This is a genomic window from Paenibacillus pinihumi DSM 23905 = JCM 16419, from assembly GCF_000422505.1.
In the GTDB taxonomy this organism is placed as follows: Bacteria; Bacillota; Bacilli; order Paenibacillales; family Paenibacillaceae; genus Paenibacillus_D; species Paenibacillus_D pinihumi.
On the sequence record NZ_KE383864.1, the window covers coordinates 967,127 to 1,081,522 of the forward strand.

The window sequence follows — 114,396 nt, forward strand, 5'->3', positions numbered from 1 at the left end:
TTCATAGCCACATAAATTTTAATGCCGTGCGGATTCGCATAGTTAACAGCTTCCAGCAATTTCTCCAAATTAAATTCGCCTGCCAGACGCATGCCAAAACGCGATTCTCCCAGCAGGAAAGCATCCGCACCTGCCTCGGCCAGACGCACCAGCTCCTCCATTGATGCTGCCGTCACCAGCAGCTCAGGCTTAACCGTCAACGCTTTTTCCTCCGTTCTTCTCGTTCGCTTCACTTTTCTTTTTATTTTTCAAATGTTCATTATACGTTTTGCCGAAGTAATGAGCGGATGTGCCATCCTTCTTCGTAACGTAATATAAATAATCGTTCTCCTGCGGATACAGCGCCGCTTCAATCGAAGCCAGAGACGGGCTTGAAATTGGTCCTGGCGGAAGTCCGCTGATCAGATACGTATTATAAGGCCCTTTAATTTCCGTGTCTTTAATTAACAGCCTTTCCTTAGGCTTGTCCAGCATATATTGAACCGTTGCATCAATTTGCAGCTTCATACCCTGCTTGAGACGGTTATAGATAACTCCGGCTACAATTGGGCGTTCATCGTCATTGACCACCTCGCGCTCAATGAGGGAGGCAATTGTCAGCATCTGATGAAAGTTCAGCTTGCGCTGCTCCAGCACCGTATCCCATTCCTCCGGAAGCTTGGCCAGCTTACGGTCCATTTCCTGAAGCATCCGGATCATAATCTCCTTCGCCGTGCTGCCCTTCTTCATCTCATAAGTTTCCGGGAACATATAGCCTTCAAGCAGATGATGCATATCAGGCATTGGCTCAATAAGAGCAGCCTCAGCCGAATAGGACATCATCTCTTTGGATTCTGCCAGCTCCAGGAACTGTTGTTTGTCGACCAGACCTTCTGCGCTCAGCTTGTCGGCAATCTGCAATACCGTGTAGCCTTCCGGAATAGTAAATTGGACCGTTTCTTCTTTGGCGGTATCGCCGCTGTTGAGCTTGGCAATAATAGACTCCGGCTCCATCCCCGGCGCAAGCTCATAAGAGCCCGCCTGGAACTGGCTGCCCTCGTTTTTGTAACGCAAATAATATTTGAATAAAAAGGCGTTGCGGATAATTCCCTCTTTCTCCAGCACTTCGGCAACCTTGAACGGGCTTGAGCCCTTTGGAATGGTGACAAGCTTCGTATCCCCCGCGGCGGCAGGCCGGAGGCCATTCCATACATAGCCGGCAGCGCCAGCGGCGGCCAGTAGTATCAGGCCCAACAATGTAATAATGACCCATAGTGTAATTCGGCCCCGGCGTATTGGCGTATCCACTTTCTTTTCGTCCCCCTTGAGCAATGGTATGCTGATTTCCAAAAAATAGCTGCCGCCGTCATATCGACGGGGCAGCCACATTTCGCGGTACTAGGTAACTCCTGGATGCCTGATTGATTTGACCGGACCTGTGCCGTTTTTGACAGACACAGCTTCGTTTCACGCAGAAATAAAAGCCGTTTTAGTGAAACTTATAAATGCTTATACTTCAAAAAAAGGGCGGTTCGCACCGCCCTCTGGTCAATCTGGTTATTGTATGTCAGCTTCTTCGAACATCAGCTCATCATAAGCCTCGGCAACTGCATCCCATTCATCCTCATCATCCAGAGACTCCAGGGTATACTCGCCATCGCCAAGCTCAATAATCCGGAAGAAATCAAGCTCGTCTTTCTTCTTCATTGCCGCTGTCTGAAGCGCAGCATAAAGGGTTGCGCCGAGTTGGAACTCAGCGGCAATCCGGTACATCTCCTCGGCTCCGCTGTCCGCGACAAGCCCGACTTCGCGTCCGTAAGATTCCTGCAGCAGCCGGACCCGCTTGAGCTGCCTGGCATTGCTATCGTGCATTAATCTTCATCCTCTATTTCACCAAGCAGCGTATTAAACGTTTCCTCTACCATATTCCATTCTTCTTCATCGTCAATGGTATACAGCTTCAGATCGTCGCCTTCCTCTTCATAGCGGAATGCGTACACCTCTTCGGATTCGTCTTCGTCTTCAGATCCGAGCGGCACAACCATCATATACTTTTGGTCGGAGCCGTCGACCTCAAATTTCATAATGACTTCGAATTCTTCCTCGTTGCCATCTTCATCCGGAATATAAATAATTTCCGGCTCTTCAAACTGCATGTCGTCCTTTGTCATCGTTACCCTCACCTTTTCGTTTTAGAGTCGAGAAAATTTTGCAAAATGAGCATAGCGGCCATCTTATCAACCACTAACCTTCTTTTCTTGCGGCTGACGTCCGCCTCAAGCAGTGTGCGCTCAGCGGATTTTGTAGTCAGCCGTTCATCCCAGAGGTGAACAGGTAAGTTAAGCTTCTCGCGCAATGCTTGCGCAAATGCGATGCAAATTTCGCCACGCGGACCAATTGTACCATTCATATTCTTCGGCAGTCCGACTACGATTTCACTTACTTCATGCTGGCTGATCAGCTTTGCAATCTCGTCAAGCTCCTGGCCTTCCCGTCTTGTCTCAATCATTCCAACTCCCTGGGCTGTCCATTGCAGGGCATCACTGATTGCAACTCCGATCCTGCGGTCGCCATAGTCCAATCCCATTATACGCATATATCCGACCGCCCCATTTCACATTCAATTAACTATCCGTTATCTGTGCTGACTAAGATAACTCCGGACGAGCTCTTCAATCAATTCATCGCGCTCTTTCCTGCGGATTAGACTACGGGCATTGTTGTGACGCGGAATATAAGCCGGATCACCGGACAATAAATAGCCAACAATTTGGTTAATCGGATTATATTCCTTTTCTACCAATGCATCGTACACAGACAACAAAATATCCTGTGAAGATGATGTCAGCTCTTCCGCTTTCACATTAAACTTCATCGTTTTATCCATGGAACTCATCGCCAGCACCTACCTTTCAAGGCCAAAGCAGTTTATGCTGCCTCTATCATATCACATTTGACTGTGAGGAAACCAGTTCTTCCGCAAGCTTAAGCGCATCTGCCAGCTTCGACGGGTCCTTGCCTCCGGCTTGGGCCATATCCGGACGTCCTCCGCCCCCGCCGCCGCATGCTGCAGCAATTTCTTTGATCAGTTTGCCGGCATGCAAACCCTTCTTCACCAGATCCTCGGATACCGATACGACCAGATTTACTTTCTCCTCCTGAACCGCCCCAAGTACGATTACCGCTGACGGCAGCTTGCCCTTCAGCTCGTCGGCAATACCGCGGAGTGCTTCCATGCCGCCGGCATTGACGGATGCTGCCAGCAGCGTTACGCCGTTCACGGTCTTCGCCTGCGTCTCCAGCGATCCGGCTTCGATTCGTCCGAGCTTCGCCTGGAGCGATTCCTTCTCTTTGGACAGATCTTTCACCTGTGCATATAAGCCTTCAATCCGTTTTGGCACATCGGTTGTATTGGACTTGAGCAGTTCCGCAGCCTGCTTGAGCAAGTCAAACTGTCCTTCCATATACGTGTACGCATGCTTGCCTGTAACAGCCTCAATCCTTCTGACACCGGAGCCGATGCCTGACTCCCCAAGAAGCTTGAACAGGCCAATTTCGGACGTATTCTGCACATGACAGCCGCCGCACAGCTCAATGCTGTAGTCGCTAACCTGCACAACACGCACGACATCCCCGTACTTCTCACCGAAGAGCGCCATCGCCCCCATAGCTTTCGCTTCTTCAATCGGCTTGCTCTCGATTACGACAGGAGATCCGAGCCAGATTTGCTCATTGACACGCTTCTCAATCTCAGCCAGCTCGTTTTCCGTAATGCTGCCGAAATGGGAGAAGTCAAAACGCATACGCTCTGCCTCAACCAGCGAGCCCGCCTGATTGACATGAGCGCCGAGCACTTGCTTCAGCGCCTTGTGCAGCAAGTGTGTCGCCGTATGGTTTTTAACAATATTTTCGCGCAATGTTCTGGATACTTCGGCCTTCACCTCTTCGCCTGTGCGCAGCGTGCCGGATGTCACGACTACGTGATGTACATGCTGTCCTTGCGGCGCCTTGGATACGTCCTCCACCTGCAATTGGACGGATGCTCCCGAAATTGTGCCATGGTCGCTGACTTGTCCGCCGCTTTCAGCATAGAATGGCGTGTTGTCCAATACGACGAGGCAGCGGCTGCCTTCAGGCGCAATATCGACCAGCTCATTGTCCAAAATAATGGCGCTGATTTTTGCATCAACAGCCAGTTTATTGTACCCGACGAATTCGCTTTTGACCGTCAGCTCGGAGAGCGCTCCCCCCTGTATTTTCATGCTGCCGGCATCCTGGCGCGCGGAACGTGCCAGCTCGCGCTGCGCTTCCATCGCCTGATCAAAGCCTTCCCGGTCGACACTCAGCCCATTCTCCAATGCAAAATCTTCAGTCAGATCGAACGGGAAACCATAGGTGTCATAAAGCTTGAATGCATCCGGTCCGCTGATTACGCTGCTGTCTGCCTGCTTGGCCGATTGGACAAGCTTCTCCAGAATTGCCAGACCATCGGTCAGCGTATCATGGAACCGCTCCTCCTCGATGCGGATAATCCGCTCGATGAACTCTCTTTTCTCCACAACCTCAGGGTAGTAGACGCCCATAATGTCTCCTACGGTTGCAGTCAGTTCAAACAAAAACGGGCGGTTGATGCCGATATTTTTGCCGTAGCGCACTGCGCGGCGCAGCAGACGGCGGATGACGTAGCCGCGGCCTTCGTTGCTTGGCTGTACTCCATCCCCTACAGAGAATGTAACCGTGCGGATGTGGTCGGCAATCACCTTTAATGCGATATCATGGTCCTCCCGCTTGCCGTACTCAATGCCTGCAATCTCACAAGTGCGGTCGATAATCGGGCGGAACAGGTCGGTGTCAAAGTTGGAATCCACGTCTTGAAGAATGGAAGCAAAGCGCTCCAGCCCTGCACCTGTATCAATATTTTTATTTGGAAGCGGGGTGTAGCTGCCGTCCTTGTTATGATTGAATTGCGAAAATACAAGGTTCCAAACTTCCAGGAAACGCTCATTCTCGCCACCCGGTGTACAATCCGGATCAGACAGGTCACCGTATTTGTCCCCACGGTCATAGAAAATCTCGGTACAAGGTCCGCAAGGGCCCTCGCCGATATCCCAGAAGTTGTCTTCCAGCTTGATAATGCGCTCTTCCGGCAGGCCAATCTTCTTGTTCCAGAAATCGAAAGCTTCCTGGTCCTCCGGATAGACGGTAACCGACAATCTCTCCGGATCAAATCCGATCCATTTCGGATCGGTCAAAAATTCCCAAGCCCATGTAATCGCTTCTTCCTTGAAATAATCGCCAATCGAAAAATTGCCAAGCATTTCAAAAAAGGTTTGATGGCGGCGCGTCTTGCCGACATTCTCAATATCGTTGGTCCGGATACATTTTTGCGAGTTTGTAATTCTCGGATTGTCCGGCTTTACGCGGCCGTCAAAATAGGCCTTCAGCGGAGCCATACCCGCATTAATCCACAGCAGGGACGGGTCATTATGGGGTACAAGCGGAGCGCTCGGCTCGACTTTATGGCCTTTGCTTTCGAAAAAAGCAAGCCATTTGGAACGTATTTCACTGGCTTTCATTGGTATCATGCCTCCACATTTAATTAATAGTCTGGCGCAAACGGCTTTGCCGCCCTTTGTCAGACAAAACCCTCGTTTCACACAGAAATATAAGGCATTTATAGAGTGAAAACTTATAAAGTCTTATATTTCCAGAAAAACAAAAAAGCCCCTACATTATGCAGGGACGAAATCTTGATTTCGCGGTACCACCCTGGTTATTGCGCATCACATAAGCGCAATCGCCTCAAACGAGCGTTAACGGGCTCACCCCGGTGAAGTTCATTCACACTCCGAAACCGGCATTCAGCGATTCTTCATCCGAAGCAGCCTTCCAGCCGCCGCCAGCTGCGAATAAATCCGTAGCATGGTCCTGCGGGCCGCTCTCTCTGTAAGATGGGCTATCGCCTACTCTGTTCCGTCATCGTTTTGACGATTATAGTATATCGTCCGGCAGGAATCGTGTCAAATCGTCTTTTTCCGGACGTAATAAGCAAAGATATGCTGCAGGACAACCTTCAGCGCGGCATAGATTGGAACGGCCAGAATCATCCCGATAATTCCCGCTATCTGCCCCCCTACCAGAAGGACAAAAATAATGGACAGCGGGTGCATATGCAATGTTCTTCCAACCACCTGCGGCGAAATGACATTGCCTTCTAGAATCTGGCAGATCGTGTTGACGATAACAACCAGCAGCATCATTTTCACAGAAATGGTCGAGGCCACAATCAATGCTGGCGCTGCCCCGAAGAACGGCCCCAGATACGGAATAATATTAAAGATCGCTACCATCGCAGCCAGCAGCAGGGCATAAGGCAGACCGATCAGCCAATAGCCGATATAGGCGAGCAGACCGACGATAAAACAGACGAGAAACTGTCCGCGGATATAGCTGCCGAGTGCAGCATCAATATCCTTGAACAGCTTGACGGTGTTTTTCCGGTGTGCTCTGGGCACATAGGTGATGACCGTTCGTTCCAAGACATCAAAATCCTTGAGTATGTAGAATGCCAGGAACGGGATAATGAAAGCAACGAACACGACATTCAGCATTTCACCAATGTTGTTGACGAACGAAGTGACGACCTCTGACAGCCGCCTTTCCATTTCCGCCACCGAGCGTGTCAGTCCGCTGCGGACACCATCCGGCAGAAAGGAATTATTGTTCATATTGTCAATAAGGCTCTGTGCTCTCATAGAAAACTCTGGCGCATGCTTGTTCAGCATCTCCATTTGCTCCAGCAGCATTGGAATCACATTCATCAGCACAACAGCAAACGCCCCGCAAAATACGGCATATATGAGCAAAACTGCAATCGAGCGCGGCACCCTGCGGTCGGCAAGAAGGCAGACGACCGGATTAAGGACATAAGAAATAATCATCGCAATCAGGAATGGTGCCAGTACCGCCTTCAAAAATATATAGACATGGGTAAAAATCGGTTTGACCTGCATGAGCAAATAAAGGACAAGAAGGCCAAGGATAACATAGACAAGAACGGCGAACATCTTGTGCTTCATGAATTTGTCCACTTTAATCCACCCCTCTTCCCGCTTTCGGGCGTCCGCAGCTTGCGGCCGCTCTTTTCTACAGTATATGTAGGAGGTGGACAAAACATCCTTGTCTTATTCAATGCCCGTCTATGTCAAAACCTGCTTCAGTCCGCAAGTAAAACCGATAAAATATATTGTATACAAAAAAGACGGCTAAAGGGCCGTCTTCATTAAGATATCATTATGCGTGCATTTCAGGCATTTCATCCTCGAAGAACAGATCGTCAAGCGAGCTTAACGTCCCATCCTCCTCTACCTGATACACTGACATTTTTTCTCCGTTTACAGTCAGCTCGATAAAGCATCCCCAGCAATAAAATTGATGGGAGCCAATTTTTCCGATATCCTTGGAATTGCAGTTGGGGCATCTCATATTCATTTCTCCCTAATTTACCGATTCCGAAGTGGCCATATGCTCCAGGTCTTCTTCAGCGCGAACCGGTACGAGAATCGCGTCCTCCCCAAGCGTGACTTCATCGGGATAATCCGAAATCCTCAGCCATTTGCGCCCTTCTTTAAGATCCGAGATAAAACCATCCGTTAATTCATACCCTACTATTGGTGTACCCATATTCTGGTCAAAATAAACATCCGAGATCCGGCCTAGCTGAAAACCTTCCTGTGTAATCACTGGAAGATCCTTCAGCCGGATCATTCCGGTCTGAAAGCAACGTGTCACTTCATTCGCCACAAGCTTGCGCATAGCCTGCCTGTCCGAAATCAGCACCGCATCCTCCCCGCAAGCTACAACCGTCTCCCAGAGAAGACCGGTAATGCCGCGGGCCATCCAGCGGCCGGTGTCCACGATCATGCCTTTTAATACCCAATGCTCATCAAACCAGATATCCTTCACAATGCCGGCTTGCTTGCCGGTTGTATAATCAATGACGGGCAGCCCGATCAAATGCTGTACTTTGATCACTTGTTGGAGGCCTCCTATACTTTAATACGAATACGATTTAAAATAGTTGCAATTTTTTTCACAGCGTATTCGATTTCCTCCAAAGTATTCCCCAAACCAAAGCTAAAACGCACAGCACTGTTCAACCGCTCAGGAGGCAGGCTCATCGCCTTCAGCACATGAGAGCGTTCCAGCGACCCGGAAGTGCATGCGGAGCCGCTGGAAGCCGCAATGCCCTCCATATCCAGGTTCATCAGCAATGTCTCCGTATCCGCACCGAGCAAGCTGATATTGATAATATGAGGCAGCGTTCGCTCCTTGTGTCCATTAATGGCAATAGCAGATGAACCAAGCTCCGCTTCAAGCCCTTGAATGAATGTCTCCCGGAGCAATGACATATGGCGGCCCTTTTGCTCAAAATGCTCGTTCGCAAGCTCAACCGCCTTGGCAAAGCCTGCTGCTGCTGCTGCATTTTCCGTACCTGCCCTGCGTTTGCTCTCCTGGGAGCCGCCAAGAATTTGCGGCTGAAACGGTACTGATTTGCCAATGTACAACGCCCCGATTCCTTGCGGCCCGTTAATTTTATGGGCGGTGAAGCTCATCAGATCGACAGGCAGCTCACTCAGATTCAAATGGATAGACCCCAGCGCCTGCACGCCATCCACATGAAACAGAACGCCTGCCTCTTTTGCTGCCGCACCAATTTCTTCGATCGGCTGAATCGTACCGACTTCATTATTAACATACATAAGGCTGATTATCGCCGTATCCTCACGCAGAGCACCCCGGACCTTCCCGGGAGAAATAATGCCATCTTCATCCGGTTCAAGCAGCGTTACCTCATAGCCCTCCTCCTCCAGCCGGTTAGCCATATGGAGCACCGCATGATGCTCGGCAGAGGAAGTAATGATATGACGCTTTCCGGCATGGCGCAGCGCATCCAGCGTTCCCCGCAGAGCGGTATTATCGCTTTCCGTTCCGCCGGAGGTGAACATAAGCTCGGAAGGATGACACCCTACAATGCGAGCGATCCGGTCTCTGGCCTGTGTCAAATGGCGCTTGGCGGTCCGGCCAAACGAGTGGGTGCTTGACGGGTTGCCGGGAGGCCCCTGATAGATGTCAACCATGACAGCCAGCACATCGGGATGAAGGGGCGTTGTAGATGCATGATCAAAATATATATTTGGCATAGCTGCTCCTTAACGCGCAAACGGCTGCTGCCAGGCAGACAGCGCCGTTTCGCTCAATTTGATTTTCGGATATATAGCTTCATCGGCTTGCCGCCTTTTTTCATTCCGTTGTTGTCCATTACTCATCATAACATTGACAAACAGCAGCCTTCAATTCATTTCGCAACTGGCAGGGACAAAGAATGAGCCGAAGAACCTAATAAAACAGACCTTATGCCATGAGGTCTGTTTTATTTGCATTTAACTATGGGTATAGCCTAAAGCGTTCGAAGTTGTGCTCACGCAACAGGAACCGTCATCCCCGGCATCATCCTGTGCAAATGAAGGGTCTATTAAATATAGAACATGTAATTGTCGATCTCATCATGCCCTGCAAAGGAAATCAGATCGGCCAGTGTGGTAGAATCCAGTACGCTTGCAATGCTGTCACGGATACGAATCCACAGATCCCGCTTGGCAGGATCATCTTCCTCAGTGAAGTCCACAGGAGAAATCGGCCCCTCCAGAATGCGGATAATATCACCGGATGTAATCTGCTCTGGTGCCTTCGAGAGAATGTAACCGCCGTATGCTCCGCGGATACTCTTCACAAGTCCGGCGTTGCGAAGCGGTGCAATAAGCTGCTCCAGGTAGTGCTCCGAGAGCTGGTTGCGCTCGGCAATGCTTTTCAAAGAGATTGGGCCCTCGCCAAACTTGCCGGCCAGCTCCATCATAATCGTCAATCCATAACGTCCTTTAGTTGATATCTTCAAGGTAATCCCTCTCTTCCATTTGTAAATGCGCCTTCTATGCGCTACTATAATTGGATGTGTAGTGTGTGCAAGCTTAACCTTAAGTCTGACGGCTGCGCTTCTCCGGTATGAACTGCTGAAGTCAGCCCATCAAATTCATGAAGCCTATAAATCACTGTATTCCCATAATACATCTATGTTAACATATCTGATTGCGCTATGGGTAGAAAAGCATGACTTTCATGAAAAAGTTGTTCAAGCTATGGTACAATATCATAGAGCTTCAAGCAAGTTCAAACAACCTTTGAGGTCCCGGGGATCAATCCGGGAGCTTTATTTATTATAGAGGCGGTGTTAACAAATGGCAAAATCAAAGGCAGACACCCGTGTTGTAGTCGGGATGTCCGGCGGGGTCGATTCCTCGGTTACCGCGCTGCTGTTGAAGGAGCAAGGATACGATGTCATCGGCATCTTCATGAAAAACTGGGATGACACAGACGAATTCGGGCATTGTACAGCAGAAGAAGATTCCCAGGACGTAGCCCGGGTCTGCGATCAGATCGGGATTCCATATTACACAGTGAACTTTGAAGAGCAGTATCACGATAAAGTGTTCACCTATTTCCTTGAGGAATACAAGCGCGGACGCACTCCGAACCCGGATGTTATGTGCAACCGTGAAATCAAATTCGGCGACTTCCTCAAAAAAGCGCTTGATCTTGGCGCTGATTACCTGGCAACCGGACATTATGCACGCGTCGAGCACGTGGACGGCGAGTCCCGTCTGCTGCGCGGTGTTGACAGCAACAAGGATCAGACGTACTTCCTTCATGCACTCCGTCAGGATCAGCTCGCCAAGGCGATGTTCCCGATCGGTCATTTGCCCAAATCCGAGGTGCGCTGCATTGCGGCAGAAGCCGGACTTGCTACTGCACGCAAGAAGGACAGCACAGGAATATGCTTCATTGGCGAGCGGAACTTCAAGTCCTTTCTCAGCCAATACCTTCCAGCCCAGCCTGGAGAGATGATCGACATCCGCACTGGCGAGGTGAAGGGCCGCCATGACGGACTTATGTATTACACATTAGGTCAGCGTCAAGGGCTTGGCATTGGCGGGTCCGGTACAGGTGAGCCGTGGTTTGTGGCAGACAAAAACCTGGCTGCCAACCAGCTGTATGTCGTTCAAGGCGAGGCGCATCCGAGCCTGTATTCCGAAGGACTCACCGCTACCGGCCTGAACTGGATTTCTCCGAAGCTTCTGCAAGGGCCGCTTCAATGTACTGCCAAATTCCGCTACCGCCAGCCGGATCAGGATGTTACCATTACGCTCAGAGAAGACGGAAGTACTGTGGATGTAGCATTTGCACAGCACCAAAAAGCCATTACTCCAGGACAGGCTGTTGTCTTTTATGACGGCGATGTATGCCTGGGCGGGGCAACGATTGACAAGGTTCATAAAATTGCGCCTGCAGAGGCGACAGTTCAATCCTGATTTAAGCGGCAACTTCTTCACGCCGCAGGCCAAAAAAACATCCCTCTTTTTCGCAAGCCATGTGCGACATAAGGGGGATGTTTTTTTGTAACGGTTTATTATTTCAAGATCGGAATCCAGACCTCACATTGATAATCTTCAACTGACGGATCTCCGGGCAGATAAACTTCCAATTCCGGTGTACCCTGTTCAAAACCTGTAGACGGGCCACGGCCTCTTTTCCTGTCATTGCGTGCTTTCGCCGAACAGGAAGAACCGCCCTTCACCGGTCATGCTGCTGTCCGAATGAAGAACGGTCCGTTATGAATGAGTGCGCCCGTTTACGGCCTGCTGCTCACGAATATTTGTTTTGATGTCAGCCTGTCTCTGCCTGAATATCGCCGCCGTCTTCTTCCACGGTACTGTTGTCCCGCTTGCGGACGAGAATCCGGGAAATCCGAAGATTGTCTGTCTCTTCGATGATAAAGTCATGCGTATCCAGATAAGTGACGGACTGCTCCTTTTTCGGCGGAATCTCAATCTGAGAGTAAACCCAGCCGCCGATCGTATCATAATCATCACTGCCAATATCGATATTAAAATAGCTGTTAACCTCTTCGATGAGCATCAGACCGTTAATCGAGTGCGATTGATCATCCTTCTTCTCGATATCCGGGCGCTCCTCGTCAAATTCGTCCTGAATTTCACCGACGATTTCCTCCATAATATCCTCAAGTGTAACAAGGCCGGAGGTACCGCCGTATTCATCTATCAGAATGGCAATTTGCGTCTTCTTTTTCTGCATCAGCTTGAGCAGAGTACTAATCTGCATCGATTCGGGCACAGTTGTTATGGGTCTTGTTATCTGCATAATGCTCGTAATGCTCTGTTCATCAACCTTGAGCATATCCTTGATATGGACAAAGCCGATAATATTATCTTTATCCGTCTCGCATACCGGAAAGCGGGTGTGCATCTCCCGCAAGGCAATTTCCTTGTTTTCCGCAAAAGACATATTGGCGTACAAGCAAATCATTTCGGTACGCGGGATCATAATCTCCCTGGCATTCGTCTCTGCGAATTCAAAAATATTGTCCACTAGTGTAAGCTCTGTATTATCGATCAGGCCGCTTTTGTGGCTTTCTTTCATTAAAATTCGAATTTCTTCTTCCGTATGCGCGGAATCGTGCTCGGAAGCGGGTTCAACACCAAATCGTTGAAGAAGCCAGTTGGCTGTCCCGTTAAGGAACCATATGAATGGATACATGATTTTGTGAAATAGGATCAGCGGTGCCGCCGTAAGAAGCGTAACTCTCTCCGACTTGCGGATCGCCAGTGTCTTGGGTGCAAGCTCGCCAAGTACAATGTGGAGGAATGTAATAATTCCAAATGCGATCAAAAATGAAATCGTATGAATGATGACATCGCCAAGACCAAACCAGTTTTTCAAGTAAGGCTCAATAATTTTTGCAATTGCCGGTTCGCCTACATAACCCAGCCCAAGCGAGGCAAGCGTAATCCCCAGCTGACAGGCCGACAGGTATGCATCCAGATTTGATGTAAGATGAGAGGCAAATTTAGCTCTCTTATGGCCTTCGGACACCAGGGAGTCAATTCTGCTCCCGCGCACCTTGACCATCGCAAACTCGGCGGCTACAAAAAAGCCGTTCAAAAAGACCAGAAACAAAATCAGCAGCGCATTCAATAATAACGGTATTATGGGTAAGGGGTCAGTCAACGATTCCCTGTTCCCGTCTCCCGCCGTGCGGGCCAGACGACAACAGGTGCACCTCCTTCTGAAATTAAAATATAAAGAAAGTTTATAATAACAGCTTATTCGAAAATGGACTGCGGCGTCAAATGTACGAAACTGCTCATAAATGATGTTTATTCAAGTAAGGCTCGCCAATATGTGTATTTTAAGGCCGCTTTGAACGAATATCGTCCCTGACGGCGGCAGATCAGCCGGATTGGGGAAATTTTGTTCCCGCCAGGCCAATCTCCCGCCTTATCTGCCTTCTCCGTTACCTTTGCGGCGCTGCTGGTTCTGGCGGATTTTATCCTCCATCCCCTGCTGGGTAGCTTCATAAAATACACGGGACTTTACCGGATCAGGCAAATACTGTTGAACGACGTAATGGCCCGGATAATCATGCGGATATTTATAGCCTTGATGTCCCAGCTTGTCAGCACCGCGGTAATGCGTATCCCGCAGATGCAGCGGCACTTCCAGCGTCCCGGAGTAAGCGATCGTATCCATTACCTTGCTGATGGCAATAGCGGCGGCATTGGATTTCGGGCTTTCTACGGCGAACAGTATCGCTTGCGTAATATTGTATTTCGCCTCCGGCCAGCCGATCTTGTGATAGGCATCCATGGCTGTAACAGCCTGTACCATCGCCTGCGGGTTCGCAAGCCCGATATCCTCGCTGCAGGCGACAATAAGGCGGCGCAAAAAGGTCATCGGGTCCATGCCGAGCTTCTCCACCGCGTACAAAAACCAGAACAGCGCCGCATCACTGGAGCCGCGTACGCTCTTGTGGAATGCCGACAGCACATCATATTGTGTGGACTCGTCAGCCCGGACGGTCGGCTTGCGGATCGACTCCTCCGCGACCTCAATCGTAATATGCACCGAGCCGTCCGGCTGTGACGGGGTGGTGACCGCGGCAAGCTCCAGTGCATTGAGCGCGCGCCGGATATCTCCTCCGGCCATGGATGCGAGATGCTCAAGCGCATCCTCCTCCATGCGGATTTGCATAAAGCCAAGCCCTTTCCCCGCATCCGCTAGCGCACGCCTCATAGCCGTTTTGGAATGCTCTTTGGTCAGCGGCTCAAGCTGAAACAGGGTTGACCGGGACAAAAGCGCTCCATTGACATGATGGAACGGGTTCTCCGTCGTCGCGCCGATAAAGATAATAATACCCTGCTCGACAGCAGGGAGAAGCGCATCCTGGCGCGCCGTATTGAAGCGGTGTACCTCATCCAGAAACAGAATCGTCTTGCGCCCGTACAGCGCTTTATTCGATTTGGCCTGCTCAATCGTCTCGCGCACATCCTTGACTGAAGCGTCGACAGCATTAAGCCGGACAAATACGCCTTCTGTCTTCTTGGAGATAATATGGGCGAGCGTCGTTTTGCCGCAGCCGGGCGGACCGTAGAACAAAATAGACGACACCTGGTCGCCCTCTATCGCCCGTCTCAACAGCTTGCCTGTACCAACAATATGCTCCTGCCCGATATATTCGTCCAGCGTCTCCGGACGCATCCGGTCCGCCAGCAGCCGCGCCTGCGGCTGTTCGGATTGTTGAAAAGAGAATAAATCCATAGGAAGCCTCTTTCATTAGTATATTCAAATTCATCGATGCCCGTATGTTGACTTGCCTGATCAAGCCTTTTCAATTCATACCATGATTATATCATACGTCAAAGCTGCTGCTAACGGGAAGAAAACGCAAATAAAAAGGAAGAACAACGTGCAAATCCTGTATAAGAATGCATACTACAAAAAAACCGCAGGCTTTGGTACGAATACCAGCTGCGGTTTTGCTAATTCGATGATATTTAAACATTAAAATTTCAACAAACCTGAAGTGTACAGCAGCACAAGCAGCATCAGCACAGGCACAATATAACGCAGCATGAACAGCCATGCCCGGAACCAGGCGCTGCTGAGTCCTGCTGCTTCGCCAGCCTTTTTCCAGTAAAATCCGGTAAAGATGGTCACAATCAGACCACTGACTGGAAGCAAAATGTTGGATGTCAAAAAGTCGATCCAATCAAACAAAGATTTGCCCAGGAAACCCAGCTCAGGACGCATGCCGAGCGACAGCGCAAGCGGAATTCCGCACACAAAGCTGATTCCCGCAATAATCCATACCGACTTTGTACGGCTCCAGCCCCACTTTTCCTTCGCAAACGCAACAGGCACCTCCAAAATAGAAACGGCCGACGTAAGCGCCGCAATAGCCAGCAACACGAAGAACAAACCGCCAAACAACGTGCCCAGCGGCATCGCGGAGAACGCGGCAGGCAGGGCAATAAACACAAGGCTTGGGCCCTCATTCGGCGCAATGCCAAATGAGAAAGTGGTCGGGAATATGATCAGACCCGCAATAAGCGCATAGATCAGATCGCCTGCCCCAATTGCCAACGCCGCCGGACCAAGCGACTGTCTCTTGTCCACATACGCACCGTAAGTGAGCAGAATGCCCATACCAAGCGACAGGGAGAAGAAGGCATGCCCCAATGCTACAAGCGCAGATTCCGGCGTAAGCTGCGAGAAGTCAGGATTCAGGAAGAATGATACTCCCGCTCCTGCGCCAGGGAGCGTCACCGCACGGATCATCAGCAGCACAAGCAGGACAGCCATGCTCGGTATTAATATTTTATTAAACCGCTCGATCCCCCCGGATACACCCTTCACTACAATCCATCCAATCAGCACCATTGATACAGCCTGCCAGATTATTGGCATATAGCCGCCGATAAAATGCTTGAAGATGCCGCCAAAGTCAGACCCGGCCCGCAGGCTTCCGCTAAACGCAAGCACTGCATAGTGCAGTGTCCAGCCTACTACAACCACATAAAAGCATAAAATCAGAAACGGCGTAAGCACCTGCAGCAGTCCAGCGGCACGCCAGCCGCGTCCGCCGCCAAGTTTGACGAAAGACGAGGCGGCGCTGGCACGGCCGCTTCTGCCTATTGCCAGCTCGGCCAGCAGCAGCGGCAAACCAACGATCAGCAAACAAATAATAAACAGCAGGAAAAATGCAGCTCCGCCATTTTCACCTGTTATATAAGGGAATTTCCATATATTACCTAAACCCACGGCACTTGCAATTGCCGACAATATAAACCCGCCTTTTGAAAAGCGCTCTTCCTTTGGAACTCCCATACATCAAACACTCCCAGCATTTGTTTCATTCTGCTTACCGATTTGGGATTTCAAAACCCCGGCATGAAATCAGACAACCGGTCTCCCGGCACATTCATGTATTATTGCGCAAACTGGTGAAAAGGGCAAGCGTCTGAAATGGCTATGCCCCATCAATTGGAATTCACGCAACTTATCAATGCTTATCATTTAAAAAGGACGGCTGCTCCTTCCTAAGGAGCACCGTCCAAAAATTGCAAGGGATTCTAACGATTTATGACAACCTTCATGATGCCTTAAATCCTATATTTTCACACCATTAATTTCCAACAAATCCTTAACAACCACACTCACCATAATCAGTCCGGCTACCGGCGGTACAAATGCATTGCTCGATGGCGGCTGCTTGGCCTTGCGGATTTCAGGTGCATTCTCAGGCACAATACGCTGGGTTACATCCTCGCGCGGCTTCATTGGCTCTTCCGTGGAGAAGACAACCTTGACCCCTTTTTTGATACCGGCCTTGCGCAGACGCTGTCTGACAACTCTGGCAATCGGGTCCACCGAGGTCTTGGAAATATCCGCCACCTGGAAGCGGCTCGGGTCCATTTTGTTGGCAGCGCCCATGCTGGAGATAACCGGAATTTTCCTCTCCAGGCACTGCTGGATCAGATGGATCTTGTACTCAATGGTGTCTGAGGCATCCACAACGAAATCCAGCTTGTATTCAAACAGCTTCTCATACGTTTCCTCGGTATAAAACATCTTGAGTGCAATGGCTTCGCACTCGGGATTAATCAGCTTGATCCGCTCCTGCATCAGTTCGGCCTTCGGCTGTCCTACTGTCGTCGTCAAGGCGTGGATCTGACGGTTCACATTCGTAATATCGACAACATCCTTGTCAATCAGAATGATCCGCCCGACACCGGTACGGGCCAGCGCCTCAGCTGCAATAGCACCGACACCGCCAATCCCGAGTACAGCTACCGTGCTGCCTTTCATGACATTAAGACCCTCGGGGCCAATTGCAAGCTCCGTGCGGGAAAATTGATGAAGCATCCTTTTCATCGTCTCCTTTCTCATCCCATGCAGCACTTCAGGCCAAGCCCGGAAGCTTGGCCTGAAGCAGCCGCTCTGCATTTAAGTTAAAGCTCTAATGTGCCGCCTTGCTGCTGGCTTACTGCTCCGCTGGTGCGGCCGCAGGCTTCGTGCCTGGTTTTGGCACTGTGCGAATGTGAAGCTGCTCAAGCTGGGACAGATCAACCGGGGACGGAGCACCGGACAGCAGTTCAGTTGCACTTGCCGTCTTCGGAAATGCAATCGTCTCACGCAGGTTCGTTCTGCCTGCAAGCAGCATCACCAGACGGTCGAAACCAAACGCAATACCGCCATGAGGAGGCGTACCATATTCGAACGCATCCAGCAGGTAACCGAACTTGTCATGCGCTTCTTCCATAGTGAATCCAAGCGCCTGGAACATTTTCTCCTGTACATCCCGCTTGAAAATCCGCATGGAGCCGCCGCCTACTTCATAACCGTTCAATACGAGGTCATAGGCTTGAGCGCGGATTTCTCCCGGATCAGATTCAAACAGGTGCAGATCCTCATCCTTCGGACGGGTGAACGGATGGTGCTCGGCTACATAGCGCTTCGCTTCCTCATCCCAGCCAAGCAGCGGGAAGTCGACAACCCAGGCAAATTTGTATTCAGACTCATTGATCAGGCCAAGGTCGCGTCCGATTTTCAAACGCAGGTTGCCCAGTACATCGGCAACGACTTTTTTCTTGTCCGCGGAGAACAGCAACAGGTCGCCTTCTTCAACGCCAAGACGCTCAGTCAGCGCCTGGATTTCTTCCGGTTTAAAGAATTTAACGATCGGTCCGCGCCATTCGCCTTCCTTCACCGTTACCCAAGCCAAACCTTTACCGCCATAACGGGCAGCAAACGGCTGCAGGTCGTCAAGCTCCTTGCGGCTCCAGCTTGCACAGCCTTTGGCGTTGATCGCCTTAACTACACCGCCGCCTGCTGCAACGCTTGCGAATACTTTTACATCACTGGAGGATACGATATCGGTAATTTCCTCAATCTCCAGACCAAAGCGCAGGTCCGGCTTGTCGGAGCCGTATTTGTTCATGGCATCCGCGTAGCTGATGCGCTGGAACGGTACCGGCAGGTCCACGTTGACGGTTTCCTTAAACAGCTTCACCATCAACTGCTCCATCAGTGCCAGCAATTGATCCTGGGTCATGAAGGAAGTCTCAATATCCACCTGGGTAAATTCCGGCTGGCGGTCCGCACGCAGATCCTCGTCACGGAAACAGCGGGCAATTTGGTAATACTTTTCCAGTCCACTGACCATCAGAAGCTGCTTATAAATTTGCGGCGATTGCGGAAGCGCGAAGAACTCTTCCGGATGCACACGGCTTGGCACCAGATAGTCGCGCGCTCCTTCCGGTGAGCTCTTGATCAGGATTGGTGTCTCCACCTCTACGAACTCCTTGCCATCAAGAAAATCGCGGAAAATCTTAGCCGACTTGGAGCGGAGCAGCAGCGTGTTTTGCATTTCCGGACGGCGCAGGTCCAGATAACGATATTTCAGGCGCAGCGACTCATCCACTTCAACGCCGTCTTCGATCGGGAATGGAGGTGTCTTCGCTGTGTTCAGTACTTCAATTTCGGTTACGCGGACTTCGATTTCGCCGGTAGCCAGATTTGCGTTGAACGTTTCCGGGTCGCGCCCGACCACTTCACCTTTTACAGCCAGTACAAACTCATTACGGGCACGATCGGCAATTTCCAGCGCTTCGCCGGAGAAATCCGGGTTAAATACGATTTGCACGATACCGCTGCGGTCGCGCAGATCGATGAATAGTACGCCCCCCAGGTCGCGGCGGCGTTGTACCCAGCCGTTCAGTGTTACTGTTTGTCCTACATCCGCCTTCGTCAGGCTTCCACAATGATGCGTCTTTAACATTGTCTATACATCCCCTTCAAGTGATTGAATTAATTCATCGGCAAGCTGCGCTAAAGCAATCATGCGCTGCTCCCCGGTTGCCATGTTCTTCAGGGCGATTTCGCCTCTCTCCAGCTCGTCGTCGCCCAAAATTGCCGTAAATCTGGCCTGCAGACGGTCAGCAGATTTCATCTGGGCTTTCATCTTGCGTCCCAGATAGTCGCGCTCGCCGGAGATCCCGCGCAGTCTAAGCTCATAGAGCAGCCCGATAATTTTCTGATCCGCCTGCTCGCCCAGGGCAACCAGATAAATATCAACACGGCTGCGCTTCTCAAGCTCGGCTTCCTGCCCTGCCAGCAGCATAACCGTGCGCTCCAGACCAATTGCAAGTCCTACTCCCGGCTGGCTTGGTCCGCCAATCTCCTCAATCAGTCCGTTGAAGCGTCCGCCTCCGCCGATTGTATCGATTGAGCCGATGCCCTCTGCCTTGAATTCGAAAGCTGTATGCGTATAGTAATCCAGACCCCGAACAAGCTTGGGGTTGATTGTGAACGGGATATTCATCGCCTGCAGGCTGCTTTGTACCTGTTCAAAATGCGCACGGCATTCGTCATCCAGGCTATCCAGAATAGACGGCGCCCCTTCAAAGTGGTGCTGATCCGTCTTGCAATCCAGCACGCGGAGCGGATTACGCTCCATACGGGACTGACAGTCCTTGCACAGCAGCTCGCGTTTTGGCATCAGGAATGCCAGTAGCTTGTCGCGGAATACAGCACGGATAGCCGGTGTCCCTACCGAGTTGATTTCTACGCGCACCCCTTTCAGTCCTACTTCATTGTAGAACGTGTAGGCCAGTGCAACGACCTCTGCATCCAGAGCCGGAGAATCCGAGCCCAGCGCCTCGATCCCGAACTGGTGGAACTGCCGGTAACGTCCGGCCTGCTGCCGCTCATAGCGGAACATTGGACCCATGTAATAAAGCTTGGATACATCCGGCTCCCCGTACAGCTTGTTCTCCACATAAGCGCGCATGACGCCAGCAGTTCCTTCCGGGCGCAATGTCAAGCTGCGGTTGCCGCGGTCGGTAAAGGTGTACATTTCCTTCTCTACGATATCCGTCGTCTCACCGACACCACGCTGAAACAGCTCGGTGGCTTCAAACATCGGAATGCGAATTTCCCGGAAATTGAAGCGGCGGCAAATATCCCGCGCTTTTTCCTCGACAAACTGCCATTTTTCTGTGACACCCGGCAAAATATCCTGTGTGCCTGGCGGTTTTTGAAACGCCATGATTGTCCCCTCCATCCTGATAAAATCAAAAAAGACCCGCGTCTCTGGCCTAAACAAGCCAGGGACGAGAGTCATAATCTCCCGTGGTACCACCCACATTCCGGTTCTGAAGCAGTGCTCCAGTTCCGCTCAAGCGGTTAACGCCCGCTATTCGCATATCGGCTACTGATTGTCCAGGACAATAGGTTCACCGTATGTTCTCCGGGAGGTCTGTTCGCCCATTCACCATAAGGATGCTTGCAGCCTAAGGCATCCCTCTCTGTGTACGTGCTGCGGGTTACTTTGTCCCATCATTGAATCCATACAAATATACTGATAATTGATTTTACCTGTAACAACCCGCAAAGTCAAGAATCAATGCACCAGCGGGCAGAAAAAAACCTGCCGGCATGACAGCCGCAGGTTCAAATGAATTTATATTTTAAAAAAGGGGGTCGAATATCATTATAGACCCCGTCTGTTAAGCTAAGATGTTAACGACATTACAGTTCGATTACAAAATTAAAAACGGTTTCGCCGATTCCCTCTGATAAATCGTTCATACCAGGAACCGAAGTGCCCGACAGACCCTGTACACAGCGGCCTTACCGGACAATTCATTCGTTCAACTTATACAATAAAAAATTGTTCTCATACAGATCGGCTCAGGCAGAAAACAAGCGCCGCTTGCAGGAACACCGCGCGAATCATCAGCATCCTTCCGGGCTTCTCCATCGAGCCTGTAGCAGGCAATCGCCTCTCTGCGCTCCAGATGCAAAAGCCTTCCAGCCCCCCGCAGAACTCCCAGCTCCTTGTCAGATTGACGCATAAGGACCGGTTCACTCCTTTCAAGAGATTACTCTCCCTCTAGTGTGCACCGGTCCCGGCCTGCTTCATACGGATTATTGCATTTTGCTGTCCAAAATTAACGTAACCGGTCCCCAGTTTGTCAGGGACACATCCATCATCGCCCCAAAACGGCCTGTAGCCACAGGAAGTCCGGCTTCCCTCAGCATGCCGTTGAAGGTTTCATATAGCGGCTCTGCCAGCTCCGGCCTGGCCGCATTCATGAAATTGGGTCTTCGGCCTTTGCGGCAATCGCCGTACAGCGTAAATTGGGAGACCGACAAAATCTGGCCGCCAATATCTGCGATGCTCAGATTCATTTTACCTTGCCCGTCTTCAAAAATCCGCAGTCCCGCAATTTTGTCCGCCAACCAGCGGGCATCAGCGTCCGTATCCTCATGGGTAATGCCAACCAGCAGCACCAGCCCCTTATCAATCCGGCCAACAATTTCCCCGTCCACAGTCACCGAAGCAGCCTTGCTGCGCTGTACTACAATTCTCATGCCGTTCCTCCCTACTGCATAATACGCTGTACGGAGTAAACGTCCTTGACCCGTTTAATTTTCTCAACCACAGCCTGCAAATGCTCAATATTCCGAATCAGTATTGTCATATGAATCACGGAAATCTTGTTCTTGTCCGAACGGCCCGATACCGCAGCAATATTGGTCTTGCTCTCAGAGACTGCCTGCAGCACCTCGTTCAAAATCCCGCGGCGGTCATGTCCGGTTATCTCAATATCGACGCTGTAATTCGCTTCAACAGTATCCTCCCAATGCACCTCAATAACTCTGGCTGCCTCCTCGCCCTCTGCACCAAGCGGAATGTTTGGACAGTCCAGACGGTGCACCGATACGCCTCGTCCTCTTGTAATATAGCCGATGATCTGGTCACCCGGGACCGGGTTGCAGCAGCGCGCAAAGCGTACGAGCAGATTGTCCACGCCGTTGACCCTGACGCCGTGAGTCGGACGGCTCTTCTTCACCTGTGAAGGAGCCTTCATCTCCTTCATCTCACTTGTCAGCTCGATTAGGCCGGATTCCTCAGTCTCCTTGCGCAGCTTCTCCGTCAGCCGGGTTACAATCTGCGCAGCCGTAATGCCGCTAAATCCGATAGCCGAAAGCATATCTTCAATATCATTGAAAGCAAACTTTGCAGCCACTTCCATCAGCTTGTCGTCTGTCAGCCAGGCTGACGGCTCCAGCCCCAACCGCTTCAGCTCGCGCTCCAGCAGCTCGCGGCCCTTGATAACATTCTCTTCACGCCGTTCCTTCTTGAACCATTGACGGATTTTCGTCCGGGCATGGGAGGATTGCGCAATCTTGACCCAATCCTGGCTCGGGCCGTAAGAATGCTTGGAAGTCAATATTTCTACGATATCTCCGGTTTTGAGCTTATGGTCAAGCGGCACAATACGGCCGTTTACCTTGGCCCCGATTGTCCGATTCCCGACCTCGGTATGCACCCGGTAGGCAAAATCAAGCGGCACGGAACCGGCCGGCAACTCGAACACTTCGCCTTTAGGCGTAAATACAAATACGAGATCAGAGAAGAAATCCATCTTGAGCGATTCTACAAACTCCGCAGCATCGCGCGTATCATTTTGCAGTTCCAGAATCTCACGGAACCAGGACACCTTGTCACCGAGATTGCCTTCGGAAACATGAGTGCCCTCCTTATAAGCCCAATGCGCCGCGATCCCGTATTCGCTGGTACGGTGCATCTCCCAGGTACGAATCTGAACCTCTGTCGGCTCCCCGTTCGGGCCAATGACCGTCGTATGCAGCGACTGGTACATATTCGTCTTCGGCATGGCAATATAATCCTTGAACCGCCCCGGCATTGGACGCCACAACGTATGAATGATGCCCAGTGTTGCGTAGCAGTCCTTGATATTGTCCACAATGATGCGAATGGCAAGCAAATCATAGATTTCATTGAACTGCTTGTTCTTTCCGGTCATTTTCTTATAAATGCTGTAGATATGCTTCGGCCGTCCGGAGATGTCTCCCTCAATGGACATTTCCTCCAATTTCTCGGCAATCCGGCCGATAACATCATCAATATGCTTCTCGCGCTCGGCGCGCTTCTTCTTCATCAGGTTGGCAATCCGGTAATACTGCTGCGGGTTCAGGTAACGGAGCGCAATGTCCTCCATCTCCCATTTAATGGCAGAAATACCGAGCCGGTGCGCAATCGGACAGAAGATCTCCAGCGTCTCGTAAGCAACCCGGCGCTGCGCCTCCTCCGATTGGAACTTCAACGTACGCATATTATGAAGACGGTCGGCCAGCTTGATCAGAATTACCCGGATATCCTGGGCCATCGCCACAAACATTTTACGGTAATTTTCATTTTGCTGCTCTTCTTTGGAGCGGAACTGGATCTTCTCCAGCTTAGTCAAGCCGTCAACGAGCATGGCGCACGTTTCGCCAAAGCGGGTTCTGACCTCTTCCAGCGCAACGGTCGTATCCTCCACCACATCATGCAGCAGTGCAGCGATAACCGAAATAACATCCATTTGCATGTTCACCAAAATGTCGGCCACTGCAACGGGATGCAAAATATAGGGTTCTCCTGATTTTCTGACCTGCCCGTGATGCGCCTGTTCAGCAAAATCATAGGCTTCCCGGATGCGCTGTAATTCCTGCTCTTTTAGATAGGCCGATGCCTTTTCGAGTAACTGCTCAATGCCCATGAAACTTCCCTTTCCAAAATAGAATCCCTTGCAAGCGTAAACGGCTGCCGAAATAAAAGATTTCTTATTTGTCGAGTTTCCTAATATTATGCCCGTAATTATAGGCAAACGTCAACTGTGGAAGGAGAAATACAGGCAAGGAATGTTTGGCTTTCTAGTTTGCCTGCCAATGAAGGCGCTTTATACTCTATCTGGAGCTGCTTTCTGCCGCTTTTATAACCAAAACTGATTAGGACATATAAGCCATTTATAAAGTGAAACTTATAAAAACTGATATGTTAAAAAAAGACAGCCTATGTCCTCCCGGAAGACATGGGCTGCCTCAAAGCTTGCAAGAATGGATAGCGCGGTTGCCGGCTAAACAAGCAAGCTCTACATTGGCTATTCAAAATTAGTAAGTCACGAGGGAAGTTAAAGGAATATCTCCCAGCTTCTTGCGTCCGTCCAGATAAGAAAGCTCAATCAAAAATGCCGCACCGACAACCTCGCCGCCCAGCTTGTTGATCAGGTTAATCGTAGTGGCAATTGTGCCGCCTGTCGCCAGGAGGTCATCGGCAATCAGCACCTTTTGCCCTGGGGTAATGGAATCCTTATGCAGCGCCAGCTTATCCTTGCCATACTCCAGATCATAGCCGGCTTCTACCGTCTCGCCCGGCAGCTTGCCACTCTTGCGGATCGGCACAAAGCCTACACCCAGCGCAAGCGCCAATGGAGCGCCTATGACGAAACCGCGCGCCTCAGGGCCGGCAATCACGTCAATTTCCAGATCGGCGACCTGTTGTCTCATTGCTTCAATCGCCGCCTGGTATGCCGGGCCGTTCTTTAACAGGGTTGTAATATCTTTAAACCGGATGCCCGGCTGAGGGAAGTCCGGGATAACACGAATGTAGTCTTTGAAATTCATGAATTGTTCGCTCCTAATAAATGAAGTAATTAGCATTAACATGCCTGGCTCTATTGCGGGCCAAGGCACTAAAGTTAGTCATGCGAAAACGACACCCGACAACAATCTTAACATCTTTCCGGGCATGCGGGCAAACACATAATCAAAACCTGAAAAAGCTGTTTCTGATGGATGAAGATGCTTCCAAAAGAAATAGCTTTTTCTTAAAAATTTGCCTATGTTAGAAATTCGTAATTGCATAGCATTTACACGCACAGTTCAAGCAGCCTGTCCATAATATACTGCCTGCCGGAGGGCGTCCAGCTCATCGCAAACCAGTTCTCAACCTCATGGACGGCACCGTCCCTGACTGCCGGAATCCCGGACCAGGCACTCGTTTGCATCAGCCTCAGGAACATCGATTCACTTCCTGCCAGCAAGTGATGCTTGTGGACAAACAGCAGCTCCGTGTTGAGCACTGGCAGTGATTCAGGCAGCAGCTCGCTTCGCCAACTGTCTGTCACCACCGGAAGTCCCGGAGGCAATCCCAATTCTCCGTATATCAGTTCATTCAGCGGATGACCGGAAGTCCCCTGAATACCAACCGTACGGTGATTGACCTGCATCAAGGTTATGCGGCGTCCGTGAAGCCGCTCACGGAGCAGTTGCTTGACGGATGCCTCCCGGAATACCAGCCTTGCCAGCGCCTCATCCGCAACCTTTTCCCTGCCAAGAAGGCTGGCAATCCGCATAAAATTTTTTCTCCAATCCCATGCCGGCAAATCAATCACGACTGTGGGTGCGATCTCTTTTAGCCGCTCTCTGAAACCCGAATGATATTCGTCCGCAATAATGAGATCGGGGGCAGACCGGGCAAGTTCCTCCCACTGCTGACGGGAGTGATCCTCATACATAGGCTGCTCAACACCAGGATAATGAAAAAAATCAGCCGCATATACCGGCTTCACCCCAATATCATGCAAATATTGCTCAAAGCCGAGCGAGGATACAACAGCAACCTTCAGCTTTTCTCTTCGTGTATATAGTTTGGGCGGTACTCCTATCATACGCTGGAACATCCGGCTGAAATAAAATTCGCTGCTGAAGCCGACAAGTGAAGCGACCTCTTTGACACGGCTATGCTCCTGGCTGAGCAGCTCCTTTGCTTTGTTCATCCGGATATCATTTAACAGCTCTACCGGGGTCTGCCCCGTCATTTTGCGGAATTGGCCGGAATAGGCGGCCGTGGTCATGCCGGCAGCGACAGCAAGTTGGGCAATGCTGATTTTATCCGGATAGTTGCGTTCCATAAAAGCAATGCTCCGGTCAATCCGGTCATCACTGCGGGTATCCCCCGCAGGCTTGCTTTTGATCAAGCGGTGGATCAACTGTTCCAACAGCAGCCGAAGCAGCAGCGGGTCCTTGTCCGCTCTGTTCCGGCTGCTGTCCTGCATATGCAAAATTGACTGAAGAATTTGCTGGGGCTGCGCAATCTGAATCCGGCCGGGAAGAAAGCCTCCCGACAAAGATACATACGGACTGGCGGTTACCATTCCACTTTCCTTCAGCAGAGTCAGCGGCTGAAAAAAAAGGCCGTAATATTCAAAGCCCTCAGACTGATGCGGCAGTTCCACAACCATGCCCGGAACCAGCAAATAAAGTTCAAACGGGCGAATTTTGCATAATACGCCATCAAGCCGGATCACGCCTTCCCCTTCTGTCACAAAACACAATACATGCACGGCAATCTTGTAGGTCCGGGGACCGCTCCCGCATGTTCTTTTTCGTACCGAAGAAAATAGATAGATTGCATCCGACTGTATTTTGCGCGACATCATGAACATACACCACCTGCCTCTGGGCCACCTTTATCGTGTCTCTTCTATTATAACGCAGTTGGGCGCCGAAGCAGCAAGTGGAGCATGTAAGGTGCACCGATCAAGGCGGTAATCAGGCCGACTGGCAATTCGAACGGCGGGAAGAGCATCCGGCCCGCCAGATCTGACAGCATGACGAGCGCTCCGCCGAGCAAAGCGGCAGCAGGGAGCCGCTTCAGGTTGCGGCTTCCTGCCAGGCGGGTTGCCATATGGGGAGCCATTAATCCCACGAAGGCGATCGTCCCGGCCATGGACACGGCTGCGCCTGCAAGACCGGCACTGATCAGAATCAGAACCATGCGTGTGGAATCCAGCTTTATCCCGAGGCCTGATGCGGAAACGTCATTAAGCTGGAGCAGATCAAGCCGCCGCGCATATAACAGCACCACAGGGAATAATACGGCCATCCAGGGCAGAAGCGACCATACATGATCCCAGGTCCGCGCGTACAGGCTCCCGGCCATCCAGATGTAAGCTTGCGAGATTCGAAAGACCTGGCCTACAGTCAGCAAATAAGTAATCCATGCGCCAGCCATGGCGGATATTGCCACACCAGCCAGCAGCATGCGTTCCATCGTCCCGCCTTTGCGCCAGGCTAGCCCATAGATAACAGCTACTGCGGCGAGTGCTCCGACGAATGCAACGACAGGGAGCTGCCGGATCGGAAAAGAAGGCACAAGCACAAGCACACTTACTACCGCTGCCGCTGCTCCCGAATTAATGCCAATGACACCCGGCGAGGCAAGCGGGTTGCGTGTGACGACCTGAAGGACTGCGCCTGACAGCGCAAGACCGCAGCCTGCCAGAAATCCAGTCCATATTCTTGGCAGCCGAAGCTGCCGGATTGTAAACGCATAAGTATCGTTGCCCCATCCGAGCGCGGTCGCCCACGCGTCAAGGAACGGGATGTCCCGGTTTCCCAGCGCTACACTGCACAGGAAGATAAGTACATTTAATAGAAGCAAGACGATCATTAATTTAATCCAACGTCTGTCCAGAAACAAAGCAGCTATGTCGTCCCCCCCTTTCGCTGAACCAGATACAACAGGAAGGGAGCTCCGAAAAAGGCTGTAACCACGCCTGCCGGTATTTCCTGTCCGGGCAGTACAAAGCGCGCCCCGATATCTGCCGCGAGCAACAATAACGCGCCCAGCAGCGCCGAGCAAGGCAGCGCCCAACGGTAATCAAGACCAACAAGGGCTCTTGCCAGATGGGGAACAGCCAGTCCGACGAAACCAATAGGTCCGGCAATAGCCGCAGCGCTCCCGGCGAGCAGTACAATGACCAAAATGCATAACGCCTTCATCCACATTACGCGCTGTCCGAGGCCCCGGGCCATTTCCTCACCCAGCCGGATAATATTCATATGTCCGCCAAGCGCAAATGCGCCGAGCAGACCGGCTGCCATATACGGGAGCACAACTATGAATAACGCAAGATCACGGCCGGTCAACGATCCGGCCAGCCAGAACCGCATCGTATCCAGCGATTGCTCGTTCAGAATCAAGACGCCCTGCGTCAACGAGGCCAGCAGCAGATTCAGCGTAGCTCCGGCCAGTACAAGCCTGACCGGTGTCCATGCGCTTCTTCCCAGTGAGCCCAGCAGAAGCACAAGTCCGCCCGCAACCCCTGCTCCGAGCATAGCCGACCAGGAGAACAGTTCGAGCGAGGTCGTTCCCCATACGTAAGAAGCGATAACAGCAGCCAAAGCCGCACCGTAGTTCACCCCGAACAGCTCCGGTCCTGCCAGCCCGTTGCGGGTAAGCCCCTGCATCAGACAGCCTGCAACCGCGAGTGCAGCCCCTACCGCCGCAGCTATCATTGCCCTTGGAAGCCTCACAGAGCGGACAATGAGATGCTCTTGCGATCCGTCAAATGACCACAGGGCATCCCATACAGTGCGGAGCGGTATCTTCACAATTCCAAGCGCCATGCTGGCTGCCATGGCCAGCATGGCGAGTATGAGCAGCACCGCTACTCCCGTCAATCTTACTTTCAATCTCTCTACCTCCAGCTATATGAATACATACAGAAAGATTGAGCCGCCCAGTTGGACGGCCCAATCCGATACATTGCGATACACTTTTACAGCTCAGTTTGCAAACAGGAAGGATTCCAAATCATCGGAAACTTTATTTACTGCTTGAATACCGAGCCCGCTCATCCAATATTCCCAGTCCACCGCATGAACCTGCTTGTTCTGAACGCCCTTTAGGGAAGCCCATAAAGGACTTTTCTCCAGTTTGGCAAAAGCATCCGGCTCCCGGTTAAACCAGAGAATAAGGTCTCCATCCAGCTCTGCGATCTGTTCTTCGGTAATATCCTTGGAGAAGCCGTCTCCCGTTTGTGCCGCCGGGCGGGTAATCCCCGAATCCTTCATAATTGTTCCGGCGAATGTATCTTCCAGATAAGCTTGAATTTTATCAGCCCGCGGACGGATCAATGATATTTGACTGCCTTTTGCATCTGCAAGCTTTGCTTGAATGGCTTCCGTTTTTTGCTTGTATGCCTCAAGCAGTTTCTCGCCCTCTGCCTGCTTGTTTACCGTTTCAGCGTGAAGCTGAAGATTGGCTTTCCAGGTAACGCCCAAAGTTTCCACAAACACCGTAGGGGCAATTTGCTTCAACTGATCGTGAATGGCATCATGTGCATCTTTGTTCCCGATAATGAGATCGGGCTTCAAAGCATCAATCGCTTCCAGATTCGGCTCATTGACTGTCCCGATATTGGTAACCCCATCCGTACCCTTCAGGTAAGCAGGGTATGGGTCGCCAGCAGTCAAAATGGACGGTGCGCCCACCGGCTTGATGCCCAGCTCCAGCAAATTATCCAGCGCTCCGATATCAAGTACAACAATTTTGGACGGCTTGTCCGGCACTTCAACCTCACCGTATGCATCTTTAACTTTGCGGACTTCCGCACCGTAAGCATTTGTTGCAGGCTGCTTGTTGTCTGCTCCCTGTCCCTCATTCTGTGACGCATTAGACCCTGTCTTGGCATTGCTGCAACCGGAAAATAGCAATACAATTGACAGCATAAGCATGCCTATTACGGCCAAATGACGGTTGCGGTACTTTAAACTCGACTGCATTTTCTTGTATCCCCCTGTGTTAGCCAATAATGATAATCATTATTAGTGATTATAACGCAACCAATTTTTAGTGTCCATGCAGAAACCTTTTAATTTCATGCACAATATTAAATAGAAGATAAAAATATCCATAATTATACATTAGCAATGGAATGTACAGAAAACAATGGATTTTCGACCTGATGAATATGCAATTCCGTATCCGGATACAACCGGCGGGCTGTTAATTTCTCTACGCCAATTTGAAGCTCAAAAAGCGGGAATTGGCTGTAGCGCCGGCCATGCTCCGGGAACCGCTCCTGATAACGGCTGATCACACCGCAGACTTGAAGCCAAAACGCCTGTTCCTGATAGCCGAAATGCTCTTGAAGGAAGATCGCCAACTCGCCGAGATTGATAAAAAAGAAAGCGTCATGTACAAAGTCACGGACAGCATCCAGATCGGATGTTACAAGAAATGAGTTCCGGTTGACGCGCTGGTGGTATTCCGGTGTCTGGCGCAGCTCCGGGAGATCGCCCGGATTTGCCAGGCCCGCCTCCGCAAACCGGATGCCATCATGAAAATCCTTCAAAGCCACTCGGACAGGAAGCCCGCCCCGGTGCACCAGCAGCATATTTTGAGCATGCGACTCCAGCGCAATCCCGTAGCCGTACAAGAAGTGTATGACAGGACTGATGCTTGCCCGCAGCAGCTCATCGAGCCATTGCATTATCCCGAAGCTCTTGATCCAGGGAGCGATGAGCGGCTGGCCTTTTGTATCCACAGCGCATAAGGCATTATACGGAACAGCCGCTTCCCCGTTATCCAGCCGCGTATGCAGGCTCTCCCGCCAAATGCAAGATAGAGTGCCGTAAGCACGGGGCTGCAAAGGCTCCGGCAGATGGTTGTTGTCGTAGGCAATTCCGGCTATTTCTCCAAGCAGAATGACCCTGCATTCATCACGCAGATAGGTGTCCTCCCGGGCAATACGGATCAGCCAATCTGAAATCGCCGGTGCATTCTCAACGGTATGGGGAGCCAGAATACGGCTCGTAGAGGTGTTCAGAATACTAAGCGACAGCTTGATGTTGGGCCTTAATATTTCCGTGCGGTTCGCCAGCGTCCGAATCGACTGCTGGGCGGAGTAGCGATCTTCCGGGCAGCCAAGCCATATGATGTGCTTGCTCTGAATATCCGCGGCAAGGGCCGAAGTAATCGTCTCCCGCCACTGCCACGGGTGTACGGGCAGCATCACATAGTCATCGGGATTCACGCCCGCTCTGTGAAGCTTCTCCACAAAGGTGATGTATCCGGCTTCCCCCAGTTGTTCCTGATCCCACATTGCCGTACCCGGGGCTGGATGCCGCGAGGAATGGCTTACGCGCGCAAGCCCGCGGTGAAGAGCTACCCAGACAAGACGAATTGGAGCTGCAAATTCCGGACCGTACATGATCTGATCGGCGATATCGAATCCGATTCTTGACTTATAGCTGGGATGGTAGGGATGTCCATCGGTGATCCCGCTCTCCCACTCATCGTAGCCCAGGCCATGCAGTTCCCGCTGCTCCTGATGCCGCTTGTACTGGGCCAGCGTGTCATTAATCAGTGTCTGCTCCAGCTCTATTGCAAAATGGTTCAGCTTTGCCGGATCAGCTCCGATGACGGAAGCCATTTCCGAGAGAAACCGTGCAAGTGAATCCGCCTCGGATCGTACTCCCCCATACTCACGCATCACAGGATGCTTGCCGAGCCGGATGCGCCCGAAATTATGGCAGCGGCGCTCGGCCTGGAACGCATAGACGACAGGCTCTCTGTCTGCGCTCACTCCTTCAATCCTCCAGTTCTCCCCTTCATCGGCTTGGCTTTCCTTACAGCCGATTACTTTTTCGAATAGCAGCGATTCAATCAGTTGGCGGAAAATCCGCCGTCTTACGGCTCGATAATGGGGGGAAGCTAATGCTTCTTCATACAGCTTCTGCTCAGCCGAACGAAGTGCAAATTCTCCTGAACGTTCATCGGCGCTATACATGCTCATGATTCCTCCTTGCATTTATTGGACGGTATTGAAAAAGCGGATTGCAGACGGTATGCACACAGTCGGCACGGTCATCAATTCGTCGTCTGGCCAACTGCTCCACTTCAATCTCCGGCGCAAACAGATCGAATTGACCGAAACGTTCCTGTAGTTCGGGATATTGATTTTGATAGCCGATTATTATCTTCGCCGCTGTTTCCCAGAAGCGCTGTTCGGCAAAGCCATAATGACGGGACAGAAAAAACGCCAGCTCCGACAGATTGATCATGAACAAAGCATCGAACAGAAAATCCCGCAGCTCCTCCGGCCGCTCCTTCTCGATGAATGAATTGCGGTTAGGCCGCTGATGATTGGCAGGGGGATACTCGATGCGGGGATATCCGAGCGGATTCGCAAGCTTCGGTGAATACCGGACTCCATCATGAAAATCCTTCAGCGCAATACGTTCAGCGAGGCCGTCCTTCATAATCACAATCATATTTTGCGCATGCGATTCCAGGGCAGCACCATGCACGACAAGCAAATGGATCAAAGGTAAAACTGATGCAGAAAACAGAGCATCCAGCCAGCGCTCTACGCCATGCTCCTGAATCCACGGATCAATGAACGGTATGCCTTTGGCATTGTTATGCACCAGAACGTTATAGGGAAATGCCTTTTCTCCGGCAGCTACATGAGGATGCAGGCTTTCCCGCCAAATGGCGCCAAGAGACCCGTAAACTTTCTGCTCCAGCACATTCGGAAGCTTCTGATGCTGGTAAGAGACACCCAGCACCTCCTTGAGCACAATGACCCGGTGCGTATCCCGCAAAAAAGGATCACCCGCTATGATTTTGCCAAGCCAGTCCGAAATTGGCGCTGCATTCATAATCGTGTGGCGGGCCAGAATCCGACCGGATGAGGTGTTGACGATATTAAGCGGGAGCTTGACATACGCCTTGGCGCTATCGCTCCTGTTAGCCAGTGTACGAATTGATTGCTGCGGCCGGTACAGATCTTCCCCTGTCCCCAAATATATCAGTTCCCTTGTACGAAGCTGCTCTGCGAATTCGACTGCTATAATTCGCTCCCACTGCCACGGATGGACCGGAAGCAGCACAAATTCCCCAGGCTGGAAGCCTTGCTCACGGAGCATGGCTTTAAACCGGCGCAAGCTGTCCTCCCCCAGCTCTTGCCGCATGAATTCCTCATAGGACAGCGATTCTGATATCGATAGACTTACAGCGGATTTATGCAACGCAATCCAAATGAGCCGGATATCCGGCTTGAATTCAGGCCCATAGGCCCTGTTTTCCTTAAGCGTGAAGCCGATTCTGGATTTGTAGCAGGGATGGTACGGGTGGCCATCCATCAAGTCTCCTTCCCACTCATCATAGCCTGCCTCATGGTTATCCCCGCCCGTGCAGAATTCGGCCGCCATTGTATCCTTGAGAAGGGTCTGCTGAACCTCATCGATAAACGCGGAAAGTCTCGCCTCGGCTGCGGGCAGAGAAGCTGCGATCTCCAGCAAAAATACTTGCAGCGATTCCGCCTCGGCCGCGCGGCCTGCCACAACCCGCATAACCGGCTCCTCCGCCAGCCGGATACGGCCAAAACTTGCCGACCGGGCTGCACGGAAACAGTATTGCACGGCTTCGCCAGCCTGGCTTGCCCCGTGCAGCACATACTCAGTTTCGGTCTCCCCCGTAATACCCGGCTGCGTCAATACCTGCTCGTACAAGAAAGACTCCAGCAACTGGCGAAAGATCCGCCTTCTCACCCGGACGGATTGTTCCGAGAGCAGGGGCTGCCAAGAAAAATGATCCATACATCCACCTCCAAATTGGTCATTGGGCATTTGAGCTAAATCAGGTCACAGAAACCGGCGACGGCTCCAGATAATAGTGGCCGGGATGCGGGTGGCTCAGAAAATCATGATGCGAGATCGCCCACCCGTAAGCGCCTGCGTACCGGAACAGGATGATGTCTCCTGCACGCACCTGCTTGACCGGTACATCCTGTGCCAGGACATCCTTCGGTGTACAAAGCTGGCCGACCACCGTTACATGTACCGCTTCGACTGCAGGACGATCATAAGGATATTCCCACTCCTGCACGGGGATCACTTCAAACGGGTGACTGTGCTGCCACGAAGCGGGCAGCCTGAACTGATGGGTTCCACCACGCACAATAACATAATGCCTGCCGTGATTTTGCTTAATATCCAGCACTTCAGCAGCGTAGTAGCCGGAAGCAGCGGTCATATATCGCCCGCATTCGAACAACAAAGCCGTTTCTGGACGCATGTCCTTGCGGATCTCATTCTCAAGCCCGCTTACAAAAGCTCCCCAATCAAACTGCGCGTCCAAATCGGCATAGTTCACGCCAAGGCCGCCGCCAGCGTTCAAATAGTTCAGTTCCACCCCGTACTTCCCGGCCCACTCGCCCGCAAGGCGAATGTAATGCTGAACGAGCTTGATATGCTCTCCCGCATCCAGATTATTGGACAACGAGTGAAAGTGAAATCCTTCTACCCGAAGAAAAGGGAGTTGCTTCACATGCTGTATTACTTGGCCGATCTGCGTCTCATCCATGCCGAACTGGGTTGGACGCCCTCCCATTGCGAGTGTTGCTGCAGGCAGCGGACCGCGCAAATTAATGCGCAACAGCACACTGACCATTCGCCCGTGACGCTGGGCAATGGCATTGAGCTTGTTCAACTCATGAATGCTTTCCGCATGAATCAGGTGGACGTTATGCCGCAATGCGCCTTCCAGCTCTTCCAGCGTTTTGCCGGGCCCACCAAACAAAATTGGACTGTCAGGAGCAGCCTGGCGGATTTTCACAATCTCCCCCAGCGAAGCCGCCTCGAATCCATGGACAATCGGGGCCAGTGCCTGCAAGATATGTGGTTCTGAATTCGCCTTCACCGCATAGAACAGCCGGCAAAATTCCGGTAAGGATTGCACACGGTTGTTCGCTGTGGTACGCAACCCAGGCATATGATGCAAGTATGCACAAAATGGATCGGTTTGCTTGCTTTTATGCTCATGAATAAACGCAACGATTTGTTCCGTCTCCCGACTGTTCCCTGCAAGCTCTAGAGCCATAACCGGGTTCCTTTCCCCGCAGAGGCCGCCTTGGCATACAAGGATGCAGCACTGGCGATGTCTTCTACAGCCATCCCCATCGGATTCAGCACAATAATTTCGTCCTCTGTTTCGCGTCCCGGGCGGCTTCCGGACAATATCTGTCCGAGCTCGGCATGAAGCTGTTCCCTGGAGAATTTACCCTCTAAAACAAGCTGGTTGATGATCTTTTTCTCCCGGTTGGACTGCTCCCAATCGTCAACCACAACTTTATCCGCCCTGATAAAGACATCCTTATGCAAATCCATAATCGAGATATTGCTCACGAAGGTTCCCTTTGCCAGCCACTCAAACGGAATATAAGGCTCTGAGGCAACCGTTGCGGTAACAAGCACCTCCGCCTTCCTGACCGCTTGCTCGGCCGTCTCTTCCGCCAGCACCTCAACATGCGGGAATTGCTGCCTGATTTCTTGAGCAAGATGACTGGCCGCTGCAGCGTTAAGGTCAAAAAGGTGCAGCATATGAACCGCACTGAATTGCTCAAGCAGGGAGACGATTTGCATTTTTGCGATTACGCCGCAGCCGATCACCGATACGGTGCCAAAGCCCTCTCTTGCCAAATGCCTTGCCCCGATGACTGTGACAGCAGCTGTGCGCATGCCGCTGATCAGGCTGCCCTCCATAATCGCAACCGGATAGTTCGATTCCGGGTCATTCAAAATAATCAGTGCGCTTGCCCGCTCCTTGTTCCGTCTTGCGGGATTGTCATGCTTGCTGCCCACCCACTTGAGCCCGCTCATGGCAACATCGCCGCCGACATGGGCCGGCATTGCAATAATGCGATCGGCAATATGTCCGTCTGAACCGGCTGTCCGCAGATAAGGTTTAAGCGGCTGTACATAATCGCCCTTGCTGTGAAGTTCCAGCGCCCGGCTTACAGACTCCACATAGATAGCCGATTGCTCTCCGCCCAGCCCAATGATATCCTGCTTGCTCAAATATAAAATTTCATGTCCTTGATTCACATCATTTCACTCCTTGTTCAACGTTTATTTCCGGCATACAGCCGCAGGCATTGGCTTTAGGCAGCGCATTTACCCATTGCTCGTCATATACACTATCCAGATAACGTTCTCCCCGGTCCGGAAAAATAGTGACAACATTCGCAGAAGGGGAGAGGGCCGGGATGAGCTGCTGCAAGGCCGCCACAATCGATCCTGATGATCCCCCGGCGAAAATTCCTTCCCGCTCAATCAGTAACCGGCATCCCGCTGCCGAGCTGCGGTCATCAACATGGATGACCCGGTCGATCTCCTCCGGGGTGAACAGCTCCGGTACCCGGTTGGCTCCAATTCCGGGCAGCTCCCGGGCGCTTGACGGTGTTCCGAAGATGACCGAGCCCACAGCATCCACCGCCACCACTTTCACGCGTGGATGCGCTTCCCGTATTCTTCTGGCTATGCCGAGAATGCTGCCTGTCGTGCTGACGGCGCAAACCAGATAATCTACACTCTGGTTGCCCATTTGCTGCACAATTTCCTCGCCTGCCCCATGATAATGTGCCTGCCAGTTCAGCGGATTTGCATATTGATTAATCCAATATCCATGCCTGTCCTTCTCTACCAGCTCCTTGACTCTGCGGATTCGGGCCTGCAGGTAACTCCCATGCTCATCAGGAACACTGACCATATCGATGCCAGCGCCCAGGTACGAGATCAAACGCAGATTGGTCGGTGTAATCTTCGGATCAACGACACAGGTAAATTTCAGACCGTATCTTTTGGCCGCCATAGCAAGGCCGATTCCCAGATTGCCTGATGTACTCTCGATCAGATGTGTGTCTTGACGGATTGTACCGTCCTTCAGACCTTGCTCGATAATATACCTTGCAGGTCGATCCTTCATGCTGCCACCGGGATTCATCAGCTCCAGCTTTGCATAAACGGACGGTCCGCCCGGCCCATATAGAGCGTTCAAGCGAACCAATGGTGTACGTCCGATACAATCGATAATGCAACTTGCCGTTTCCGTGTAGGGTTCCTTTGCCTGCACTGCACTGTTCTTCAAAGGGGCACACCAGCCTTCTTCGGGGAATATGAATGCACTTTTGCAATGATAATGATTTTCATTTAGGCATTCGCAAATTATTATGTAATTCCTTTTTATTCCTGTCAATAAAGAAATTTCAATGGAAAAATTTTTCTTTCTGCCAATTGACAATGATAATTATTCTTGATAGTCTTTAGGCGTCATCATTCTGTATCGGGTATCGAAAAGAGGGGTGTGAAGTGGAACACGAACAACTAGCATGGAAAAGAGATGCCGGCATCTTGTGGGGGGGCCGCTTTTTAACCAGTCTGGGGCTAACCGGAATCAGCCCTTTTATCCCCTACTACATGGAGACGCTGAATGCCGGCAACCCGGAAGCCATTCTGTTCTGGACAGGCCTCTCCTTGTCGGCTCCTGCCATCTCCTACGCTATTTTTACCCCGTTATGGGGAAAGCTTGGCGACCGGTGGAGCCGTAAATGGATGGTTGCGCGGGCACTGCTGGGCCTGGCAGTCAGCATGTTTCTTATGGCCGTCGCCCAGACACCGTTCCAGTTTTTCCTCTTCCGGCTATGCCAAGGGGCATTCGGCGGAATCTCGGATGCCAGCAGCGCATATGTCGGCACACATGCTCATCCCAAAAAGCAGGGTCTTGCCCTTGGCAGACTGGAGCGTGCTTCCGCGCTTGGCTTGCTGCTCGGGCCTCTGCTCGGCGGCTTGTACGTCAATACATGGGGAAGCCGCTCCCTGCTGCTGACCACCGCAATCCTGACCGGGGCACTTGCCCTGTATGCCGCATATGCATTAACGGGGAGACAAGAAGCTCGCGCTGCCACTTTAGACGAAAAACGAAAAGGTGTTCTTCCCACCTTCCTGGCTCTGCTGCGCCATTCTGTGGTCAGAAAATTTATTATTGCAGGAATGTTGTTTAAGCTGGTCGACTTTTCAACATTTGCTGTGTTTACGCCGTTTATTAACGAGCTGTTCCATTCCCCAGCAAATGCCGCGGCAACTGTGGGCCTGCTGCTTGCCATATCCTCGCTTGGAGAGCTGGTGGGGGCGCCGTGGTGGGGGAAACGGAATGACAAAAGCCGGCTGGAGCGCAATTGTCTCGTTGCCAGTATCCTCTGTGCCGTTTGCCTGATGGCGCAAATTGCGCCATTCGGACTAATCTGGCTAATGATTTTCCGCTTTCTCCAAGGATTCTTCTACAGCGCATTGCTGCAAACCGTCATGCTTGCGGTGCTCCGCTCCTCATCAAATCTGGACCGCGGAATCCGCGTAGGAGCGACCAACAGCCTGCTCATGATCGGTCAAATATCCGGTCCTTCGATCGGTGTCTTTATCGGAGTCCAGATGGGAATGTCCACTGTCTTCCTCGTTATGGGAAGCATCATGCTGGCTGCCTCCATACTGCTCACTCAATTGCCGGCAATATCCCGGCTGCGCAAGACAAAGCTGCCCATAAATTAATTATTTCGCAGGGAGGTCCCGCAAAATGTCTGAACCACAAACGGTATTGCTTGACGTTAATCCTTCCGTATATGCGTTGAAAGAAAGCTTCAGCCGATTGTTGAATACTTACCTTCGTGAGACCAGCCAGTTTTGTCCAGTGTCCGGCCCAACTCATCCCTTAAATCTTCAGGTCGAACTGCCTCGTACCGGAATAACCGTTTACGGCATATTATTGCATCTCTCGCCAGGCGGACATCATGTGTTTGGCGACGAGTTCTATAAAGATCATGACGGTCAAAGGCAAAATCTTGATATGGAGACGCTGATGAGCATGCTGACAGGAGAGATCTCATTTGCCGAATCTGATCCGGCTGCGAGATCTGTGAAAAAGGAGGAGCTGGAACGTCTGCTGAACAACAGCAAACGTCATATGGAGAGGTACTTCCATCATTTTCTCAAACAGTCAAAGATCAATCTGGACTTCCGGACTTGCGAGCAACTGCTCCTTGGCGGACATCCGTTCCACCCGACACCAAAAAGCCTGGAAGGTTTCAGCCCGGAAGATTCTCTGGCCTATTCTCCCGAGTTTCGGACATCTTTCACACTTCATGGCTTTGCTATAGCACGTTCACATCTGGCAGAGAACTGGCTGGCTCCCCATATGTCCGGAAATGATGCCCCGTGGGTACCAGAAGCGTTGAGACAGGCTGCCCGGAGCAAGGTGAACGGTGCATTGGATAACTATGCGCTTCTCCCCTGCCACCCGTGGCAGGCCCGCTATCTGCTGTCTTTGCCACCCGTACAGGAGCTGGTCCGCAAGCAGATTATTATCGACCTTGGAGCTTCAGGACCTGTCGTGTATCCGACCTCATCGGTACGCACCGTGTGGAATGCAGAAGACAACTGTTTCTATAAGCTTTCGCTTCATATCCGGATTACCAACTTCATACGAGAGAACAATCTGGAGCAGCTCCTGCGCACCTATGATGCCGCCAGGATCGTACATAAGGTCCGGAAAGAATCGTATTTCCCCCCGTCCTTCCGCATTCTGCTCGATGAAGGATACCGGACCGTGCAGATTCCGGATGCCGCACAGCAGGTCAGCGATAGGGTCACAGCCGGATTTTCCATGATTATGCGGGAGGCCCCGGCGGCTTGCAATGATTCCAATCAGCCTCCATATGTCATCGCCTCGTTGCTGGAAATACCTCCGGGAGACAGCATGCCGCTCTTGTTCCACGCCGTGCGAAATGGCTTGAAGGATGAAGAGCCGGAATGGATATCCTGGTTCCAGACGTATTTGGATATCTCCATGAAACCGGTCCTCCAACTGTTTGTAGAGAAAGGCATCAGTCTGGAAGCCCATGTCCAGAACGCTATGATTGGTCTTGAGCACGGAATGCCATCCATCTTCTATATCCGGGATCTGGAAGGCATAAGCGTGAACCGGGATATTTCCCGGATGAACGGTTGGACCGGCACACTTGTCGAGGAGGAAAGTCCGGTGCTGTACAGTGAGGCTGAAACACGCCACCGGTTAAAATATTATTTCTTTGTCAATCATCTCAGCCATTTAATTCAACGTCTTGCCCTGTGCAGCAGGCAAGACGAAGAACCCTTTTGGCTTGTCGTCCGCAACACACTTCAACAGATGCAACAAGATCGCCAGTGGGCCGGGCATTCCTACATGTCTGCGGTTCTGAAAGATTTGCTGGATTCGGACACCCTTCCGGCCAAGGCCAACCTGCTCAGCCGCTTCCATAAGCGGGGAGAGAAGCCCTTATACGTGGATATCCCCAACCCGGTTAAACACATCCGTTGACATGAAATGCTGAAGCAACGCTGCGAGAAAGGGGGACTTCCGATCGCTGTTGTTCTGATTCTTAAATGGAGTCATTTTTCCTATTAAGCATTTAAATTAATAACGTTAAAAAGGGGTCGCCCCTCAAGTCAAACTGTGACTTGGGAGCAACCCCTTAATCTATCCATGTATATGATTTATCCGCTAGCAGTCCATAAAAGATTCCAAACAGCCGGCTTTCACCGGCGGCTAGACGGAATGAACCCGTTCGCTGATCCAGGCAGACAATTCCGCCGCATCGGCAAACAACAGACGGTTCTCTTCGGCAGCAGCCTGCCCCGCCTGATAGGCGGAAGATTCTCCAAGCTCGCGCTTCCGGGGAGCAGCATTCACTGTAAGTCCTCCGTCCTGGACCGCAATAAATTCCAGCTCCTCAAATACTGCCAGCATCATCGCAACCATATCCGTCGCCCAGCCGATCCGTGTGCTCAACCGTTCAGGAAGTTCCGTATCATTCAGTTCCTCCCGGGGCATCTGTTTCAGCATCTGATACACTTTCCCGAAATGCTCGCGGCCGGGAAATCCGGCCCGGTGCTTCCTGTCTATGCTGTACAGGGCGGTTACAGCCCCCAGCTCCCTGCAGCAGCCTAGTGCAGCGGCCAATTCTTCAGCAGACGGAGGGCAGTGGAGCAGAATCAGTTCCTGGCATCTCTCTGGAGCACTCAGCGTCCGGTAATCCTTGAACATAATCCGCGGTCCCTGCTGCGGAACAGCTTCCTGGACAGCCGCTGCCGATTCTGCAAATGCCTTGTCATCCCTCATCAGGACAATAATCGTATCCTCTGTGGTAAACTGGCGGCTGCGTTCCTTGAGCAGGCGCTCCAGCGTCTCCTCAGGATAACGGTCATTGCGATAATCGAACAGTTGAATGCTCTCCACTCTTAAATCCGAGAGCATGAGCTGCGGCTTGCGTGTGCCGTTCCATTCATTGACGGCCAGCTCACCAATCACGTCCGCCACAGCACCGCTGCTAAGCCGTCCGGCAATGCCTCCGTCTCCGAAGCCGACAGCCTCCAGCCGCTTGCCCTGCTGCCGGAGCGTCAACCGTAAATGGCGGCCTTCCTTCCCCATTGCCCGTGCCTCTTCAACCTCTACCTTCCGCAGCAGCAAACGCGGCTTCGGGTTGCCAATGCCAAACGGCTCCAGCAGCTCAAGCTGTCCGATCGTCCCCATGTCCGCCTCGTCCAGCAGGCATTCGGCGTCAATCTTCGTTCGCCGCTGCCAATCCTCTGCGGAAAGCCATTTATCAGCAAGCTCCCCAAGTCTTCGCTCCAGCTCCGGAAGCTGGTCGCGGTGCAGGGTCATCCCTGCCGCAGCCTGGTGTCCGCCGTAATGCATCAGCAGGTCATCGCATTCCCGCAGCGCCCGGTAAAGATCAAAGCCGTCGATGGACCGGGCTGATCCCTTGCAAATGCCGGTTTCGGGATCAATCCCGAACACGAGAGCCGGCCTGTACTTTTTATCAATCAGCTTGGAAGCGACGATGCCAATGACGCCCACATTCCAGCCCTCTCCAGCAGCGACCGTGACGGAAGATCCCGGTAAAGAATCTTGCGAACCGCTTTTTTTCTCCAGCTGTTTCTCAGCCTCCTGAACCATTTCCTCAACCATCTGCTGGCGTTCCTTGTTCAGCTCATCGAGCCTGACCGCAGCCGCGAGCGCTTCCTCAGCATTATCCGTTGTGAGCAAATGAACAGCCAGATCAGCATGGGCAAGCCGCCCGCTCGCATTAATCCGCGGCGCCATGCCAAAGGCAACCTGGGTCGAATTGACATTCACCAGCTCAATTCCGGCGACTTCGGCAAGCGCCCGAATTCCCCCGTTGGTTGTGGAAGCCATCTGTGACAGCCCCGCCCGTACCAGGTACCGGTTCTCTCCGGTAAGAGGCATCAGATCGGCAATCGTCCCGATTGTCGTAATCTCCACCCACTCCAACGGCGGCCTGCCGAGCAGCGCCTGACCGAGCTTGAAGGCTACCCCGGCTCCAGCCAGGCCCTTGAATGGATAAGGGCAATCCTCCTGCTTGGGGTTGACAATCGCCGCCGCATCAGGCAAAACCTCGGGAGGCTCATGGTGATCGGTCACAACGACATCGATATGTAAGGAGCGGGCATAGGCGATTTGCTCCACTGCGCTGATGCCTGTATCGACCGTGACAATCAGGGCCACCCCTGCCTCAGCCGCCTTGTCAATTGCATTCGTATTCAGTCCGTACCCTTCCTGCTGGCGGTGCGGGATATAATAGTCAAAGCTCAGTCCGAGCTTGTTGAACAGATGAATCATAAATGAAGTGCTGGAAATGCCGTCCGCATCATAGTCACCGTAAATACGGACCTTCTCTCCCCGCTCTTGTGCCAGCTGAATCCGCTGGACCGCCGGCTCCATTCCCTTTAACAAAAAGGGATCATGCAGTTCTTCTTCCCCTCCGTATAAAAAGGACTGTGCCTGCCCGGCATTTGTAATGCCGCGCTGAACGAGAAGTCTCGCCATCAGCGGCGGCAGTCCCAGACTTTCGGACAGCTGTTGTGCAGCCTCTTCCTGACCGCTATTTTCCGTTTCTTGTATCCACCTTGTCTTCGGACGAATCATTACACAGTTCCCTCCTGTTCTAAAGAGCAAAGCGGCTGTACCCCTCGAAATGCGCTTTGTGGGGGTACAGCCGCCTGTAGCTGTCAATAGCTATTGAAGCAGCGTGGGCATATGCTCCTGGTTCGGATCATGATTGGATTTGTAAGGATAGCCCGGATCATAAGGATCAACAGATACCGTAACTTCGGAAATATGAATAAACCGCTTCATGACGAGTTCCTTGACCCGCTTGGCAATTTCCTGTCCTTCAAATACCGAGATGCGCGGATTTACACTGATCCGCATATCTACACGGACATAATGTCCTTGTTCTCTGGCATGCAATTCCTCAATCGTAATAACGCCCTCAATACGCTGAATAAACTGCATGAATTCCTGAGTATCTTCCGGATACGCCTCGCTGCCGGATACCGGTACAACCTCACCAGCAATCAGACGGTATCCGCAAAGCATCACAATAAGCGATACAATAAAGCCGGCAGCAGGGTCCAGATAATATAAGGCTGGAATACCCGCGAGTTCACCTGCATACGCAGAACCGATACCCAATATCGTGATGAGCGAGGCCATCAGTTCAAGACGGCCCTCCTTAATACGCAGTACCCACCGTTTTACAGGCAGGGCGCATACAGCAACCGCAAGCGCCGACCAATGGGGTGCATGATCAACGCCATCGGCCAACATCCGGTATGACGAAACTGCAAGCTCCAGTCCGACAACGAGCAGCACGATGGTAACGAACAGGCTTGCTGCAAGCTCTGTCTTGCGCATACCCGCCCGGCCTGCTGGAGCACTGCGCCCTCTTCTGCGCAGTCCCAGCAATGATGCGGAACTGACAGCCGCTTCTGTAGCGCTGCGAACCGCATCGGCCAGCAGCGCCGCACTTCCGGAAGTCCCTCCGACCAGCGCCTTAATCAAAGCCAGCGCTGCATTGCCCAGCATTCCACTGCTAGCAGTTTTCTCCGCCGCATCATGCTGTCTGTTTCTCATGAGACGCCCCCCTTAAGATCCTTAAGAAGTAGTCGCTGGCGTTTTTGGCGCCGATTTTGGCTTCGCTTTGCTGCGAAGTGCAAGCCAGATCGGGCTCGCGATAAAGATAGAGGAGTAAGCACCCGCTACCAGACCGATCAAAATCGCAAGCGAGAACAAACGAATGGATTCACTGCCGAAAATATACAAGGCAAGCGCCCCGAAAACAACGGTTACGACCGTATTGATGGAACGCGTCAACGTTTCCCAGATACTACGGTTAACAAGGATTGCCAGATCTACAGGCGATTTGATCTTGGCAAAGCGCAGATTCTCCCTGATCCGGTCAAAAATTACGATGGTGTCATTGATCGAGTAACCAATGATGGTCAATACCGCAACGATAAAGGTCAGATTGACTTCCAGCCGGAAAATCGAGAATATGCTGATAACGATAAATGCGTCATGCACAAGCGCGATAATTGCAGCGAGCGCAAAGCGCCATTCGAAACGGAAGCTGATATAGATCAGAATCCCGAGACTTGCAAGCGAAAGTGCCAAAAGCGCATTGAATTGCAGTTCTCTGGCCATCTGCACATCAACGGTATTGACCTCCATAGACGCATTCGGGTCTAACTTCTCCGTGAAGCCAGCCTTCAGCTCTTTTTCTTGCACATCCGTTAAAATATCATCGAAACGAAGGGAAACCCGGTCTGTACCGGTTGTCATTGTATAATGCCCCACATTTTTTTCCGTCAGGAACTTATTGATTTCCTCATTGGCTACCGGCTTGGAGAGCACAATATCCACGTTGGACCCCGCCCTGAAATCTACACCATAGTTAAAGCCTGCAAAAATCAACGCACCGATTCCGAGCACCGTAATCAGAATCGAAAAGATAATAAAAGGTTTGCTGCTTTTTACAAAATCGAATTTGGAATTATAACGCACGGATATCACTCTCCTTCACGCCGAAAAAGCCAGGTTTAGTCACAAGACCACTACGGATCAGCAAGTACAGAAGCAATCTGGAGTAAGCGACATTCGTAATGATACTAACGATAATGCTCATTATCAGAATGACCGCGAAGCCCTTGACGGAGCCTGTCCCGATAAAGAACAGAACAGCACCGGCAATAATGGTTGTCAAGTTGGCATCCATAATGGTCCGGAAAGAGTTCTTGGAACCAGCCTTCAGCGAGGACAGCAGGCTCTTGCCGCTGCGCATTTCTTCCTTGATCCGTTCAAAAGTAATAATGTTGGCGTCAACTGCCATACCGATCCCGAGAATAAAGGCGGCAATACCAGGCAGTGTCAGCGTCGCCCCCATCAGGTTAAAGCCGAGGAGCAGCAGCCAGATATAAGTGATCAGTGAAATGCTGGATACCAAACCAGGCAGACGGTAGAAGATCAGCATAAACAGCAATACGAGAATTGTTCCAAGCGTTCCGGCAAATACCGTCTGCTGCAAGGAAAGCTGACCGAGAGTCGCCCCTACGCTCTGCGTATACTTCTCCGTAAGTTTAAGCGGCAGAGCACCCAGGTTGATTGTATCGGCAACCTTCTTCGCTTCCTCACGCGTGTAGTTCCCTGTAATAGAAGCCTTCGTATCATTGATCTCGGAATGCACTTGCGGCGCGGACAAGACGTTCTCGTCCAGGTAAATGGCGAGCAAATTCTTTCCTTGCGGCAGCTTGGCAATTTCGCGTGTTACTTCTGCGAACTTGCTGGCGCTCTTCATCGAAATGGAGATTTCCCAGCCACCAATCTGATTCTGGTGGATACTGGCTCCATTTTCCGTGAAATCACTTCCGACCAGTTCTACCTTACAAAAATCCTGTTTTCCTGTGTCACATCCGCGCATACTGCGGAAGGTCAGTTCAGCCGGCTTCTTGAGAATGTCGCGGACAACAGCCTCATCCGTCACACCGGCAATTTTGACACGAATCCGGTTCGAGCCTTCCGGTGTAATCTCCGGCTCAGCCACACCTGTGCTGTTGGCACGCTGCTCCAGGCTTCTTGCGGTCTCACGCAAGGCATCCTGGGTAATTTTACCACCCTCAATAAGCGGCTCCGCTTCATACAAAATTTCAAAACCGCCCTTAAGGTCAAGCCCGAGCTTTACTTGCTGAACCAAAGACGGGCTGGTCACCGCGATTACACCCAGCGTAACAACGACGATCAGCAATAATGCAAGCATCCTTTTCATAACGCCCTATATCCCCCTTAAATTCTCAATAGTCCTATTATAGCCATGCGGGAAAAACGAGTCAAAAAAAAGAACCCGTTTCTTTAGAAGTGGGTCCCTCGGAAAGCGCTAAGTGTCATAAAATTCATAAACGCCATTACCTTGAGCGACAAAATATCATTCACGATCTGATGTAGCGCAGGCTGCCCATGCTTATGATACTTATTGCTTACACATTCCCAAATCTCGTGTGCCGTCACGTGCTCATAGCCGACCAGATGAAATTCCTCCGCCTTGCTCTCACACAGGACCTCAATCCAGCCTTGCAGTTCCTCTTCTGTCACTGCACGTTCCTCCCTACATTAGATTAACCTCCTGCGCATGTTGATTGGTTACACATTCGCCATACACAAGCAAAACTCCTGCTTGCAGAAAATCATTCCTGTTTTGACATGGAAGCGGACATGCGCTGCATATGTTGTACAAGAACGAACAACCTTCTGCAGAAAGACGAGGGAAGCAATGTGACCAAGCAAACGTTTATTAAAGGCGCCATGATATTATTGGCAGCAGGCATTCTAAACCGTCTTCTCGGATTTATACCCCGCATTGCGCTGCCTCGGATTATCGGGGCCGAAGGCGTCGGGCTGTATCAGCTCGGCTATCCCTTTCTCATCGTGATGATTACTCTGATTACCGGCGGAATTCCGCTTGCCATTGCCAAATGGACGGCTGAGGCCCAATCCCAGGGGGATACTGCGAGAGTCAAGCAGATCTTCAGGACCGCTCTCGGTTTGACGATATCATTGGCTGTCATTTTCACCGCCCTGTCCCTGCTGCTTGCCTCCTGGATCACAACCCACATCCTTACGGATTCCAGGGTGTATTACACCTTTATCGTTATGACGCCAATGCTGCTCATCACAGCAATCTCGGCGGTATACCGCGGCTATTACCAAGGCAAGCAAAATATGATTCCGACCGCCCTGTCCCAGACTGTTGAGACCTTATTCCGGATTGTATTTGTGCTGCTGTTTGCCAAGCTCATGCTTCCATGGGGAGTAGAATGGGCTGCCGCCGGGGCCATGCTTGGGGTAGTCATCGGGGAACTATTCGGATTGTTTGTGCTTTTGATTCAATTTGCGAGGGATAGGCATAAGGAGCGGATTGTTTCTTATGGTGAGCCGTGTGACAAACCGGCAGAGAATAAGCCTGTTCTGGGACGCCTGCTGGGACTGTCTGTTCCAGTTACACTGAGCAAAATGGTTGGCTCCCTGTCCTATCTGCTGGAATCGATTCTGACGGCGCGCAGCCTTGCGGTTGCTGGTATTGCTACTGGCATTGCAACTGCCCAATACGGAGCTCTTCAAGGGATGATCATTCCAATTGTCCTTCTTCCTACTGCACTTACCTATTCCCTCAGCGTCTCTCTGATACCTTCTCTCTCAGAAGCGGCAGCAAGAGGAGACCGGCTGACCATTCACAAGCGGCTGCATCAGTCCATGCGGCTCTCGCTTGTATGCGGAGCGCCATTCGTAGTCGTCATGTTCCTGCTTGCCGAACCTATCGTACGCATTTTATATCACCATACCGAAATCGCGCCCATGCTTCAACTGATGGCTCCCATTGCTGTGTTTATTTACCTGCAAGCCCCTCTGCAAGCTGCCCTTCAAGCATTGGAGAAGCCAGGAACCGCACTCATGAACACGTTTATCGGGGCCGCAGTCAAAATTATATTGATCGTCCAGCTCGCCTCCAACCCGAATCTGGGTATATATGGCGCCCTGATAGCCATTAATGTCAATACCGTGCTGGTCACCGTACTTCACTACATCAGTGTCTGCAGACTAACCGGCTTCCAAATGAAAGTGCTGGATTTCATCAAGGTAGGTGCTGCCATGGTTATTATGGGTGCAAGCCTGAAATGGATAATGACCAATGAGTGGCTGGCCAGGGAATGGCTGAATGTGATTGCCGCCTGCGGGGCCGGTGCCCTTGTCTACCTGTTGCTCATGGCAATTACAGGCATTGTTGACCGGGATGACCTCTCACGCCTCCCGCTAATTGGAAGGTGGATGAACAGATAGCGGATTTAAAAATGCCGGTGACGCCTACTTGCGGCGAGGCCGCTCCTTTACATCAATAAACAGCCGGCCCTTATGGTCAATAGTGCAGAGAAGCACAGATTTTGTATCCGATACATCATGCTTCTTCAATTCTTTTTTAAGCCAGAAGCGGTTCCGGCCCAGCTTGAGCAAGTTTTCCTCTTGAACTTCCCCGTCCATAACTAATGGAACCGGCAAATCCTCAAACCTGTAGTTACGGGGAAAATGAACATCTGTTTGATACTTTGCAGACTGCTTCTCCTGTTCTTTCTTGATGACCGACAGCTTGCCGCTTGTTTCCAAAATTGCAAACTCCACATCTGACAGGCGAACGGTATTTTTTTCCCGAAGCTGAACAAGAAGATCATCCAAATTGTAGCGCTGCTTCTTCATCTCATCGCGATTCAGCTTCCCTTTCTCAATCAGAATGCTTGGTTTGCCGTCAAACAAAAGCCGCATTTTGCGGCTTTTCAGCGTTAACCAGGCAATTCCGATCTGCAGTACCATCAGCACAGCAATCGGCAAAATCTCTTCCGATAATGGTCTTTTCGTATCCTCAAGGACAATGACGGCAATTTCTGCAATCATAATGGAAATGACAAGGTCAAATATAGTCAGCTTGCCGATTTCCCGCTTGCCCATCAAACGCAAAACAATATAGACAACAAAGTATATAAAAATGGTACGCAGTATGATCACCGTGTACTCCATATCGGCATACCTCCATTTGATCGCCGTTATCCATTGAACGTGTGGATAGTTTTGCCGCTATGAAAGCGGAGCATACGACTTTGACCTAATTGAAATAATGGAAACCCACATCAATGGTACTATTTCCCTTAGCTTGACCATATTCTGTTAGCAAAGCTGAAAGGAGAGTTGAACAATGAATTCCATAAAAAAGGCAGCGCGTATTCATATCACTTCGCCTCTGTTGTCCGGTTTGGTTTATGCGTTCATTTGGCTCGTCATTGGCACATTAATCTTGTCTATGCTGCTGTACTTCAGTTCCATGCAGGAAACTTCCCTTCCCAATTACACTTATATCGTTCACGGAATTTGTGGTTTGTTCGGTGGAGTAGTTGCAGGGAGGCGTTCTGCGAGACGGGGATGGTATCATGGCGGCCTGACTGGCTTGATTTACGGCCTGGTTGTACTGCTGATTGGTTTCCTATCCCTCGACCAGTCGTTTAACGGCCATAATGCAGTTGTCTTGGCACTGTGCCTGCTGGCCGGAGCAATCGGCGGAATGACCGGTGTGAATACGAAAAAATCTTAATAATCACCACCCGTATACTAGCAAAATCAGGGCAATTAACATCCCGAAAATATCCATGGTACAAAATTTTTGTAATTTAACCCGGAAATAAAGCTGAAATCACGCTCTTCCTTATGCTATACTGTCAATTGCTGATGCTTTTGGCTTGCTGTTTAAGGAGGCGTAGAGACCATGGTTTTATTTCATTCGATGGGGTCTGTAACACTGTACACCATCTTGGCGGTTATTGCATTGCTTGCCTTCGGAACCGCCAGCAACCCGCTGCGGGTTGCTTACTCCTTTGGACGCCAGCTTTTCACTTCCAGAATGTACCTGCTCCACGTCGGACTAATTGTGTTCATTTTGTTGCTGAATAAAATCGAAATGATGATCGAAAGCAGAATGACATATAATTATGACTTTACAGGCGTCATTCAATCAATGGAAAAAGGTTTTGTCGCAGGAGTCCAGTCCTTGTTTGAGCATCCGGCTCTCACTGTCATTCTCGGTTTTATGTACATCGTAGTTTTTCAGGCTTTGCTCGTTTCGTCACTTGGAATTTATACGTTTGAAGGAAGACATCGGATGTTTTATGCGACCTGCTATGCCATTATGATCAACTATCTGGTCGCGATTCCATTTTACCTGTTCTTCCCTGTTAATGAAGTTTGGTCTTACGACAGCAGCGTCAGATTCATCATGCTGGATGTATTCCCGTCCTTCGAATCGCAGTACAGGGAGTTATCCGGACTGGATAATTGCTTCCCCAGCCTTCATACCTCGATTTCAGTGACGCTGGCTGTGCTGGCAATCCGGTCAGGAAATAAGCGTTGGGCATGGTTTACCAGCATTAGCGCCTTATTAATTATCTTTGCAATCTTTTACATGGGCATCCATTGGCTCAGCGATATGCTGGCAGGCGCAGTGCTTGGTTTGCTAGCCTCAACTGTAGGACTTAAATTGAGTGCCTATACAAGTAAAACTGCATCGGCCGTTCCGGCTTTGAAGCCTAAACTTGCCAAACAGCCGGCCTATGAGACCAAGCGTTCACGCGGTGTTTAGTTTTTAATCAGGCAGAACACAAAGAATACGGGATAAGCAGATATGTAAGGTTACATCTGCTTATCCCGTATTTTTGGCTTATGGTTGATGCTCAGCTGCCTCCCGTTCTATACCCGGCTGCTTTATATCTTCGTATGCGACCAGAAATTCATCATCATGCCGGGCTTCTGTATGCCGGGGCTCGGCTGTCTCATTGCGGAATTCAATGCTGCGAATCCAGCGGCGGATAATAGCATTCATTTCGTCAGCAGCCTTGGTCGGCAGCTGATGCTTTTCTTTCCCAAAAACGAGAACATCATAGTTGGGCAGGCGGCTCTCCAAGATTTTGCGGTAACGGGTAAATCCCCAATCTTTCTTGCCGTATAACAGCAGCACCGGATTATTTATTTGCTCCAGATGTTCCGTACAATTAAAAGACAGGCTATATTTATAATATTGATGAATGTTTTTCCGGTTGCCCCGCTTGGCATCTCTGAACAGATTCCGAAAGGTTTGACGCTGATCGGCATTGCCCCAAGCAATGCCCAGCATTAAAACCCTCAGTGCGGCCCTCCATCTGGATAGCTGAACAGCAGCCCTGATCCGCGAGCGAAGCACCCAGTCGCTGACCTCAGACATCGCGCTTACCAGTACCGCCCCGTAAAAACGCTCAGGATAAGCGAGCAGCGTCTGCATAACAACGGTCCCTCCTGTTGAGTAGCCGCATATATAAGCTTTCTCCAGACCGAGCCGGTCCATAAGCTGCTTAATATCTTCCGCGATGATTGAATAGGTAATCGGCACGAGGGAACGCCCGCTTTGTCCATGTCCCCGGATATCAAAGGTAATGACCTTGAATTCATCCGATAACTGCACCTGCTGGTACCGGAAGTTGGCTCCTGTCAGCAGTGGCGGATGAACAAAAATTATCGGTATGCCCTCCCCCTTGACTATATAATGAAGCACTGTACCATTTATATTCTCAAGCGGCATTACCCCTCACTCCTTGCAGCTTTTAATTAGTCCAACACTCAGCTTTCCCTGCGTGCAGGAAAAATATAAGGGGGACAGTTTATTGCTGTCCAATAGGAATGACGCTATAGCAGCCGCTTAATTTCTTCTTCCAATTCGCACAAAAAAACGGCCAGGCGGGTGGGCCTGACCGTTTTTTTCAGCGCTTGCTTATTCAGAAGCCGCCGAAGATTGTGAAACATTGTTAATCGAACTACGGTCAAATGTCAGCTTTGTTGCATCATTTACACGCAAAACGACAACATCGTCCGTAATTTCCTGGATTGTGCCATGCAAACCGCCGATTGTGACGACTTTGTCACCCTTCTTAAGCTGGTTCAACATGAAATTGCGAGTTTTTTGTTTCTTTTGCTGCGGACGAATCAACAGGAAGTAAAATACGGCGAACATAAGTACAAATGGCAAAAGCATTCCCCAAATGCTGCCGCCGCCTGCTCCTGCATCAGCTGCTAACCACATGGTATTCCCCCCTCTCTAAAATCCCTTCTCATTATCAAAAAGGCCGTACTGGGCAAAAAACTGGTCGCGAAAATCTAGCAGTCTGTCCTCCGCTATCGCCTGTCGTACGTCCCTCATGAGCTGAAGCAAGAAATGCAGGTTATGGTATGTCGTCAAACGAATACCAAACGTTTCATTTGCTCTCAGCAAATGGCGTATGTAAGCTCTGGAGTAATTTTTGCACGTATAACAGTCACACTGCGGATCAAGCGGACCAAAATCCTCCGCATACTTGGCATTCCGGACAACCAGCCTGCCGCCGCTTGTCATTGTTGTCCCATTGCGGGCAATACGCGTAGGCAGCACACAGTCGAACATATCGATTCCGCGAATCGAACCTTCCAGCAGCGCATCGGGTGAACCGACCCCCATCAGATAGCGCGGCTTGGCAGCCGGCAGCAATGGAACGGTGTAATCCAATACCTCATACATCAAAGGTTTTGGCTCCCCTACACTTAGCCCTCCAATAGCATACCCCGGGAAATCCATGGAAGTCAAATCCGTAGCGCTTTGTTTGCGCAAATCTTCATACATGCCACCCTGAACGATGGCAAACAGCGCCTGGCGGTCAGAATTCCGGTGAGATTGCAGACAACGCTCAGCCCAGCGGGTTGTCCGCTCTAGTGACTGCTTCACATAGCTGTGCTCTGCCGGGTGCGGCGGGCATTCGTCAAAGGCCATCATAATATCGGAGCCAAGCGCATTCTGAATTTCCATGGCTTTCTCAGGCGAGATAAACAGCTTGTCCCCGTTCAGATGGGAACGAAACTCTACGCCTTCCTCCGTGATTTTGCGCATGTTGCTTAAGGAGAACACCTGAAAGCCGCCGCTGTCTGTCAAGATCGGGCGGTCCCAGTTCATAAATTTGTGCAGTCCGCCGGCACGCTCGATCAGCTCATGCCCCGGACGCAAAAACAAATGATACGTGTTTCCCAAAATAATATGCGCGTCCATCGCTTTTAATTCCTCAGGGCTCATCGTTTTTACAGTTGCTTGCGTGCCGACCGGCATGAAAGCCGGTGTCTCGATAACGCCATGAGGAGTATGCAGCCGGCCCAGACGTGCTCCGGACTGCTTGCAGGTTTTTATCAATTCGTATTTAATCGCCACAGTTCACTCTTCCAATCCTGTTAATAGATAAACATTGCATCGCCAAAGCTGAAAAACCGGTATTCCTGCCGGACTGCCTCAGCGTAGGCCTGCATGACATGATCCCGCCCTGCCAGTGCGCTCACCAGCATGACCAGCGTCGACTTCGGGAGATGGAAATTCGTCACCAGCGCGTCGACAAGCTTAAATTCATAACCCGGATAAATAAAAATATCGGTCCATCCGCTGCATGCTGCAAGCTCCCCGTCCCCAAACCGACCGGCTACTGTCTCCAGGGTTCGGGCAGACGTTGTCCCAACGGCTATAATACGGCCGCCGTTTTGTTTGGTTTCACGAATTAGTCTGGCATTGGCATCATCCAACTCAAAATATTCCGAGTGCATGACATGGTCCTCTATCTGATCTGCTGACATAGGACGGAATGTACCCAATCCTACATGCAAAGTGATATAGGCAATCTTAATGCCTTTGTGCTGAAGCTGCTGCAGGAAGTCTTCCGTAAAATGCAAACCGGCTGTCGGAGCCGCCGCTGAACCCTGCTGTTTGGCATAGACGGTCTGATAACGGTCCTTATCCTCCAACCGTTCATGGATATAAGGCGGGAGCGGCATCTCTCCGAGTTGATCCAGCAGTTCTGTGAATATGCCTTCATACTGGAAGGAGACAATTCTCGCTCCCATATCCCCTTCCGCTTCAACAATTGCCTCCAGCAAAGGCGTACCATCTCCGCGGTCGCCAAATGCCATCTTCGCACCTAGTTTTAGCCTTTTGGCCGGCTTCGCCAACGTCTCCCAGCGATTGCCTTCAAGCTGCTTGAGCAGCAGAAGCTCAATCCGTGCACCAGTATCCGGCTTGACGCCCATAAGGCGTGCGGGCAGCACCTTCGTATCATTCAACACCAGTGTATCTCCAGGCTGCAAGTATGCTGCCAGGTCGGTAAACTTCCGGTGCCCGACCTCCCCCGACTCCCTGTTCAGAACCATTAGCCGGGAGGCTGAACGCTCTGCCAGCGGCGTCTGAGCAATCAGTTGCTCCGGCAGCTCAAAATCAAACCAATCTACATTCATCCCCGATGTCATTCCTTAACTATAGTGATATCTTTATAATAGTATTTCAAAATAGATTGATAGTCATACCCTTGTTCCGCCAATCCTTTGGCCCCGTATTGGGACAAGCCCAGCCCGTGGCCGTAACCAGTGCCTGTAAAGCGATAGGCCGTGTCCTTTGTCGCGGTCCGGATCGTTCCCGAGCCGTTCATGACAAAGAAGTTCTCGCTTTCTACTGCTTTTGTCTGACCATCAGCACCTATCACATACAGCTTCTCTGTGCCTGAACGCTCTTTGACAGCGTCGCCGCTGCCCTGAACGGATACTTTGGCCGTCTCATCTACCTCAAAGCGTGTGCTTGGAAGACCACCCAGTGCCGAACGGAACATGTCCGGGTATCGGATGTCTACTGTTTTGCCGTTAACGCTAATTGAGGTTACACGTCCGGATGCCCCTGTTCCTGTCACTTTAAGCGACTGGATCGGACCGCTAACCGGTGTCTGTACCCTGGATTTCAATGATTCCAGCAGCTGAGCGGAGGTAAATGGTCCCCTTACCCAGCTGTTCTCATTCGACTGGACCACCTTCTCCAGCACAATTACATTCGTGCCAAGATCCGCCTTGGCAACAGGATTGACATTGTTTTGAACCAGCGGAATCGGCCTTACGTTCGTACCGCTTTCCTTGACACGCATAACCGGACTTCCCACAGCCGTCTTGTTGCCCGTGTCCTCCAGCAGATCCTCCCGTATGTAACCGACCTTCCCATTTGGGAGCGACACCCGATACCAGGAGAACAGCCCTTTTTCGGATACGTCATCAGGACTTTTCACCGGCTTCAGATAAGCGACTTCATTACCCCAAATCTCTCTGCCGTCCGCCGTCATTCCGCCTGAATTGGAGGAAAACAGCGCCTCAATTACTTTGCCCTGATATTTTACCACTTCACCGGAAGTCGCATCCACCGCCTGAATCGTTGAGGCTGTCTCTCTGCTTGTCCCTTCATACACCTGGCTGAGCGTGCTGTCCACGACATGGGCAATCTGGAAGCCCATCCCCTGAAACCGGACATAGCTTCTGGCGGCAACTGCCTGCGCTTTGAGCGCCTCTGCATGCCAGGATGCCGGCATTTCAGCGCCGACTACAGAATAGAGATAATGATCGACCGGCAAATCATTGATAACTGCAAGCTTGTCATTAAAAGAGCTGAGCTCGAAGCTTCCGCGGTACGTTCGCCCGGAACGCTCATTCAGCTTGATTGTACTGCCTTCAGCCGTATACACCCAAGCCTTCGCATCCCCGGAAATCAGATAAAGGGAGGCTGCTGTGCCTGCTTTTTTGGAAATGGTGTAGTCATCGCGAAGCTGTAAATATGCACCCGCGCTTGCAGCGGACAGCTTGCCAAGCACTGCTTCCGCCTGTGCCCTGACCGGCCCAAGACCAGCCTGGCTTGTCTCTGAGCCGACATGAATATAGTATTGCAGTCCGCCCGCACCCTGCGGCTTCTTCAGAGCTATGTAGGCATCAACCCCTGCGGACCCCGCATCCGCCAGTGAACTTCTGGCTTCAGCCAGCGATGCGTAAGGTCCGGCCTCCAGATGGTACGGGCCCATAATGGAGATTTTGTTCTGTCCGAGCAGCTTGGACAATGCGGCATTGCCACCCCATTTTGCTGCCCCTGCCTTGGCCTGGGCCTCATTGGCATAAGAGCCTTCCGTGACCTGATAGACTGTCTTGCCGGATTTGCTGGTGGAAGTCAGCAATGCCGCATTCGTGCTCTGCTGTGCCACTGTAAGCCAGCTTAATGCGGTCTGAAAATCAGTCGTCTCCCCAAGCTTGACCTTATAGTCATCCAGCGTGAACCGTGCCAGCCGTCCTGCTTCCACCGTCGTCCAGGTCTCTGCCCCCTCCGGATATCTTATGCCTACCGACAGCGGCTGTGAGCCGCTTAGCGTGATTGCAGGCAGGGTTGTCGTGAACTTGCCCGGAAGATTCAGATAGATGCCTACACGAACATTATCCGCAGCTGCCGCAGAGCGGTCCCAGGCAGGCCATATGGACAACATGACTGCAACTGCAACTGCAACGGCCAAAACTGATGTCAACTTGCGCATAAATCAGCATGCCTCCTTCACTATTCACATTCTGCATTCCTGTACAACAGCAGTTACTTTGCCTTCCCTTAGCTTCCGTCTTCCCCCGGCACAGGCAGGCCCAGATGACGGTAAGCCGCAGGAGTAACCACACGTCCCCGTGGAGTACGCTGCAGAAAGCCGATTTGCATCAAATACGGCTCGTATACGTCCTCAATCGTCTGTCCTTCTTCACCAATCGTGGCGGCGATCGTATCCAGGCCAACCGGCCCTCCGCGGAAACTTGTAATCATAGCCTGCAGCATCTTGTGGTCAATTTGATCCAGTCCGCGCGGGTCAACCTGGATGAGCTCCAAAGCAGAGGCGGCAAGCTCATTCGTAATTATTCCGTCCCCCCGCACCTGGGCAAAATCCCTCACCCGCTTGAGCAGCCGGTTCGCGATCCTCGGCGTCCCCCTGGAGCGCAGGGCAATTTCCTCGGCTGCCTCGCCGACCATTTCCACTTCCAAAATATCCGCAGCGCGGGAGACAATATAAGCAAGTTCCGGCACCGTATAAAATTCCAGACGGCTCATAACGCCAAAACGGTCACGCAGCGGCGCTGAGAGCAGTCCTGCCCGGGTGGTCGCGCCAACGAGCGTGAACGGCGGCAGATCCAGCCGCACTGAGCGCGCGCTTGGACCCTTGCCAATCATAATGTCAAGAGCAAAGTCCTCCATAGCCGGATACAGCACTTCCTCTACTGTCCGGTGAAGGCGGTGAATTTCATCAATGAACAGCACATCGCCTTCCTGGAGATTCGTCAGGATTGCCGCCAGATCGCCCGGACGCTCGATAGCAGGTCCAGAGGTCGTGCGCAGGTTAACGCCAAGTTCATTGGCGATAATGTTGGACAATGTTGTCTTGCCAAGTCCCGGCGGTCCATATAGAAGCACATGGTCCAGCGCCTCCTTGCGGAGCTTGGCCGCTTCGATATAGACCTTCAAATTTTCCTTCACACGTGACTGGCCGATATATTCAGCTAAATACCGGGGGCGCAAGCTTAATTCAACCGCCTGATCCTCCATCATCAGATTGGCGGATATAATTCTCTCATCCATCATGCTTTACCTCCCGTCAGCCTTTAAATAACCATTGCAGCGCACGCTTCATCAAGGAATCTACCGACTCCCCGGCCGTCACCGTATCCTTTAGTCCCTGCCATGCCCGGTCAAGCTCTGCAGGCGTATAACCAAGCGCTGAAAGTGCCTCGCGCGCCTCGCTCCATGCGGATGTGCCATCTTGAGCAGCTTCCTCTATTGGCGCGAACAGACCTGTCTCCACAGGCAGTCCGATGGACCCGAGCTTGTCCTTCAGATCAAGAACCATCCGCTGTGCCGTCTTCTTGCCAATGCCGGGCAGCTTCGTCAGGAAGCCCAAATTCTCCTGCTGGATAGCCGCGACAATCGTCTCCGGACGACCGCCTGCAAGTATGCCGAGCGCAACCCGCGGACCGATGCCGGATACATCCAAAAGCTTGCGGAACAGCCTCTGCTCCTCACGTGTCGCAAATCCGAACAGATGAATCGCATCCTCGCGCACATGATGATGGGTATAGACCGTTACCGGCTCATCGCTGCGCTGAAAAAAATAAGGGCTTGGCGTAAACACGCGGTAGCCGATATCATGCACATCTAAAACAATATATTCCGTCTCCCAATGGACGACGGTCCCTCGAATAAAATCGATCATTTGCCCAGCACCCCGTTAATTTTATTCACCAGTACAGCAGAGTGCGCATGGCAGATTGCAATTGCAAGCGCATCGGCAACATCATCGGGCTTGGGAACAGCCGACAGCTTAAGGAACATCTTCACCATCTCCTGAACCTGCCGCTTTTCCGCTTTTCCATAACCAACAACCGCCTGCTTCACCTGCAGCGGTGTATATTCCGCCACCGGAATGCCCCGCTGGGCAGCCGCCAATATAATGACGCCGCGTGCCTGACCAACAGCAAAAGCCGTCGTCACATTGCGGTTAAAAAACAGCTTCTCCACCGCCATGGCGTCCGGCTTGTATTTGTCCAGCAGCGCGCAGGCTGAATCGTACACCTGTAAAATCCTTGTCTCCGGAGGGGTATGGGCTTCCGTCTGAATGGCCCCGTACTGTACAGGCACCAGCTTGTTCCCTACCTTGTCGACAAATCCGAATCCGGCAATTGCTATGCCCGGATCAATTCCTAGTACACGCAATACGTCCTCTCCTATCATACACTGCACTATGTATACAAAGCTATCTATCATTATATCAAATGTTCGTACGAATGAGAACAAGCGTCATTCCTAAATTGGACTCCAGGAGTGCTGCAAGCCTTGTATAAACCTTATTTTTTCAGCTTGAGGCCAGAAAAGCTTTGCGGATTTTCAATAGAGTAATGTCTATGTCTGCTTACACAGCACCAGACGCAAAAAAATCGGACAGTGCTGCTGTAAGCCGCACTGTCCGAGTGGGGATTAATAACTCCTCTTCATGGCCCCTTTACTGGCTGGCTCCCTGACCGCAAATTCACTGTAGGCAGAAAGCATACTGTTGTATTCGTCGAGATCATTAATTTTAATCCCGTCAGCCAGCGCCTGAACCTGAACCTTTGGCAGACTGCTTTCCATATAGCTCATATCGAGCTGGAAAAAGGTGCGCATGACCTTTTCTTTGACAGGAGGACCGTCATACAGTGACAGATTCCCGTCCTTGTCCAGACTCATAAAAGCATTTTCCTTGCAGGCTTCCGACAAGTCCTGAATCTGCTCAACCATGACAACCTGGGCCTGGCCGTTCAAATGTGCTGTCCATGCCGTATGCTTCTCAAGCAGTTCTATAACCGAGCGGGCATTCATCCTTCCAAGACGGCTGGATTCCTCCCCGCATACATATTCCTTCTTAAGCAGTACCTCCAGCTCCTCATTCTGATTTTGGAGCACTTCAATGAGGCTGGGGGCGGAAGCAGGCTGCTTCACCTGGAACGAAGCGAAGGAAGCCTGCGGTGCTGCCAGCAGCGGCACAAGTAAAACAAGTCCCCCGCCTAAAGTCCACAATGGCTTTCTGCCTTTTCGCAGCCGTTTCTTAAGCTTTTTCCACAAGCTGAATTCCATCATACAGATGTCCCCTTATGTTTTTGCTTGTAGCATTACCCGGGGAACTGGAGATTATGCGCAGAACTGGTATCCATCGTATTTCATCATCTTAAAGCACAGCGATTCCCCCACACTCGCCTGTCAGTGCGGGGGGCTATTCAGGCCTGCTAAGGCACCTGCTATTTGTTGATCCAGGGCTGATTTCTGCGTGAACGCGAAGACTCCCTGGAAGAACTGGAGGATGTGGCAGCGCTGCGTACGGTCACCTTTTTCTGCGGTTTGTTGCTTTTACGCTTGGTAGAGACGGCGGCCTTCACGTTACTTGTTGAACCCTGCTCCTCCACCCGCTTGTCGCCACATCCGCAATTGCAAGGCTTCTTGTGGGCAGCAGGTGACTCCTTTACGGGATATGCAGGATAGGGACTCAAATTGGCTCCTGCATGGTAATCCGGTCCGGGATAATTCCATCCTTCCGCAGGACTGATCGCTGTCTCAAATCCAGGAAACCCGGCATTGCTATGAAGCACAGGCATGGATGGATAGCCATAACCGCCGGTCTGATAGGAAGATTGGCCTGCTCCCGCCCCGCCTGTTTGCGGCGGATACGGATAGCCTTCATAAGGAGAAAACGAATAGCCTCCATCATGGAACGGACTTACCGGAAATGGCGGATAACTTCCCCAGATATCTGAAGGTGATGTATTCGGCCATTCTTGTTGATAAGGTGACTGTGATGACAGGAAGGATGATGAGTATGCCTCCTGACCGTAATAGACCGGTGCGATGTTGGCAGGAGAAATGTTAGGCGGAAGATTTGGCGTTACGCCGGGCGGCGAGGCATTCGGAGACGAATTGGGCGATATACTGGATGGCGAGACGTTCGGCGTTACGCTTGTTGGTGAAACGTTTGGTGGCCAACACGGCGTTACATTTGCTGGTGAGACATTCGGCGCCCAATTTGGCGTTACATTTACTGGTGAGACATTCGGCGCCCAATTTGGCGTTACATTTACTGGTGAAACGTTCGGCGCCCAATTCGGCGTTACATTTGCCGGCGAGACATTTGGCGCCCAATTCGGCGTTACATTTGCCGGCGAGACATTTGGCGCCCAATTCGGCGTTACGTTTGACGGCACAGCATACGACGACGGTTTTGGCGATATGCTTGAAGGCGAGACGTTCGGTGCAGGGTTGGGCGCCTTGTTTGCCGGCGAGACGTTTGGCTTTACATTGGGAGAAATATTGGCAGGCCCGATGTTTACATGGACAGAGTGCTGCTGCACTGTATAGCCATGATGAGATTCAACAGGAGATATGAATTGCGGCGTTTTCGGCAGCGGATACGGGGTCAGTGCTTCAACAGCCGGAATGTTCTTTTTCTTGAATAAATCATGGTTTGGCGCTTCCTCGATATGGATATGGGTTTCCTTTTTCATTTCTTCTTTCTCTTCCTTCTTTTCAACTTCTGCGCTCTGCACCTTCTCCGGCAAAGGTGTTGGCACCGGGACAGGCGCAGTCTCGGCCTTAGCTGCCGGGGCTGGAATATTCTGAACCACCGTAGGCAGAGGTTTCGGTGCTGTCTCTTCCTTTTTCGGCTTCACAATTTGTTCTGTAGATACTTTTCCGGCAGGCGAGTTGGGATGCTTCTCCTGTCCTTGTACCAGCTCAGGCCAGTCTTTTCCTCCGGTACTTTCCTTCGGAATGTTAACCGTTTCGCCAACGAGCAGGGCATTCGGATTTTTGAGCTGTGGATTGGCCTTGATCATATCGTTCAAGGAGACTCCCCACGCTTTGGACAGCTTCCAGAGTGTATCCCCCTGCTTGACGATGTGCTGATGCATAATCTCCATCTGATGAGGGGGGTGCACAGGCGCAGATGCGGCAGATGGAATTTTCACCTTCATTCCGACATCAATTTCATTGGGGTTCGCAATCCCCGGGTTCAGCTTAATGATTTCATCCAGCGGGACCCCGTATTTTTGGGAGATCGTATACAGGGATTCACCTTGCTTGACTACGTGGATTTTCACTCGGCATTAACCTCCTATCACGTTCTAGGCTTTGCAGGACATGAATCGACACCTGCTGACCATTAATCATTACATCCTATGCAGCAAGTAGGCCAATGTCCACTAAACAGCGAAAAAAAATCCCGCAGACTTGGTCTGCGGGACTGGACAAATGTCCTGGTTTAGTCGATTTTTACACCGTCTACTTCTACAATTTTACGAAATTCCGACAACAGATGCGTCGTAACCGGCCCTGCCTTTCCTGCTCCGATCGTACGCCCGTCCACCTCTCGTACAGCAATAACCTCTGCTGCTGTCCCTGTGAAGAATACCTCGTCCGCAATGTAAACATCATGCAGTGTGAACGGTTCCTCCTTGAGCGTATAGCCCAGTTGGGCACACAGCTCAATAATGGCTCCGCGGGTAATGCCCTCCAGCGCGCCTACATAGCAAGGCGGCGTGTAAACAACACCCTTTTTGATAATAAATATATTGTCGCTTGAACCTTCCGCCACATAGCCCTGGGCATTCAGCATGATTGCCTCGCCGACTCCAGCCAGATTCGCCTGAATTTTCACCAGGATATTGTTCAAATAATTAAGCGATTTAATCTTCGGATTAAGCGCGTCAGGGATATTTCGGCGCTGGGATACCGATACCGATACGAGCCCTTCCCGGTAAGCTTCTTCCGAATAGATCGCTAATTGCTCTACAATAATGATTACCCATGCTCTTGGACAACGCTTTGGATCGAGTCCGAGATTACCCGGCCCTCTGGATACGATCAGCCTTATGTACCCGTCACGCAGCCCGTTTTTACGAATGGTTTCGACCAGCGCCGCTTCCATCTCGCTCTGGGCTAGCGGAATGTCCAGCATAATGGATTTCGCTGAATCATACAGCCTGTCCAAATGCTCCTTGCATTTAAATATGTTCCCGTTATAAATGCGAATGCCCTCAAAAATGCCGTCACCGTACAAAAAACCATGATCATAGACTGAAATTGTTGCCTTCTCCTTGGTAACAAATTCTCCATTCAGGTAAATATACTGTTCAGCCATTTTCTCCTTGCACCTCCGTTATTTATAGGAAAAGCTGGGATAAGAGCCAAGCACGCGGATTTGACAACCAATTGCTTCAATTTCGCTAATAGCGGACTGCAGAAGCACGGATTCAATCGGCATTTCAATATCAATTGTAAAATAGTAATTGCCAAGCCGCTTCTTCGTTGGTCTGGACTCAATTTTGGACAGGTTAATACGGCGCCAGGCAAAGGCTGACAGCACTTGGTGCAGCGCACCCGGATAATCCTCCGGCAAATGAATGACAACGCTTGTCTTTCTGACGTCAGAGGTGCGAGCCTCAAAAGGCTTGCTTCCTACAAGCAAAAATCTTGTGTAGTTATTGCTGTGGTCCGTTACGCCCTGACACAGCACATCAAGCCCATGCACTCTGGCTCCTGACTGGGTGCCAATAGCTGCCCAGCCTGCGTCCGGATTCTCCTTGACAAGCCGGACAGCCTCAACTGTGCTGCTGATCTGCTCAAGCTCGGCATGAGGCAGATGATTGCGCAGGTACTGTGTGCACTGGGCTAAAGCTACCGGATGGCTGAGAACCTTTACGATCCGTTCACTGGCTAGCGTGCCGTCCGGATTCACCAGCTCATTGCGGTGGCCAATCAGATTTTGAATGGACGGGTATACCCACTCCGCCTGGATCGGCAGATCAACCTCATTCACAAGCCAATCCAGATGAAGGCTTACCGAACCTTCTATCGTATTCTCAATCGGGATTATACTATAATCGGTTTTCTCTCCGGCAGTGGACAAAAATACGTCCGCAATCGGCTTGTAATGATTCCACTTCACCTCAGAGTCCCCAAACAAATAGTGTGCCGCTTCGTCCGAGACGCTGCCTTCCGGTAATAAAGCTACGCTTATCATGCTCTTACTTCTCCTTTTATTAACTCCATGAGGGAAATCTCTCCGGCCGGGCTGTCCAGCCATTGCAATTCAGGTCCGGACAGGCACGGTTTCAGCCAGATTGTATTGGCCTTAACACCCTCCTTGTCCATCGTGTCCAATAGAAAGCGTTCCAATTCATCCTTGCGCGAGCTGTCCGCCTCAATCAGCGCCAGCAACGTCGGTCCTGCTCCACTCAGTGCAGTCGAAACTGCCCCGTGATTTACGGCATCACGCAGAATTTCCGCCATGCCCGGAATAAGCGCTGCCCGGTATGGCTCATGAATCCGATCTTTCATCGCATAACGGATCAAGTCAATTCTGCCGGAAGCCAGTGCAGCCACGAGCAGGGAGCTGTGGCTTATATTATAGACCGCATCCTGCTTGCTGTACTGCTGCGGCAGCGCATGGCGCGCCTTCTCGGTCGCCAAATGAAACTCCGGGATTGCAACGAGCATATCAAGTCCAGCAGGTGGCTCCAGACGGATATGATCGACCCGTTCCCCATCCCAAGCAGCTACGATAATGCCTCCAAACAGTGAGGCGCCCACATTATCCGGATGGCCCTCCAAACGGGTTGCAATCGTGAACAGCTGCTGTTCAGTTAGCGGTGAGCCGGCCAGCGCATTTGCGGCGACCAAAGCACCTACAATTGCCGATGCGCTGCTGCCAAGGCCGCGGGTCAGCGGAATATCGCTGTACATGGCAATGCAAAGCTCCTGTTCCGGCAGCCCGGCCTCCTTGAATACAAGCTGTGCCACTTTATAAAGCAAATTCGATTTGTCGCGCGGGATGCTCTCCATCCCGCTTCCAAACAATTCAATTTGTGTTTTGTCCTGGGCGATGGACATATCAATCCATGCATACAGAGAGAGTGCCATTCCCAGCGTATCAAAGCCTGGGCCCAAATTCGCCGTGCTGGCCGGAATTTTAACGATGATCCGACGGTTATCCATATGTCGTGCTCCTTCCACAGACTTCATCCATGCCAAGCGCTGCCCGGCTTATCCTTCTACGCGGTATACGCTTTTCACTTTGCGAATGACATCAAGGGATTCAAATGCTTTGAGCACCTTATTCATCGCTGCTTTATTCGCGTCATGAGTAATCACAATAATTTCTGCTTCCGGATTGTTAGGGTTCGGCTGTTGGAGAACAGACTCCAGACTAACGTCGAATTCAGCGAACACTTGTGTAATGCGTGCGAGTACACCTGCGCGGTCATCAACATGAAGCAGCAGAAAATATTTGCTCGAAATTTGTGCGTCGGTCTTCAGCTTCTTCTCCTTATACGCTGCAACCGCACGTTGGCCGTTAATACCCAGACGAAGGTTTTTCACTACAGCGACAAGATCCGCTACAATAGAAGTGGCTGTTGGCAGTTCGCCCGCTCCCGGACCATAGAACATTGTTTCTCCGACGGCTTCGCCATATACATACACCGCATTAAATACGCCGTTGACGGATGCAATTGGATGGGTATTTTTCACCATTGTCGGCTCTACAGTTACACTAATATAATCATCCTGGCTGTCGGCTATGCCGAGCAGCTTCAGCTCATAGCCCAGGCGCTTCGCATATGCGATATCCTCGCTGCTGACCGCAGATATGCCTCTTGTGCTGACATCTTGCAGCGCGACATCCGTACGAAAACCAAGTGTGGCAAGAATCGTCATCTTGCGTGCAGCATCCAGACCTTCTACATCAGAAGTCGGATCAGCCTCTGCATAGCCGAGCTGCTGTGCTTCTTTTAGCACATCGCTGTAAGAAGCGCCCTCTTGGCTCATTTTCGTCAAAATATAGTTGGTTGTGCCGTTCACAATTCCCATTATTTTCGTAATTCGGTCGGAAGAGAAGCCTTCAATTAAAGTCCGAATGATTGGAATACCGCCTGCTACGCTCGCCTCATACATGACGTCACAGCGGTTCTCTTCCGCCTTGGCGAGAAGTTCCGGACCGTGCAGTGCCATCAGGTCCTTATTGGCCGTTACAACATGCTTGCCGCGGGACAAGGCTTCCAGAATATACTCCTTTGTATTCCCGATGCCGCCCATAACCTCAACGACAACATCAATTTCAGGATTGGACACGATATCGTAAGGATCTTCCGTCAGCTTGGACGCGTCGATTTGGATCGAACGAGCCTTGCTCTTGTTCTGCACCAGAATCTTCTCAATGACAATCGGGGAGCCTGTCTGGCTTTTCAGATCGTCCTGATGCCCTTCCACAATACGCACCACGCCTGTTCCTACTGTTCCAAGTCCCAACAGACCTACTTTTACCGGTTTCATTAACTCTCCTCCAACCTACTTAATCTATCCTTGCCCGACTACTGACGCCCGGCTCACGCCATCCTGTGCGCGAATCGATTGCAGCAGTTCGGTAAGTGATGTATTCATTAATGCCGTATCCACAGAAATAACAACATTCGCAAGCCCTTGCAGCGGAATGCTCTGATGGATGGTTAGCACATTCCCCTCAAAACCTGCTACAAGACCAAGCACTTTGGACAATACACCAGACCTGTGCTGCAAATCCATGGAAATCGTGACGATTCTCTCTCTGTCCAGTTGATCAAAGGTTGAAATGGCATCCTTGTATTTGTAGAAGGCACTTCGGCTAAGGCCAACACGCTCCACAGCCTCATTCACTGTCGCCGCTTCCCCCCGGCGCAGCATCTCCTTCACTTGTATCGTTTTGACAATGCCCTCGGGTAAAATATCCTCACGAACGACATAATAACGGTCCGTCATCAAATCGTCCTCCTGTAAAAGACAAATGTATAACTATAGTGGACATTATATCGCAAACCGACAAACCCTGCAATAGGCTGTTTGGCATTCCGGCTCTGTGTCGGCATTGTCCCCGGCATGCGGGCGCATCACTTATCTCTAGAGCCGCAAACTGCTGCAACAGCGACAAAAAGGCACCCTCCGGTAATGTTCCGGGCGGATGCCTTCGCTGCTTCATCGTGGTTGAAGCCTCATATTATAAAACGGTCAGATGCCAGCCTTATTCAAAAATGTAGTCGCTGCCTTCAAAGAACTCAAACGCAAAGTCGCCGATCCGCACCAAGTCGCCATCCTTCGCACCAGCCTTGCGCAGTTCATTATCGACACCCATCTTCCGCATAATGCGTGCGAAGCGCATAACTTCATCATAGGAATTCAGGTTGTGACGCTGCATGAACTTCTCAATATTCTCGCTCTCAACGACGTATACGCCTTCTTCAACACGGATGGTAAAGTCGTTCTCTTCCTTCTTCTTGTTATATTTGAATACTTTCCGTTCTTCCGTCTCCTTCACTTCCTCGACGAGCAGCGTCTCCGGAATAGCATCAAGCATATCTGCCGCCTTGTACAGCAGTTCCTGAATGCCTTGCTTAGTCAAAGACGAAATGGGCACAATTTCATATTCCTTATCCCCGTGATGCTCTTTAAGCTGCTGCTTGAACATTTCCAGGAATTCTTCCGCATCCGGCATGTCCATTTTGTTGGCGGCAATGATTTGCGGCCGCTCTGCAAGCTTCTCATTGTATTGCACCAGCTCTTCATTAATCTTGACCCAGTCTTCATAAGGGTCCCTGCCCTCAGAAGCTGCCATATCGACGACATGGATAATGACACGTGTCCGCTCTACATGCCGCAAGAATTCATGTCCAAGGCCAACGCCTTCATGCGCCCCTTCGATAAGTCCAGGCAAATCAGCCATGACAAAGCTGCGCATATCTCCAACATCTACCACCCCAAGGTTCGGGGTCAGCGTCGTAAAATGGTAAGCTCCGATTTTTGGCCGTGCAGCCGAAACGACAGACAGCAGGGTCGATTTTCCAACACTCGGGAAGCCAACCAGACCAACGTCCGCCATTACTTTCAGCTCCAGCGTAATCCAGCGTTCTTCGCCCCCTTCCCCGTTTTCCGAGATGTAAGGCGCCGGATTGCTCGGCGTTGCAAAACGCATATTGCCGCGTCCGCCGCGTCCGCCCTTAGCGACCACTACTTCCTGTCCCTGGCGCGTCAAATCCGCGATGATTTCCTTGGTATCGTCATCCACGACAATGGTACCTGGAGGAATCCGGACAATCATATCGTCCGCTCCCGCACCATGCATCCCTTTTACCTTGCCCTTTTCCCCGCGAGGGGCTTTAAAATGCTTCTGATAACGAAAATCCATCAGTGTGCGAAGTCCCTCATCCACCCGGAATATGACATTGCCCCCGCGGCCTCCATCACCGCCGGCCGGCCCGCCTTCCGGAACATATAGCTCTCTGCGGAAGGAGATGAGTCCATCTCCTCCGTCTCCGCCCTTTACGAAAATCTTGGCTTTATCTACAAACATGTTGTTCCTCCATTCGAGTCCAAAAAAGCTTATCCCTTCGAAAATTCTATCATGCATTTCACATTCTTCATAGTCATGTCGTTATCTGTACGCCGTAGAGCACTATCCGCGATCAGCTTATTGATCTGCTCCGCCGTATCCGGAGACATTACGGCCTCTCCGTCAAAGGTGAAATCGACTTCCAATGCCTGAACATCTTTTCTTATCGTCACATGCAAATCCGCTATATCGGTCTTAGCCGTCTCTGCTGCTTGACGGTACAACTCAATGATTCCAATCAGCACCCGGGATAACTGCTTCCTGTCTACAGGAAGCTGAGCAAGATTTACATCACCTTCCACACTCACCTGGGCATGAAATGCAGAGGTAATCGTACGGAGAGACTGAATATAAAATACAAGCGACGGCTCACCCAGCTTGGAGTTGGCGCTCTCCATCCCCATCCGGTCCCTGATCTTCTCGACGAAATGCGTTACCTTTTCAGGCTTATTCATCCGTATGTAACCGTATAAGACCTGTAGATCATTCATCCAGTCATGACGGTGGTGATTTAAGATTTGGATGGATGCCTCCTGCAATTGGCGGGTGATGCTCTCTAATTGATTCGCTTGCTCTCTAATTGATTCGCTTGCTCTCTTCTGTCCAGCTTAATGATCCAACAAGCTGCAGCGGCGACCCAGGCGACAAATACCAGCAGCGTCCAAAAACGTCCCCCCCATACCCATATCGTAACCGCAGGAATGATGACTGATACTGCGGCTGTCATTTTCAACGGTTGTATGCAAATCATCTCCCTTCTGAATGTTGTCTGTTCCCAACCTTTTACAGTATAGCACGGCTTTAAGCAAAGTTCATCTGAAAGCTTGGTTCTTGTCTGCCATTAAAAGACGCCAAAAAAATAACCCCGGCCCTTGACAGGGCCGGGGGAAGTTTAAGCTATTACACTTCAACAGCAGCGGCTACTGCTGCGGTTGGAACCGGATATACGCTCACTTTCTTGCGATCACGACCCCAACGCTCAAACTTGACTACGCCTTCGATTTTAGCATACAAAGTGTCATCTTTACCGATGCCTACATTGTTGCCTGGGTGAATCTTAGTACCGCGTTGACGGAAAAGAATGCTTCCTGCAGTTACAGTCTGACCGTCTGCACGTTTAGCTCCAAGACGCTTGGAATGGCTGTCGCGTCCGTTCTTTGTAGAACCTACCCCTTTTTTCGATGCGAAAAGTTGAAGATTAAGTTGCAACATGGGTATCCCTCCTTTTCTACAGTAGTTGTTCTCGGATGGCCACATAGCGGCCATAGGATTGCTGTATGCTGTCCAGCATAACGACCATCGATTCGAGCAAGAGCTGCACCTTGGCATCCTTGTCAGCGTCCGCTTCCTCAGGTACCTCAGAGCTCAGCCATCCGTTCTTCATGGAAGCCGGAAGCTGAACGCCTGTAAGCACTTCGACCGAGTTGACAGCTCCTACCGATACGGCGGATACACCAGCACATACAATGTCTTTGCCGCGGTCTGCAAATTTAGCATGTCCCTCAATGGAAAAACGCATAATTCGGCGGTCCGGGCTTCGTCTTACAATAAAAACCGATATCATAAGAATACCTCTTAAGCTTGGATCTTGCCAATCGTTACTTTAGTGTAAGGTTGACGATGACCTTGCTTGCGACGGTAGTTCTTTTTCGCTTTGTATTTGTAAACGATGATCTTTTGTCCTCTACCGTGTTTTTCAATAGTAGCGGATACGCTCGCGCCAGCAACCACAGGCGTTCCAGTCACAAGACCTTCACCTTTGGATACTGCCAATACACGATCAAACGTTACACTGTCGCCTTCGTTCAGTTCGAGTTTCTCGATGTAAAGAACATCGCCCTCTTGAACTTTGTACTGCTTGCCGCCAGTTTCAATAATTGCGTACATAGTTGGTGCACCTCCTCATGTCCAAGACTCGCCTAATAACAGGTGGCCGCAGATTGCTCTGCCGCACTTCAACCTGATCGGAGCGGTTACAGCACATGTATAGCTAAAAACACTAGACACATACCAGAAGATTTTATCACAGGAGCTTCTACTTTTCAAGTGCCCGGCTAAAATCCCCGGAACAGCTTCCCTCTGCCCTGACAGGTTCCGCATATTTCATAGAGCCGGCTCTCAACGTTCTCTTTTTCCTTCTTGCGGGTCATCTCCAGCAGGCCAAGCCTCGTCCAGCCGACAACATGGCAGGTAGTCCGGTCTTTTGCGGTAAGCTGTTCCAGCTCACGCTTCACCTGCTCGCGATGCTCCTCCCGTTCCATATCGATAAAATCAATAATAATGATGCCACCTGCATCCCGAAGACGCAGCAGCCGGGCAATTTCCACCGCAGCCTCCAGATTCGTCTGGAATACCGTGTCCTCCAAATCCAGATGCCCGGTATACTTCCCGGTGTTCACATCAATGACAGTCAGCGCTTCAGTCTGCTCCCATACGAGATCGCCGCCGCTAGGAAGGCGAATACGTTTGCCGAATGCGGTTTCCAGCTGCTCTTGCACCCCGAAGCGGCCGAACAGGTCGGTACCGTCATTTTTATACATCAGGATGCGTTCTTTAAGCTGAGGTGCCATCAGGCTGGCATGGCGAACCGCCTCATTAAAGTGCTGGTGGTGGCTAATCCAGATTTCATCCAGCTCTGCATTGAGCAAATCCCTTACCATCCGCTGCACAAATCCGGCCTCAGCGTGCAGCTCGGCCGGAATCGGAACATCGTGCGCTTCTTTATTAATTTGCTCCCATTTGGACCGGAGCTGAAGCAAATCATCCTGAAGTTCCTGCTCACTCGCCTCGGAAGCAACCGTGCGCAGTATAACGCCCTCTTCCTCGGTCTTGAGCCTTCCTGCCAAGTGCTTCAGCCGCTCGCGCTCCTGCTCTGAGCCAATCTTCTTGGAGACCCCGATATAGCCTGCAAGCGGCATGTATACGAGATAGCGCCCAGGCAGGGAATAATGGGTTGTTACCCTGGCTCCTTTGCCGCCCAGCGCCTCTTTGCTCACCTGAACAAGCACAGACTGTCCGGGCTTGACCAGGCTGGCAATTGGCGGTTTCTCTTTGGGCTGCTGCTCCAGATGGGGCGGAAGCAGGTCATCTACATAAAGGAATGCATTCTTGCCTTGTCCAATATCGACAAAAGCAGCCTGCATACCCGGGAGCACGTTCACAACACGGCCCTTATAGATATTGCCTACGAGATGTCTTCCTGTTGTTTCTTCCATGTAAAATTCAGTTAACCGGCCGTTTTCCAAAACAGCCGTCTGAGTCAACTGCTCCTGGCGACGAATCAGCATTTGCTTCATTGGCTACGAATCACCCGCTTTTTTTGGTAAGCTATCTCCATTTTACCTAAAAAGCTCAGTGACTGCACTTCCCGGTTTTCCATGCGTCAAAAAGTTGTTCACGACCTGCTCCTCAGGCAGCACAGTTACCACCGTCCCCTTCATGCCCAGGACATAGATCAGATGATATTTTTCCTTGACCAGCCGCCGCAACGTACCTTGAATTGTATGATGAACGGAGACAATTATCGGCTGGGCCAATCCCTCCCGTCTCCTGTACTTGTCAGCCCAGCCCTCCCTGTGCATCAAAAACCGGACAAAAATAAACGGAATGTTGCGGTAGTAGCTCCAGTTGGAAGCGAACAGAAAGATGCCGATCGCCAGCAGATTCATCTGAATCCCCGGTACACCTTCACGGGGAAGCAGCGAATAAATAATCATGGATGCACTGGCAAACAAGGAAATTCGGGCCCCCCACACCAGCGTAATATGATAAGGAAGCCGGCAGCTCATCAACGCCTGAACGATTTTCCCTCCATCCAGCGGCAGCACGGGAAGCAGATTGAACAGGCCGATCATCAGATTAGCCTGAACCAGATGGGAAGCCCACTCCGGTGAGATCACTCCAAGCTCCCCCAAAGCCCAAGCTGTGAGACCCATCCAAAGGTTTTGCAGCGGGCCGGCAAGCGCAACAATGATTTCCTCCCTGGCAGGCATAGAACCGGCTTCCTCCGTCTCCGCAACACCGCCGAACGGAAGCAGCTTGACCTCCCGGATTCTCCAGCCAAAGCCTCTGGCTGCAAGCACGTGGCCCAGTTCGTGAACAAATACGAGCGCAAACAAGGTCAGAAGCTCCAAAAAATATCCCGTAATAACCGAGGCCATCATAATAAGCACGAACAAGGGATGAACCGACCAGCGAATCCCCAGCAGCTTATTCAAATGCAATCACTTCCGCAGGATCAACATAATGGTCATCTTCCTTCACAGCAAAAAACAGCAGACCCGGGCTTTGTCCGGTACCCGGCTTTACACTGCCAATCGTGTCCCCCGCCTCTACCCAATCATTCTGGGCAACTGAAATTCCCCCAAGCTGCCCGTAGATTGTTACCCGCTTGCCGCTATGCTGGATAACCACCGTACGGTCAGGTCCGTTGCCGGAAACAAGCAGCACCCTGCCTGTTTGGACGGCGTGCACGGATCCCTCTTTTGAAGATGCAATTTCGACGCCGTTTAACAACTCCGCAAAGCTGCGGACAATAATGCCGTCTTCCACAGGCATGACCGTACTCTCTTTAATTTGTCCGCTCGCTTTTTGCGCCTGCGGATGATGCTCTCCAAAAATGGGGATAAAAGCCGGAGAACCGCTGAATGTATTTTCATACCACACGGCAACGGCATCAAAGTTCATATCCTGCGTAAGGGCATCCCGCACGAGACGCTGTCCCTCAATCGCCCACGGCCTGTCCATATGAAACATGCCCCACACCCCGGCAAATGCCATTATGCTGAGTACCAGCTTCACGAACAACTCCTTGCGAAAAACCGAAAAATCAGGACCCGTGTATTCAGGAGGTCTGCCGCCCGGTGCCGAAGGTGCTCCCTGCAGCCGGGGCATTTCTTCCCAGTCCCTCCAGTTCCCCCCCTTATGCTTCCACATATGCTCGGGATCGAGAGAACCTCCGCTCTTGGCATTAGGCGGCAAGTTAGCCTCCTCCCTGGTTTCCCGGGCAGCCTCCTTTTTACCTGCAATGCTGCTCCCGGCTGTGTGAACGGCTGGCACAGTTGAATTTATTTCCGGCTCACCGTTTGTTCCCTTCCAGCGTCCGCTATCCAGATGTATCGCTCTTGCAGCTTTGTTCCCCGCCATTCCAGTCTGCTCCTGGATTTTCCGCATCCGTTCCTGGCGCCGCTGCCTGATTGCATCTTTAATTTCCATCTTCCAGCCCCCCAACCTCCAGCTTAAGAATATGTCCCTGACCGAAACCATTTGTACACTCATTTATATGAGGCCGGGGGCTTGTTTATGAGAGTTAGCTGATGGATGACAAATATGAATTCACAAACTTTTATATAAAAAAAGCGCTGCTCTCAACTTGCAGGGCAGCACTTTCTCCAAAGACTATTCCATCTCGTATTTTTCCTGATGCGCTTTTATGCTGAACACGATCCCGACACACATCATGTTAAGAATGAGCGAGGTTCCTCCGTAGCTGATAAACGGCAGTGTAATACCGGTAATCGGCATCAGTCCGATCATCATCCCGATATTCTGAAAGATCTGAAAAACGTACATCGACACGATCCCGATAATAATATAGGAGCCGCGCCGGTCATAGCACTGAAAGGCGATTATAATCATCCTGTATATCAGCAGGAAATACAGCAGCAGCAGCACCGCTGCCCCCTGGAATCCGAACTCTTCCCCGATGACAACAAAAATAGAATCTGAATACGGGTAAGGGATCATTCCACGGGTTTTGGACTGGCCCTTCATATAACCGTCACCTGTCAGCCCGCCAGATCCGATGGCGATTCTCGACTTGTCCGATTGATACTTGGCTGCATCACTGGCTGTCTCGGGATTAATAAATGTATTGATCCGCTCATACCAGTGAATTTTTTTCTGCTCGGCCAAATAGTCTTTAATCTCTGTATTAAATGTGTTAAACAAGCTGACAAACAATACAAGAGAAGCAACCACAACTGAGAGTCCGATAAAGACGTGCACATACTTGACATTTCCGATCCACAACATACCGAGCACAATAAACACATAGATGATGGCGTTCCCCAAATCCGGCTGAATCATAACAAGCAGAAAGGGTACAAACGTAATCAGGGCAATCGGCAACAGATCGCTCAGAAATGTAAGGCGGTCTCCCTGTCTTTTACCCATGAATACAGCCAGCACAATAATAAGGAGCGCCTTCATAAACTCGGCAGGCTGGAACAATAATCCTCCAGGAAGTTTGAACCACCCTTTGGCTCCGTTAATCTCCGTACCGAAGAAGTAAACGCCGATAAGCAGCAGGATGCCAAGAATATAAAGATAAATCCAGCCTTTCATCAGCAGACGGTAATCAATAAATACTGAACAGATAATAACAAGAAACCCGAGAGCGAAAAACAGCAGCGTCTTGAAATCGTAGTTTTCGTACCGCTCTCCAAAACCGACAGTCGCACTGCGGACAACGAAGAAGCTAATAATCATAAGCAGGATCAAGATGATTATTATGCCCCAGTCGAGCTTTTTCAGTTTGTTTAGCAAGAGCCGATCATCCTATTCCTAAAAACTTCCTGAAGCGTTTGAATACTCCGCTTTTATCCTCAAGCGACATTAGCGGGACCATATCCCCCAGAATCCGTCTCGCAATATTGCGGTAAGCGATTGCCGCCTTGGAGGAAGGGTCAATTACTGTAGGCTCACCTGTATTGGCAGCTTTAATGACTCTTTCATCATCCGGGACAATGCCAACCAAATCAATGGCCAAAACCTGGCAAATTTCATCTATATCCAGCATATCGCCGCTTTTAACCATCGTTTGACGAATACGGTTAATGATCAGCTTGGCCGAAATTTGCGACTGCTCCAGCAAGCCAATGACACGGTCGGCATCACGGACAGCAGCATTCTCAGGCGTTGTCACGACAATCGCGCGGTCAGCTCCGGCAATGGCATTGCGGAAGCCTTGTTCAATACCTGCGGGACAGTCAATAATGATGAAGTCAAAATCTTTTTTGAGCTCCATAATGATGTCCTTGACCTGCTCCGGTGTTACGGCGTGCTTGTCTTTCGTTTGCGCTGCAGGCAGCATATACAGCTCATCAAAACGTTTATCCTTCACAAGCGCCTGATTGAGCCTGCATCTGCCTTCAGCAACGTCAATCAGATCGTATATAATCCGGTTCTCCAGCCCCATCACCACATCCAGGTTTCGCAGGCCAATGTCCGTATCCACCATACATACTTTTTTGCCCAGCAGAGCTAGCGCCGTTCCCACATTGGCAGAGGTCGTCGTCTTTCCTACCCCGCCTTTCCCTGATGTAATTACTATCGCGTCTCCCATGCCCTACACTCCTTTAAACACGATCGGATCTTTGCGTAAACGGTATAATTGCGTAATTTTATCGATCTGCATCTGGCCTTCCTTCAAAAAGGCAAATTCCATTGCAGCATCGCCTGTTATCCATTCGTCGGGAGGTCGGCTTATGACCTCTGCAATTCTAAGCTGTGTCGGCTTCAGCAGCGATGCCGCAATGACAACATCCTGCCTGCCGTTCACTCCTCCGTGCGCCATTCCCCGCAACGCTCCAAGCACATAAATATCACCTGTACAATATAAAGCTCCGCCCGGATTCACATCTCCCATAAGCAGCAAATTTCCGTCATGCTCAAAGGTTTGGCCGGAGCGGATAATACCCGATATGATTTTTAATTCGGCGCTCTCTTTTTTCTGTGCCGTCTCCGGCACTGCCGACTCTATCGATTGAACAAGCAAATTGCCACGCTGGCGAATCATTGTTCGGATCTGTTCCTTCTGTTCATCTGTCGCCAGGCGTTTGCCGAGCTTGACATGGATATGAATGAGCGGACCGGTCAATACTTGCAGGTGGGTTTTCTCCAGCTTGTTCTGAAGCTCATCAAGCAATACTGAAAACTCGCATTGATCGTCAAACAGGAAGAGCAGCCCCTCCTTGACCCCTTTAATTGTAATATGCTGCTTCTCCGTCACGAACTTCCCACCTCCACCTTAAACAATTCTTTCCGCAGCCTGTGGAATCCTGCTTTTGCCTGTTGCAAATCCAAGAATTCCTGCTTTTGCTTCTATGGATCTATGAAGTCCGATTCGCTTATGTCATATTCAGGTTGCTGCAGCTGGGCCTACTCGTTCTCTTCTTTGGTCTTCTTCCGGTATGCACCTTCAAACCAGCGGCGTGCCGGTATGTAAAAAATTAAAGCAAATATAAGCTGTAAAAACAGGCTGGGCAAAATGTGATGGGTCAGCGCCCATACATAAGGCTGTTTGTTAATTTGGAAAACCGTATAGATCATAAAAGTGACCGTATCCAAAAGCAGACAACCCATTCCGATAACGGAAATGGCTGTCAGCATCGGGGCACGCTTATATTCGAGCAGCAGACCGGCCAAATAGCCGCAAAGCCCCATGGAAAATGAATGAACACCGATGATATGGCCATAAAACACGATATCCTGAAGCATCCCGAAGGCAAGCCCCAAAAACAGCGCCACATGCCTGCCTGCGTACATGGATGAGAACAGAACAAACACAAACACAAAATGCGGTATCAGTCTGTGAGTCCATTCCTCCGGGACAAGCCAGCTCACAATAGTTCCTTCCAGCAGGAACAAGACGAACATAATCAGAATAATCCAATGAAGCTTCATTATTGCTGACCCTCCGCTTCAGGATCAGGAACCTTTACGACCAGCACTTCCCTCAATTTGTCCAGTTTGGCGGAAGGCTCAATATAAGCCGTATAGGTCAGACCGAAATCTCCCACCTGCTTGGAAACGACCTTGCCGATCTCGATTCCCCGCGGGAAAACCGAACCAAGCCCGGATGTGGTGACGTTGTCTCCCTCTTTCAACGGATCATCTTCAGCAATCTTGCTCATCAGCAGCTGGCCGGTCTCGCTGTTATAGCTTTCGATAATACCAAATGAATCTTTGCCGCTTACCGTAGCGGAAATTTTCTTGGAACCGACAGAAGATTGCGCATTCAATTCTGTGATCGGCATCACTGTAGAAGTGATAGGGGACACCTCGCTTACGAGGCCAACCAGTCCGTCAATCGTGATCACAGCCATATCTTTGCGAATTCCGTTTTTCGAGCCGCGATTGATTTTAAATGTTTTGTTATAGGCGTCAGGACTCGCAGCAATAACCTGGGCAATCAGGTATTCATAATTATTCTGGTTTTTCTGCGCTTCTGTAAATTGAAGCACGGATTTGTAGTAATCATTATCTTCTTTCAAATAATTATAAGTGCTCCTGTCTCTCGCATAACGGGCAACCGTAGTGCGAAGCTGCTCATTCTCTTCATAGAGCTGCCGCATCGTCCCGATATCCTCAAACAAGCCCGCCATATAGCCAGCGGGCTTGTAAAGCCAGGATTGCAGCAGCGCTACGGAGTCATTTATAAATTTTTCTGGCCATGACAGGTTTTTCCGGTCGCTAAGGGAAAAACCCATAATCGCCACAAAAAGAATCAGCCCGATCAACATCAGGAACAATCTTTTATTCCGCATAAACTTGAACAGCTAAATCACCCGCCTACTCCATCATCCGTTTTCCTTCTTCCGCAGTACGGCTGTCCCGGTCTTTATAGGTCCCAATAAAGCTGCCAACTCTACTACATATGGGATGTCTAGAGCTGGCAGCAGTTGTTTGCTATTTTCTAAAGCGGGAGGACGAGCCGTTTCTGGATTTAAACAAGTGAATATTATCTAACGCCCTGCCTGTTCCGATCGCTACGCAATCCAGAGGATTCTCTGCCACGACAACGGGCATTCCTGTCTCTCCAGCCAGCAGCTTGTCCAGATTGCGAAGCAGTCCGCCTCCGCCTGTCAGAACAATCCCACGGTCCATAATATCGGCCGAGAGCTCCGGCGGGCATTTCTCCAATGTTACCTTTACTGCATCCACAATCGCATTAACGGTATCGGTCAGTGCACCGGTAATCTCGTCGGATGTAATGGAGATGGTTTTCGGCAAGCCGGTAACCAGGTCTCTTCCGCGGATTTCCATCGACTCGCGCTTGTCCGATTGCTGGGCGGAGCCAATCTCCATCTTAAGCTGCTCTGATGTGCGTTCCCCGATCAGCAAATTATAGGTCCGCTTAATATATTGAATAATCGATTCATCCATCTCATCACCGGCAATCCGGATAGAGCGGCTTGTTACGATACCGCCAAGCGAAATAACGGCAACTTCCGTTGTACCGCCGCCGATGTCCACCACCATGCTGCCTGTCGGCTCCCATACCGGGAGATCGGCACCAATTGCCGCCGCGAACGGCTCCTCAATTGTATATGCCTCTCGTGCGCCTGCCTGTTTGGTCGCATCCTCAACAGCGCGCTTCTCTACTGCAGTGATTCCTGAGGGCACGCAGACCATTACGTTCGGATGGCGCGGAAACAGCGAACGCTGCTTCTGTGCCTGACGGATAAAATATTTAATCATCGTCGATGTTGTCTCAAAGTCGGCAATTACGCCGTCCTTCATCGGCCTGACAGCACGGATATTGCCCGGCGTTCTGCCAATCATTTTTTTCGCCTGCTCGCCAACAGCTTCGATTGTTTTCGTATCGGTACGAAGGGCAACCACAGAAGGCTCTCTGACTGCAATTCCTTTGCCTCTGACATATACGAGGGTATTTGCCGTTCCCAGGTCAATGCCCAGATCCTTAGTAAAACCACCAAACATGTTAATCTTCCTTTCTGTCATCACGACAACACCTCTTATTATATTACATGAAACCCTGCTCCTTCAAACTTACATATTGAAGGTCGCCGATTACAATATGATCAAGCACGTCAATGCCTACAAGTTCTCCTGCTTCAACCAGTCTCTTGGTCATTTGGATATCCTCCGGACTTGGTGCCGGATTGCCGCTGGGATGGTTATGTACGCAAATAATTGAAGCACTGCTGCACTTGATAGCCGCCCTGAACACCTCGCGCGGATGTACAAGTGAAGCGTTCAGTGTGCCCACTGACAGCGTCTCCTCCGCAATTACCTGGTTTTTGGTATCCAGGAACAGGCAGACAAAATGCTCCTTCTTCAAATATCTGAGCTGTTCCATCATATAATCCGCAGCATCTTTGGGACTTCGAATGGTCAGCCGCTCTTCTTGGGTACTTCTTGAGAGGCGGCGTCCGAGCTCAATCCCTGCTTTTAGCTGGAGGGCTTTGGCAGTGCCAATCCCTTTTATTTGTGTGAGCTCTTCAAGGCTCATATCAACCAGGTTGTGTAAACTCCCGCATTCCCGCAAAATACGTGCAGCCAGATGCACCGCCGACTCCTGCTTCGTACCTGTACGAAGCAAAATAGCCAGCAATTCAGCGTGGCTGAGCGCCTGCGCTCCGCTTTGAACCATGCGTTCTCTAGGTCGTTCTTCATTGGGGACGTCACGCATTACGAAAGATTGTATATGCATCGCTTTCCCTGCTTTCAGCAAACAATTTAGATGACTTCGATCTCAAATTCCAGCAGCATGTCCGACAAAAGCGATAGTGACAAACCTACGACATTGAAATAACAACCTTCAATCCGGTCAACAAACGCCGCTCCAAGACCTTGAATCGCATAAGCGCCGGCCTTATCCATCGGTTCCCCTGACGCGACATACCGCTCGATCCGTGAGGATTCGAGCGGTTTCATGTGAACGCGGGTTGCCATATGTGAGACGACCTCACGTGAAGTTAACAAATCAATACAGGCAATGGCGCTATACACTTCATGTATTTTCCCCTGCAACCGTTCAAGCATGTGCCTCGCATCTTCTTCGTTACGGGGCTTGCCCATCACTTCGCCGTCCAGCACGACAATCGTATCGGCACCAATAATAAGGCTGCCTTGATGATCCTGCTTTTCGCTGACCATGAGCTGTCTGACAGCTCTGGCCTTGCGTAGCGAAAGCTGCTCTACAATCTGTGCGGGAGACCAGTCATCCGGTGTACTCTCATCGACATTAGAAGCCATGATTTGAACAGGAAGGGTTAAATTTAACGATTGCAGAAGGGAGTGACGCCGCGGAGAAGAGGAAGCAAGAATGATGTTTTGCCTGTCCACTCAGCCATCTCCTTTTAATAGCCGGGCATATCCGAAAAAGCTTGTCCGGAAAGCCGGGCTTTACATTTTGCGATACAGCCATACAGCTGCGCCTGCCGCCAATATGCTGAGCAGGCTGACCTCAAGTCTCAAGGTCAGGTCATAGCTGAGAACAATCAAATCAGCAGCCGGAGACCAGCTCAAATTTGTCGTTCGCGTCAGAAAAGATAGACCCGGCACGTCTTTGAGCCATTGCGCAAGCAATGAGCCTCCAATCAGCCCAAGTCCGATAAACAGCAGAAGCAACCAACCGTTTTTCTTCATCTTCCAACTTCCCTCGCCATTTTTTGACACCTGAATTTTATTATACGTTGGTTAGGGAGCTATTACAATGCGCGAATATTCCCAATCCAATCTTTTTGCGCCAGAACAGCTTCCATCAGTTCGCTTTGTGCCGTCCACAGGTAGGAACGGGCCGGGTTTTTATCAAATTCTCCAAATGCTGCTGCTATTGTGTTGAGTGACTGAACCATCTGCTCAAAGGACTTGATCCCGTCCCCAGACAGTTCCGGCTTCAACTTCGCAGCAAGGTCAGTCCACTTCTGATGGGCGGTCTTCCAGGCGGAGCCGTCAAAGCGTTCAGGCTTTTCCTTCTGAAGCTGATCGTTCGTCACACTGCTGAAGGTGCTTATTAGTTTGTCCGTCTCTGATAAAAAGTCATCCAGCAGCCCTGCATCCCCTTCAAAAACCGCCGATGAGAGAGCGGGGATTGTCAGCCGGGTAATGTATACCTCCAGCCCGTCAAGCTGTTCTGCAAGTCTGGCTGCCTCGTTCTTGTCACCGGCAATTCCGGCGTAAACGCGAAATTTATCAACTGCGCTGGCGGCCGCTGACACCCCTCGCTGGTCCAGTTGGGAAAGAGCTGTCTGCATGCCCTCCTGGCTGCTGAATACCCCGTACTGAAGCAAGTAATAGTCCGTAGCACGCCGGTTCAGCTCAATTGTAGTTCCGGCAGCCTCATTATCCGTCCCCTCTTGACCGCCGGTTACAAGTTCAGGAGTTTGAACAGAAGGGGGAGCAGATACCGTCTTTTCCGGCACGGCAGGAACGATAGCCTCGTTATTTTTCCATGCATTTTGTCCCGTGAATAAAGAGAGAATCAGATAGCCGAACAATGCGCCAGTGGCAACAGCCCCTGTTACTGAAGCAGCTACCTTGAACCAGGACGGCCCCTTTTCCACATTTCGGATTGAAGGGGAGTGCTCGTCTTTGACATCAATAATAATTTTTCTGCGCCTGGGGAGGGTGCTGCCCCGATGCGCATCTGAAACTGCGGACAAGTATGGGACTTCTCTTTTTATAGGCTCACCCAAATCCACCGGCGATGCGCCCGGCCCGCTGTCTGTTCCCCGAATGAGCGCTTCCAGCGCTTCGGGGTTATCCTGAAATGCAGTTTTATAGGACTCTGCCGTTTCCGTAAAACGAAGCTCCTCCTGAAAGGGGGTCAGCGCCGAAGCACGCTCATTCATGCTGCTCTCTTCGCTGCCGGTCAATGTAAATTCCTGTTGCGGCTCTTCGTTCCGGCCGCGCTGTGCATTCCCCTGATTATCAAAGCGAAAGGTAATCCGGGCTTTTGAATTCATCCCACTCTCTCCTTGTCTGTGTCATTCTACTACATTCTATGAGCGAAGGGAGAGATATATGATTTTTTTAATAGTTTAAAAATCTCTCATTTTTTCAACCTTTGGAAGCTGCAATACTAGATATGTTTGTAAGAATGAATTTCGAGCAGGGATGCCATGTGAAAGGTCTTCTGACGCTGTTTTCCCGGGAATTAATGGAATGGGCAAAGCGGCAATCGTGATTGGCAAAATAAGAATATCCATTTTGGAAACCTCTGGCCGGGCAAAACAAAAAAAGTCTGTCAGACAGCAGCTGCTTGCGCAGTCTGCCTGACAGACTTTCTGGTTATTAAACGACATTGCGCAAATGCTTGGCCAGTTGGTCAGCCGTTTTCCAAATATCTCCGGCACCCATTGTAATGACCAAATCACCGCCTGCTACATGTCCTTTCAAATACTCCAGTACCTCTTCCTTGCTTGGCATATAGGCAACATTCGGATTGCTGTTGGACCGGATCATTTCAACCAGCCGTCCGGAATTGATGCCCTCAATTTGCTGCTCTCCAGCCGGAGAAAAAATGTCGGTTATCAGAACCTCATCCGCTTCCCCGAACGCCCTGCTGAACTGCTCCAGCAAGAAATAGGTTCGGGTATACCGCTGGGGCTGGAAGACAGCAACAATTCGTTTTCCGGTCGCTTTTGCAGCGCTGATTGTCGCCTGAATTTCAGTCGGGTGATGAGCATAATCGTCAATGACGAGGATATCATTAATCTCGCCGAGCACCTGAAAGCGACGCTTGGCACCCTGAAATTGTGAAATAGCAGCTGCAATATCATCAAATTCAATCCCGGCATTCAGACACGTAATAACTGTAGCAAGGGCATTATATACGTTATGAAGACCCGGAACAGACAGCCCAATCGTTCCCAGCTTTTGCCCTTGTCTCGTAACATCAAAGCTCACTTTGCGGTCGCCAAGCTGAATTTGCTCCGCCTTGTAATCCGCATCGCTGTCAATTCCGTACGTAATTAAATGCCCGCCATTAGCAGGATCAACCTGAGGAAGCAGCTCTCTTATATTTTCATCATCGGCACAGACAATTGCCTGGCCACCCTGATTCACTTGTCCCAAAAATTGCACATAAGCCGCTTTCAAATTATTGAAGTCGCCATTGTAGTTTTCCAGATGGTCAGCCTCAATATTGGTGACAACGGCAATCGCGGGATGATATTGCAAAAAAGAGCCGTCGCTCTCATCCGCTTCTGCCACAACATAGTCTCCCTTGCCCGCCTTGGCATTCGTCCCTACATTGACGATTTCTCCGCCAATAATGTAGGTGGGGTCCTGCTGGCAGGTTTCCATGACAAGCGCAATCATAGACGATGTTGTCGTCTTTCCATGCGCCCCAGCCACAGCGATTCCTTTGCGCGCATTCATCAGCTTGGCAAGCATTTGCGCACGGTGCAGAACTGGAATATTCAAATTCTCAGCTTCAACCCGCTCCACATTATCTTTGGACAGTGCAGTCGAATAGACGACCAGATCTGCACCTTTAACGTGGGCGGCCTCATGGCCGATATAGATGCGGGCTCCTTTGGCTGCAAGCTTCTCGGTGAGCTCCTGCTTGGCGACATCCGATCCGGTTACTGTATAGCCCATCTCCAGCATTACCCGGGCAATGGCACTCATTCCGTAGCCCCCGATGCCAATAAAATGGACATGTTCTGCTGTGTTCAAAGAAGTTTCACCAACCTTTTTCAGTGTCCGTAATGTTAAGCAAACGAGCGCGCACATCTGATATCAGATACAAGGTACCGGTCACAACCCCCAGATCGTCTGTCTCCGTAGCCTCCCGCAGCCGCTGAAGCGCCAGCTCCCAATCCGGCTCAACGATAAGCTCAAACTCGAACTGCCCCTTCATTTCTGCAACAAGAGAGGCAAGCTCAGGGGCTGCCATTTTTTTGCGGAAATCCGGCTCGGTCACTACGAGTGTATCAACTAGTGGTAGTATATGCCGCAATGTGTCTTGATGATTCTTATTTGCAAGCATTCCCATCATCAGCCGCAGCTTCTTGTAAGGGTGGGTCTCCTTCAAAGCAGCAGCCAGAGCCTGTGCCCCTTCCGGATTATGCGCTCCGTCCAGTAAAATTCTAGGGTTTGATGTTATCATTTCCATCCGGCCCGGCCATGATGCATGGCGCATCCCTTTTACCAGGTCCTCATCATCGATGACAAGCGCATAGTACTGCCTCAGCACTTCAAGCGTCATAAGGGCAAGCGCAGCGTTTTTGCGTTGATGAGCACCTGTCAGGGTAATCGTAACGGGATCTATTGTACGGAACAATCCCACAAAGCTGAAGCTCTGTTCCTCCGGGCCAACAGTAAGGCCAGTCTCATGGAATTGCTCACCAATCAGATAGAGCGTAGATTTTTTTGCACTTGCAGTCTCCCGGATGATTTCCCGGACTTCCGGCTGGTCAGCAGTACTGACAACCGGAACACCACTCTTGATAATCCCCGCCTTTTCGCGGGCAATATCAGCAAGGGAATTGCCCAGAATGTCCATATGATCATGACCGACATTGGTAATGACCGAAATGACCGGATTCACAACGTTTGTCACATCCATCCGGCCGCCAAGCCCCGTCTCCCACACCACATAATCCGGGTAGGTGACACGGGCGAAAAACAAAATAGCCAGTGCTGTTGATACTTCAAACATCGTTGGGGAGCCAAGATCAGTAGCCGCAATCTCCTCCACATGAGGTCTCAGTTCATTGGATAGCTGAAGCAAGGTCTCCTCTTCAATGTCCTGGCCGTTATATTGAAATCTATTAGTGAACTTCGTTATGTAAGGGGACGTAAAGGTCCCCACATCGTAACCGCCTTGAATGAGTGTGCTGGTCAAATACGCGCATACCGAGCCTTTGCCGTTCGTTCCAGCCACGTGGATAAATTTCAAGCGTCTCTCCGGATGATCAAGTTTATCCAGAAGCTGCTCCATCCGCTGCAGACCAGGGCGGATTCCGAATGGAATCAGCCCTTCAATCCAGTCTCTGGCTTCCTGATAGGTGTTCATCATCGTCGCCAATCCTCTCTTAAACGTTATCCGCGCAGCTCAGAAATCCGGGCCAGCACCTTGTCGCGCTTCTCCACATAATCTTGCATTTTCGCACGCTCTTCCTCAATAACCTGGGCTGGAGCCTTAGCAACGAATCCCTCATTGGCAAGCTTTTTCTCAACCCGCTCAACCTCAGAATTCAATGTTTTGAGTTCTTTCTCAAGACGGATTATTTCCTGAGAAATATCGATTAATCCCGCTAAAGGAAGATATAGCTCGACTCCCGTCACAATAGCACTCATCGCTTTTTCAGGCGCTGTAATGGCAACGGAGATTTCCAGACTGCTTGTTCCGCAGAACCGGCTGATATACTCCTCATTTTTGACCAGAATAGCGAGAGCAGCCTCATTAGATGGTTTCACAAGCAACTCGATCTTTTTGCTCATCGGCACATTGACCTCCGCACGGATATTGCGGACAGCGCGAATAATGTCCATAAGCAGTTCCATTTCCTTGGCGGATTGCGGAGCTTCGAGCGCTTCATCATAGACAGGCCACTGGGCCAGCGTGATTGTCTCACCCTCATGCGGCAGATGCTGCCAGATTTCCTCACTGATGAAAGGCATGAACGGATGGATCAGACGTTGCGTGCGGTCCAGCACATAAGCAAGAACGGACTGGGTCGCACGTTTGGTCTGTTCATTCTCACCGTAAAGGCCAAGCTTGGCAAATTCAATATACCAGTCGCACAGATCATCCCAGATAAAGTTGTACAGAACGCGGCCGGTCTCGCCGAATTCGTAGCTGTCAATCAATCGGGTAACTTCGCGCACAGTTTCATTCAGGCGATGCAGAATCCAGCGGTCTGCCGTACCCAGCTCAACTGTAAGATCGATATCTTCTGCCGTCACACCCTCCAGATTCATGAGGGCAAACCGGGATGCGTTCCAAATCTTGTTGGCAAAGTTGCGGGCCTGCTCGACCTTATCCCAATTGAAGCGCAAATCCTGACCCGGCGTACTGCCTGTCGAAATCATAAATCGCATCGCATCTGCACCGTATTTTTCAATTACTTCGAGCGGATCAACGCCATTGCCGAGCGATTTGGACATTTTCTGGCCATTGGCATCACGCACCAGTCCATGCATTAATACGTCAGCGAACGGATTCTTGTCTGTAAACTCAAGGGCAGTAAAGATCATCCGCGCTACCCAGAAATAAATGATGTCGTAACCGGTCACAAGAACACTGGTCGGATAGTAGCGCTGCAAATCCGCTGTTTGATCCGGCCAGCCGAGTGTGGAGAACGGCCACAGACCGGAGCTGAACCAGGTGTCAAGCACATCCTCATCCTGGCGAAGGTTGGCCGAGCCGCATTTGGAGCAGGCTTCCACCGTATCATGGGCAACATGAAGTTCCCCGCATTCCTCGCAATACCACGCCGGAATCCGGTGTCCCCACCAGAGCTGGCGGGAAACACACCAGTCGCGTACATTTTCAATCCAGTTCAGGTAGATTTTTTCGAAGCGGTCAGGAACGAAGCGCACCCCATCGCCTGACTTCTGAATTTCTATCGCTTTCTCCGCCAGCGGCTTCATCGCTACAAACCATTGGGTGGACAAGTATGGCTCAATAACAGCTCCACTGCGCTCACTGTGTCCAACCTGATGGATATGTTCCTCAATGTTGATGCAAACGCCCTGTTCCTGCAAATCCTTGACGAGCTGCTTTCTGCAATCCATACGATCCAGACCTTTGTATGGGCCTGCTTCATCATTCATCGTGCCCGTCTCGTCCATTACAATGATTTGCGGCAGATTATGACGCGCGCCTACCTCAAAGTCATTCGGATCATGGGCAGGTGTTATTTTTACGGCGCCGCTGCCGAAATCCTTCTCCACGTATTCATCTGCAATAACCGGAATTTCACGCCCGATTACAGGCAGAACAAGCATTTTACCGATCAGATGCTTGTAGCGCTCATCCTCCGGATGCACAGCTACAGCCGTATCGCCCAGCATCGTCTCCGGACGGGTAGTTGCAACTGTAATTGTCCCGCTGCCGTCTTTGAGCGGATACTGGAGATGATACAGCTTACCCTGTACTTCTTTATATTCAACCTCAATATCAGACAATGCCGTACGTGCAGCAGGGTCCCAGTTGATAATTTTTTTGCCGCGGTAAATCAGGCCCTTCTTGTACAGGCTGACGAATACCTCACGAACAGCTTTGGAGAGCCCTTCATCCAGTGTGAACCGCTCCCGGGAATAGTCAAGGGACAGCCCCATCTTGGACCACTGGCTCCGAATCGTATCCGCATATAAACCCTTCCACTCCCATACTTTCTCCAGAAACTTCTCGCGTCCCAAATCATAACGGGACAGCCCTTCCTCACGAAGCTTCTGTTCCACTTTGGTCTGTGTCGCAATACCGGCATGGTCTGTACCCGGCAGCCACAGCGTATCAAAGCCCTGCATGCGCTTGGTCCGGATCAGAATATCCTGAAGGGTAAAATCAAGCGCGTGGCCGATATGCAGCATTCCCGTTACATTCGGTGGGGGAATAACAATCGTATACGGCTCTGCGTCGGTACGCTTGCCCGCTTCAAAATAACCTCCCTCTACCCAATAGGAATACCATTTTTGCTCCGCAGCCTTCGGATCATATGTCGTCGGCATCGACGCGCTTTGCTTTTCTTCGTTCATTTTCCTACCTCCATCACAGCAACAGATTATAAAATAAAAAAAGCTCTCCGCCTCAAAGGACGAAAAGCTATGCTTCCGTGGTACCACCTTTGTTTCGCCTGTTCATCTGAAGGGTCTGTTAACCCAAGAGAATACAGCCCCCTAATTGAAGGTCGTGATGACCGTTCAGGGCTGCCAAACGACACTTTCGCACAGATAACGGCTGCTACCGGCCCCAGTTGGCGTATTTCCGCCTGGCTCGGGCAACTCCGGGGTGACAAATGACAGCTACATCCTGCAGAACCTCACAGCTGATACAAGTTCTGCTCTCTGAAGGCATCACTGCATTATTCCCCTTCAACGTTGTTGACGAATTGGAATCATTACAATATATAATACCTTTCTTGGACAGCATAGTCAATGCCCCGCCAGGGCAGCCTGCGCCCAAGTTCTCAAATCCGGGGTAACACCCAGACATGAGCCGGCCCACGCTCCGAAAACATGTTAGCGGCCCCGTCCTCCCTGTAGGGAAACGAAGCCGCTGCAACAATCTTCCTTTTTCGATTTGGCTATTGCACTTGTGGAATATAGAGGACCTGCCCCTCATTGATGCTTTGGTCCGGAAGCCGGTTGTAGAGCACAATTTCACGCGGATTAAGCTGATATCTTCCGGCAATGGTCTCCAGGGTTTCCTCCCGCTGAACAATGCATATGCGAACCTTGCGGAACTCCCTTTCTTCGCCTTGCTTGCTGAGGAACAACTTCTTCCATTCCACATCTTCCCCGGCCTCGATGCGCTTCTCCAAAGCTTCTTCCTCCAGGTGCTTCGCTTCCTGCTGCTTGGCCAGCGCTTTGGCTTCCTGCTCGCGCTTGTTCGACTGCAGCAGAGAGCTTAGCCCGAAGCTGTTCGATTTGCCTTCTTTGCCGGAGAATGCAATCTTCATCTCCGTTTTGGTCACTTCGGCTACCGGCTGTGCTTCGCTCAGCGTGACCGGCTCCGCCGTGTCTGCAGCCGAATCATCCAGCTGTGCCGTCAGCTCTGCAGGTTTGGCTTGCGCAGCCAGATCGTGATCGGAAGACTCCGGTTCCGATTGCGGCTGGACTAGATCAGATTCCCTTTGTGACGTTGCCAAAGAAGGCTCGGCTGCCTGCAGGATGAGCTCCTCAACGTCGGTATCTGACGGTTTATAGGCAGCTTCAAGGGGTTCATTCTGAGACTGACGCTCGTCCTCTGACGGTAATCCTGACCATGTCACGGGCGATGCATAGCTCGTCTCAGGAGGCTGATGATGATGCTGGGATGGTGTCTCACGGAGACGTTCCGTGCGCACGATGGAGGGCTCGAAGCGCTGCAAGGGTGCAGCTACAAGCGGCTCGGAAGCTTTATTAGAAGCAGGGACAGGCTGCTGCGTGACAGCCTCTGTGCCTGCCTCTTCGTCCTCCGTCTCTAATGCCTGCTCATTATTCCCGGCTTGCAATATTTCCGCTCCCCATTCAGGCTGCGGCTCCCCCCAGGCTATCTCCTGCTGACGGTCGGGGTGAAAGGCCTCCTGTGGCGTCTGCTCAATACGGTGGACGACCGTTATCGGCTCCTCTCCCCAGACACTTGAATCCGGCAAAGCACCAGCCTGTTCGATTTGCAGGCCTCTTAAAGACAGTACCCCGGTAATGTTCAGTGTTTTCGAGCTGAGAATATCCACATCGAAGTTGTCAATTTCAACTGAGATATCCTCTACACGATGCACCCGGTTCAGCGGCAGTGTAATCTCTACAGGAATCAAATGCTCCAAGGTATGCTTGCTGCCAGCCTCTTCCTGTCCGTCATATACACCTGTAAGCAGCAGATTGCCCCGCAGCATAATTTGCTCCCCGTGGTTAATTACCTGAATATGCGGCGTCAGCTCAATTTCATCCAGTTCTCCAATAGCAGCAACATCTTCTGATAAATGCACCCGTTCATATACATCAAAACGAAGTCCATTCGACGAATTGGGCACGTTTCATCCTCCCTTCCCTACTCCTAACAGTTTCACTCACTATCATTTATATGGTTTAGAGAGGGAGAGCATGACTATGAATTTTGCAGCGGCCTGAAGTGCTGTTCTGTTCGCACGAACCAATCCGGGTACGGGCAGATGATTTCTACCGGGCTGCCTGTCCAGGGATGGAGGAATTGAAGGCGGCAGCCATGCAGCGCCTGTGTAGACAGCAGCTGCCCGCTCCCCCCATATAACCGGTCTCCAACCAGCGAATGTCCGATATGGCTGAGATGCACCCGAATTTGATGCGTCCTGCCAGTCTCCAGCCGGACATGAACGAGTGTAACCCCTTTAAAACGCCTTGCTACCTCAACATGTGTAACCGCTGGCTGGCCTTCCTTTGAAACACGCCGTTTGGAGGCATGATGGCGGTCACGGCCGATCGGCAAATCGATAGTGAACTTCTCTTCCCGAACCTGTCCCTGTACAAGCGCTGCGTAATCCCGCTGGATTTGCTTTTGCCGCATTGCTTCATCAAGCTTCCACTGGGCAAAATCATTTTTGGCGTACAATACAGGACCGGATGTGTCTTCATCCAGACGATGAATATGCCGCAGATGAACATTCTGGCCAGTCAGCACGGCATGGCGCAGCACCGCCTCATCCAGTGTCCCGCTCTGGCCTGCTTCTGAAGGATGGACCGGCATGCCGACAGGTTTGCTGACAACCAGGCAATGATCATCCTCATACAAAATATCCGGCCCTTCCTCATCCCATGAAGCCATAGCCAGCACATAAAGCGGATGTCCGCTCAAATCATAGTCCTTGAACATCTGCAGCATGAGCTTATTGCGGTTTAATTTGATTCCACCGGTGGAATAGAGGCGGTTCAGCCACTTCTCGGGAAATTGCCCAAGTGAGATCAGCCATTGCCGAAGATGATGCGGGCTATCCCCATTTTCTTTCAATTCCTGTACAACAGGCGAAGGGAGCGGCCATTCCAGCCACTCCCCCCTGCGTACAGCCTGATCAACATTAAGCTGTCGCTTCATAATAGCACTCCTTGCCTACAGACGGCGCAGCGCAAGCTCATGCGCAGCAATCGTCTGATCGATATCTTCTTCGGTATGTACCGCGGAGACGAACATGCCTTCGAACTGGGAAGGGGCAATGCTGATGCCCTGGTTCAGCAAGCTGGCGAATACCGCCTTGAACCGCTCCAAATCCGCTTGTTTGGCTGTATCGTAATTGATGACGTGGGTGTCGGTAAAAAATGGGCACACCATGGAACCGACACGGTTAATCGTGCAAGGGATACCGTGCTTTTGGGCATTTTGCTCAAGTCCCTGATGCAATCGTACGGCAAGCCTCTCCAGCTTCTCATACACTTCCGGCGTCAAAAGCTTCAGCGTAGTGTAGCCTGCTGCCATAGCGAGCGGATTGCCTGACAGAGTTCCTGCCTGATAAATTGGCCCGCTTGGCGCCATCATCTCCATAATCTCACGCTTTCCGCCGTACGCGCCTACCGGAAGTCCGCCTCCGATGACTTTACCCATGCACGTCAAATCCGGGGTTACACCGTACAATCCCTGCGCACTGTTGTAATGAACGCGGAAACCGGTCATCACCTCGTCAAAGATAAGCAGGCTGCCATATTGGCTGGTGACCTCGCGCAGACCGGTCAGGAAGCCCGGCAGCGGAGGGACAACCCCCATATTGCCGGCAATCGGCTCCACGATGATACAAGCAATTTCCTCGCCAAAACGCTCAAACGCAAGCTTGACAGATTCCAAATCATTATAGGGAACCGTAATCGTGTGGGTTGCCACAGATTCGGGAACGCCCGGACTATCCGGCAAACCAAGTGTTGCCACACCGGAACCCGCTTTTATGAGGAGGCTGTCTGCATGTCCGTGATAGGAGCCCTCGAATTTCAGAATCTTCTGCCGCTTCGTATAGCCGCGTGCAAGACGAAGGGCGCTCATTGTAGCTTCCGTACCTGAATTAACCATCCGCACAATATCAACGGACGGCATCCGCTCCACAACAAGCTCAGCCATCTTCGTCTCCAGCTCCGTTGGAGCGCCGAAACTCGTTCCCTTCTCTGCTGTACGTTTTAATGCCTCTACCACCTCTGGGTGGGCGTGACCCATAATGAGAGGCCCCCAGGACAACACATAATCAATGTAGCTGTTGCCATCGATATCATAAACACGGGAGCCTGCTGCACGATCGACATATACGGGAGTCAGACCAACGGATTTAAAAGCGCGTACCGGAGAGTTGACCCCGCCGGGGATTACCTGCTTCGCCTTTTCAAAAGCTGCTTTGGAACGTTCGTCCGACCGGACTTTTTGATTTGCATTTGTATCCATCGCTCTCACACCTTTCGTTTATTTCAGCCAGCCTGTCGCATCTTTCGCATGGTAGGTAATAATCAAATCTGCGCCTGCGCGCTTAAGCCCAGTGAGCAGCTCAAGCACAATCGCTTTTTCATCAATCCAGCCGTTTTGGGCAGCAGCCTTTACCATGGAATACTCCGCACTGACATTATACGCCGCTACCGGCAGATCATAATTTTCTTTCAGCATCCGAATAACATCCATATACGCAAGAGCAGGCTTCACCATCAGCATATCTGCACCCTCTTGTACATCGGACTCCGCCTCACGCAGCGCTTCGCGCAAGTTCGCCGGGTCCATCTGATAGGATTTACGGTCGCCGAATTGTGGCGTGGAATGAGCCGCATCACGGAACGGTCCATAGAATGCGGAGGCATACTTCACAGAATAGGACAAAATCGGAACTTGCTCATATCCTGCTGCATCCAGCCCTTCACGGATTGCATGAACAAATCCGTCCATCATGTTGGAAGGCGCAATAATATCCGCTCCTGCTTCAGCCTGGGACACAGCTGTCTTCACAAGCAGCTCCAGTGAAGCATCGTTGACGATTTCCGCCTCTCCGGTGCGGGGGTGATGCTCGATTACGCCGCAATGGCCATGATCGGTAAATTGGCACAGGCAAGTATCGGCAATGACTACAAGCTCGGGAGCCCACTCCTTGACCTTGCGTGTCGCCTGCTGCACAATCCCGTTATGATCATAGGCCGGCGAACCGGCCGCGTCCTTCTCTGCCGGAACTCCGAACAGCAGCACCGCTTGCAGTCCGGCGGCTGCAACCTCGCGAATTTCCTCTTCCAGACGGTCCAATGAAAAATGATAGACACCCGGCATAGACGGAATTTCTTCCTTTTTGTTGGTTCCCTCTGTGACAAAGATCGGATAAATAAAGTCATTCACTGTGACATACGTTTCACGGACAAGATTGCGCAGCGCGGCATTGCGCCGCAATCTCCGGTGTCTTACAACTGGAAAGCTCATTGGCTGGTCCCCCTTACTGTGATCTGGTTTGGCTACGGTAGGCGGCTACGGCATGAAGCAATCCTGCGATCGTAGCTTCCCCCGGCTCAATATGAACAGTCAATCCCGCCTCACGGACGGTTGCAGACGTTACGGGCCCTATGGAGGCAATGACTGCCCCCTCCAGCAACTTGACCGGGTCGGCAACGCCTTCTTGTGAAAGCCGCTTCAACAAATTTCTTACGGTAGAAGAGCTTGTAAATGTAATCATATGCACCTGCTTGTTCTCCAGCAGCTCGACAACATTCTCTTCGCCGCCTTCGCCAAGCACGGATTCGTAGACATCGATTTCAATCGGTATCAGCCCACGCGCTTCAAGATGTCTTGGCAGCACTTCACGGGCAAGATCGCCACGTGGCAGGAGCACCTTCTGGCCTGCCTCCAGCTTGTCTACAAGATCATCCAACAGCCCCTCCGCCTGAAACTTCACGGGCAGCACGTCAACCTGCAAGCCAAGGTCCTTCAGCCGCGAGGCTGTCTTTGGGCCGACGGCTGCAATCCGGGCCTTATAAAATCGCCGAATATCGATATTCAGCTTGCGAATCCACTCAAAGAAGTAGTCAACGCCGTTAGTGCTGGTGAACATGATCCAGTCATATTGTTCAGCGGCAGACAAAGCTTCTTGTATAGAAGCTACAATCTGCTCATCTTCAGGCTCCCGCAACTCGATGACCGGATACTCTAGCGGCTCCCCGCCCAGCGCCTCAATCTCATCAGCAAGCTCACTGGCTTGCGCTCTCGAGCGGGTTACAAGAACACGCGTCCCGAACAAAGGACGCCGCTCAACCCATTTCAGCTTCTCACGCTGTCTCACGACTTCACCTACGACGATTACGGCAGGAGGTTGAAAATCAGCCTCTTTTACCTGCTGCTCAATCGTCGCAAGTGTACCGACCAGCGTCTCCTGCTCGACTCGGGTCCCCCAGCGGATGAGAGCAACGGGAGTTTCCGGGTTTCTGCCGTGCTTTATAAGCTGGCCTGCAATATAACCGATTTTGGCTACACCCATCAAGAAAATAAGTGTCCCGGTTGCATTCGTTACCTTATCCCAATAGATGGACTGGTCCAGCTTCTCCGGACTCTCGTGCCCGGTAATGATGGAAAGAGATGATGCCAAGTCCCGGTGTGTAACCGGAATGCCCGCATAGGCGGGCACAGCGATAGCCGAGGTAATGCCCGGGATAATCTCATACTCAATGCCATTCTGCCGCAGCAGCTCGGCTTCCTCGCCGACACGGCCGAAGATTGTCGGGTCACCGCCCTTCAAACGGGTCACCGTATTGCCCTCCAGTGCCAAATCCACAAGCAGCTGATTAATTTCTTCCTGCTTCATCGTATGACGGTCCGGCAGCTTGCCGACGTAGACCTTCTTCGTTCCCGGCTTTAGATGCCGCAGCAGACGCGGGCTTGCCAGCCGGTCATAGACGACCACATCGCTCGCTGCCAGACATTCCAATCCGCGGACCGTGATCAGCTTCGGATCACCAGGCCCAGCGCCTACCAGGTATACCTTCCCCTTATCCAACACATTCATCCCCTAACCTGTGCCAGAATCTCTTCCGCACCCCGCTCACATAACAGCTCCGCTACCTGGATGCCCAAAGCGACCGGATCCGTACCGGAAGCTGCTTCCTTAAGCAGCACGTTGCCGTCAGGCGTGCCTACAGTTCCGGTCAGTTCAATCGTATGCTCATCCTTCATAACGGCATACGCTCCGATCGGAACCTGACAACCCCCGTTCAAAGTCCCGAGGAAGCTGCGCTCTGCGGCTACTGTACGGGCAGACAGCGGATCATTGTAAAGCGACAACAGATGGCGGACAGCATCATCTTCTTCCCGGCATTCAATTCCGAGTGCTCCCTGCCCGACAGCAGGGATACAGAGCTCCACAGGAATGTAGTCCGATATTTTATCGGTCCAGCCCATTCTTGTCAGTCCTGCAGCAGCGAGTACGATGGCATCAAAGCCTTCGGTCTCCAGCTTGCGGATGCGCGAGTCTATATTGCCTCTAATCCATTCAAGCTGCAAATCAGGACGCGCATGCTTGAGCTGGCACGAACGCCGCAGGCTGCTTGTTCCGACCTTCGCGCCGTGAGGCAAATCATAAAAGCCAAGTCCATTACGGGTAACCAGACAATCCCTTGGATCTACACGCACAGGCACTGCTCCGTTCATCAGTCCGTCTTGGAGCGCATGCGGCATATCCTTCATACTGTGAACGGCGATATCGATCTCCTTATCCAGCAATGCCTGCTCAATTTCCTTGACAAATAGCCCCTTGCCGCCAACCTTCGACAGCGTCACATCGAGAATCCGGTCTCCTTTGGTGACAATCTTGCGAATTTCAAAGCTTAAGCCCAACTGATGCTGATCGCTGATTTTTTGCAGCTCGTCAATTACTTGTCCGGTCTGCGTCAACGCAAGCGCGCTCTGTCTTGTTCCCACTATAATCGTTCTGCTGCTCATGGACTAGATGCCCCTTTCTCTTTACCTTTTGTTTTAGCTGTTCTATGTAAAGAATAAGCCGGCTTTCATTTTCGTCTTCCATATCTTCGGGGGGCGTGCAATGGATGGCCTCGCGCAGCAGCTTACGTCGCAGCCCGCTGTCTGAGACCTGCCGCATGATATGCCCGCGAAGCCTTCCCAGCCAGCGAACATAAGAAATCAAATCTTCATCATACCGCTCCGCCAGCTCATCCTTGATGCGCCCTGCATATGCCGGACTCGCCCCTGAAGTCGATACGGTCAGCACCAGAGGCCCGCGCCTGACAACAGCTGGAAGTATGAAGTCGCCTTCTTCCGCCTCATCTGCAACGTTCACAGGAATGCCTGCTCTGGCAGCTTCCTCAGCAATTTTAGCATTAACCTGTCTCTGATTGGTCAGTGCAAAGACAAGCATGGACCCGGTTAAATCACCGGACTCGTATTCTCTTGCCAGCAGCAGAATCATTCCCTGCCTGGCAAGCTCTGCAAGGCTGGGAGTTACCGCAGGACTGACAAGAACGACCTCAGCTCCGCATTCGAGCAACCCCTGAACCTTCCGCTGTGCAACAGGGCCGCCGCCTGCCACCAGGCAGCGGCGGCCCTGTACGTTGAGCATAACCGGATAATAGGACTCCAAGCTCACCGCCCCCTCAATACATCTTCATGGCGGCCTTCACTTATCTCAGGACAGCCAATTATGGAATTTGGACAATGAATTCAGGAATAGATTGGATATCAGAATTGTAAAAGCCGCGATGTTCCAGGCCGAGGTTTTGTAGCCTGGTCTCTGGAGCATGGTCCGGTGAAATAAATAGATGAAATAAAAGATAACAGCTATCGTCGAAGTAATAACTTTAAAATCCAGCAGCAAGAATGCCTTGTCTTCAACAATAATGGAGGTTACGCCAACCGCCAAAGACAATACAAGCAGCGGAATGCCGATAATAACCGTTCGGAAAACATAACGGTCAATATTCTCCAGACTGGGAAGGCGTCTTACACTAACCGTCCATTTTTTGCGTCTGAGTCTGCTATGCAGAAATATATACATACAGGCAAAGATGGCACTAATCGTAAATACGGCATAGGCACAAATGACGAGACTGATATGGAGGTACAACAAGGTAAGCGCCAAATCATGAGTGGCCAGCGGAATAAAGGATTCCGGACGGCTAATTAAATTTAATACCAGCACAACAAATCCGACAACATTTATACAAAAGACCAAATATTCAATCCTGAAAAAACGGCTCATGATTAATGAACTTGTGACGAGCAGCCAGGAAAAGAAAAATAAATATTCAAATAGAGTAAAAACATCCGAATGGATATGCACCAATAACTTATAGATCAAATAACCGGTTTGCAGCAGCCAAACGAAAATAAGCAGCCCTGTGCCCATCCGTTTCGCTCTCCGACTCGCATCAGCAGCATCGGAGAAATAAAACAGCAGGCTCAGGGCATACACATAGATCATAATGTCATAAAACATATTTTTAGTAATCATAGGCGCCTCCCGAATGTTTGCGCCTGCCTTAGCCTTACCCTAGGTAACTGCGGCAGTCATACCGTTCACGGCCGACTGTGACGGTCGGGCATTGCCTTGTGCAGTAGTTTGCGACTTTAATCCATGTCTTGACGCAACTGCTTCTTTGTCTGCAAGACGCTCAGTCAGCTTGGCCTGTTCCAGCGGCTCTTCAAGGGCGAACAGCTTGACAAACAAGTCCATCGCTTCATCGGAACGCTTGTCATCCGCCATTTCCTTAATTCGTTGAATCGGATCGGATAACAGCTGATTGACAATACTCTTGGTCAGCTTGCGGATAACCTTCTGCTGGCGCTCGTCCAAATCAGGAAGCTTGTTCATCATGCTCTCCATCGTTTCGTCATGAATGGAGGCAGCCTTTTCCTGAAGCGTGCGAATTAGCGGGATAACACCAAGCGTCTTGTACCATTGCTTGAATATATTCATCTCCGATTCAATCATGGCCTCAATCTTGAGAGATTCCTTGCGACGCTGCTCCAGATTATTCTCCACAATTCCTTCCATATCGTCAATATCATACAAGAACGTATTGTCCACGGCAGCAATAGCCGGATCAAGATCTCTTGGAACCGCGATATCGATCAGAAACAGCGGCCTTGAAGCCCGGCGCTTCATCGCCTGGCTCACTTGTTCTTTTGTCAGCACGTAGCCTTCCGATCCTGTAGAGCTGATCACAATATCAACATCATGAAGCAGCAAGGCTGCCTCTTCCATCGTGCGCGGCTCTCCATTGAATTTGGAAGCAAGCGCTACAGCCCTGTCATATGTGCGGTTTACCACAATAACGCGGCTTGCGCCGTTGGCATACAGATGCTTGACCGTCAGTTCACTCATTTTGCCGGCACCGATAATCATCACTGTCTTTTTGTTGAACTGGCCAAAAATCCGCTTACCCAGCTCTACAGCGGCGTAACTGACCGAAACGGCCGTTTCGCCAATCATCGTCTCGGTATGGGCGCGTTTGGCCATCGTTACAGCCTGCTTAAACAGCATATTGAACAGCGTACCCGTCGTTTTTTGCTCTTGAGCGAGCAAAAACGCATTGCGGACCTGCCCTAATATCTGTGTCTCTCCGATCACCATCGAATCGAGGCCTGATGCCACCCGCATCAGATGCTCAATCGCACGGTCATCTTCGTACATATATAAATGATTGGTAAACTCTACACGCGGGAGCTTAAACCACTGCTCCAGAAAACTGCGGATATAATGTCCGCATAAATGATGCCGATCTACAACCGCATAGATTTCCGTCCGGTTACAGGTCGCAACGATGACACATTCCATTATGCTTTTTGTCTGTTTGAGCTGCTTCAAAGCGAGCGGCAGCTCTTTATCGGAAAACGCGAATTGTTCTCTTACTTCAACCGGCGCTGTCCGATGGTTCAGACCAACCACAATAATGTGCATCTGCAATCACCTGCCTCGTCTAAGATTCTAAGAAACATTATAGCATAGTCAAAATACCTGTACTTTGCCATTTATGAATAAAGTATGAACCATCACTACTCTAGTGTGAGCGGCAGTACGCCTGCTTATACTCTATTTCAGGTAAAAAATAAAGTGACAGGCAGCATAATGAAATTCTCCGATTATTATTGAAAACCGATTTGTACCGGTGGCAGAGAAGAGTCCCTCACTCACTTGTCATCATCTTAGTGCATGCCTCGATAACAGGCATAAGATATTCTTAAAACAAAAAGCCATGGATAATTCCATGGCTTCATTAAGATATAAGGAGAGTATACATGCCGTCCCTATACTGTCTTATATTCTACGTGAGCGGCGCCAACGATGCAGCATCCGGTTACACTTGAAACGCTGAAATGTTATACCAGCTCCGCCTGTTGCATAACAGGCTCTTCAACTTTAAGCTCGCCCATGCCGCGAACAAGTTTCTTCGCATGTACGGTCTTCGGCTTCAGTACAGACAACATATAATCAATGGCCATTTGTGGATCCACAGTCTCGCCGCAGGTGTAGCAATCCATTGCAGCAAAACCTTTCTCAGGATACGTGTGAATAGAAAGATGACTTTCCGACAGCAAGACTAAAACCGTCGCCCCTTGAGGCTCGAATTGCTTGGCTTGAACTGAGAGTACAGTAGCGCCGCAACTTTCCGCAGCTTCTACCATTTGGGCTTGTAAAAATTCCGCACTGTTCAAAAGCTCGAAGTCAACACCCCAAGTATCAACAGCAACGTGTCTTCCGAAAGTTGAGTATTCCATCTTCCGGTTCCCCCTTCCTAGGAATAAAATGTTTGAAAATTTCATCCGCTAGGACCTACGTCATTCACTACCCAAGGGAATAGTCTCTGAAAACATTCCATGTCCTGAGTGAATCCTGGTTCCTAATATTCTGTTCAACGAGAATAAAAATAACATCTATTGACCAGAAATGCAACAGTTTTTCAAAAATTAATCTGATTTATTTGCCCGGACGTTCAAGCTCCCAATACGCAGGTGATGAACGGCCCTACATAATCTATGCCTAAACCGCTGTGCGTGTGTATAATCAGGCTTCATGCTTGAAGAACAAATATGTTTCAAAACATAAAAGGCTGAAATTGATTGGATATCTAAATAAAAAATGCCGCTCCGAAGAGCGGCAAAACCCAAATCAATTACTATGCCTCAAGAATAAACAGCTTTTTGGCGTGTTCGCGAAGCCGCTCGTCAATAGCAGCAACTTCCTCCGCCTGCTTCGCCTGATTGCGCAAATCAAGCAGTTCATTAATCGCATTCTGATTGAATGCAATCTCCTGCTCGACGGTCAGGCTGGTAAACCGCTTCTCCAGCTGCCCCATCGTATTTTTCCATTCATATACAAGACGGGACTTGCCTTTAGAGGACTCGACGATTTTGTGTACTGCGCCGGAGACGTAATGATAGATCATCGTATAGTTAGGATAAATACGGTTTACGATTGCATCTCCCTTGAACATGGAGACTGCTTTACGCATCGCATTCGTTAATTTTGGATATACCAAACGGCAGGAAAGCTCACCTACAAAGAGGTCTTCTTGTCGTTCAAACGTGAGGCGGATCTCCTCCTTGCCTGCATCGTCCTCCAAAACCAGCTCCTGATTGCCGCCATCAAGCACACGGACTTGCATGCGGATATGCTGGTCACCGAAAAACCTGACAAACCTGGACATCTCTTCTTCTGTTAACTGCAGACGGGCTTTCACATACTCTGTGGCTAACCGCTGAGCCATAAAAATCTCCTCAATTCTTTAAACTTCCACGAATAGAATCACTTTCTGCCTAATCATAATTATACGTGATCCAAAAATAATATTCCTGCCGCCGAGTCCTGATATTTGAGCATATTTCAATAAAATCTTGAAAAATTCACGATAAGTCCGGGGATTTTTCCTGAATTCTCGCTTTTCGGGTTGAAGTTAACGCACTTGCTGCCCTATCCGTTAATCTTTTCCTCAATAACCTGCCACAGTTCTTCGCGGCCGATTCCTTTTTCTGAGGAGTACATGATTACCTTGTCTCTCGGATCTGCCTCCAGCGTCTGCTTGACCACCTTCAAATGTTTGTCCCATTTGCTGCGCGGGAGTTTGTCCGCCTTGGTAGTCACAATCGTAACCGGAATATTAAAATGCTTCAGCCAGCCGTACATGAGCTGGTCGTCCTTGCTTGGCGGATGGCGCAGGTCAACAATCAGCAGCACCATCTTCAGCGGTTCCCGTTCTTTCAAATAAGTCTCAATCATGACTCCCCATGCCTGGCGCTCCGTCTTGGATACTTTGGCATAGCCGTAGCCGGGAAAATCTACAAAGTAAACCTTATCATTAACCCGGTAATAGTTAAGCTGTTGGGTCTTGCCCGGCTGCGAGCTTGTACGGGCCAAGGCCTTGCGCATGATCAAATTATTAATCAACGAAGACTTCCCGACATTGGAACGCCCCGCCAGAGCAATCTCCGGCAAGGCGTCCTCAGGATATTGATGCGGCAGAACCGCACTGATGACAAATTCGGCTTGAGTTATTTTCATTCTGATCTCCCTGTTTGTATGGCAGATGCGCTGTCCGACGCTCCCAGCAGTGCGTGGCCGAGTACTTCATCCATATTTGATACCGGATAAAAATTCAATTCGCTGCGCACGCTCTCGGGAATGTCGCGCAAATCCCGTTCGTTGTCCTTCGGCAATAAAACTTTGCGGATACCCGCGCGATGGGCAGCTAGTGATTTCTCCTTCAGCCCGCCAATCGGCAATACCCGCCCACGGAGCGTAATTTCTCCGGTCATCGCTACTTCCTTATCCACAAAACGTCCGGTAAGCGCAGAAATCAGCGCTGTCGCCATTGTAATTCCGGCTGACGGCCCATCCTTCGGAATCGCCCCTTCCGGAATATGAATGTGGATATCGTTCTTCTCATGGAACTGCGGGTCGATCCCGAGCTCCAGCGCTTTGGATCGCGTATAGCTGAAAGCTGCCTGGGCTGATTCTTTCATGACATCTCCCAGCTTCCCTGTCAGGGTAAGTTTGCCGCTCCCCGGCATAACCGTAACCTCGATGACAAGGGTGTCGCCCCCTACCTCAGTCCAGGCCAGACCAGTTACAGCCCCGACCTGATTTTCCGATTCAGCCATTCCATAGCGGAATCTGGCTGGTCCAAGCCATTCCTTGAGCTGGGCAGAATCGACGTTTATCGGCGCCTTTGCAGGATCTGTGACCAGTTCCTTGGCAGCTTTGCGGCATACCGCGGCAGCTTGCTGCTCCAGGTTGCGGACCCCTGACTCCCGCGTATATTCACGAATCATTTGCAATACTGCCGGTTCCTCAATCTTTAACTGATCCTCGGCAAGACCGTGCTCACGCTTTTGCTTGGGCACCAGATAGCGCTTCGCAATCTGGGTTTTCTCCAGCTCCGTGTAGCCCGGGATGTTGAGAACCTCCATCCGGTCCAGAAGCGGGCGGGGAATATTGTGAACCACATTCGCAGTCGTGATAAACATGACGTTGGATAAGTCAAATGGGACTTCAATAAAGTGATCACTGAACGTATTGTTTTGTTCCGGGTCCAGTACCTCCAACAGCGCTGAAGCCGGATCGCCCCGGAAGTCCATGGCCATCTTATCAATCTCATCCAGCAAAAATACCGGATTCAGTGTTCCAGCTGTCTTCATTCCCTGAATGATTCTTCCGGGCATTGCCCCGACATAAGTTCTGCGGTGACCTCTGATCTCTGCTTCATCCCGCACACCACCGAGCGAAATACGGACGAACTCGCGTCCCAGCGACTTGGCGATGGAACGGGCCATGGAGGTCTTACCGACCCCTGGCGGTCCAACAAGACAAAGGATGGGTCCTTTCAGCTTTTGGACAAGCTGCTGAACGGCCAAATATTCGAGCACGCGCTCTTTCGGCTTTTCAAGCCCGTAGTGATCCTCGTCCAGGATAGCCTCTGCACGCTTGATGTCGAGATTGTCCTCCGTCCGCTTCTGCCAAGGCAGAGAAAGCAGCCAATCAATGTAATTGCGAATGACGCCGCCCTCAGCCGAAGTTGAAGGCATTTTCTCCAGACGGTCGATCTCCTTCTCGACCTTCTCCCTGACCGAATCCGACACGCCGGATTCCGCCAGCTGGCTGCGAAGCTCCTCTACCTCGCCAGCGCGCCCTTCCTTCTCGCCAAGCTCCTTCTGAATCGCCTTCATTTGCTCGCGCAAGTAATATTCCTTCTGCGTCTTCTCCATCTGCTTCTTGACGCGCTGGCCGATCTTGCGTTCGAGCTCCAGCACCTCACGCTCATTGTTGAGAATATCGAGAAGCTTCTCCAGACGATCCCTTACCGCCACAGTCTCCAGAATATCCTGTTTATCCTTAATCTTAAGAGAGAGATGGCTTGTGATCACATCAGCCAGCCGTCCCGGCTCATCAATATCCGATACGGCAGCAAGCGTCTCCGGCGTCACCTTCTTGGACAGGTTGATATAATGTTCGAACTGTGTCAGCACTGTCCGCATTAACGCATCGATCTCCGGATCGCTCGTCTCCTCTTCCGGCAGTTCTTTCACATTGACTTCATAGAACTCCTCATTAGGCAGATAGTCGATAATTTCCGCCCGCATGACACCTTCCACCAGCACCCGGATCGTTCCGTTAGGCAGCTTGAGCATCTGCCGGACGCGGGCAATCGTCCCAATGCGGTATATATCCTCCTGGCTCGGCTCCTCAATGTTAACCTCCGATTGCGAGCAGAGCAAAATCATATGATCATCAACCATCGATTTTTCCAGCGCACGGACTGATTTTTCCCGGCCTACATCCAGGTGGAGAACCATGCTGGGATAAACAAGAAGCCCCCGTAAAGGCAACAGGGGCAAACGACGGCCTTTCCATTTGCCTGGCACCAAACCAGCACCTCCAATTGTCTGTCTATCCCTATTTTATCATTCTGCGGAATCTGCCTGCAAATAAGATACCCCTGTTGGCGCAAAAATTTCATTCTGGGCTGCATTCGCATCCACTTCTGCCGCAGTAAAATCACGTTTAGGCAGAGCATAACGCAGTACTTCGTGAATATGATCCGCCGGAATTACCTTTAAGCCCTGCAAATCTTCAAATATAGCCTGCCAGTTTTCTCTTGGGATAATAACGGTCTCGGCTCCCGCTTGAAATGCGGCCTCTACCTTGGCCAGCACACCGCCCACCGGTTTCACATTGCCGTGGATACCAACCTCTCCAGTCATGGCAAGCTTGTTATCCACTTTCTCCCCTGTAATAGCCGATGCGATGGCAGTTGCCATTGCAATTCCCGCCGACGGTCCGTCGATAGGCGTCCCGCCCGGAAAGTTAATATGCAAATCAAAATTATCCGGCTTCAGGCCAATTATCCGCAGCACAGTGAGTACATTCTCTACAGAGCCCTTCGCCATGCTTTTACGGCGCAGTGTCCGGGTACCTCCACCAAGCTCTTCCTCGTCTACAACACCTGTAATGGTATACTTTCCGCTTCCTGCCTGGACCGGAATCGCGCTGACCTCGATTTCCAGCAGGGTTCCCATGTTCGGCCCGTATACTGCCAGGCCATTGACAAACCCGACTTGCGGCTCTGCCGGCACTTTACGATCCGGACGAGGGGGAATCTGGCTGCTGTTCACCACCCATTCAATATCGCTTGCGCTAATGCCATCACGGCCTTCTGACAAGGCAAGCCCTGCGGCCAATTGCACTACATTAACCGCCTCACGCCCGTTGGTTGCATATCGCTTAACAACTTCAATTGCTTTCTCATCCGGCTTGAACCCGATCTTGCGGACCGCACTTGTCGCAATTTGCCCGATCTCATCAGCCAGCAGCGGGCGGAAATAGATTTCCATACAACGGGAGCGGATAGCCGGCGGAATCTCCTGCGGCGAGCGGGTAGTCGCGCCCACCAGGCGGAAATCGGCAGGCAGACCGTTCTGGAATATATCATGTATAAACATTGGAACATTACTATCCTCGGAATTGTAATAAGCGCTCTCCAAATACACCTTGCGGTCTTCCAAAACCTTTAATAATTTATTCATCTGAATCGGATGCAATTCACCGATTTCATCAATAAACAAAATTCCGCCATGCGCTTTGGTTACGGCTCCCGGCTTCGGCTGCGGTATACCTGCAACCCCCATTGCTCCTGCCCCTTGATAGATCGGATCATGGACCGAACCAATTAGAGGGTCTGCAATTCCCCGCTCGTCAAAACGGGCTGTAGTCGCATCAATTTCTGTAAATTTGGCATCCTGCATAAACGGCGAAGTCGGATTTTTCTTCGCTTCTTCCAGCACGACCCGGGCCGCGGCCGTCTTGCCGACGCCCGGAGGACCATAGATAATGACATGTTGTGGATTGGCGCTGCACAAAGCCGCCTTCAAAGCCCTCAATCCGTCACGCTGTCCGACAATATCCTGCATGGACTGCGGACGTGTTTTTTCAGCCAGCGGTTTCGTTAAGGAGATACTCCTCAGTTTCCGAAGCTTATCCATCTCTTTCTTTGATTCTCTGTCTACCGCTGTCCGGTTTGTTTTTTGATTGCGAAGCAAATTCCAAAAATACAATCCGATCACGATAGCAAAGAACACCTGTATCAGCATGACCACTACACCAATATTCAAATTCATTGCTGTCACTCCTCCCTGCATGGTAAACAATTCTACTACTTGGTAGTATTGCCCCCTGCTGGTTGGAATAATCGTGGTCGCCAATAAAAAACTCCAGCCCCGCGGCAGCGGAACTGGAGAGCAAGTCCTACGATTGCTGAGGATGAAGATGCTTCTCGCGTCCTGGAATTTCCCCAGTCTCCTCAAACACCCTCACAATTTCGTCTATTTCTTTCTTCAGCTCGTTCAGCAGCTCCGCTTCAGGAACCTTGCGGATCATCTGCCCATAACGGAACAGCAGTCCTTCGCCCCGTGCACCTGCGATGCCGATATCCGCTTCACGTGCTTCACCAGGTCCGTTAACGGCACAACCCAGTACAGATACCTTGATTGGAACTTTAATATTTGAAATATATTCTTCTACTTCGTTGGCGATAGAGAACAAATCAATATCCAGCCGTCCACAAGTCGGGCAGGATACGAGCGTCGCCGCATTGGAAATCAGTCCGAATGTTTTGAGCAGCTCGCGTGCTACCTTAACCTCTTCAACCGGGTCGGCACTTAGGCTGATACGAACCGTATTCCCGATGCCCATCGCCAGCAGCGCGCCAATTCCTGCGGAGCTTTTAATGGTACCGGAATACAAGGTGCCTGCCTCTGTAATTCCAAGGTGAAGCGGGTACTTGATTTTCTCTGCTGCCATTCGATAGGCTTCAAGCGCCATCGGAACATCAGAGGCTTTAAGAGATACGATAATATTATGAAAGTCCAGTTCTTCCAAAATGCCGATATGGAACAGTGCGCTTTCAACCATTGCTTCTGCTGTCGGATAACCGTATTTCTCAAGCAAATGGTTCTCAAGCGATCCGGCATTCACACCGATACGAATCGGAATCCCCTTTTCTTTACAAGCTTGAACGACGGCCTCAACCTTTTCCCTGCGGCCGATATTTCCCGGATTAATCCGGACTTTGTCAATGCCGTTCTCAATTGCAGCCAGTGCAAGACGGTAATCGAAATGAATATCGGCTACGAGCGGAATCGAAATGCGCTTCTTGATTTCCTTGATTGCTTCAGCAGCTTCCTTATTGTTGACGGTTACCCGTACAACCTGGCAGCCCGCCTCTTCCAGCCGCAATATTTCCGCTACTGTTGCTTCAACATCCGCTGTCTTTGTCGTACACATGCTCTGAATGATGACTTCATTCGTGCCGCCAATGGTCAAATTGCCAACCTTAACCGGCACTGTGTCTGTGCGCAAATACATTGGTTATCTCTCCCATCCAAGCTTCAAACAGCTTCCCCTGTAGTTGACCGCAGCTCTATGTGAGTAAAAAGTCAAAGTCCACCCGCATGATTTAAAACCATCCAAGCGGACGCCATAAACCATACGGGTGGGGTTAGGTTACCTTGCCTTTATGCGCTCTCTTCTTTTTTCTTACCCTTCTTCAAAGACAGCTCCGGCATAATCTTCTCTTCAACAACCTTCTCGGTAATGATACAAGTATTCACGTCATCACGGGAAGGCGCTTCATACATCACATCCAGCATCAGCGACTCAATGATTGCTCTCAGACCGCGTGCGCCTGTATTGCGCTTAATCGCTTCTTTGGCGATCGCTTCCAGCGCCGCTGATTCAAAATCAAGCTTGACATTGTCCATCTCAAGCAGTTTTTGATATTGCTTCACAAGCGCATTCTTCGGCTCGGAAAGAATCCGTACCAAAGCCTCCTCATCAAGCGGCTCCAGGCTGGAGATTACCGGCAGACGACCGACAAATTCCGGAATCAGACCAAACTTGAGCAAATCCTCAGGCAGCACGAGAGACAAATATTCGCCAGCCTTCAGATCCTTCTGTCCTTCACCGTTAGCGTTAAAGCCAATGACCTTCTTGCCGATCCGGCGCTTGATAAGCTGTTCCAGACCGTCAAATGCGCCGCCGCAAATAAACAGAATGTTTGTTGTATCAATCTGGATAAATTCCTGATGCGGATGCTTTCTTCCGCCTTGAGGAGGAACGGAAGCAACTGTACCCTCCAAAATTTTCAGCAGCGCCTGCTGTACGCCTTCACCGGAAACGTCACGGGTAATCGACGGGTTCTCGGATTTACGCGCTACTTTATCAATTTCATCGATATAAATAATACCGCGCTCTGCTTTTTCAACATCATAATCTGCAGCCTGAATCAGCTTGAGCAGGATGTTCTCGACGTCCTCACCCACGTAACCGGCTTCTGTCAGCGATGTTGCGTCAGCAATTGCAAACGGTACATTCAATATTTTGGCCATCGTCTGTGCAAGCAGCGTTTTACCAGAGCCTGTCGGACCAACAAGCAAAATATTGCTCTTTTGCAATTCCACATCTTCAATCTTGCTTTGGGAATTAATCCGTTTGTAGTGGTTGTATACTGCAACGGAGAGAGACTTCTTCGCTTGCTCCTGGCCAATAACGTATTGGTCCAAAATTTGGCGGATATCCTTCGGTTTCGGGATGTCCTTCATGTCGAGCTCTTCTTCATGCCCCAATTCCTCTTCTACGATCTCGGTGCAAAGCTCGATACATTCATCACATATATATACGCCTGGACCGGCGACTAATTTACGAACCTGTTCTTGAGATTTCCCGCAGAAGGAACATTTCAGTTGTCCCTTTTCATCGTTGAATTTAAACATCTGGTCACCCCTTCGATTCAGTATTAGAGTTCGGTCGTCGATACGACTTTGTCGATCAGCCCATAGGCCAGCGCCTCGTCCGCACTCATAAAGTAATCCCGATCCGTATCGCGGTCAATCTTCTCATAAGGCTGACCTGTACGATCAACATAGATTTCATTCAGCTTCTTCTTCGTACGAAGAATCCAGTCCGCGTGAATTTTGATGTCTGCGGCCTGTCCCCGCACGCCGCCAAGCGGCTGATGAATCATGACTTCGCTGTTAGGCAGCGCAAAACGCTTGCCCTTGGCTCCAGCCGTGAGCAGCAATGACCCCATGCTGGCGGCCATACCGACGCAAATCGTCGATACATCCGGCTTAATATATTGCATTGTATCATATATACCCATTCCGGCGGTTACAGACCCACCCGGGGAGTTAATGTAGAGATGAATATCCTTCTCAGGATCATCTGCAGCCAAAAACAATAGTTGTGCAATGACGAGATTGGCGACATCATCATCAATAGCGCTTCCCAAAAATATAATCCTGTCTCTGAGGAGACGGGAATAAATATCGTAGGACCGTTCTCCACGATTGCTTTGCTCTACCACGATAGGTACAAGATTCATGCGACCAACCTCTTTTCGTTTTGGGAATCATTTGTTCCTTTTCATTTTAACATGTTCGGAAAGGGATGTCATTTTTCCGCTAGTACAGTATACGTCGGGCGGAAGCAAATTAATACGCGCACTGGCTGCAGGCCAAACAAGTATGTTGTTCAAAAGGTTAAAGCAGTTATGTATTCATATTATAAAGTGAAAGCAGCTTCAGACGCCATTGGCGGCAATAGCAGCTCTTCACTCCGGAAATATAAGAATGAGTTTATAGGGTATACATTCTTATATTTTAAAATAAGGCACGTATCTTAAGAAACGTGCCTTATCCCTGGGATATCTTCTATGTTATGCGACTTCTGTTACAGTCTTGCTGTTTTCAAGCAAAAATTGAATCGTTTTGCGAAGTACGAGATCGTCCTTCAGATTCTCCAGATTGCCGTTGCGAGTGAAAATTTCACGCAGCTCCTCAGCAGGACGGTTGTATGCCTTGGACAGGTTCTCCAGCTCGGCAGTTACATCCTCTTCGCTAACGGAGATATTCTCATCCTTCGCGATTTGCTCCAGAACCAGGTTATTGCGTACACGCTTCTCAGCATCAACACGCATTTGACCTCGCAGAGCTGCCTCATCTTGTCCGGAGAATTGATAGTACAGATCCAGATTCATGCCTTGAGAGCTCAAACGGTTTTCGAAATCCTTCAGGATGTAATCTGTTTCGGTGTTAATCATAGCCTCAGGAATTTCGATCTCAGCCGCCTCGGATACTTTGTCAACGACTGCAACTTCACGAGCTTGCTCGCCTGCTTTTTCTTTTTGAGTTTTCAGACGCTCGGAGAGATCATTCTTGAACTCGTCCAATGTGTCAAATTCGCTAACATCTTTTGCAAACTCATCATCCAGAGCAGGAAGGCTTTTGCGTTTGATTTCATGCAGTTTAACTTTGAATACAGCTGGTTTGCCAGCCAGATTCTCAGCATGGTATGCCTCAGGGAAACTCACTTCAACATCCTTGAAGTCACCAATGTTCAAGCCGATGATTTGTTCTTCAAAGCCAGGAATGAAGGAGCCGGAACCCAGTTCAAGGGAATAGCGCTCGCTCTTTCCGCCTTCAAATGCCTCACCGTCTACGAATCCTTCAAAGTCGATAACTGTAGTATCTCCGTTTTGAGCTTCGCCTTCATCGATCACTACGAGCTCGGCATGACGCTGTTGCAGACGTTCCAGTTCAGCAGAGATTTCCTCTTCAGTAACTTCCAGTACTGGCGCAGGAACTTCAATGCCTTTGTACTCGCCCAGTTTAACTTCTGGTTTAACCGTTACTTTCGCTTTGAATTTGAACGTTTCGCCAGCAGCGAATTGCTCTACATCAATGTCAGGACGGTCAACCGGAAGTACGCCTGTTTCTTTCAGAGCTTCGGAGTATACGCCTGGCAGCAGGATATCAATAGCATCCTGGTACAAGCTTTCGATACCGAAACGTTTTTCAAACATGGACCGTGGTACTTTACCTTTACGGAATCCAGGTACATTTACCTTTTGAACGACTTTTTTGAACGCCTTGTCCAATGCTTCTGTGACTTGCTCCGCTTCAACCTCAACACTAATCTCGACGAGGTTCTTTTCTATTTTTTCCCAAGTTGCTTTCATTTTATGCTTTCCCCTCCAAAATTACGCATCCTAGTCAATTCCATAACTCGAAATAACTCCACGATTGAAACTGCATTTTGAAATTCAAAATGCTGCCTTATTCAAGCAGTTGGCGGGGGTTATGAAATTGAGTCATCCGCAAACATATTTCCGTTCATAAACCATTCCATTATAAACAACATCTCAGCTTATTTCAAGGCTCGAAAATCTTATTCCAGCCTTTCCCCCGCTTCGTTTACATGACGCAGCATCTTGCACGCCTGCTCGTAACGAAAACGAAGTGTCTGGGTAATGCCGTATGTATCGCGAATTTCGTCATCATCCGCCATTCCGTAGGTCGAGAGCATCAGGGTCAAATGAAGGGCAGCCGCAAAGCAGTCAATCATTTCCCCATCTCCTTCCAGCATCCATTCATACATGGAAGTGCCATATATAAATTGCAGGCATTCCTTCCATACTTCACGGGCAAAATGCGGCAGTGTGGGATCGAATGACTCCGTCACCTGCTCCACCCGCGCCAAAACCTGAATGACCGGTTCCGGGAAATCATCCAGCGACAGCGGCGTATCTCCCATTTCCAGCTCGACCTTCTCCGACATCCTTTTCAATGCAATACGGCCGGAAGCGCCGCGCTTGCGAAGACATTGAAGCGCCTTGAACTGCAGTACAGGATGAAGCTGATTCTCCAACAGCCAGCTTGTAATTTCCGCATCCACAACCGGGTCCCGGAGCAGCGCTGCCCGCTCTAAAGCAAGAATCTGCTGATCCATCATGGGATGGTTCTTCATTATATAGAGAACCTGGCGAATATACGATTCATCCTGCTGGCCGGGATCAAGTGCCTGACGACGAAGTTCCTCCTCATCCGCCTCCTGGGATACCGGCAGTTCTTCCCCTGAAGGAAAGGCCATATCGAGCCAGTTCAAAAGACTTTGCCATTCCTCGTAATTCCGCGCATCCTCCCCCCGGCAATGGAGCAAAAACTGCAGAAGCTCCTTCGCTTCATTATACTGCTCAGCTTCGAGCATGCGGGTTAATTGAATTTGATAGTGATCCAGCATTTTCGGAAAAAGGTATACGTTATCCGAATGTGGATCACCTTGAGGTAGTTTGGAATCTGTAATGGTAACACCGCCTTTAATCCGAAATCCACAACCGTTCATGATTTACGGCATTATTATAACATAACACCCGTTAAAGAGAAAAATGGTGCGCATATTGATTTTTCACTTTACCCATGCTATTATTGTCTAGCTGTCTGAGCAATTAACCGTTTTCGGCCGGATTAAAACTATGAAATATTTTTTTAAAAAATAGTATTGCTATTCAGACGGTGCCGTGGTATGATATTCCATGTTGTGTTTTTGAAATGAATATTTCTTCACATGTCCCAGTAGCTCAGTTGGATAGAGCACTCGCCTTCTAAGCGAGTTGTCGGGGGTTCGAATCCCTCCTGGGACGCTTTTTTATGGAATTTTTGAGAGAAATTGTAAAACGTTCAAAGCCTTGTTCAAAGGTTTGAGCGTTTTTTTTGATTTAACCATTATTAAAGCACCTGTAAAGGTCGTTCCCCGATTGCAGTTGCTGTTCCGACCGTCGTCAAGGCAGCTAAATGATAAATGACAGTGCTTGTTCCGGGATTTACATCCACATGCATGGCACTTTGATTCGTATATGAGTTATTTCCCGGGCCGCTGTTATTTGTACTGTAGATTACAGTAGTACCGCGTAAAATCTGCAATTCTATAAGTATGAAAGGACATAGTCGTGGCAGGTTTCATTTTAAATATTTAAAAAATAGCATTTTCAAATTTTTAGGTGGGATGATGTCAAGCTAAGACAGAAATAGATACTTCAAATAGAAAACAATGCCTGAAATATGAGAGAGCCGATAACCGCGTAATAGGGGTTATCGGCTTTGTGTCTGTACGGCTAGCTCTTTGATATGCGTTTATCAGCAACCTCTCGGTTATGTCACTTATTGCTGGTCTTCTTGATCAAGTCCACGCCATCGTATGCCAGACTTTCCACACTCGCAGCCTTTTGCAGTATGTATTGATCAAAAAAGTTCTTCGTATAGTCTGTAACAAGATTTCGCATCTCCATAGCATCCCGTTCGCCTCTGAGTTCCTCATTAACACTGGTAAACACGATGTCGCAGTAATCTAAATGCGCAACACGATCAACAGAGAAATAATAGGTTTCCATGCTATTGTTAGCGCCAATTATCGCATTCATGTTGTAGTTAGGTTCACTAAACAGCAGCAAGAAGGGTTTCTTAAGGTCGCTGTCGAGAAGGCCGAACGCACCGCTATCCAAGCCAATCCCGCAGGCGAACCGGTCGTCGTCCCGGCAAACAATCGCCGTCGTAGCCCCTCCATAAGAATGTCCGAATATGCCCATGCCGATGTCAAGCAACAATCTGCCCTTAAAGATGGAATTCAACTCTCCAGAGTCCAGTTTGTAAAGATAATCGCCTACATACCTTACATCTTCTGCCTGTAATTCACTATACTCTGTGAACTTGGCAAGTATCGGCAGTGTAAGCACGTTACGGCACATCTCAATGGCAGTTTCATCGTCAGGCCGCATTTCCATCTTACCAGAAAACGCCAGCATCTCCGGATCTTCAGAAAACGCTATAATGACATCCGAAAAATCCTTTGATGCATTAAACAGGCGCCCATCTTTACGCTTATACATCGTGCTATTCTGATGGCCAATGCTGACCACAACATATCCCGTGCTTGCCAAGTCTGTACAGATCACTGTACCCCATTCTGGAGAACCGCCCCCGCCGCAAACATAAAATAACACCGGATAGCGCTTTTCCTTCCCGGAGAGAGCAAGATCGTCGTAACACCGGGTCTTGATATCTATAGAGAAAACATTCTTCCCTTTATGATACGCAGTGTTAACTGGCTGCTCATTAAACATCTCGTAGGCTTCAGGAAACATGTACGTTGATGTATTCTTACCTTCGCTACTGTCGGACGGATAGTACATAAACGCCGTCAGTTCTCTTTTTGAGTGATCTGATGCCGTGTACTCAAAATCTATCTGGGTTCTACCGACAGTATAGCTGCCAATTGGTTCTGGAAATACGTCATAAGTTTCCATTTTCTTGTTCCCCCTTAATTAATAAAAGTGGCGAATGTGAAATACATACATTGCGCTATGAGCACTTTTCAAAACTGTGAAACTATTACAGCCTATCTTCAGTGAGTCATATCTACTCCTTGGCTTTCTTGAAATTGCTCATAATTTCAGAATATTTATGATCTTCAAGCAGCCCATGACCCATAAAGTCAGTAAAGTACTTGCTAATCTTATGTTGCAGCTTAGAGTCCTTAATATCGAATTCCCTAAAAAACATAACTAAATTAAACTGCATTGACTCAAACATAAAAGAAATCAGGTCGTCGTCAATATCAGGTCGGAGATATCCATCAACCCTCATTCGGCGTAAAATGTCCTTGATCAAGGGGAATGACTCGCCCTTTAGCACATTCAAATATATTTTAAGCAAAATGTTTTCAGGAATGTATAAAAATGTTTCAATGAGTTTGATTTCCAACTCATTCAGTGGCTCGGTCACAATGCCATTAACGTTACCAAATAAGCCAGTAAGGAAAAACCGGAAAAGGGAATCTTCATTACTGTTATTAAAATACGCAGCTCTTTTCTGGGTCACATTACGTATTAAGAGACAATAAAGGTCATCTTTGTCTTCAAAATACCGATAAAATGTTCCGGGGTGCATGGACAAACTATCCAAAATCATCTTCATAGTTATATCCTCGTAAGGATTATCAACAAAAAGATGCATAGCGCTATTAGATATTTCCTCGCGCCTTGCTTCATCTAAACGAAAGAAAGTATTTTTTGGCATAGAACACCTCTTAATGTATAGTGTGAATCAATTCACACTATACTGTGAATTGATTCACATGTCAAGTAGTATTTGAGTTTAGGAATCGTGTTAATGATTCACCCAATGAAGACTTGTGTCTCATTTCGAACATGGAGTTGTTCCATAATTTTCTTTACGGGTACGCCTGCCAATCTCATTTCAATGGCCTTCATCTTTGTTTCCACCGGATAGCTCGCTCTAGTTGCCAATGCAAAAACACCTCCAAAGTTATCCCCATATCTTATGACATGGTTCTATTTTCTTGAAGGTGTTTTGATTTGTCTCAAGCTAGGGGGTCAGTCCCTTGTTTTATCAAAGGTTTGAGCGTTTTTTTGTTTAACCGATTATTAAAGCGCCTGTGAAGGTCGTTCCCCCTATTGCAGTTGCTGTTCCGACCGTCGTCAAGGCAGCTAATTGATAAACGACAGTACCTGTTCCGGGATTCGCATCCACATGCATGGCACTTTGAGTCGTATACGAGTTATTTCCCGGGCCACTGTTATTCGTACTGTAGATTACTGTAGTGCCGCGTAATATCTGCAATTCTATCACTGTATTTCCTGCTGTATTCAAAAAGCCGGCGACTCCCGAAAGCCATATGCGCGATCCGGCGGTAACTCCTGTGATGGTGAGTGTCTGTAACGTTGCAGGGATTAATGTAATTGGAATTGTGGTGCCGCCTGTAGTGTTTGTACTATTAACAGCTGATACAAACTGACGGATTGTACCTGTGCCTGTCGCTCCCGTTGGGCCGGTGGTCCCTGCCGCGCCAGCGGTTCCTGTTACTCCGGTGGCTCCCGTTGGACCGGTCACTCCTGCTGTTCCGGCTGTTCCGGTTACCCCAGTAACTCCTGTCGGACCTGTCACTCCGGCTGTCCCTGCGG

The 114,396-nt window shown here is 50.5% G+C and carries 102 protein-coding genes, 1 tRNA gene and 2 pseudogenes (1 of these 105 running past the window's edge); 7 read left to right on the forward strand and 98 right to left on the reverse strand.

The window, feature by feature from the left end; translation table 11 throughout:
• The 12 genes from H583_RS0118630 to cymR form a co-directional block, all read right to left on the reverse strand.
• Positions 1 to 200, reverse strand: partial view of a peptidase U32 family protein gene (locus tag H583_RS0118630; protein WP_028561793.1) — the start only. 745 nt of this gene lie to the left of the window's left edge; only the first 200 of its 945 coding nucleotides appear in the window; it begins with the start codon at positions 198 to 200; its stop codon lies off the left edge, out of view.
• On the reverse strand, positions 190 to 1,287 hold the full coding sequence (mltG, locus tag H583_RS0118635; RefSeq protein WP_245585937.1) for an endolytic transglycosylase MltG: 1,098 nt from the start codon (positions 1,285 to 1,287) through the stop codon (positions 190 to 192). The genes H583_RS0118630 and mltG overlap by 11 nt, the downstream gene beginning before the upstream one ends.
• Positions 1,288 to 1,536: 249 nt before the next feature.
• Positions 1,537 to 1,851, reverse strand: coding sequence for a DUF1292 domain-containing protein (locus tag H583_RS0118640; RefSeq protein WP_051236620.1), 315 nt, complete (start codon positions 1,849 to 1,851; stop codon positions 1,537 to 1,539).
• A complete protein-coding gene (locus tag H583_RS0118645; protein WP_028561796.1) occupies positions 1,851 to 2,150 on the reverse strand; it encodes a DUF1292 domain-containing protein in 300 nt (99 codons plus the stop codon). The genes H583_RS0118640 and H583_RS0118645 overlap by 1 nt, the downstream gene beginning before the upstream one ends.
• Positions 2,151 to 2,158: 8 nt before the next feature.
• The gene (gene ruvX, locus H583_RS0118650; protein ID WP_028561797.1) at positions 2,159 to 2,575 is read right to left on the reverse strand and encodes a Holliday junction resolvase RuvX; all 417 of its coding nucleotides are present in this window, start codon (positions 2,573 to 2,575) and stop codon (positions 2,159 to 2,161) included.
• Positions 2,576 to 2,614: 39 nt separating this feature from the next.
• Positions 2,615 to 2,875 carry an IreB family regulatory phosphoprotein gene (locus H583_RS0118655; protein WP_028561798.1) on the reverse strand — a complete coding sequence of 87 codons (261 nt, stop codon included), beginning with the start codon at positions 2,873 to 2,875 and terminating at the stop codon, positions 2,615 to 2,617.
• A 46-nt stretch (positions 2,876 to 2,921) separates the two neighbouring features.
• Positions 2,922 to 5,555 carry an alanine--tRNA ligase gene (gene alaS, locus H583_RS0118660; RefSeq protein WP_028561799.1) on the reverse strand — a complete coding sequence of 878 codons (2,634 nt, stop codon included), beginning with the start codon at positions 5,553 to 5,555 and terminating at the stop codon, positions 2,922 to 2,924.
• Between the two features lie 444 nt (positions 5,556 to 5,999).
• A complete protein-coding gene (locus H583_RS0118665; RefSeq protein ID WP_028561800.1) occupies positions 6,000 to 7,070 on the reverse strand; it encodes an AI-2E family transporter in 1,071 nt (356 codons plus the stop codon).
• 202 nt (positions 7,071 to 7,272) lie between these two features.
• Positions 7,273 to 7,464, reverse strand: a complete 192-nt coding sequence (locus tag H583_RS0118670; protein ID WP_028561801.1) for a hypothetical protein — start codon at positions 7,462 to 7,464, stop codon at positions 7,273 to 7,275.
• Positions 7,465 to 7,476: 12 nt separating this feature from the next.
• Positions 7,477 to 8,013: a PRC-barrel domain-containing protein gene (locus tag H583_RS0118675; protein ID WP_051236622.1), complete on the reverse strand. Its 537-nt coding sequence runs from the start codon at positions 8,011 to 8,013 to the stop codon at positions 7,477 to 7,479.
• A 14-nt stretch (positions 8,014 to 8,027) separates the two neighbouring features.
• The gene (locus tag H583_RS0118680) at positions 8,028 to 9,182 is read right to left on the reverse strand and encodes a cysteine desulfurase family protein (protein ID WP_028561803.1); all 1,155 of its coding nucleotides are present in this window, start codon (positions 9,180 to 9,182) and stop codon (positions 8,028 to 8,030) included.
• A gap of 332 nt (positions 9,183 to 9,514) precedes the next feature.
• Positions 9,515 to 9,934, reverse strand: coding sequence for a cysteine metabolism transcriptional regulator CymR (cymR, locus tag H583_RS0118685; protein ID WP_028561804.1), 420 nt, complete (start codon positions 9,932 to 9,934; stop codon positions 9,515 to 9,517).
• Positions 9,935 to 10,274: 340 nt separating this feature from the next.
• Between cymR and mnmA the strand changes: the two genes are divergently transcribed.
• Complete coding sequence (mnmA, locus tag H583_RS0118695) at positions 10,275 to 11,405, forward strand: tRNA 2-thiouridine(34) synthase MnmA (RefSeq protein ID WP_028561806.1); 1,131 nt, start codon at positions 10,275 to 10,277, stop codon at positions 11,403 to 11,405.
• Positions 11,406 to 11,760: 355 nt separating this feature from the next.
• Here the strand turns inward: mnmA and H583_RS0118705 are convergent, their stop codons facing one another.
• The 19 genes from H583_RS0118705 to sbnA all read right to left on the reverse strand — a co-directional run bounded on the left by H583_RS0118705 (position 11,761) and on the right by sbnA (position 37,027).
• A complete protein-coding gene (locus H583_RS0118705; protein ID WP_028561807.1) occupies positions 11,761 to 13,122 on the reverse strand; it encodes a hemolysin family protein in 1,362 nt (453 codons plus the stop codon).
• A 270-nt stretch (positions 13,123 to 13,392) separates the two neighbouring features.
• Positions 13,393 to 14,712 carry a replication-associated recombination protein A gene (locus H583_RS0118710; protein ID WP_028561808.1) on the reverse strand — a complete coding sequence of 440 codons (1,320 nt, stop codon included), beginning with the start codon at positions 14,710 to 14,712 and terminating at the stop codon, positions 13,393 to 13,395.
• Positions 14,713 to 14,955: 243 nt separating this feature from the next.
• A complete protein-coding gene (locus H583_RS0118720) occupies positions 14,956 to 16,281 on the reverse strand; it encodes a sodium-dependent transporter (RefSeq protein ID WP_028561809.1) in 1,326 nt (441 codons plus the stop codon).
• A 282-nt stretch (positions 16,282 to 16,563) separates the two neighbouring features.
• Positions 16,564 to 17,319, reverse strand: a complete 756-nt coding sequence (locus H583_RS0118725) for a tRNA threonylcarbamoyladenosine dehydratase (RefSeq protein WP_028561810.1) — start codon at positions 17,317 to 17,319, stop codon at positions 16,564 to 16,566.
• A 118-nt stretch (positions 17,320 to 17,437) separates the two neighbouring features.
• Complete coding sequence (gene aspS, locus H583_RS0118730; protein WP_028561811.1) at positions 17,438 to 19,234, reverse strand: aspartate--tRNA ligase; 1,797 nt, start codon at positions 19,232 to 19,234, stop codon at positions 17,438 to 17,440.
• A 3-nt stretch (positions 19,235 to 19,237) separates the two neighbouring features.
• Positions 19,238 to 20,503 (reverse strand): histidine--tRNA ligase, encoded by a 1,266-nt coding sequence (hisS, locus tag H583_RS0118735; protein ID WP_028561812.1) that lies wholly within the window; start codon positions 20,501 to 20,503, stop codon positions 19,238 to 19,240.
• A gap of 630 nt (positions 20,504 to 21,133) precedes the next feature.
• A complete protein-coding gene (locus tag H583_RS0118740; protein WP_154665917.1) occupies positions 21,134 to 21,334 on the reverse strand; it encodes a hypothetical protein in 201 nt (66 codons plus the stop codon).
• A gap of 50 nt (positions 21,335 to 21,384) precedes the next feature.
• Positions 21,385 to 21,831: a D-aminoacyl-tRNA deacylase gene (gene dtd / locus H583_RS0118745; RefSeq protein WP_028561814.1), complete on the reverse strand. Its 447-nt coding sequence runs from the start codon at positions 21,829 to 21,831 to the stop codon at positions 21,385 to 21,387.
• Between the two features lie 11 nt (positions 21,832 to 21,842).
• On the reverse strand, positions 21,843 to 24,026 hold the full coding sequence (locus H583_RS0118750; RefSeq protein WP_028561815.1) for a RelA/SpoT family protein: 2,184 nt from the start codon (positions 24,024 to 24,026) through the stop codon (positions 21,843 to 21,845).
• Positions 24,027 to 24,417: 391 nt separating this feature from the next.
• Positions 24,418 to 24,930, reverse strand: a complete 513-nt coding sequence (locus H583_RS0118755; protein ID WP_028561816.1) for an adenine phosphoribosyltransferase — start codon at positions 24,928 to 24,930, stop codon at positions 24,418 to 24,420.
• A 245-nt stretch (positions 24,931 to 25,175) separates the two neighbouring features.
• Complete coding sequence (locus tag H583_RS0118760) at positions 25,176 to 26,747, reverse strand: helix-turn-helix domain-containing protein (RefSeq protein WP_028561817.1); 1,572 nt, start codon at positions 26,745 to 26,747, stop codon at positions 25,176 to 25,178.
• A gap of 47 nt (positions 26,748 to 26,794) precedes the next feature.
• Positions 26,795 to 27,790 carry a FecCD family ABC transporter permease gene (locus H583_RS33450; RefSeq protein WP_051236625.1) on the reverse strand — a complete coding sequence of 332 codons (996 nt, stop codon included), beginning with the start codon at positions 27,788 to 27,790 and terminating at the stop codon, positions 26,795 to 26,797.
• Positions 27,791 to 27,795: 5 nt separating this feature from the next.
• Positions 27,796 to 28,785, reverse strand: a complete 990-nt coding sequence (locus H583_RS0118770) for a FecCD family ABC transporter permease (protein ID WP_028561818.1) — start codon at positions 28,783 to 28,785, stop codon at positions 27,796 to 27,798.
• 93 nt (positions 28,786 to 28,878) lie between these two features.
• On the reverse strand, positions 28,879 to 29,877 hold the full coding sequence (locus H583_RS33455; RefSeq protein ID WP_051236627.1) for an ABC transporter substrate-binding protein: 999 nt from the start codon (positions 29,875 to 29,877) through the stop codon (positions 28,879 to 28,881).
• 134 nt (positions 29,878 to 30,011) lie between these two features.
• Positions 30,012 to 31,892: an IucA/IucC family protein gene (locus tag H583_RS0118780; protein WP_211228341.1), complete on the reverse strand. Its 1,881-nt coding sequence runs from the start codon at positions 31,890 to 31,892 to the stop codon at positions 30,012 to 30,014.
• On the reverse strand, positions 31,879 to 33,699 hold the full coding sequence (locus H583_RS0118785) for an IucA/IucC family protein (protein WP_028561820.1): 1,821 nt from the start codon (positions 33,697 to 33,699) through the stop codon (positions 31,879 to 31,881). The genes H583_RS0118780 and H583_RS0118785 overlap by 14 nt, the downstream gene beginning before the upstream one ends.
• 40 nt (positions 33,700 to 33,739) lie before the next feature.
• Positions 33,740 to 34,981, reverse strand: coding sequence for a type III PLP-dependent enzyme (locus H583_RS0118790; RefSeq protein ID WP_051236631.1), 1,242 nt, complete (start codon positions 34,979 to 34,981; stop codon positions 33,740 to 33,742).
• The gene (gene sbnB, locus H583_RS0118795) at positions 34,972 to 35,985 is read right to left on the reverse strand and encodes a 2,3-diaminopropionate biosynthesis protein SbnB (RefSeq protein WP_036709954.1); all 1,014 of its coding nucleotides are present in this window, start codon (positions 35,983 to 35,985) and stop codon (positions 34,972 to 34,974) included. Before sbnB ends, H583_RS0118790 begins: the two co-directional genes overlap by 10 nt.
• Before the next feature lies 1 nt (position 35,986).
• Positions 35,987 to 37,027, reverse strand: a complete 1,041-nt coding sequence (gene sbnA, locus H583_RS33460) for a 2,3-diaminopropionate biosynthesis protein SbnA (RefSeq protein WP_245585938.1) — start codon at positions 37,025 to 37,027, stop codon at positions 35,987 to 35,989.
• Positions 37,028 to 37,248: 221 nt separating this feature from the next.
• On the opposite strand from sbnA, the gene H583_RS0118805 reads away from it, so the two are divergent.
• Positions 37,249 to 38,481, forward strand: a complete 1,233-nt coding sequence (locus H583_RS0118805) for an MFS transporter (RefSeq protein ID WP_028561823.1) — start codon at positions 37,249 to 37,251, stop codon at positions 38,479 to 38,481.
• A gap of 25 nt (positions 38,482 to 38,506) precedes the next feature.
• Positions 38,507 to 40,285 (forward strand): IucA/IucC family protein, encoded by a 1,779-nt coding sequence (locus H583_RS0118810; protein WP_028561824.1) that lies wholly within the window; start codon positions 38,507 to 38,509, stop codon positions 40,283 to 40,285.
• Positions 40,286 to 40,513: 228 nt separating this feature from the next.
• On the opposite strand, the gene recJ is transcribed toward H583_RS0118810, so the two are convergent.
• The 5 genes from recJ to H583_RS0118830 form a co-directional block, all read right to left on the reverse strand.
• Positions 40,514 to 42,913, reverse strand: coding sequence for a single-stranded-DNA-specific exonuclease RecJ (gene recJ, locus H583_RS0118815; RefSeq protein ID WP_028561825.1), 2,400 nt, complete (start codon positions 42,911 to 42,913; stop codon positions 40,514 to 40,516).
• A gap of 90 nt (positions 42,914 to 43,003) precedes the next feature.
• Positions 43,004 to 43,903: a cation diffusion facilitator family transporter gene (locus H583_RS0118820; protein ID WP_028561826.1), complete on the reverse strand. Its 900-nt coding sequence runs from the start codon at positions 43,901 to 43,903 to the stop codon at positions 43,004 to 43,006.
• A 21-nt stretch (positions 43,904 to 43,924) separates the two neighbouring features.
• Positions 43,925 to 44,833, reverse strand: coding sequence for a protein translocase subunit SecF (gene secF / locus H583_RS35420; protein ID WP_051236633.1), 909 nt, complete (start codon positions 44,831 to 44,833; stop codon positions 43,925 to 43,927).
• A complete protein-coding gene (gene secD / locus H583_RS35425; RefSeq protein ID WP_051236635.1) occupies positions 44,823 to 46,091 on the reverse strand; it encodes a protein translocase subunit SecD in 1,269 nt (422 codons plus the stop codon). The genes secF and secD overlap by 11 nt, the downstream gene beginning before the upstream one ends.
• 83 nt (positions 46,092 to 46,174) lie before the next feature.
• Complete coding sequence (locus H583_RS0118830; protein WP_028561827.1) at positions 46,175 to 46,414, reverse strand: post-transcriptional regulator; 240 nt, start codon at positions 46,412 to 46,414, stop codon at positions 46,175 to 46,177.
• A gap of 180 nt (positions 46,415 to 46,594) precedes the next feature.
• On the opposite strand from H583_RS0118830, the gene spoVB reads away from it, so the two are divergent.
• The gene (gene spoVB, locus H583_RS0118835; protein WP_028561828.1) at positions 46,595 to 48,157 is read left to right on the forward strand and encodes a stage V sporulation protein B; all 1,563 of its coding nucleotides are present in this window, start codon (positions 46,595 to 46,597) and stop codon (positions 48,155 to 48,157) included.
• 24 nt (positions 48,158 to 48,181) lie between these two features.
• Here the strand turns inward: spoVB and H583_RS0118840 are convergent, their stop codons facing one another.
• The gene (locus tag H583_RS0118840; RefSeq protein ID WP_028561829.1) at positions 48,182 to 48,886 is read right to left on the reverse strand and encodes a DUF421 domain-containing protein; all 705 of its coding nucleotides are present in this window, start codon (positions 48,884 to 48,886) and stop codon (positions 48,182 to 48,184) included.
• Positions 48,887 to 49,061: 175 nt separating this feature from the next.
• Here H583_RS0118840 and H583_RS0118845 point away from each other — a divergent pair, with 175 nt between their 5' ends.
• Entirely contained in the window at positions 49,062 to 49,454 is a 393-nt protein-coding gene (locus H583_RS0118845) for a TIGR04086 family membrane protein (protein ID WP_028561830.1), read from the forward strand.
• Positions 49,455 to 49,625: 171 nt separating this feature from the next.
• The gene (locus H583_RS33470; protein WP_081667340.1) at positions 49,626 to 50,495 is read left to right on the forward strand and encodes a phosphatase PAP2 family protein; all 870 of its coding nucleotides are present in this window, start codon (positions 49,626 to 49,628) and stop codon (positions 50,493 to 50,495) included.
• Positions 50,496 to 50,573: 78 nt separating this feature from the next.
• Here the strand turns inward: H583_RS33470 and H583_RS0118855 are convergent, their stop codons facing one another.
• The 57 genes from H583_RS0118855 to H583_RS0119130 all read right to left on the reverse strand — a co-directional run bounded on the left by H583_RS0118855 (position 50,574) and on the right by H583_RS0119130 (position 110,762).
• Positions 50,574 to 51,467, reverse strand: a complete 894-nt coding sequence (locus H583_RS0118855) for an alpha/beta fold hydrolase (RefSeq protein WP_028561831.1) — start codon at positions 51,465 to 51,467, stop codon at positions 50,574 to 50,576.
• Positions 51,468 to 51,656: 189 nt separating this feature from the next.
• Positions 51,657 to 51,965, reverse strand: a complete 309-nt coding sequence (yajC, locus tag H583_RS0118860) for a preprotein translocase subunit YajC (RefSeq protein WP_028561832.1) — start codon at positions 51,963 to 51,965, stop codon at positions 51,657 to 51,659.
• A 15-nt stretch (positions 51,966 to 51,980) separates the two neighbouring features.
• Complete coding sequence (tgt, locus tag H583_RS0118865) at positions 51,981 to 53,114, reverse strand: tRNA guanosine(34) transglycosylase Tgt (RefSeq protein ID WP_028561833.1); 1,134 nt, start codon at positions 53,112 to 53,114, stop codon at positions 51,981 to 51,983.
• 20 nt (positions 53,115 to 53,134) lie between these two features.
• Positions 53,135 to 54,181: a tRNA preQ1(34) S-adenosylmethionine ribosyltransferase-isomerase QueA gene (gene queA / locus H583_RS0118870; protein ID WP_028561834.1), complete on the reverse strand. Its 1,047-nt coding sequence runs from the start codon at positions 54,179 to 54,181 to the stop codon at positions 53,135 to 53,137.
• A gap of 8 nt (positions 54,182 to 54,189) precedes the next feature.
• Complete coding sequence (locus H583_RS0118875) at positions 54,190 to 56,274, reverse strand: SpoIID/LytB domain-containing protein (protein ID WP_028561835.1); 2,085 nt, start codon at positions 56,272 to 56,274, stop codon at positions 54,190 to 54,192.
• 68 nt (positions 56,275 to 56,342) lie between these two features.
• The gene (gene ruvB, locus H583_RS0118880) at positions 56,343 to 57,353 is read right to left on the reverse strand and encodes a Holliday junction branch migration DNA helicase RuvB (protein ID WP_028561836.1); all 1,011 of its coding nucleotides are present in this window, start codon (positions 57,351 to 57,353) and stop codon (positions 56,343 to 56,345) included.
• 16 nt (positions 57,354 to 57,369) lie between these two features.
• Complete coding sequence (gene ruvA / locus H583_RS0118885; RefSeq protein ID WP_028561837.1) at positions 57,370 to 57,984, reverse strand: Holliday junction branch migration protein RuvA; 615 nt, start codon at positions 57,982 to 57,984, stop codon at positions 57,370 to 57,372.
• The gene (gene ruvC, locus H583_RS0118890; RefSeq protein WP_028561838.1) at positions 57,981 to 58,484 is read right to left on the reverse strand and encodes a crossover junction endodeoxyribonuclease RuvC; all 504 of its coding nucleotides are present in this window, start codon (positions 58,482 to 58,484) and stop codon (positions 57,981 to 57,983) included. Before ruvC ends, ruvA begins: the two co-directional genes overlap by 4 nt.
• A gap of 261 nt (positions 58,485 to 58,745) precedes the next feature.
• Positions 58,746 to 59,384, reverse strand: coding sequence for a BofC C-terminal domain-containing protein (locus tag H583_RS0118895; protein ID WP_028561839.1), 639 nt, complete (start codon positions 59,382 to 59,384; stop codon positions 58,746 to 58,748).
• Between the two features lie 158 nt (positions 59,385 to 59,542).
• The gene (locus tag H583_RS36680) at positions 59,543 to 61,393 is read right to left on the reverse strand and encodes a LysM peptidoglycan-binding domain-containing protein (protein WP_028561840.1); all 1,851 of its coding nucleotides are present in this window, start codon (positions 61,391 to 61,393) and stop codon (positions 59,543 to 59,545) included.
• A 161-nt stretch (positions 61,394 to 61,554) separates the two neighbouring features.
• Positions 61,555 to 62,433: a branched-chain-amino-acid transaminase gene (ilvE, locus tag H583_RS0118905; RefSeq protein WP_028561841.1), complete on the reverse strand. Its 879-nt coding sequence runs from the start codon at positions 62,431 to 62,433 to the stop codon at positions 61,555 to 61,557.
• Positions 62,434 to 62,451: 18 nt separating this feature from the next.
• Entirely contained in the window at positions 62,452 to 63,315 is an 864-nt protein-coding gene (pheA, locus tag H583_RS0118910) for a prephenate dehydratase (RefSeq protein WP_028561842.1), read from the reverse strand.
• Complete coding sequence (gene thrB, locus H583_RS0118915; RefSeq protein ID WP_028561843.1) at positions 63,312 to 64,289, reverse strand: homoserine kinase; 978 nt, start codon at positions 64,287 to 64,289, stop codon at positions 63,312 to 63,314. The genes pheA and thrB overlap by 4 nt, the downstream gene beginning before the upstream one ends.
• A 48-nt stretch (positions 64,290 to 64,337) precedes the next feature.
• The gene (locus H583_RS0118920; protein ID WP_028561844.1) at positions 64,338 to 65,624 is read right to left on the reverse strand and encodes a homoserine dehydrogenase; all 1,287 of its coding nucleotides are present in this window, start codon (positions 65,622 to 65,624) and stop codon (positions 64,338 to 64,340) included.
• Between the two features lie 24 nt (positions 65,625 to 65,648).
• Entirely contained in the window at positions 65,649 to 66,086 is a 438-nt protein-coding gene (locus H583_RS0118925) for an ACT domain-containing protein (protein ID WP_028561845.1), read from the reverse strand.
• Positions 66,087 to 66,345: 259 nt separating this feature from the next.
• Complete coding sequence (gene obgE / locus H583_RS0118930; RefSeq protein ID WP_028561846.1) at positions 66,346 to 67,671, reverse strand: GTPase ObgE; 1,326 nt, start codon at positions 67,669 to 67,671, stop codon at positions 66,346 to 66,348.
• 29 nt (positions 67,672 to 67,700) lie between these two features.
• Positions 67,701 to 68,249 carry a Spo0B domain-containing protein gene (locus tag H583_RS35435; protein ID WP_081667342.1) on the reverse strand — a complete coding sequence of 183 codons (549 nt, stop codon included), beginning with the start codon at positions 68,247 to 68,249 and terminating at the stop codon, positions 67,701 to 67,703.
• Positions 68,250 to 68,266: 17 nt separating this feature from the next.
• The gene (locus H583_RS36685) at positions 68,267 to 68,461 is read right to left on the reverse strand and encodes a hypothetical protein (RefSeq protein WP_154665919.1); all 195 of its coding nucleotides are present in this window, start codon (positions 68,459 to 68,461) and stop codon (positions 68,267 to 68,269) included.
• Positions 68,462 to 68,610: 149 nt separating this feature from the next.
• Positions 68,611 to 68,922, reverse strand: coding sequence for a 50S ribosomal protein L27 (gene rpmA, locus H583_RS0118940; RefSeq protein WP_028561847.1), 312 nt, complete (start codon positions 68,920 to 68,922; stop codon positions 68,611 to 68,613).
• Between the two features lie 16 nt (positions 68,923 to 68,938).
• Entirely contained in the window at positions 68,939 to 69,274 is a 336-nt protein-coding gene (locus tag H583_RS0118945) for a ribosomal-processing cysteine protease Prp (protein ID WP_028561848.1), read from the reverse strand.
• Between the two features lie 11 nt (positions 69,275 to 69,285).
• Positions 69,286 to 69,597, reverse strand: a complete 312-nt coding sequence (rplU, locus tag H583_RS0118950; RefSeq protein ID WP_028561849.1) for a 50S ribosomal protein L21 — start codon at positions 69,595 to 69,597, stop codon at positions 69,286 to 69,288.
• A gap of 167 nt (positions 69,598 to 69,764) precedes the next feature.
• Entirely contained in the window at positions 69,765 to 71,006 is a 1,242-nt protein-coding gene (locus tag H583_RS0118955; protein ID WP_028561850.1) for an Rne/Rng family ribonuclease, read from the reverse strand.
• A 42-nt stretch (positions 71,007 to 71,048) separates the two neighbouring features.
• Positions 71,049 to 71,927, reverse strand: coding sequence for a M50 family metallopeptidase (locus H583_RS0118960; protein ID WP_028561851.1), 879 nt, complete (start codon positions 71,925 to 71,927; stop codon positions 71,049 to 71,051).
• Positions 71,920 to 72,924: a M23 family metallopeptidase gene (locus H583_RS35440; RefSeq protein ID WP_051236638.1), complete on the reverse strand. Its 1,005-nt coding sequence runs from the start codon at positions 72,922 to 72,924 to the stop codon at positions 71,920 to 71,922. Before H583_RS35440 ends, H583_RS0118960 begins: the two co-directional genes overlap by 8 nt.
• A 183-nt stretch (positions 72,925 to 73,107) precedes the next feature.
• Positions 73,108 to 74,256 carry an FtsW/RodA/SpoVE family cell cycle protein gene (locus H583_RS0118970; protein ID WP_028561852.1) on the reverse strand — a complete coding sequence of 383 codons (1,149 nt, stop codon included), beginning with the start codon at positions 74,254 to 74,256 and terminating at the stop codon, positions 73,108 to 73,110.
• 7 nt (positions 74,257 to 74,263) lie between these two features.
• Entirely contained in the window at positions 74,264 to 75,055 is a 792-nt protein-coding gene (gene minD, locus H583_RS0118975) for a septum site-determining protein MinD (RefSeq protein ID WP_028561853.1), read from the reverse strand.
• Positions 75,056 to 75,058: 3 nt separating this feature from the next.
• Positions 75,059 to 75,721: a septum site-determining protein MinC gene (locus tag H583_RS0118980; RefSeq protein WP_028561854.1), complete on the reverse strand. Its 663-nt coding sequence runs from the start codon at positions 75,719 to 75,721 to the stop codon at positions 75,059 to 75,061.
• 149 nt (positions 75,722 to 75,870) lie between these two features.
• Positions 75,871 to 76,395, reverse strand: a complete 525-nt coding sequence (gene mreD, locus H583_RS0118985) for a rod shape-determining protein MreD (protein ID WP_028561855.1) — start codon at positions 76,393 to 76,395, stop codon at positions 75,871 to 75,873.
• Positions 76,395 to 77,258, reverse strand: coding sequence for a rod shape-determining protein MreC (mreC, locus tag H583_RS0118990; RefSeq protein ID WP_028561856.1), 864 nt, complete (start codon positions 77,256 to 77,258; stop codon positions 76,395 to 76,397). The genes mreD and mreC overlap by 1 nt, the downstream gene beginning before the upstream one ends.
• Positions 77,259 to 77,400: 142 nt before the next feature.
• Positions 77,401 to 78,435 (reverse strand): rod shape-determining protein, encoded by a 1,035-nt coding sequence (locus H583_RS0118995; RefSeq protein ID WP_028561857.1) that lies wholly within the window; start codon positions 78,433 to 78,435, stop codon positions 77,401 to 77,403.
• A 43-nt stretch (positions 78,436 to 78,478) separates the two neighbouring features.
• On the reverse strand, positions 78,479 to 79,168 hold the full coding sequence (gene radC / locus H583_RS0119000) for a RadC family protein (protein ID WP_028561858.1): 690 nt from the start codon (positions 79,166 to 79,168) through the stop codon (positions 78,479 to 78,481).
• 26 nt (positions 79,169 to 79,194) lie between these two features.
• On the reverse strand, positions 79,195 to 79,803 hold the full coding sequence (locus tag H583_RS0119005; protein ID WP_028561859.1) for a Maf family protein: 609 nt from the start codon (positions 79,801 to 79,803) through the stop codon (positions 79,195 to 79,197).
• A gap of 60 nt (positions 79,804 to 79,863) precedes the next feature.
• Complete coding sequence (locus tag H583_RS0119010; RefSeq protein ID WP_028561860.1) at positions 79,864 to 80,106, reverse strand: DUF4321 domain-containing protein; 243 nt, start codon at positions 80,104 to 80,106, stop codon at positions 79,864 to 79,866.
• 62 nt (positions 80,107 to 80,168) lie between these two features.
• Positions 80,169 to 81,425, reverse strand: coding sequence for an SPOR domain-containing protein (locus tag H583_RS0119015; protein WP_028561861.1), 1,257 nt, complete (start codon positions 81,423 to 81,425; stop codon positions 80,169 to 80,171).
• Between the two features lie 75 nt (positions 81,426 to 81,500).
• Positions 81,501 to 81,668, reverse strand: coding sequence for a hypothetical protein (locus H583_RS36690; RefSeq protein ID WP_154665920.1), 168 nt, complete (start codon positions 81,666 to 81,668; stop codon positions 81,501 to 81,503).
• A gap of 85 nt (positions 81,669 to 81,753) precedes the next feature.
• Entirely contained in the window at positions 81,754 to 83,142 is a 1,389-nt protein-coding gene (gene murC, locus H583_RS0119025) for a UDP-N-acetylmuramate--L-alanine ligase (RefSeq protein ID WP_028561862.1), read from the reverse strand.
• A 7-nt stretch (positions 83,143 to 83,149) separates the two neighbouring features.
• Complete coding sequence (locus H583_RS0119030; protein WP_036709962.1) at positions 83,150 to 84,487, reverse strand: bifunctional folylpolyglutamate synthase/dihydrofolate synthase; 1,338 nt, start codon at positions 84,485 to 84,487, stop codon at positions 83,150 to 83,152.
• Between the two features lie 23 nt (positions 84,488 to 84,510).
• Positions 84,511 to 87,171 (reverse strand): valine--tRNA ligase, encoded by a 2,661-nt coding sequence (locus H583_RS0119035; RefSeq protein WP_028561864.1) that lies wholly within the window; start codon positions 87,169 to 87,171, stop codon positions 84,511 to 84,513.
• A 548-nt stretch (positions 87,172 to 87,719) separates the two neighbouring features.
• Positions 87,720 to 89,147 (reverse strand): LysM peptidoglycan-binding domain-containing protein, encoded by a 1,428-nt coding sequence (locus H583_RS0119040; protein WP_028561865.1) that lies wholly within the window; start codon positions 89,145 to 89,147, stop codon positions 87,720 to 87,722.
• 74 nt (positions 89,148 to 89,221) lie between these two features.
• Positions 89,222 to 90,181, reverse strand: coding sequence for an RluA family pseudouridine synthase (locus H583_RS0119045; protein WP_081667346.1), 960 nt, complete (start codon positions 90,179 to 90,181; stop codon positions 89,222 to 89,224).
• Between the two features lie 15 nt (positions 90,182 to 90,196).
• Entirely contained in the window at positions 90,197 to 91,504 is a 1,308-nt protein-coding gene (gene hemL / locus H583_RS0119050) for a glutamate-1-semialdehyde 2,1-aminomutase (protein WP_028561867.1), read from the reverse strand.
• Between the two features lie 18 nt (positions 91,505 to 91,522).
• Positions 91,523 to 92,512 (reverse strand): porphobilinogen synthase, encoded by a 990-nt coding sequence (hemB, locus tag H583_RS0119055; protein WP_028561868.1) that lies wholly within the window; start codon positions 92,510 to 92,512, stop codon positions 91,523 to 91,525.
• 13 nt (positions 92,513 to 92,525) lie between these two features.
• Positions 92,526 to 94,085, reverse strand: coding sequence for a uroporphyrinogen-III C-methyltransferase (gene cobA / locus H583_RS0119060; protein ID WP_036709965.1), 1,560 nt, complete (start codon positions 94,083 to 94,085; stop codon positions 92,526 to 92,528).
• Positions 94,082 to 95,017, reverse strand: a complete 936-nt coding sequence (hemC, locus tag H583_RS0119065; protein ID WP_028561870.1) for a hydroxymethylbilane synthase — start codon at positions 95,015 to 95,017, stop codon at positions 94,082 to 94,084. Before hemC ends, cobA begins: the two co-directional genes overlap by 4 nt.
• Positions 94,944 to 95,672, reverse strand: coding sequence for a precorrin-2 dehydrogenase/sirohydrochlorin ferrochelatase family protein (locus H583_RS33490; RefSeq protein ID WP_051236640.1), 729 nt, complete (start codon positions 95,670 to 95,672; stop codon positions 94,944 to 94,946). The genes hemC and H583_RS33490 overlap by 74 nt, the downstream gene beginning before the upstream one ends.
• Positions 95,673 to 95,717: 45 nt before the next feature.
• Positions 95,718 to 96,542 (reverse strand): cytochrome C assembly family protein, encoded by an 825-nt coding sequence (locus H583_RS0119075; RefSeq protein WP_028561871.1) that lies wholly within the window; start codon positions 96,540 to 96,542, stop codon positions 95,718 to 95,720.
• 39 nt (positions 96,543 to 96,581) lie between these two features.
• Positions 96,582 to 97,991, reverse strand: a complete 1,410-nt coding sequence (gene hemA, locus H583_RS0119080) for a glutamyl-tRNA reductase (RefSeq protein ID WP_028561872.1) — start codon at positions 97,989 to 97,991, stop codon at positions 96,582 to 96,584.
• Between the two features lie 419 nt (positions 97,992 to 98,410).
• A complete protein-coding gene (speD, locus tag H583_RS0119085; protein ID WP_028561873.1) occupies positions 98,411 to 98,809 on the reverse strand; it encodes an adenosylmethionine decarboxylase in 399 nt (132 codons plus the stop codon).
• Positions 98,810 to 99,207: 398 nt separating this feature from the next.
• The gene (locus tag H583_RS0119090) at positions 99,208 to 99,798 is read right to left on the reverse strand and encodes a hypothetical protein (protein ID WP_028561874.1); all 591 of its coding nucleotides are present in this window, start codon (positions 99,796 to 99,798) and stop codon (positions 99,208 to 99,210) included.
• Positions 99,799 to 100,001: 203 nt separating this feature from the next.
• The gene (yihA, locus tag H583_RS0119095) at positions 100,002 to 100,589 is read right to left on the reverse strand and encodes a ribosome biogenesis GTP-binding protein YihA/YsxC (protein ID WP_028561875.1); all 588 of its coding nucleotides are present in this window, start codon (positions 100,587 to 100,589) and stop codon (positions 100,002 to 100,004) included.
• Complete coding sequence (lon, locus tag H583_RS33495; protein WP_051236642.1) at positions 100,586 to 102,952, reverse strand: endopeptidase La; 2,367 nt, start codon at positions 102,950 to 102,952, stop codon at positions 100,586 to 100,588. The genes yihA and lon overlap by 4 nt, the downstream gene beginning before the upstream one ends.
• Before the next feature lie 36 nt (positions 102,953 to 102,988).
• Complete coding sequence (gene lonB / locus H583_RS0119105; RefSeq protein WP_425414530.1) at positions 102,989 to 104,701, reverse strand: ATP-dependent protease LonB; 1,713 nt, start codon at positions 104,699 to 104,701, stop codon at positions 102,989 to 102,991.
• Between the two features lie 127 nt (positions 104,702 to 104,828).
• The gene (ispG, locus tag H583_RS0119110; RefSeq protein ID WP_028561877.1) at positions 104,829 to 105,947 is read right to left on the reverse strand and encodes a flavodoxin-dependent (E)-4-hydroxy-3-methylbut-2-enyl-diphosphate synthase; all 1,119 of its coding nucleotides are present in this window, start codon (positions 105,945 to 105,947) and stop codon (positions 104,829 to 104,831) included.
• Positions 105,948 to 106,096: 149 nt separating this feature from the next.
• The gene (gene clpX / locus H583_RS0119115) at positions 106,097 to 107,353 is read right to left on the reverse strand and encodes an ATP-dependent protease ATP-binding subunit ClpX (protein ID WP_028561878.1); all 1,257 of its coding nucleotides are present in this window, start codon (positions 107,351 to 107,353) and stop codon (positions 106,097 to 106,099) included.
• A 23-nt stretch (positions 107,354 to 107,376) separates the two neighbouring features.
• Positions 107,377 to 107,964, reverse strand: a complete 588-nt coding sequence (gene clpP / locus H583_RS0119120) for an ATP-dependent Clp endopeptidase proteolytic subunit ClpP (RefSeq protein ID WP_028561879.1) — start codon at positions 107,962 to 107,964, stop codon at positions 107,377 to 107,379.
• Between the two features lie 333 nt (positions 107,965 to 108,297).
• Positions 108,298 to 109,599: a trigger factor gene (tig, locus tag H583_RS0119125; RefSeq protein WP_028561880.1), complete on the reverse strand. Its 1,302-nt coding sequence runs from the start codon at positions 109,597 to 109,599 to the stop codon at positions 108,298 to 108,300.
• Positions 109,600 to 109,808: 209 nt separating this feature from the next.
• Positions 109,809 to 110,762, reverse strand: coding sequence for a hypothetical protein (locus H583_RS0119130; protein WP_245585939.1), 954 nt, complete (start codon positions 110,760 to 110,762; stop codon positions 109,809 to 109,811).
• Between the two features lie 224 nt (positions 110,763 to 110,986).
• Here H583_RS0119130 and H583_RS0119135 point away from each other — a divergent pair.
• Positions 110,987 to 111,060: transfer RNA gene (locus tag H583_RS0119135), tRNA-Arg, on the forward strand.
• A gap of 513 nt (positions 111,061 to 111,573) precedes the next feature.
• Here the strand turns inward: H583_RS0119135 and H583_RS0119140 are convergent.
• The 4 genes and pseudogenes from H583_RS0119140 to H583_RS37345 form a co-directional block, all read right to left on the reverse strand.
• Positions 111,574 to 112,719: an alpha/beta hydrolase gene (locus H583_RS0119140; RefSeq protein ID WP_028561882.1), complete on the reverse strand. Its 1,146-nt coding sequence runs from the start codon at positions 112,717 to 112,719 to the stop codon at positions 111,574 to 111,576.
• A gap of 112 nt (positions 112,720 to 112,831) precedes the next feature.
• Positions 112,832 to 113,491 carry a TetR/AcrR family transcriptional regulator gene (locus H583_RS0119145; RefSeq protein WP_028561883.1) on the reverse strand — a complete coding sequence of 220 codons (660 nt, stop codon included), beginning with the start codon at positions 113,489 to 113,491 and terminating at the stop codon, positions 112,832 to 112,834.
• Between the two features lie 110 nt (positions 113,492 to 113,601).
• A pseudogene (locus H583_RS37620) lies at positions 113,602 to 113,721 on the reverse strand (IS3 family transposase); the annotation flags it as partial.
• A 127-nt stretch (positions 113,722 to 113,848) separates the two neighbouring features.
• Positions 113,849 to 114,396: pseudogene (locus H583_RS37345) on the reverse strand (collagen-like protein); the annotation flags it as partial.

Coding starts and splice junctions, on each gene's coding strand:
- H583_RS0118640 (WP_051236620.1), bottom strand. CDS start 1,851: ATGCACGATAGCAATGCCAGGCAGCTCAAGCGGGTCCGGCTGCTGCAG.
- H583_RS0118645 (WP_028561796.1), bottom strand. CDS start 2,150: ATGACAAAGGACGACATGCAGTTTGAAGAGCCGGAAATTATTTATATT.
- ruvX (WP_028561797.1), bottom strand. CDS start 2,575: ATGCGTATAATGGGATTGGACTATGGCGACCGCAGGATCGGAGTTGCA.
- H583_RS0118655 (WP_028561798.1), bottom strand. CDS start 2,875: ATGAGTTCCATGGATAAAACGATGAAGTTTAATGTGAAAGCGGAAGAG.
- alaS (WP_028561799.1), bottom strand. CDS start 5,555: ATGAAAGCCAGTGAAATACGTTCCAAATGGCTTGCTTTTTTCGAAAGC.
- H583_RS0118670 (WP_028561801.1), bottom strand. CDS start 7,464: ATGAGATGCCCCAACTGCAATTCCAAGGATATCGGAAAAATTGGCTCC.
- H583_RS0118680 (WP_028561803.1), bottom strand. CDS start 9,182: ATGCCAAATATATATTTTGATCATGCATCTACAACGCCCCTTCATCCC.
- mnmA (WP_028561806.1), top strand. CDS start 10,275: ATGGCAAAATCAAAGGCAGACACCCGTGTTGTAGTCGGGATGTCCGGC.
- H583_RS0118710 (WP_028561808.1), bottom strand. CDS start 14,712: ATGGATTTATTCTCTTTTCAACAATCCGAACAGCCGCAGGCGCGGCTG.
- H583_RS0118720 (WP_028561809.1), bottom strand. CDS start 16,281: ATGGGAGTTCCAAAGGAAGAGCGCTTTTCAAAAGGCGGGTTTATATTG.
- H583_RS0118725 (WP_028561810.1), bottom strand. CDS start 17,319: ATGCTTCATCAATTTTCCCGCACGGAGCTTGCAATTGGCCCCGAGGGT.
- aspS (WP_028561811.1), bottom strand. CDS start 19,234: ATGTTAAAGACGCATCATTGTGGAAGCCTGACGAAGGCGGATGTAGGA.
- hisS (WP_028561812.1), bottom strand. CDS start 20,503: ATGGCGTTTCAAAAACCGCCAGGCACACAGGATATTTTGCCGGGTGTC.
- dtd (WP_028561814.1), bottom strand. CDS start 21,831: ATGAGAATTGTAGTACAGCGCAGCAAGGCTGCTTCGGTGACTGTGGAC.
- H583_RS0118750 (WP_028561815.1), bottom strand. CDS start 24,026: ATGGGCATTGAGCAGTTACTCGAAAAGGCATCGGCCTATCTAAAAGAG.
- H583_RS0118755 (WP_028561816.1), bottom strand. CDS start 24,930: ATGAATTTCAAAGACTACATTCGTGTTATCCCGGACTTCCCTCAGCCG.
- H583_RS0118760 (WP_028561817.1), bottom strand. CDS start 26,747: ATGATGTCGCGCAAAATACAGTCGGATGCAATCTATCTATTTTCTTCG.
- H583_RS33455 (WP_051236627.1), bottom strand. CDS start 29,877: ATGCAGTCGAGTTTAAAGTACCGCAACCGTCATTTGGCCGTAATAGGC.
- H583_RS0118780 (WP_211228341.1), bottom strand. CDS start 31,892: ATGAGCATGTATAGCGCCGATGAACGTTCAGGAGAATTTGCACTTCGT.
- H583_RS0118785 (WP_028561820.1), bottom strand. CDS start 33,699: ATGGATCATTTTTCTTGGCAGCCCCTGCTCTCGGAACAATCCGTCCGG.
- H583_RS0118790 (WP_051236631.1), bottom strand. CDS start 34,981: ATGGCTCTAGAGCTTGCAGGGAACAGTCGGGAGACGGAACAAATCGTT.
- H583_RS0118810 (WP_028561824.1), top strand. CDS start 38,507: ATGTCTGAACCACAAACGGTATTGCTTGACGTTAATCCTTCCGTATAT.
- recJ (WP_028561825.1), bottom strand. CDS start 42,913: ATGATTCGTCCGAAGACAAGGTGGATACAAGAAACGGAAAATAGCGGT.
- H583_RS0118820 (WP_028561826.1), bottom strand. CDS start 43,903: ATGAGAAACAGACAGCATGATGCGGCGGAGAAAACTGCTAGCAGTGGA.
- secD (WP_051236635.1), bottom strand. CDS start 46,091: ATGAAAAGGATGCTTGCATTATTGCTGATCGTCGTTGTTACGCTGGGT.
- H583_RS0118840 (WP_028561829.1), bottom strand. CDS start 48,886: ATGGAGTACACGGTGATCATACTGCGTACCATTTTTATATACTTTGTT.
- H583_RS0118845 (WP_028561830.1), top strand. CDS start 49,062: ATGAATTCCATAAAAAAGGCAGCGCGTATTCATATCACTTCGCCTCTG.
- H583_RS33470 (WP_081667340.1), top strand. CDS start 49,626: ATGGTTTTATTTCATTCGATGGGGTCTGTAACACTGTACACCATCTTG.
- H583_RS0118855 (WP_028561831.1), bottom strand. CDS start 51,467: ATGCCGCTTGAGAATATAAATGGTACAGTGCTTCATTATATAGTCAAG.
- yajC (WP_028561832.1), bottom strand. CDS start 51,965: ATGTGGTTAGCAGCTGATGCAGGAGCAGGCGGCGGCAGCATTTGGGGA.
- queA (WP_028561834.1), bottom strand. CDS start 54,181: ATGAATGTAGATTGGTTTGATTTTGAGCTGCCGGAGCAACTGATTGCT.
- H583_RS0118875 (WP_028561835.1), bottom strand. CDS start 56,274: ATGCGCAAGTTGACATCAGTTTTGGCCGTTGCAGTTGCAGTTGCAGTC.
- ruvB (WP_028561836.1), bottom strand. CDS start 57,353: ATGGATGAGAGAATTATATCCGCCAATCTGATGATGGAGGATCAGGCG.
- ruvA (WP_028561837.1), bottom strand. CDS start 57,984: ATGATCGATTTTATTCGAGGGACCGTCGTCCATTGGGAGACGGAATAT.
- H583_RS0118895 (WP_028561839.1), bottom strand. CDS start 59,384: ATGATGGAATTCAGCTTGTGGAAAAAGCTTAAGAAACGGCTGCGAAAA.
- ilvE (WP_028561841.1), bottom strand. CDS start 62,433: ATGGCTGAACAGTATATTTACCTGAATGGAGAATTTGTTACCAAGGAG.
- pheA (WP_028561842.1), bottom strand. CDS start 63,315: ATGATAAGCGTAGCTTTATTACCGGAAGGCAGCGTCTCGGACGAAGCG.
- thrB (WP_028561843.1), bottom strand. CDS start 64,289: ATGGATAACCGTCGGATCATCGTTAAAATTCCGGCCAGCACGGCGAAT.
- H583_RS0118920 (WP_028561844.1), bottom strand. CDS start 65,624: ATGAAACCGGTAAAAGTAGGTCTGTTGGGACTTGGAACAGTAGGAACA.
- H583_RS0118925 (WP_028561845.1), bottom strand. CDS start 66,086: ATGACGGACCGTTATTATGTCGTTCGTGAGGATATTTTACCCGAGGGC.
- obgE (WP_028561846.1), bottom strand. CDS start 67,671: ATGTTTGTAGATAAAGCCAAGATTTTCGTAAAGGGCGGAGACGGAGGA.
- H583_RS36685 (WP_154665919.1), bottom strand. CDS start 68,461: ATGATTTGCATACAACCGTTGAAAATGACAGCCGCAGTATCAGTCATC.
- rpmA (WP_028561847.1), bottom strand. CDS start 68,922: ATGTTGCAACTTAATCTTCAACTTTTCGCATCGAAAAAAGGGGTAGGT.
- H583_RS0118945 (WP_028561848.1), bottom strand. CDS start 69,274: ATGATATCGGTTTTTATTGTAAGACGAAGCCCGGACCGCCGAATTATG.
- rplU (WP_028561849.1), bottom strand. CDS start 69,597: ATGTACGCAATTATTGAAACTGGCGGCAAGCAGTACAAAGTTCAAGAG.
- H583_RS0118955 (WP_028561850.1), bottom strand. CDS start 71,006: ATGAAGCAAATGCTGATTCGTCGCCAGGAGCAGTTGACTCAGACGGCT.
- H583_RS35440 (WP_051236638.1), bottom strand. CDS start 72,924: ATGGAAATTAAAGATGCAATCAGGCAGCGGCGCCAGGAACGGATGCGG.
- minD (WP_028561853.1), bottom strand. CDS start 75,055: ATGGGAGACGCGATAGTAATTACATCAGGGAAAGGCGGGGTAGGAAAG.
- mreD (WP_028561855.1), bottom strand. CDS start 76,395: ATGAAGCTTCATTGGATTATTCTGATTATGTTCGTCTTGTTCCTGCTG.
- mreC (WP_028561856.1), bottom strand. CDS start 77,258: ATGCGGAATAAAAGATTGTTCCTGATGTTGATCGGGCTGATTCTTTTT.
- H583_RS0118995 (WP_028561857.1), bottom strand. CDS start 78,435: ATGTTTGGTGGTTTTACTAAGGATCTGGGCATTGACCTGGGAACGGCA.
- radC (WP_028561858.1), bottom strand. CDS start 79,168: ATGCATATACAATCTTTCGTAATGCGTGACGTCCCCAATGAAGAACGA.
- H583_RS0119010 (WP_028561860.1), bottom strand. CDS start 80,106: ATGAAGAAAAACGGTTGGTTGCTTCTGCTGTTTATCGGACTTGGGCTG.
- H583_RS0119015 (WP_028561861.1), bottom strand. CDS start 81,425: ATGAATTCAAAAGCCCGGATTACCTTTCGCTTTGATAATCAGGGGAAT.
- H583_RS36690 (WP_154665920.1), bottom strand. CDS start 81,668: ATGGATATTCTTATTTTGCCAATCACGATTGCCGCTTTGCCCATTCCA.
- H583_RS0119030 (WP_036709962.1), bottom strand. CDS start 84,487: ATGATGAACACCTATCAGGAAGCCAGAGACTGGATTGAAGGGCTGATT.
- H583_RS0119035 (WP_028561864.1), bottom strand. CDS start 87,171: ATGAACGAAGAAAAGCAAAGCGCGTCGATGCCGACGACATATGATCCG.
- H583_RS0119045 (WP_081667346.1), bottom strand. CDS start 90,181: ATGAAGCGACAGCTTAATGTTGATCAGGCTGTACGCAGGGGGGAGTGG.
- hemL (WP_028561867.1), bottom strand. CDS start 91,504: ATGGATACAAATGCAAATCAAAAAGTCCGGTCGGACGAACGTTCCAAA.
- hemB (WP_028561868.1), bottom strand. CDS start 92,512: ATGAGCTTTCCAGTTGTAAGACACCGGAGATTGCGGCGCAATGCCGCG.
- cobA (WP_036709965.1), bottom strand. CDS start 94,085: ATGAATGTGTTGGATAAGGGGAAGGTATACCTGGTAGGCGCTGGGCCT.
- hemC (WP_028561870.1), bottom strand. CDS start 95,017: ATGAGCAGCAGAACGATTATAGTGGGAACAAGACAGAGCGCGCTTGCG.
- H583_RS0119075 (WP_028561871.1), bottom strand. CDS start 96,542: ATGATTACTAAAAATATGTTTTATGACATTATGATCTATGTGTATGCC.
- hemA (WP_028561872.1), bottom strand. CDS start 97,991: ATGCACATTATTGTGGTTGGTCTGAACCATCGGACAGCGCCGGTTGAA.
- speD (WP_028561873.1), bottom strand. CDS start 98,809: ATGGAATACTCAACTTTCGGAAGACACGTTGCTGTTGATACTTGGGGT.
- H583_RS0119090 (WP_028561874.1), bottom strand. CDS start 99,798: ATGGCTCAGCGGTTAGCCACAGAGTATGTGAAAGCCCGTCTGCAGTTA.
- yihA (WP_028561875.1), bottom strand. CDS start 100,589: ATGAAAATAACTCAAGCCGAATTTGTCATCAGTGCGGTTCTGCCGCAT.
- lonB (WP_425414530.1), bottom strand. CDS start 104,701: ATGAATTTGAATATTGGTGTAGTGGTCATGCTGATACAGGTGTTCTTT.
- ispG (WP_028561877.1), bottom strand. CDS start 105,947: ATGTATTTGCGCACAGACACAGTGCCGGTTAAGGTTGGCAATTTGACC.
- clpX (WP_028561878.1), bottom strand. CDS start 107,353: ATGTTTAAATTCAACGATGAAAAGGGACAACTGAAATGTTCCTTCTGC.
- clpP (WP_028561879.1), bottom strand. CDS start 107,964: ATGAATCTTGTACCTATCGTGGTAGAGCAAAGCAATCGTGGAGAACGG.
- tig (WP_028561880.1), bottom strand. CDS start 109,599: ATGAAAGCAACTTGGGAAAAAATAGAAAAGAACCTCGTCGAGATTAGT.
- H583_RS0119130 (WP_245585939.1), bottom strand. CDS start 110,762: ATGAACGGTTGTGGATTTCGGATTAAAGGCGGTGTTACCATTACAGAT.
- H583_RS0119140 (WP_028561882.1), bottom strand. CDS start 112,719: ATGGAAACTTATGACGTATTTCCAGAACCAATTGGCAGCTATACTGTC.
- H583_RS0119145 (WP_028561883.1), bottom strand. CDS start 113,491: ATGCCAAAAAATACTTTCTTTCGTTTAGATGAAGCAAGGCGCGAGGAA.